Origin of the sequence: Marinobacter sp. G11, from assembly GCF_021282325.1 — a bacterium.
Classification (GTDB): Bacteria; Pseudomonadota; Gammaproteobacteria; order Pseudomonadales; family Oleiphilaceae; genus Marinobacter; species Marinobacter vinifirmus.
Map to the genome: position 1 here is coordinate 1 of NZ_JAJSPB010000017.1, position 81,062 is coordinate 81,062.

General features: G+C 59.6%; 70 protein-coding genes and 4 pseudogenes. 38 read left to right on the top strand and 36 right to left on the bottom strand.

Features of this window, described 5'->3' with window-relative positions:
- Nucleotides 1-221 precede the first annotated feature (221 nt).
- The 5 genes and pseudogenes from LWH94_RS19610 to LWH94_RS11795 all read left to right on the top strand — a co-directional run.
- A pseudogene (locus LWH94_RS19610) lies at nucleotides 222-311 on the top strand (PEP-CTERM sorting domain-containing protein); the annotation flags it as partial.
- Nucleotides 312-682: 371 nt separating this feature from the next.
- Nucleotides 683-1,660, top strand: a pseudogene (locus tag LWH94_RS11780) (aromatic hydrocarbon degradation protein); the annotation flags it as partial.
- A 212-nt stretch (nucleotides 1,661-1,872) separates the two neighbouring features.
- Nucleotides 1,873-4,704 carry an Ig-like domain-containing protein gene (locus LWH94_RS19530; RefSeq protein ID WP_232902339.1) on the top strand — a complete coding sequence of 944 codons (2,832 nt, stop codon included), beginning with the start codon at nucleotides 1,873-1,875 and terminating at the stop codon, nucleotides 4,702-4,704.
- Between the two features lie 163 nt (nucleotides 4,705-4,867).
- Nucleotides 4,868-7,165, top strand: a complete 2,298-nt coding sequence (locus tag LWH94_RS11790; protein WP_232902340.1) for a molybdopterin-dependent oxidoreductase — start codon at nucleotides 4,868-4,870, stop codon at nucleotides 7,163-7,165.
- 43 nt (nucleotides 7,166-7,208) lie between these two features.
- A complete protein-coding gene (locus LWH94_RS11795; RefSeq protein WP_022988801.1) occupies nucleotides 7,209-7,667 on the top strand; it encodes a DUF2489 domain-containing protein in 459 nt (152 codons plus the stop codon).
- A gap of 7 nt (nucleotides 7,668-7,674) precedes the next feature.
- Here LWH94_RS11795 and LWH94_RS11800 read toward each other — a convergent pair.
- The 3 genes and pseudogenes from LWH94_RS11800 to LWH94_RS11810 all read right to left on the bottom strand — a co-directional run.
- Nucleotides 7,675-8,556, bottom strand: a pseudogene (locus tag LWH94_RS11800) (HDOD domain-containing protein); the annotation flags it as partial.
- Between the two features lie 14 nt (nucleotides 8,557-8,570).
- Nucleotides 8,571-10,646: an ATP-dependent DNA helicase RecG gene (gene recG / locus LWH94_RS11805; protein ID WP_232902342.1), complete on the bottom strand. Its 2,076-nt coding sequence runs from the start codon at nucleotides 10,644-10,646 to the stop codon at nucleotides 8,571-8,573.
- 8 nt (nucleotides 10,647-10,654) lie between these two features.
- Nucleotides 10,655-11,614 (bottom strand): hydrogen peroxide-inducible genes activator, encoded by a 960-nt coding sequence (locus tag LWH94_RS11810; protein WP_232902343.1) that lies wholly within the window; start codon nucleotides 11,612-11,614, stop codon nucleotides 10,655-10,657.
- A 76-nt stretch (nucleotides 11,615-11,690) separates the two neighbouring features.
- On the opposite strand from LWH94_RS11810, the gene LWH94_RS11815 reads away from it, so the two are divergent.
- Entirely contained in the window at nucleotides 11,691-12,560 is an 870-nt protein-coding gene (locus tag LWH94_RS11815; protein WP_232902344.1) for an NAD-dependent epimerase/dehydratase family protein, read from the top strand.
- On the opposite strand, the gene LWH94_RS11820 is transcribed toward LWH94_RS11815, so the two are convergent.
- From LWH94_RS11820 to gmk, 4 genes are all read right to left on the bottom strand, one after another.
- Complete coding sequence (locus tag LWH94_RS11820; protein WP_022988806.1) at nucleotides 12,553-12,939, bottom strand: RidA family protein; 387 nt, start codon at nucleotides 12,937-12,939, stop codon at nucleotides 12,553-12,555. The genes LWH94_RS11815 and LWH94_RS11820 overlap by 8 nt on opposite strands.
- Nucleotides 12,940-13,017: 78 nt before the next feature.
- The gene (locus LWH94_RS11825) at nucleotides 13,018-15,159 is read right to left on the bottom strand and encodes a RelA/SpoT family protein (RefSeq protein ID WP_036219375.1); all 2,142 of its coding nucleotides are present in this window, start codon (nucleotides 15,157-15,159) and stop codon (nucleotides 13,018-13,020) included.
- A 175-nt stretch (nucleotides 15,160-15,334) separates the two neighbouring features.
- Nucleotides 15,335-15,547 carry a DNA-directed RNA polymerase subunit omega gene (gene rpoZ / locus LWH94_RS11830; RefSeq protein WP_022988808.1) on the bottom strand — a complete coding sequence of 71 codons (213 nt, stop codon included), beginning with the start codon at nucleotides 15,545-15,547 and terminating at the stop codon, nucleotides 15,335-15,337.
- 106 nt (nucleotides 15,548-15,653) lie between these two features.
- A complete protein-coding gene (gene gmk, locus LWH94_RS11835; RefSeq protein ID WP_232902345.1) occupies nucleotides 15,654-16,286 on the bottom strand; it encodes a guanylate kinase in 633 nt (210 codons plus the stop codon).
- 148 nt (nucleotides 16,287-16,434) lie between these two features.
- Between gmk and LWH94_RS11840 the strand changes: the two genes are divergently transcribed.
- The gene (locus LWH94_RS11840) at nucleotides 16,435-17,313 is read left to right on the top strand and encodes a universal stress protein (protein ID WP_022988810.1); all 879 of its coding nucleotides are present in this window, start codon (nucleotides 16,435-16,437) and stop codon (nucleotides 17,311-17,313) included.
- A gap of 33 nt (nucleotides 17,314-17,346) precedes the next feature.
- On the opposite strand, the gene LWH94_RS11845 is transcribed toward LWH94_RS11840, so the two are convergent.
- A complete protein-coding gene (locus LWH94_RS11845) occupies nucleotides 17,347-18,216 on the bottom strand; it encodes a YicC/YloC family endoribonuclease (protein ID WP_232902346.1) in 870 nt (289 codons plus the stop codon).
- Between the two features lie 146 nt (nucleotides 18,217-18,362).
- On the opposite strand from LWH94_RS11845, the gene rph reads away from it, so the two are divergent.
- On the top strand, nucleotides 18,363-19,079 hold the full coding sequence (gene rph / locus LWH94_RS11850) for a ribonuclease PH (RefSeq protein WP_094625225.1): 717 nt from the start codon (nucleotides 18,363-18,365) through the stop codon (nucleotides 19,077-19,079).
- 157 nt (nucleotides 19,080-19,236) lie between these two features.
- On the opposite strand, the gene LWH94_RS11855 is transcribed toward rph, so the two are convergent.
- The gene (locus LWH94_RS11855; RefSeq protein ID WP_199456816.1) at nucleotides 19,237-20,043 is read right to left on the bottom strand and encodes an exodeoxyribonuclease III; all 807 of its coding nucleotides are present in this window, start codon (nucleotides 20,041-20,043) and stop codon (nucleotides 19,237-19,239) included.
- An 82-nt stretch (nucleotides 20,044-20,125) separates the two neighbouring features.
- Between LWH94_RS11855 and pyrE the strand changes: the two genes are divergently transcribed.
- Complete coding sequence (gene pyrE / locus LWH94_RS11860) at nucleotides 20,126-20,764, top strand: orotate phosphoribosyltransferase (RefSeq protein WP_022987603.1); 639 nt, start codon at nucleotides 20,126-20,128, stop codon at nucleotides 20,762-20,764.
- A 3-nt stretch (nucleotides 20,765-20,767) separates the two neighbouring features.
- Nucleotides 20,768-21,460: a DUF4124 domain-containing protein gene (locus LWH94_RS11865; protein WP_058339919.1), complete on the top strand. Its 693-nt coding sequence runs from the start codon at nucleotides 20,768-20,770 to the stop codon at nucleotides 21,458-21,460.
- Between the two features lie 32 nt (nucleotides 21,461-21,492).
- Here LWH94_RS11865 and LWH94_RS11870 read toward each other — a convergent pair whose 3' ends face one another.
- Nucleotides 21,493-21,909: a hypothetical protein gene (locus LWH94_RS11870; RefSeq protein ID WP_022987601.1), complete on the bottom strand. Its 417-nt coding sequence runs from the start codon at nucleotides 21,907-21,909 to the stop codon at nucleotides 21,493-21,495.
- 143 nt (nucleotides 21,910-22,052) lie between these two features.
- Nucleotides 22,053-22,391 (bottom strand): DUF2782 domain-containing protein, encoded by a 339-nt coding sequence (locus LWH94_RS11875; RefSeq protein WP_036218666.1) that lies wholly within the window; start codon nucleotides 22,389-22,391, stop codon nucleotides 22,053-22,055.
- An 85-nt stretch (nucleotides 22,392-22,476) separates the two neighbouring features.
- Between LWH94_RS11875 and polA the strand changes: the two genes are divergently transcribed.
- Both polA and LWH94_RS11885 read left to right on the top strand, forming a co-directional pair.
- Nucleotides 22,477-25,206, top strand: coding sequence for a DNA polymerase I (gene polA, locus LWH94_RS11880; RefSeq protein ID WP_232902347.1), 2,730 nt, complete (start codon nucleotides 22,477-22,479; stop codon nucleotides 25,204-25,206).
- Between the two features lie 86 nt (nucleotides 25,207-25,292).
- Nucleotides 25,293-25,655: a hypothetical protein gene (locus tag LWH94_RS11885; RefSeq protein ID WP_232902348.1), complete on the top strand. Its 363-nt coding sequence runs from the start codon at nucleotides 25,293-25,295 to the stop codon at nucleotides 25,653-25,655.
- On the opposite strand, the gene LWH94_RS11890 is transcribed toward LWH94_RS11885, so the two are convergent.
- From LWH94_RS11890 to LWH94_RS11900, 3 genes are all read right to left on the bottom strand, one after another.
- Nucleotides 25,656-27,122: an OmpP1/FadL family transporter gene (locus LWH94_RS11890; RefSeq protein WP_232902349.1), complete on the bottom strand. Its 1,467-nt coding sequence runs from the start codon at nucleotides 27,120-27,122 to the stop codon at nucleotides 25,656-25,658.
- Between the two features lie 142 nt (nucleotides 27,123-27,264).
- Nucleotides 27,265-28,386, bottom strand: a complete 1,122-nt coding sequence (locus LWH94_RS11895; protein ID WP_022987596.1) for a PilT/PilU family type 4a pilus ATPase — start codon at nucleotides 28,384-28,386, stop codon at nucleotides 27,265-27,267.
- Nucleotides 28,387-28,403: 17 nt separating this feature from the next.
- Complete coding sequence (locus tag LWH94_RS11900) at nucleotides 28,404-29,438, bottom strand: type IV pilus twitching motility protein PilT (RefSeq protein WP_022987595.1); 1,035 nt, start codon at nucleotides 29,436-29,438, stop codon at nucleotides 28,404-28,406.
- Nucleotides 29,439-29,490: 52 nt separating this feature from the next.
- Here LWH94_RS11900 and LWH94_RS11905 point away from each other — a divergent pair, with 52 nt between their 5' ends.
- The 10 genes from LWH94_RS11905 (at nucleotide 29,491) to LWH94_RS11950 (ending at nucleotide 38,563) form a co-directional block, all read left to right on the top strand.
- Nucleotides 29,491-30,204 (top strand): YggS family pyridoxal phosphate-dependent enzyme, encoded by a 714-nt coding sequence (locus LWH94_RS11905; RefSeq protein ID WP_232902350.1) that lies wholly within the window; start codon nucleotides 29,491-29,493, stop codon nucleotides 30,202-30,204.
- 61 nt (nucleotides 30,205-30,265) lie between these two features.
- Nucleotides 30,266-31,099 (top strand): pyrroline-5-carboxylate reductase, encoded by an 834-nt coding sequence (gene proC, locus LWH94_RS11910; RefSeq protein ID WP_232902351.1) that lies wholly within the window; start codon nucleotides 30,266-30,268, stop codon nucleotides 31,097-31,099.
- Nucleotides 31,100-31,121: 22 nt separating this feature from the next.
- Nucleotides 31,122-31,706, top strand: a complete 585-nt coding sequence (locus tag LWH94_RS11915; protein ID WP_022987592.1) for a YggT family protein — start codon at nucleotides 31,122-31,124, stop codon at nucleotides 31,704-31,706.
- 218 nt (nucleotides 31,707-31,924) lie between these two features.
- Nucleotides 31,925-33,889, top strand: a complete 1,965-nt coding sequence (locus LWH94_RS11920; RefSeq protein WP_023011735.1) for a dynamin family protein — start codon at nucleotides 31,925-31,927, stop codon at nucleotides 33,887-33,889.
- A gap of 172 nt (nucleotides 33,890-34,061) precedes the next feature.
- Nucleotides 34,062-35,210: a homoserine O-succinyltransferase MetX gene (metX, locus tag LWH94_RS11925; protein WP_232902352.1), complete on the top strand. Its 1,149-nt coding sequence runs from the start codon at nucleotides 34,062-34,064 to the stop codon at nucleotides 35,208-35,210.
- Nucleotides 35,207-35,809: a methionine biosynthesis protein MetW gene (gene metW, locus LWH94_RS11930; RefSeq protein ID WP_232902353.1), complete on the top strand. Its 603-nt coding sequence runs from the start codon at nucleotides 35,207-35,209 to the stop codon at nucleotides 35,807-35,809. The genes metX and metW overlap by 4 nt, the downstream gene beginning before the upstream one ends.
- Nucleotides 35,806-36,255 carry a DUF4426 domain-containing protein gene (locus tag LWH94_RS11935; RefSeq protein WP_232902354.1) on the top strand — a complete coding sequence of 150 codons (450 nt, stop codon included), beginning with the start codon at nucleotides 35,806-35,808 and terminating at the stop codon, nucleotides 36,253-36,255. The genes metW and LWH94_RS11935 overlap by 4 nt, the downstream gene beginning before the upstream one ends.
- A 4-nt stretch (nucleotides 36,256-36,259) precedes the next feature.
- Nucleotides 36,260-36,859 (top strand): RdgB/HAM1 family non-canonical purine NTP pyrophosphatase, encoded by a 600-nt coding sequence (gene rdgB / locus LWH94_RS11940; protein WP_022987587.1) that lies wholly within the window; start codon nucleotides 36,260-36,262, stop codon nucleotides 36,857-36,859.
- A gap of 4 nt (nucleotides 36,860-36,863) precedes the next feature.
- Entirely contained in the window at nucleotides 36,864-38,012 is a 1,149-nt protein-coding gene (gene hemW / locus LWH94_RS11945) for a radical SAM family heme chaperone HemW (RefSeq protein WP_232902355.1), read from the top strand.
- Complete coding sequence (locus LWH94_RS11950) at nucleotides 38,012-38,563, top strand: hypothetical protein (RefSeq protein ID WP_232902356.1); 552 nt, start codon at nucleotides 38,012-38,014, stop codon at nucleotides 38,561-38,563. The genes hemW and LWH94_RS11950 overlap by 1 nt, the downstream gene beginning before the upstream one ends.
- A gap of 33 nt (nucleotides 38,564-38,596) precedes the next feature.
- Here the strand turns inward: LWH94_RS11950 and trmB are convergent, their stop codons facing one another.
- The 3 genes from trmB to LWH94_RS11965 all read right to left on the bottom strand — a co-directional run bounded on the left by trmB (nucleotide 38,597) and on the right by LWH94_RS11965 (nucleotide 41,285).
- Entirely contained in the window at nucleotides 38,597-39,322 is a 726-nt protein-coding gene (gene trmB, locus LWH94_RS11955; protein WP_232902357.1) for a tRNA (guanosine(46)-N7)-methyltransferase TrmB, read from the bottom strand.
- Between the two features lie 97 nt (nucleotides 39,323-39,419).
- Complete coding sequence (locus LWH94_RS11960; protein WP_232902358.1) at nucleotides 39,420-40,949, bottom strand: YifB family Mg chelatase-like AAA ATPase; 1,530 nt, start codon at nucleotides 40,947-40,949, stop codon at nucleotides 39,420-39,422.
- An 84-nt stretch (nucleotides 40,950-41,033) separates the two neighbouring features.
- Nucleotides 41,034-41,285 carry an accessory factor UbiK family protein gene (locus LWH94_RS11965; protein ID WP_022987582.1) on the bottom strand — a complete coding sequence of 84 codons (252 nt, stop codon included), beginning with the start codon at nucleotides 41,283-41,285 and terminating at the stop codon, nucleotides 41,034-41,036.
- A gap of 350 nt (nucleotides 41,286-41,635) precedes the next feature.
- On the opposite strand from LWH94_RS11965, the gene glnK reads away from it, so the two are divergent.
- Nucleotides 41,636-41,974, top strand: a complete 339-nt coding sequence (gene glnK, locus LWH94_RS11970) for a P-II family nitrogen regulator (RefSeq protein WP_011784068.1) — start codon at nucleotides 41,636-41,638, stop codon at nucleotides 41,972-41,974.
- Nucleotides 41,975-42,047: 73 nt separating this feature from the next.
- Complete coding sequence (locus LWH94_RS11975) at nucleotides 42,048-43,319, top strand: ammonium transporter (protein WP_232902359.1); 1,272 nt, start codon at nucleotides 42,048-42,050, stop codon at nucleotides 43,317-43,319.
- A 72-nt stretch (nucleotides 43,320-43,391) separates the two neighbouring features.
- On the opposite strand, the gene LWH94_RS11980 is transcribed toward LWH94_RS11975, so the two are convergent.
- Both LWH94_RS11980 and speE read right to left on the bottom strand, forming a co-directional pair.
- Entirely contained in the window at nucleotides 43,392-43,586 is a 195-nt protein-coding gene (locus LWH94_RS11980) for a DUF6316 family protein (protein WP_022987581.1), read from the bottom strand.
- Nucleotides 43,587-43,678: 92 nt separating this feature from the next.
- Nucleotides 43,679-44,560, bottom strand: a complete 882-nt coding sequence (gene speE, locus LWH94_RS11985) for a polyamine aminopropyltransferase (protein WP_058339934.1) — start codon at nucleotides 44,558-44,560, stop codon at nucleotides 43,679-43,681.
- A 139-nt stretch (nucleotides 44,561-44,699) separates the two neighbouring features.
- On the opposite strand from speE, the gene speA reads away from it, so the two are divergent.
- The 3 genes from speA to LWH94_RS12000 all read left to right on the top strand — a co-directional run bounded on the left by speA (nucleotide 44,700) and on the right by LWH94_RS12000 (nucleotide 47,984).
- Complete coding sequence (speA, locus tag LWH94_RS11990) at nucleotides 44,700-46,610, top strand: biosynthetic arginine decarboxylase (RefSeq protein ID WP_232902360.1); 1,911 nt, start codon at nucleotides 44,700-44,702, stop codon at nucleotides 46,608-46,610.
- A gap of 136 nt (nucleotides 46,611-46,746) precedes the next feature.
- Complete coding sequence (locus tag LWH94_RS11995; protein WP_232902361.1) at nucleotides 46,747-47,349, top strand: sigma-70 family RNA polymerase sigma factor; 603 nt, start codon at nucleotides 46,747-46,749, stop codon at nucleotides 47,347-47,349.
- Entirely contained in the window at nucleotides 47,346-47,984 is a 639-nt protein-coding gene (locus tag LWH94_RS12000) for a ChrR family anti-sigma-E factor (protein ID WP_232902362.1), read from the top strand. Before LWH94_RS11995 ends, LWH94_RS12000 begins: the two co-directional genes overlap by 4 nt.
- A gap of 43 nt (nucleotides 47,985-48,027) precedes the next feature.
- Here LWH94_RS12000 and LWH94_RS12005 read toward each other — a convergent pair whose 3' ends face one another.
- The gene (locus LWH94_RS12005) at nucleotides 48,028-48,765 is read right to left on the bottom strand and encodes an SDR family oxidoreductase (RefSeq protein ID WP_232902363.1); all 738 of its coding nucleotides are present in this window, start codon (nucleotides 48,763-48,765) and stop codon (nucleotides 48,028-48,030) included.
- A gap of 209 nt (nucleotides 48,766-48,974) precedes the next feature.
- Between LWH94_RS12005 and LWH94_RS12010 the strand changes: the two genes are divergently transcribed.
- Nucleotides 48,975-50,750, top strand: a complete 1,776-nt coding sequence (locus tag LWH94_RS12010) for an acyl-CoA dehydrogenase C-terminal domain-containing protein (protein WP_232902364.1) — start codon at nucleotides 48,975-48,977, stop codon at nucleotides 50,748-50,750.
- Nucleotides 50,751-50,949: 199 nt separating this feature from the next.
- Here LWH94_RS12010 and LWH94_RS12015 read toward each other — a convergent pair whose 3' ends face one another.
- Nucleotides 50,950-52,107, bottom strand: coding sequence for a helix-turn-helix transcriptional regulator (locus LWH94_RS12015; RefSeq protein WP_232902365.1), 1,158 nt, complete (start codon nucleotides 52,105-52,107; stop codon nucleotides 50,950-50,952).
- Between the two features lie 233 nt (nucleotides 52,108-52,340).
- Between LWH94_RS12015 and LWH94_RS12020 the strand changes: the two genes are divergently transcribed.
- The 3 genes from LWH94_RS12020 (at nucleotide 52,341) to LWH94_RS12030 (ending at nucleotide 56,445) form a co-directional block, all read left to right on the top strand.
- Nucleotides 52,341-53,612 (top strand): hypothetical protein, encoded by a 1,272-nt coding sequence (locus tag LWH94_RS12020; RefSeq protein WP_232902366.1) that lies wholly within the window; start codon nucleotides 52,341-52,343, stop codon nucleotides 53,610-53,612.
- A 139-nt stretch (nucleotides 53,613-53,751) separates the two neighbouring features.
- Nucleotides 53,752-54,558, top strand: coding sequence for a tRNA cyclic N6-threonylcarbamoyladenosine(37) synthase TcdA (tcdA, locus tag LWH94_RS12025; protein WP_232902367.1), 807 nt, complete (start codon nucleotides 53,752-53,754; stop codon nucleotides 54,556-54,558).
- Between the two features lie 21 nt (nucleotides 54,559-54,579).
- Nucleotides 54,580-56,445, top strand: coding sequence for a cation:proton antiporter (locus LWH94_RS12030; RefSeq protein WP_232902368.1), 1,866 nt, complete (start codon nucleotides 54,580-54,582; stop codon nucleotides 56,443-56,445).
- Between the two features lie 27 nt (nucleotides 56,446-56,472).
- Here LWH94_RS12030 and LWH94_RS12035 read toward each other — a convergent pair whose 3' ends face one another.
- The 4 genes from LWH94_RS12035 to LWH94_RS12050 form a co-directional block, all read right to left on the bottom strand.
- Complete coding sequence (locus tag LWH94_RS12035; protein ID WP_022987571.1) at nucleotides 56,473-57,453, bottom strand: NADP-dependent oxidoreductase; 981 nt, start codon at nucleotides 57,451-57,453, stop codon at nucleotides 56,473-56,475.
- An 85-nt stretch (nucleotides 57,454-57,538) separates the two neighbouring features.
- Entirely contained in the window at nucleotides 57,539-58,009 is a 471-nt protein-coding gene (locus LWH94_RS12040) for an acyl-CoA thioesterase (protein ID WP_199456878.1), read from the bottom strand.
- Nucleotides 58,010-58,041: 32 nt separating this feature from the next.
- The gene (locus LWH94_RS12045) at nucleotides 58,042-59,127 is read right to left on the bottom strand and encodes an SMP-30/gluconolactonase/LRE family protein (protein ID WP_232902382.1); all 1,086 of its coding nucleotides are present in this window, start codon (nucleotides 59,125-59,127) and stop codon (nucleotides 58,042-58,044) included.
- A gap of 91 nt (nucleotides 59,128-59,218) precedes the next feature.
- A complete protein-coding gene (locus LWH94_RS12050) occupies nucleotides 59,219-60,010 on the bottom strand; it encodes an alpha/beta fold hydrolase (RefSeq protein WP_232902369.1) in 792 nt (263 codons plus the stop codon).
- A gap of 371 nt (nucleotides 60,011-60,381) precedes the next feature.
- Here LWH94_RS12050 and LWH94_RS12055 point away from each other — a divergent pair, with 371 nt between their 5' ends.
- From LWH94_RS12055 to LWH94_RS12065, 3 genes are all read left to right on the top strand, one after another.
- Complete coding sequence (locus LWH94_RS12055) at nucleotides 60,382-61,422, top strand: AraC family transcriptional regulator (protein WP_232902370.1); 1,041 nt, start codon at nucleotides 60,382-60,384, stop codon at nucleotides 61,420-61,422.
- On the top strand, nucleotides 61,419-62,855 hold the full coding sequence (gene cls / locus LWH94_RS12060) for a cardiolipin synthase (protein WP_232902371.1): 1,437 nt from the start codon (nucleotides 61,419-61,421) through the stop codon (nucleotides 62,853-62,855). Before LWH94_RS12055 ends, cls begins: the two co-directional genes overlap by 4 nt.
- 69 nt (nucleotides 62,856-62,924) lie before the next feature.
- Nucleotides 62,925-63,584, top strand: a complete 660-nt coding sequence (locus tag LWH94_RS12065; RefSeq protein WP_058339947.1) for a GntR family transcriptional regulator — start codon at nucleotides 62,925-62,927, stop codon at nucleotides 63,582-63,584.
- Here LWH94_RS12065 and LWH94_RS12070 read toward each other — a convergent pair.
- Nucleotides 63,578-65,818 (bottom strand): patatin-like phospholipase family protein, encoded by a 2,241-nt coding sequence (locus LWH94_RS12070; protein ID WP_442914987.1) that lies wholly within the window; start codon nucleotides 65,816-65,818, stop codon nucleotides 63,578-63,580. The two genes, LWH94_RS12065 and LWH94_RS12070, sit on opposite strands and share 7 nt — an antisense overlap.
- Nucleotides 65,799-66,410, bottom strand: a complete 612-nt coding sequence (locus LWH94_RS12075; protein WP_232902372.1) for a hypothetical protein — start codon at nucleotides 66,408-66,410, stop codon at nucleotides 65,799-65,801. Before LWH94_RS12075 ends, LWH94_RS12070 begins: the two co-directional genes overlap by 20 nt.
- A 225-nt stretch (nucleotides 66,411-66,635) precedes the next feature.
- Between LWH94_RS12075 and LWH94_RS12080 the strand changes: the two genes are divergently transcribed.
- The gene (locus LWH94_RS12080; RefSeq protein ID WP_232902373.1) at nucleotides 66,636-67,001 is read left to right on the top strand and encodes a hypothetical protein; all 366 of its coding nucleotides are present in this window, start codon (nucleotides 66,636-66,638) and stop codon (nucleotides 66,999-67,001) included.
- A 12-nt stretch (nucleotides 67,002-67,013) separates the two neighbouring features.
- On the opposite strand, the gene LWH94_RS12085 is transcribed toward LWH94_RS12080, so the two are convergent.
- Entirely contained in the window at nucleotides 67,014-69,776 is a 2,763-nt protein-coding gene (locus LWH94_RS12085) for an ATP-binding protein (RefSeq protein WP_232902374.1), read from the bottom strand.
- A 93-nt stretch (nucleotides 69,777-69,869) separates the two neighbouring features.
- Here LWH94_RS12085 and LWH94_RS12090 point away from each other — a divergent pair, with 93 nt between their 5' ends.
- On the top strand, nucleotides 69,870-70,103 hold the full coding sequence (locus LWH94_RS12090; protein WP_022987559.1) for a DUF2789 domain-containing protein: 234 nt from the start codon (nucleotides 69,870-69,872) through the stop codon (nucleotides 70,101-70,103).
- A gap of 9 nt (nucleotides 70,104-70,112) precedes the next feature.
- Here the strand turns inward: LWH94_RS12090 and xerC are convergent, their stop codons facing one another.
- From xerC to lptM, 5 genes are read right to left on the bottom strand one after another with little or no spacing between them, the layout of a single operon-like run.
- A complete protein-coding gene (gene xerC / locus LWH94_RS12095) occupies nucleotides 70,113-71,078 on the bottom strand; it encodes a tyrosine recombinase XerC (RefSeq protein ID WP_232902375.1) in 966 nt (321 codons plus the stop codon).
- Nucleotides 71,079-71,080: 2 nt separating this feature from the next.
- Nucleotides 71,081-71,833 carry a DUF484 family protein gene (locus LWH94_RS12100; protein ID WP_232902376.1) on the bottom strand — a complete coding sequence of 251 codons (753 nt, stop codon included), beginning with the start codon at nucleotides 71,831-71,833 and terminating at the stop codon, nucleotides 71,081-71,083.
- Between the two features lie 17 nt (nucleotides 71,834-71,850).
- Nucleotides 71,851-72,765, bottom strand: coding sequence for a diaminopimelate epimerase (gene dapF, locus LWH94_RS12105; protein WP_058340016.1), 915 nt, complete (start codon nucleotides 72,763-72,765; stop codon nucleotides 71,851-71,853).
- 14 nt (nucleotides 72,766-72,779) lie between these two features.
- Nucleotides 72,780-74,030, bottom strand: a complete 1,251-nt coding sequence (gene lysA / locus LWH94_RS12110) for a diaminopimelate decarboxylase (RefSeq protein WP_058339953.1) — start codon at nucleotides 74,028-74,030, stop codon at nucleotides 72,780-72,782.
- Between the two features lie 38 nt (nucleotides 74,031-74,068).
- The gene (gene lptM, locus LWH94_RS12115; protein WP_232902377.1) at nucleotides 74,069-74,233 is read right to left on the bottom strand and encodes an LPS translocon maturation chaperone LptM; all 165 of its coding nucleotides are present in this window, start codon (nucleotides 74,231-74,233) and stop codon (nucleotides 74,069-74,071) included.
- Between the two features lie 197 nt (nucleotides 74,234-74,430).
- Between lptM and LWH94_RS12120 the strand changes: the two genes are divergently transcribed.
- A complete protein-coding gene (locus tag LWH94_RS12120) occupies nucleotides 74,431-76,875 on the top strand; it encodes an EAL domain-containing protein (protein WP_232902378.1) in 2,445 nt (814 codons plus the stop codon).
- Nucleotides 76,876-76,926: 51 nt separating this feature from the next.
- Here the strand turns inward: LWH94_RS12120 and argH are convergent, their stop codons facing one another.
- The 3 genes from argH to LWH94_RS12135 form a co-directional block, all read right to left on the bottom strand.
- The gene (gene argH, locus LWH94_RS12125) at nucleotides 76,927-78,336 is read right to left on the bottom strand and encodes an argininosuccinate lyase (RefSeq protein ID WP_232902379.1); all 1,410 of its coding nucleotides are present in this window, start codon (nucleotides 78,334-78,336) and stop codon (nucleotides 76,927-76,929) included.
- 342 nt (nucleotides 78,337-78,678) lie between these two features.
- Entirely contained in the window at nucleotides 78,679-79,296 is a 618-nt protein-coding gene (locus LWH94_RS12130; protein WP_232902380.1) for a YecA family protein, read from the bottom strand.
- A 111-nt stretch (nucleotides 79,297-79,407) separates the two neighbouring features.
- Nucleotides 79,408-79,740 carry an SMR family transporter gene (locus LWH94_RS12135; RefSeq protein WP_232902381.1) on the bottom strand — a complete coding sequence of 111 codons (333 nt, stop codon included), beginning with the start codon at nucleotides 79,738-79,740 and terminating at the stop codon, nucleotides 79,408-79,410.
- A 286-nt stretch (nucleotides 79,741-80,026) separates the two neighbouring features.
- On the opposite strand from LWH94_RS12135, the pseudogene LWH94_RS12140 reads away from it, so the two are divergent.
- Nucleotides 80,027-80,934 (top strand): annotated as a pseudogene (locus tag LWH94_RS12140) (IS3 family transposase); the annotation flags it as partial.
- Nucleotides 80,935-81,062 lie beyond the last annotated feature (128 nt).

The following is an 81,062-nucleotide window of genomic DNA, read 5'->3' on the forward strand; positions in this document are numbered from 1 at the left end:
CGGGCACTGAGACTTCGGAGTAAGAAGAGAAACCCCGCGTCGCTACGCTCCGATGGGTGGCAGCCTTGCTCCGGTCCGGGTGGCAGGCTTCACGTGGAATGGGTGGCAACCTTCAGCGGTTTACGCACATGGACTGGGGCGTGTTCAACCTGCTGGATTACTTCGGCGCCAACAAGCTGGAAGAGCTGCAGCTCAGTCACCTGACCGAGTTCAGCGGTGACACCACCACCGTCCCCGAACCCGGTACCCTGGCCCTGTTCGGCCTGGGTCTTGCCGGCCTGATCGCCTCACGCCGCAAACTGCAGAAGTAACCAAAAGCCTGTGTCGGGAAACTTTACATAGCACCCCGGCACAGGTTTTTACCCGCCTATTACGCCACATAACACCCCGTCACATTTATCAAACAACACAATTTATCCTTTTCTTTTTACCCCGCCAAAGAAACATTACGCTACAAAAAATCACACCTGACACCTGTTATTTCAATGGCTTAGCGCTAACTTGAAGTCACGGGCTAGCACTACGTGGTTTTACCGACACTGACCTGTGTCAAAAATGCCAAAGTCCTCATCGGACAAGCCCAATACACTTGCCACTGAACCAATGTAGCCAAACCCGAGGTCCGCGATGGCGCAGGGTGTCAGGTTTGAATACAACAATAACGAGCGAACGGAGTGTATCAATGGTCCCCTCTCCCCGATTTTCCGTACGGGCAGTGTCCCTAGCAGTTGCAGCAGTTTCCGCCAGCCTTACCATGAACGCCTCGGCGAGCATGGGCAACCTGGGCACCACTTACGGCGTAATGCCCATAGATGTGGCAACCGCCCAGTCGCTGTCCATGTTCAACGACCAGGTATCCGCCACCTACTACAACCCCGCGTCTCTCACCAAGGACACCCGGGGTGAGCTGACAACCGGCATCCTGCACGCCGAGCAGGAACTGCGTTCCGCCAACCCCAATGCCAACGGCGATGTACTGGCCAACTCCCCCAGCCAGCACGTGCTGATCGGCATGAAAACCAACCTGGGCTCCCTCACCCGCTTCAAGCACCCCATTTACCTGGGCTTTATTGCCGGTGTGGAGAAGTACGGTAAGGAAATGCTGGCGTTCAACTCCCAAACCTCCGAGAACGGCCAGTTCCTGCAATATGGTAAAGAGCCGCTGTTCCTGAACGTGGGTGGCGCTACGCCGCTGTGGCGCGGCATTTCTGCTGGCCTGTCGGTGCGGGTGACCCTAGATGCTACGGCGCAGCTGGATGCGGTATCCACACTGGGCGGCGAAACCAGCCGCGAACGCCTGGCGGTGAACGCAGAGCCCGCCATGAAGACGATTCTGGGCACCACCGTAGATTTCGGCAGCACCTTCTGCCCTGAAAACGATTGCTTCCTGGACGGCTGGGAAGCGGCCTTTGCTTACCGCACCAAGTCTTCCGCTTCCACCACGGTAGACTCCAACATCATCGTTACCCAGACCATTCCGGACCCGGGCCTTAGCCTGGCGGTTTCCACGATCGACTCCTTCCAGCCGGAAACCTATGTCGCCGGTATGCAGTACGCCGGTGACGGATGGCGCGTAGGTGGTAGCGTGGAGCAGCAGAACTGGTCCGAGCTCGGCGATGCATTTGATAGCGACACCATTCGCATGCAGAACGGCGTGAACGGCCCGAAGATAAGCTGGAACCCGCAACTGCCCTGACAAGCGGCAGCGACTTCAATGTCAGCTTCAGTGAACCCCTCGCAGCTGAAGGTGGCCGGATTATCGGCACACCAAATGCCGTTGGCGAAGATGGCATACAGTTCAATACCCGTGCCGAGTTCAGCGGCGTTGCAAGCCTGGGCACTACTTCCGACCAGTTCGGTGTAGCCTGGCAGGTGCCGGCTAATGGCAGCGCTTTCCAGGCCATGAACTTCTCCACGTTCCGGCTGGCCATGACCCAACCGGTTCATCCGGAGTGGGAACAGCTGGGTGGCAGCATCGAACTGCTGGACCAGAATGGTGAAGCCGTGCCGGCCACCGTGCTGGTAAAAGGTAACCGCATCACCGTCGACCCCTGCGTGGCGGAACGTTGCGGCAGTAAGGAAGACATTCTGGCGGCCGGTGAAACCTACACCCTGAAGCTCAGCAACCTGGCCAGCCTGACCAACAGCGCAGAAGACAACCGCTTCTCCGCTGAATACAACTACACGCCGCGAGACACAGGCCCGACGGTGATGCTGGAACAGCAAGCTGTGGACTCCAACGGTGGCGCTATTAAGTCCGTGCTGAATGACGAAGCGGTAAACGGGGTTGTTCTGAACTCTGTTCTGCAGGGCGTAACCGACTCCTCCCAGCAAACCGGCTCGCTGTTTGCTGAACTGGCTTACTCACCAAGCTTTGAAGCGAATGAAGCGTTGCCACTGCGGATTCCGAAAGGCAGCGTGCTGGAAAGCACCAGCCTGAACGTAAAAGTGGGTGGCAAGGTACAGGTACTGGATGCCGCAACCGGCGGCAAACAGCAGACCGGAACCATCAAGGTAACCATGCTGTCGGATGCCTCCGGCTACATGAGCCCCAACCCCTACACCGACGACCTGAACGCTCCGCGGCACATCACCCTGTTTATGGATGTATCCATGAACACCGAGGAAGCACAGCCGAACGCTGCGCTGTCCCAGGATCTGATGGGCGTGGAACTTCGGGGTATCGCCCTGGTTCAGAACGGCGTACTGACCATCGACGCCATTGGCATGGTTGAACCCAACCTGCTGGGCCAGGAGTTTACCGACTCTACTATCGCCTTCCAGCTGAAAGCCGCCACCGACGTAAACTCGGCACTGGATGCGGAAGACGACTGGCTGCGTGACCTGGACACCACGCCGCCACAACTGGTGAGCTGGATGCCGGGCGCGGAAGATGCCATTCCGGCTACTCGTCAGTCCATGCAGCGGCCGGGTGACCCGGTGATTTTGCTCTTTGATGAGCCGCTGGATCCGGCTTCTATTAAAGATAACGTCTCTTTGACGGCTACTTCTGCAGACACAAGTGCCGCCGTTGATTTTGCTTTCGACCTAGATGGCACAGCTCTCGCACTGAACCCCGCGGGTGGCCTGAAACACGGCACCACATACGATATCAGCGTAAATGGTGTAACCGACCTTGCTGGCAACCCTGTCTCGCTGACCCGCTCGTTTGTGATGGAAGATCTGGGGGAGAATTCTGAGAACTTTAATTCCCGCTCCCCTATTGCGCTGACAACCTATCCTGGTTTCCCTTGCGTAACCACGGGCGTAGACCTTACTGCCAATCCACCAACCCATGGCCAGTGTCTGGATTCGGCTCCCGACGGTCCCTTGGGACAGCAACTACCTCTGACGACATTGCCTGAGGATCGCCCGATTGTAGTTGTATTCTCGCAGTCCATGAACCTCGACTCGATCAACGACCAAACCTTCATCGTTGAAAAGGTTACAGGGTCTGACACCCCCGTTGGTGAGGGCGAAATCGTGGCTGGCCGCCTGGAAAAGAACAACCAGCGCATCCGTTTCTACCCGGACCAGCCTTGGTCAAAGGAAGAAGGAGTTTTCTACCGTTACACCATGAAATCTCAACAGGATGGTTCCTGCAGCGACGGTGTAATCTGTGCGGAAGGTGATAATGGCCTGGCCCTACAAACCGATCTGCTGGTAGATCCTGAGGATGTAGGCGGTCCAGACATGGCCATTTACTTCCGGGGAACAGATGCGGTAAGTACCGTATTCACGCCGCTACGAAACCTTCCGGTTCGCGACACCAACTCCAACTATGAAATTGACTGTGATGACCCAGAAGGTCTTAGCTGTCTGGAGCCATTTAACCATGGCGCCCCGGATGAAAATGGCGAGTATATGCCCTCCGCAAACGCTGCTAAGTTAGCCCTGAGAGACGACGCAAGACTGCTTGGCGGCGACAGCGGCATCATTCCTGCCCGCATTGGTTGTGATGCTAACGGTGATGACTGCCCGATGAATAAGTTCATTTATCAGACTTATGGCTTGAATACCGAAGTAATCGGCCCTGCCATTGACGAAGAAACAGGACAGGAGGGCATCAGGGTACTTCTGTATCCCACCATGCTGGCAACCACATCAGCCAGTGTTTATCTGACTCCGCTTGGAGAGCAGGCCACCGGGCCACAAATTCTCAGGATGACCTATGCAGCGCCTGAGGATAGAGCTGATGACAACCCACTCGGCTTGGTCGAAGGCATGATCATCGAGGGAGAAAATGGACAACCCACCTTCAAGACCGAGGCAGCATTAACTTTGGATGCTCCCAACCTGCACCTGCCGATCGAGGGCCTCCTTCAGCACAACCTTTATAGCTATCCGTTCACTCTGGATCTTGAGGGCGACATTGTGTTCTTCGATGATGGCAGGATGCAGATTGAGCAACGTAACGTCGCCCCTCGAATACCTGCAGACATAACCGTCAGCGTCACGGTCGACGCGCCTGTTATTTCCGATTTCCTCAACTTCCTGAAAGATCCGGAAGAGTCGCTTCGTGAATTCGCCTGCGCCTTGGACTTCCTTAACGTACTGGATTTCTGTGACTCAACAACTGAATCTGTGCCGGCTGGCGACATTGAAATCCCGCTGTTCATTCCCGAAAACGGCGTCTACCTAAACTTCATCTCCAACCCGGTAAAAGACCTGCCGGCCCAATACGAGCAGCAAACCGCTCAGTAAGTTAACCAGGTAATACGGACCCTCCTCAGGCCAGCCTTCGGGCTGGCCTTTTTTGTCGGGCTTATCGGGTCACATTTACAAAAACCCTTTTCCCATCGCGGTTCGTTTCCTGATAATCTGGTTTCAATTTGAAACCTAAAAACAAGAGTTCCGGAGAATCCTTATGCACAACGGCACCCACTACCGCACCTGCCACCTTTGCGAAGCCATGTGTGGCGTGGCTATCGAGGTTCAGAACGGCAAGGTTGCCGCTATCAAAGGCGACGACAACGACCCGCTCAGCCGGGGCCATATCTGCCCGAAGGCGGTGGCGCTGCAGGACCTGCATGAAGACCCGGAACGGCTGCGCCGGCCGGTTCGCAAAACCGCCACCGGCTGGGAAGAAATGAGCTGGGACGAGGCCTTCGACCTGGTCGCCCGGCGGCTGCATGAGGTGCGCAAGGCCCACGGCCGAAACAGTATCGGGGTGTATCTGGGCAACCCCAATGTGCACAACCACGGCGCCGCCATGACCATTACGCCGCTGCTGCGGGCCATAGGCAGCCAGAACCGCTTTTCTGCCACCTCGAACGACCAGCTGCCCCATATGCTGGCCAGCCTGGAGATGTTCGGGCACCAGGTGCTGTTCCCCATTCCGGATATCGACCGCACTGACCTGTTTATCTGTATCGGTGGCAACCCCATGGCCTCCAACGGCAGCCTGATGACGGTGCCGGATTTCCGGGGGCGGGTGAAGGAGCTCAGGAAACGTGGCGGCAAGCTGGTCGTCATCGACCCGCGCCGCACGGAAACCGCCCGCATTGCCGATGATTTCCATTTTATCCGCCCGGGCACCGATGCCCTGCTGCTGATGGCCATGGTGCACACGCTGTTTGCAGAGAACCTGGTCAGTACCGGCGCGGCTACCGGGCTGGTGAAAGACCAGGACCTGCTGCAGCTGGCTGCCCTGAGCTTTACGCCGGAAGCCGTCGCAAGCCATACCGGCATCAGCGCCGACACCATTCGCGGCCTGGCACGGCAGCTTGCCACCACGCCAAGGGCAGCCCTGCACACCCGAATGGGGACCAGCACCCAGGCCTTTGGTGGCACCACCACCTGGCTGGCTTACTGCCTGAATATCCTGACCGGCAAGCTGGATGCCCCGGGCGGGGTGATGTTTACCCAACCTGCGGTGGACCTGGTAGCGCTGGGCGCTCTGGTGGGCCAGGCCGGCCACTTCGGCAACCGTTACAGCCGGGTGCGCAAGTTGCCGGAATTTGGCGGTGAATACCCGTCCAGCACCATGGCCGATGAAATCCTGACCCCGGGCGAGGGGCAAATTCGCGCCTTTGTAACCGTGGCCGGCAATCCGGTGCTGTCGAACCCCAATGGTCAGCGCCTGGATGAAGCCCTGGCCGGGCTGGATTTCATGGTGTCGGTGGATTACTACCTGAATGAAACCACCCGCCATGCCGATGTAATTCTGCCGCCCACAGCGGCGCTGGAGCGCAGCCACTACGACCTGATTTTCAGCATGATGGCAGTACGCAACCAGGCCAAGTACAGCGAAGCCCTGTTCGAACCGGCACCGGACAGCCGCCACGACTGGCAGATCAACCTGGAACTGGCCCACCGCCTTGAGCGGCAGCGCAAGGGCGGGAAGTTGCCATTGCAGGCGGAACTGGGCTGGCAGGCGTTCAAGAAGCTGGGGCCAGACCCGATCCTGGATGTGCTGCTGCGCACCGGCCCCTGCGGCGCCAACCCGGGCCGGGTGGGCGGTGTGATCAAGCCGGTGCTGGACAAGGTGCTCGGCATCCTGCCGGAACGCCACCCCCTCAAAGGTCTGGCACGGCTCAGCCCGCTGAACCCGCAGTGGCAGCACATGCCCAAGGGGCTGTCACTGTCCGCCCTGAAGAAATCCCCCAGCGGGGTGGACCTTGGCCCTCTGCAACCCACCCTGCCCCAACGGCTGTTTACCCGGGATGGCAAGATCAACCTGGCGCCGCGCCGCTACCTGGCGGATGTGGAGCGCCTTCAGGCCCTGCTGGACCAGCCTGAAGCCAGCGCCAGCCTGCAGCTTATCGGCCGTCGCCATGTACGCAGCAACAACTCCTGGATGCACAACAGCCAGCGGCTGGTGAAAGGCAAAAGCCGCTGTACGGTGATCATGCACCCGGAAGATGCCCAAAATCGCAAGCTCGAAGACGGCGCGCAGGTACAGGTGCAGAAAGACGGCAGGGCCGTGGTGCTTCCGCTGGAGGTGTCTGACGATATCATGCCCGGGGTGGTGTCCATTCCCCACGGCTGGGGCCACAGCCGGCCCGGCACAGGGCAGTCCATTGCCAGCGCCCACGCCGGTGCCAGCATCAACGATCTCCTGGACGACACCGAAACCGACCCGGTTTCTGGCACATCGGTACTGAACGGGCAGGCAGTGGAAGTGAAAGTCTGGCAAACTGGCGCCCGAAGCAAACAGGCCTGACCAACCGGGCAGGCCTCGCCATTCATTGATACGAGGTTCAACAATGCCCAGAGGACTGCAACTGTCGTTTATTGTTGTCGGGCTGGTGGTGATCGGGATTCTGCTGTTCTACATCTGGCGGCAATCCAGGGTGCTGAACGAAAACCGGATGCGCCAGAAGAAGGCGGAAGAGTTCCAGGCCAAGCGGCGCGACGAGATGATCGAAAGCATCCGCATTATTGCCCTGGCGGTGGAAGAAGGACAGGTGGAACATTCTGAAGCCTGCCTGCGCCTGAAGGGCCTGCTGGATTACGTGGCCCCGGAACTGCTGGACCAGGCGCCCTACCGGGTGTTTCAGGAAGTGCACGACAAGATCCAGCACATGCCCACCCACCGCGCCCGAAAGGCCACGGATGCCAAGCTGGTTCAGAAGATGGACAAGGAACGCTTCGCGGTAGAACGGCAGCACGCCGAGGATGTGCGCAAGGCGGCTACCGCCATTCGCCATTACCGGTTCGACTGAACCGCAGTTACCGGGCCAGCGGCATCATTCCGGCCATGGCCATGATGCCGTCCCGGTTATGAACCAGCGCATCAAACTGCTGCTCTACCCTTTGCCGGCTCAGGCCCAGTTCTTCAAAAACAGACTGGGGCACCGGCTCTGCCCGGCCCGGCATCAAGCCCCGGGCGGTGAGCAACTGCCGGCCCAGCCAGACAATTCTGGCCAGGTAATGATGAGGGCCGCTGTAGTCGGCATCCGCCTGGTGCCGCACCGCCAGGGTCACTTCATCGGGCATGCCCCAGTTCTCCAACAGGCGGGCGGCGATCTGTTCCCGGCTGAACCCCATCAGCTTCTGCTCCTGGGCCGCTCGGTCACCGGCCGGGTTATCTCCCTGCCAGCGCATCAGTTGCTCGTGGTAGGGCGGGAACACCTGCACCAGCACCAGGTCGCCAAAGTTGTGCAGCAAACCGGCCAGGTAGGCCAGCCCGAACAGGGGCCGCTTTGTTCTCGGCATCATCCCGGCGAGGATTCCGGCAGACTGGGCCTGCCAGGTGGCTTGCTGCCAGTAGTCCCGGTAGCCTTCGGGCTGATCCAGCGGCGCTTTGAGGGTACGGCCAAGGGCAAGGCCCATGGCCAGGTTCATCACGGTATCGAAGCCCAGTACCCGGGAGATGGCATCGTGCACCGAACGCACCTGCCCGGCGGAGGCGTAAAAGGAGGACGAGGCCCAACTCACCACCTGGGCGGCCAGGCCCGGGTCGCTCTCCACTATGTCGACCAGGTCTCCCATGACGGCTTTCGGGTCTGACCGAAGGCGCATGATGCGCTGGGTGGTTTCCGGCAAGGGCGGCAGCTCCAGGGTGTCTTCAAGGCGCTGCAGAATGCGCAGACTGGTGAACTTGCTGGAGGCCGGGAAGTGCATGGTCAGACCTCTCCGTAGCGGGTGTTTTCGCCGAGCCAGCGGCGCACCAGGGCTTCGGCCACGCCGGGCTGCTTCACCAGCGCCGGCGCCATTTCCTTGACCGGCTCTATCCAGCCCTTGTCTCGCTCGAAATCAGCCAGGCGGAACTGCATCAGCCCGGTCTGGCGGGTGCCCAGCACTTCGCCGGGGCCACGGATTTCCAGGTCTTTCTCGGCGATAAAGAAGCCGTCCTGGCTGTCCCGCAGGGCCTGCAGTCGGGCTTTACCATTATTCGACAGCGGCGGGTGGTACATAAGTACGCAAAAGCTGGCCTGGTCGCCCCGGCCGACCCGGCCACGCAACTGGTGTAGCTGGGCCAGGCCCAGCCGTTCGGGGTTCTCGATGATAATCAGCGATGCGTTGGGCACATCCACCCCCACCTCGATTACGGTTGTGGCCACCAGCAAGTCCAGCTCGCCGTTCTTGAAGCACTCCATCACTTCGGCTTTTTCCTGGGCTTTCAGGCGACCATGCACCAGGCCCACTTTAAGATCCGACAAGCGCTCGGAAAGTTCCTGGGCCGTCACTTCAGCTGCCTGGCACTGCAGGGCTTCGGATTCTTCAATCAGTGTACACACCCAGTAGGCCTGGCGCCCCTCCCGGCAGGCGCTCCGTACCCGTTCAATAATATCGTCACGCCGGCTGTCGGGCACTACGATGGTCTCTATGGGTTTACGACCGGGGGGCAGCTCGTCGATCACCGATGTATCCAGGTCAGCATAGGCGCTCATGGCCAGGGTGCGGGGAATGGGTGTGGCGGTCATGATCAGCTGGTGCGGGGCCAGCGAGCCGCCTACGCCTTTTTCCCGCAGGGCGAGGCGCTGGTGAACCCCGAAACGATGCTGCTCATCCACAATCACCAGGGCCAGCCGGTTGAACTTTACTTCATCCTGAAACAGGGCGTGGGTGCCGATGGCTACCCGGGCTTCGCCGCTGGCAACCGCCTCCAGGGCCTCCTGCCGGGCCTTGCCTTTGACCTTGCCAGACAACCACGCCAACCGGATGCCCAGAGGCTCCAGCCAGCCCCGGAAATTATTGTAGTGCTGTTCGGCAAGGATTTCCGTGGGCGCCATCAGGGCCACCTGGGCACCGGCTCCGATGGCCTGCAGTGCGGCCAGGGCCGCCACCACGGTTTTACCGGAACCGACATCCCCCTGCACCAGCCGCAACATCGGCAATGGCTGGCTCAGGTCCTGCCGGATTTCCTTCATCACCTGGCGCTGGGCGCCGGTCAGGCTGAAGGGTAATTCTTCCAGAAAACGTTCGGTCAGATCACCGGCGGGCAGCAGGGGTAAGGCCTGCCGCGCCTGTATCTGTTCCCGCACCTGCAGCAGGCTGAGCTGGTGTGCCAGCAACTCTTCCATCACCAGCCGCTGCTGTGCCGGGTGCCGGCCTTCCACCAACTGGGGTACCGGGGCATCGGCCGGGGGCTTGTGGACCAGTTTTACGGCTTCGGTAATGCCCGGCAGCTGGTAGTCCGCCAGCAGTTCCGGTGGCAACCAGTCTTTGATGGGGTAACGGTCCAGGTACTGCAGCGCCTGCTGGCACAGCCCGCGCACCCGGGGCTGCTGTATGCCTTCGGTGAGCGGATAGACCGGGGTGAGCGTGGCTTCGTCACCCGCCGGCATGGGCGGCGGGTTCACCTGGTATTCGGGGTGGTAAAACTCGTAACCGGCGCGGCCCGGGCGGACTTCACCAAAACAACGTACCCGGGTGCCTTCGGTCAGCTGGTTACGCTGGGCGGCATTGAAGTGGAAAAACCGCATCACCAGAAAACCGCTGTTGTCCCTCAGGGTGACCTGCAGGCTACGGCGCCGCCCCATCACCAGGTCGGTTTTCATGACCTCCCCTTCCACCACCGCAACATCGCCTATGCGCAGGCTGCCCATGGGGATTACCCGGGTGCGGTCTTCATAGCGGTGAGGAAGGTGGAACAGCAGGTCCTGTACGGAATGGATGCCGAGTTTTGCCAATGTTCCGGCCAGGGCGTTTCCTACGCCCTTCAGCTGGGTAACGGAGATGTCTTCCAGTGACGTCATAGTGGCACTCAGGCGCCCTTGGCAACCGCCGGCGTTTCGGTTTTGGCTTTTTCGATCACCCGGCACTGGCTGGCCGCCAGCGACAGCACATCAATGGCCTTGGGCCGCGGGAAGGTTACCCGCCAGGCCAACGCCACGGTCCGGAAAGGCACCGGCGCGGCAAACGGGCGAACCGCCAGGATATCTTCGTGGTATTTCATTCCGGTGGCCGCAGACAGCGGCAACACGGTAATACCCAGGCCGGATGCCACCATGTGGCGGATGGTCTCCAGGGAGCTACCTTCGGTCACCAGGTCCGGTTTGTCACCATCTGCCCGCTTGGTAATGGCATCCACCAGCGGCGGGCAGGATTCCAGTACCTGGTCCCGGAAGCAGTGGCCCGGGCCCAGAAGAAGCAATTGCTCACGGGACAGTTCGTCTGCGGTTATCTCGTCTTTTGAAGTGAGCGGATGATCCGCCGGCAGCAATACCACGAAGGGTTCGTCGTACAGCGGCATGGTGACCACTTCCGGCTCTTCGAACGGCAAGGCGATGATGATAGCGTCCAGCTCTGAATGGCGAAGCTTCTGGCGCAGGTTGGCGGTGTAGTTCTCTTCGATATACAACGGCATTTCCGGCGCCGCCCGGCGCAGTTCCGGCAGCAGGTGCGGGAACAGGTAGGGGCCGATGGTGTAGATGGCCCCCACTTTCAGCGGTGAGTTCAGCTGGTTCTTGCCGTCCTGGGCCATGTCTTTGATCACGCCCACCTGGTCCAGCACCCGCTGGGCCTGCTCGATAATGCGCTGCCCGGTTTCGGTTACCCGGATGCTGCTTTTGCTGCGTTCGAACAGGGGAATACCGAGTTCGTCTTCCAGCTTCTTAACTGCCACACTGAGGGTGGGCTGGCTGACGTGACAACGCTCGGCCGCGCGGCCAAAATGCCTTTCCCGGGCAAGCGTAACAACGTATCGTAACTCGGTGAGTGTCATGGTGAGCTCCGGTCGGATCGATCAGGTCGACGTTTCACATACTTTATCAGCCAAAGCATAAGGATTGAAATTGTCTATGGCAATGACAGATCGCAACCCATCTGCACGAATTCTGGTGGCCGGCTGCGGCAAGCTTGGTGGCGACATTGCCCTGGCCCTGACCGGCGCCGGCCAGGTGTACGGTTTACGCCGCAATCCGGACAAGGTTCCGGCGGGAATTACCGGGATCGGCGCAGACCTCACCCGGCCGGAAACCCTGCAAGGCAAGCTGCCGGACAACCTGGACATTGTGATCTACTGCCTGACACCTTCAAGCTATGATGGCGAGGGCTACCACAACGCCTATGTCGCTGGCCTGCAGAACCTGCTGGATGCCATCGGCAACAACCCGCTGACCCGCCTGTTCTTCATCAGCAGCACCAGCGTGTACGCCCAGGACGATGACAGCTGGGTGGATGAAACCAGCCCTGCCGAACCGGACCGGTTTACCGGCCAGCATATTCTGCAGGGCGAGCAAACGGCCCTGAACAGTATTCACCCGGCTACCGTGGTGCGCTTCAGCGGCATATACGGCCCTACCCGCCAGCGGTTCCTGGAAGAAGTTCTGGAAGGCCGGATGAACCCGCAACCACCGGCACCGTTCAGCAACCGGATTCATGAACAGGATGCCGCCGGGGCCATCGCGTACCTGAGCCAGCAGGCATTGCAGGGCCAGGAGCTGGAAAACCTGTATATCGGCAGCGATTGCGAGCCGGTGCGACTGGATGAGGTGGTGAACTGGGTTCGGCAGCAGGTGCCGTGCAAAGATCCGGTAGAGGGTGCCCGTAAGGGCGGACGTGCGGGGAGTAAGCGGTGTAACAACCAGCGGTTGCTGGCCAGCGGTTTCGAGTTCCGGTACCCCGACTACAAGGCGGGATACCGGGAGATGATCAACAACCTCAGCTGAGCACCATTACCGCTTCCATTTCCACCGGCACGCCTTTCGGCAGCGCTGCCACGCCTACGGCGGCGCGGGCCGGGTACGGCTCCTGGAAGTAGGTGGCCATGATCTCGTTCACCGTGGCGAAGTTGGCCAGGTCGGTCATGTAGATGTTCAGTTTTACGATGTCTTTCAGTTCACCACCAGAGGCTTCGCACACAGCCTTCAGGTTTTCGAACACCTGACGGGTCTTGGCGGCAAAGTCACCGGGCACCACTTCCATGGTTTCAGGGTCCAGGGGAATCTGGCCAGACAGATACACGGTATCTCCGGCTTTGACTGCCTGGGAGTAGGTACCAATCGCCTGCGGGGCGTTTTCGGTCTGGATAACAGATTTATTGGTCATGACCTGCGTTTTCCTCTCGTTCAAAACGCCAATCCTCTCCCTTCAACGTGGCGACTGTCAACCACGCTAAAGTCGCACTCAGTGGCGAACCCGGCTGATGTGAGTAACCGCACGGATATTGCGCACCCGGCGCATCACCCGGGCCAGGTGCCGGCGGCCATTCACGTGCACCACCAGGCTGACAATGCCGAACCTGGCATTCTGGTCTTCCACATTGATGCGTTCGATATTGCCGTCGGCCATGGCCACGGCGTTGGCCACTTCGGCAATCACACCGCGCTGGCGCTCCAGTTCTACCCGCAGCTCTACCGAAAACTCATCGGTGATGTCCTTAGCCCACTTCAGGTGGGTCAGACGGGCGCGCCCTTCGTCGTCTTCCGGCAGGCTGGAGCAGGTGTCGGAGTGGATTACCATCCCGTTGCCGGAATCCATAATACCCACGACCGGGTCACCCGGAATGGGTTTGCAGCAACTGGCAAAGCGCACCAGCATGCCTTCGGTTCCGCGAATAGTCACCGCGCCCTGCTTTTCGGCCGGGGCGTTTTCCAGGTTGGCGGTGGTTTCCAGCCCTTCACCGCCACTGACCAGCTGCCGCGCCACCAGGTAAGCCATGCGATTACCCAGGCCGATGTCACTGACCAGGTCATCAAAACTGTTCACCTGGTTATGGCTGACCACAGCCTGGCGCTGGACTTCGGTAATGTCCGAAAGCTTGGCGCCAAAGCCTTTCAGGGAACGCTTGAGCAGGGTACGGCCCAGCTCCAGGGATTCTGCCCGCTTGCGGGTTTTGAGTACGTGGCGAATGCTGCTGCGAGCCTTGCCGGTTACCACAAAGCTGAGCCAGGCCGGATTGGGCCGGGCGCCCGGTGCAGTAATGACTTCTACCGTCTGGCCGCTTTGCAGGGGCTGGCTCAGAGAGGCCAGGTTGCGGTTAACACGACAGGCCACCGTGGCGTTGCCGATATCAGTATGAATGGCGTAGGCGAAATCCACCGGCGTTGCCCCGCTGGGCAGTTCCATAATCCGGCCTTTGGGAGTGAACACGTAGATTTCGTCCGGGAACAGGTCGACCTTCACGTGTTCGATGAACTCCATGGAGTCGTCGGCCCGCTCGCGCATTTCCATCAACCCTTTCACCCAGCGGTCCACACGGGACTGGTTGATGTTGGTGACGCCGGATTCCTCGTTCTTGTACATCCAGTGGGCAGCAATACCATTGTTGGCGATGTGCTCCATTTCCTCGGTACGGATCTGGATTTCAATGTTCACATGCATGCCGAACAACGTCGTATGCAGCGACTGGTAGCCGTTCGCCTTGGGCATGGCTATGTAGTCTTTGAAACGGCCCGGCAGGGGCTTGTACAGGCTGTGCACGGCGCCCAGGATGCGGTAACAGTCGTCTTCCGTATCGGTGATGATGCGGAAGGCGTACACATCCATGATTTCATGGAAAGATTTCTGTTTGAACTTCATCTTGTTGTAGATGGAGTTCAGGTGTTTTTCCCGGCCCAGTATCCGGCCCGGCAGGCCGCGCTCTTCCAGCTTTTCCTGCAGTTTACCCCGGATATCGTCGATGATTTCCTTGTGGCTGCCCCGCAGCTTGGCCACCGCTTTCGAGATGTACTTGGAGCGCATCGGATACAGCGAGGAAAAGCCCAGGTCTTCCAGCTCGGTAGAAATAGAATGCATACCCAGGCGGTTGGCAATGGGAGCGTAGATATCGAGGGTTTCAGTGGCAATGCGCTGGCGTTTTTCGTAGGGCATGGGGCCCAGGGTGCGCATGTTGTGCAGGCGGTCTGCCAGTTTTACCAGGATCACCCGGATGTCCTTGGCCATGGCCAGAGTCATTTTCTGGAAGTTCTCGGCCTGGGCTTCGGCGCGGGAGCGGAATTCAATCTGGGTCAGTTTCGATACGCCGTCAACCAGTTCGGCCACGTCTTCACCGAACTGTTCGCTCAGGGCATCTTTCGGGATACCGGTGTCTTCGATAACGTCGTGCAGCATGGCTGCCATCAGGCTCTGATGGTCCAGCCTCAGGTTGGCAAGGATGCCGGCTACGGCCAGGGGGTGGGTGATGTAACGGTCGCCGCTTTTGCGCATCTGCCCTTCGTGGGCCTGTTCGGCATAATAATAGGCCCGTCGCACCTGATTGATGCGATTGGTATCCAGATACGAGCTAAGCTCTCTGGCCAGATGTTCAACCGTTGGCTCTACCGACACCGCGCCTCCAATGTTTCTCTGAAAACCGGGGACAAAAAAGCCCGAATGCATGCATCCGGGCTTTTTTGTTGTCCTTCCGGCGGATTTCTATAGATACACTATAAAACCGCGCGGTCAGATTTCAATGCATCTTAACGGTTGGCAGTAATTCTACGCACAACCGCAAGCGGGCATTTTAGTCTTCGTCGTCTTCGGTCAGCAGATCGCGAGTCACTTTGCCTTCGGCAATCTCGCGCAGGGCGATAACCGTGGGCTTGTCGTTCTCTTCCGGCACCATCGGCTCAGCACCCTTGGTGGCAATCTGGCGGGCGCGCTTGGTGGCCAGCATAACCAGCTGGAAGCGGTTATCTACGTTTTCCAGACAATCTTCAACGGTAACTCGTGCCATTATCTTCCCCGAACAAAAAGAATCACTGATTTAGCAGACCGCGTAGTTTACTGGCACCGGCTCAATTTGTATACAGTGGAAGCCACTATGCATGCCGGCACGCCAATCAGCCGCGACCAGACAATCCCGACAGCAGGCTGGCGTGGCGAACTTGCTGCACGCCCATCTTCAGCCGGTGGCTGCGCGCAATCGCCAGGAGATCAGCCAGCGCCACACTGAAATCGTCGTTCACCACCAGGTAATCGAATTCTGCCGCGTGGCAACACTCCTCTTCTGCCTCGGCAAGCCGGCGCTCCACCACGTCTGGCGCGTCCGTACCACGGCCAACCAGGCGCTGGCGCAGAACCTCGGCCGACGGCGGAACAATAAAGATGCTCACACATTCAGGAATCAGCCGGCGCACCTGTTCAGCGCCCTGCCAGTCAATTTCCAGGATGACGTCCTGCCCGGTGGCCAGGGTTTCCCGCACCCATACTTGCGAGGTGCCATAGTAGTTGCCGAAAACGTCTGCATGTTCCAGGAAGTCACCCCGGGCAATCATCGCCTCGAACTCGTCCCGGCTGACGAAGTGATAGTTCACCCCCTCCTGCTCACCTTCCCTCATCGGGCGGGTTGTGTGAGACACCGAAACCCCCAGCCGGGAATCCTGGCGGAGCATTTCCGACACAAGGCTGGTTTTACCCGCGCCCGAAGGGGCGGAAATCACAAACAGGGTACCCTGCTCACCGGCCTGACTCATGGCGTGATGACTCCTGAACAACAGTTTGCGGCCACTACGGATGGCCAGAAAGCGGCAAATTATACGGGGTTTGACTTATCTCCGCACCCCGGGTGACTTTCTGCTGATAGTATTGGAACAAATTCCACGTTAGCTGACGGATACCGACATGGACAAACTGCTGATCATCATGGACCCCCAACACAAAGACCAGACCGCACTGACCCGCGGTGTTGAACTGGCCCGGGCAACCGGTGCCAGTGTGGAAGTGGTGGCGTTCGTGCATGACTACCTGGACGCCCTGCCGGGCGATCCGGAGGTACAGAACCGGGCCAAGAAGGCGCTGATGGACCATCGCCAGAAATGGCTGGAACAGATGCTGGCGCTGGCCGACTGCAACGACCTGAAGATCAGCGCACGAACCGTCTGGGAAAAGCAGATTCACCTGTGGGTCATTGCCCAGTGCCAGAAAGAGAAAATCGGCGCCGTGGTCAAAACCGGAAACCGCTCGGAAACCTTCCTGTACACCCCGACGGACTGGCACCTGCTGCGGGAATGCCCGGCGCCGGTGATGCTGGTGGCCGAGCAGAAATGGAACAAGGCCCGGCCGATCCTGGCTGCGGTGGACCTGAGCTCAGATAAAACGGTCAAAAAAGCCCTCAACAACCGGATTATCGACCAGGCCTGGCACCTAGCCAAAGCCCTGGGCACAGAGCTGCACCTGGTGCACGCCCTGCATACCTCGGTGATTCTGGCAGACCTGGACATCATCGACCCGGTTGCCCACGCCCGCAAACGGGAGGCGGCATTGAAGCCCCACATTGAACACCTGTGTAACACCTGGCACCTGGCGCCAGAGCAGGTTCATATCGCATCCGGGCCGGCCCAGAAGGTGATCCCCAGCGTGGCCAACAAAATCAAGGCCGACATGATAGTGATCGGCACCACCGGCAAGACCGGACTGGCCGCCAGGGTGATCGGCAATACCGCCGAGAAGGTACTAACTCATTTGCGGACGGATTTGCTGGCTATCAAACCGGCGGAGTAAAACAAAGCGGGCCGGCTCAACCCGGCCCGTCAATCACTCCAAGTTCTGCACCTGCTCCCGCATCTGCTCGATCAGCACCTTTAAGTCCACCGCTGCGCGGGTGACGGCGGCATCGATGCTCTTGCTGCTCAGGGTATTGGCTTCCCGGTTCAGCTCCTGCATCAGGAAGTCCAGGCGCCGGCCGATGGCATCGTCGTTTTGCAGGGTGTCGGTGACTTCGCTGATATGGGCATCCAGGCGGTCCAGCTCTTCGGCCACGTCACTTTTCTGGGCCAGCATGACCATCTCCTGGGCCACGCGCTCCGGGTCCAGCTCTACCCTGGCTTTCTCAAAGCGATCCCGAAGGTTCTGCTCCTGGGCGGCCAGCAGCTGGGGCATTTTCTCCCGAACTTCCGCCACCAGCTTGCCCATGGTGGTCAGACGGTCCTCGAACAGGGGCCGCAGGCGCTCACCTTCCCGTTCACGAACCGTCATCAGCTCCTTGACGGTTTCCGCGAACAGCCCCGCCGCCGCTTCCTTGGCCGCGCTGTAATCCTTCTCCGGCAACGACATCACCCCCGGCCAGCGGAGAATATCCAGTGCGTTGATGTGGGCCGGGTTATCCAGCATACGGTTAATGTGGTTGGCTGCCTCGTTCACCGCCTGGGCCATTTCATCGCTGATCTCGAAGCTCTGCACCTCGCTCTCCACCGACTGCAGGCGCATGGAGATATCCACCTTGCCCCGCTTCAGCCCCTGCTTGCGCAACTCCTCCCGAAACCGGTTTTCCAGTTCACGGAAAGCCTCCGGCAGGCGGAAAGACGGCTCCAGATAGCGATGGTTTACGGTACGGATCTCACAGGTGAGAGTACCCCAGTCACCCCGGGTATCCTTGCGGGCAAAAGCAGTCATGCTGCGGATCATAATGGCTCCAGTCGTGTTCAACAGAGTTTCGAGTTTAACAGGCAAACGCCCGGAGCAGCGAACCCGACCAAATGCTATACTCGGAGCCCTTTCAAAACGCCCGACCGGTAACAGCCGGACATTCATCTTAAAAAACAGGACACACTATGCGACCAAGCGGCAGAACGCCCGAGCAACCCAGAGACGTCCGCATCACCCGCAACTACACCCGCCACGCAGAAGGCTCGGTGCTGGTTGAGTTCGGCGACACCAAGGTTATCTGCACCGCCTCGGTAGAGAACAAAGTACCGCCCTTCCTGCGCGGCGAAGGCAAAGGCTGGATCACCGCCGAATACGGCATGCTGCCCCGCTCCACCGGCAGCCGCATGGGCCGCGAAGCCGCCCGCGGAAAACAAGGTGGCCGCACCGTAGAAATCCAGCGCCTGATCGGCCGCAGCCTGCGCGCCGCGGTAGACCTCGAAGCCCTGGGCGAACACACCATCACCATCGACTGCGACGTCATCCAGGCGGACGGCGGCACCCGCACTGCTGCAATCACCGGTGGCTGCGTGGCCCTGGTAGACGCCCTGAACCACCTGGTAGCGAATAAGCGCCTGAAAAAATCTCCGCTTAAGCAAATGGTCGCCGCCATTTCCGTAGGCGTATTCAAGGGCACCCCGGTGGCCGACCTGGACTACCCGGAAGACTCCGAAGCCGAAACCGACATGAACGTAATCATGACCGATCAGGGCGGTTTCATCGAAATTCAGGGAACGGCCGAAGGCGCACCGTTCGAACAAACAGAACTGGACGCCATGCTGGCGCTGGCAAGGAAAGCGATTAATCAGTTGTTTGAACTGCAGAAAGAAGCTTTGAGCGCATAGGCCTGACGGCCTACTGAAAACTAGCGGGTTCGGAGGGGGAAGCCTTTCCGGAACCGTCTCCGGCCAGGGATGGCCGGAGTCGAGCGCACAGGGATGTGCTTGTAGCGTGTTCCGGAAAGGCTTCCCCCTCCAGACACGCGACCGACTATCTCAAAGCTTAGAAGCCGATTTCGATATCGTAATCCATGATCACCGGCGCGTGGTCAGAAAACCGCGTACCGTCATCAATCCAGCCATCGCGAATAGTCTTGCGAATCCCCGGCGTCAGCAAATGGTAATCCACCCGGATACCGGCCTTCTTGCGGGAACCCTCGGTCTGCTCCGGCCACCAGGTAAACTGGCTGCTCTGCTTGTTGATCTCACGGAATGCATCAATACAGCCCATCTCATCGAACAAACGATCCAGCCACGCACGCTCATGGGGCAGGAAGCCGGAAAAATCCGTCTTGTGGTACAGAGGGCTGGCGTCGGTTACATGGTGAGCCGTCTGCAGGTTGGCACAGAAGATAAACTGACGACGCTTGCGCAGAGTTTTCTGCATGTGCACGCCAAAGGCTTCCATGAACTCGTCTTTGTGATCGAGAACAGTCAGATCGTCTTCACCAGTCAGCTCTTCTTCGCGGCCCAGGGCACAGGGCGCCAGAACACAGGCTACGGATACCTTGTCGAAATCGGCCTGGATAAAGCGACCTTCACGGTCGGCCTGCTCATTGGCAAAGCCGTACATGATGGCTTTCGGGAAGTGACGGGTATAAATGCCGACACCGCCGTGCTCGTTCAGCTCGCCGTCGATGAAGTAGGCCTCATACCCTTCCGGAATCAGGTTTTTGTCTTCAACTTCGTAGGCACGCATCCGGTGGTCCTGAACACAGACAACATCAGCGTCCTGCTCTGCCAGCCAGTCAAAAAAGCCCTTCTCAACAGCCTGCTCCAAGCCATTGACGCTGATTGATACTACGCGCATACGTGTTCCCTGATTCGGTTTGTGTAGTATGATACCGGTTTTACGCTTTAATTAAAGATCCTATCCCGCCAGAAGCCTTGCCATGCATGACTATCAGCAAAAATTTATCGAATTTGCCATCCAGCGGAACGTTCTGCGTTTTGGAGAGTTCACCCTCAAATCCGGGCGCACCAGTCCGTACTTTTTCAATGCCGGACTGTTCAATACCGGCGACGACCTGCTACAACTAAGCAAAGCCTATGCCGCCGCGATAGAACGCAGTGGACTGGATTATGACATCATTTTCGGGCCTGCCTATAAGGGCATTCCGTTGGCTACGGTTACCGCCATGGCCCTTGCAACAGACGGTAACAGCAAACCTTTTGCCTTTAACCGTAAAGAGAAGAAAGATCACGGTGAAGGCGGTAATATCGTAGGCGCCCCCTTGCAGGGTAAAGTGCTGATTGTGGATGATGTAATCACCGCAGGCACCGCCATCCGGGAGTCCATTGATATTATCCGGGCCGCCGGGGCCGAGCCGGCCGGCGTACTGATTGCCCTGGACCGCCAGGAAAAAGGTAATGGCGAACTCTCGGCCATCCAGGAAGTCGAAAAAGAATTCGGCATTCCGGTCGTCAGCATCATCCGCCTTGAACAGGTACTGGACTACCTGAAGTCCAACCCGGAATTCGCCGGCCATGCGGAGAGCGTAGCCAGCTACCGGGACCGTTACGGAGTCTGATAAATGCAACACCGTGTGATCGCATCGCCGGTTCTCGCCGGTCTTGTCGCCCTGGGGCTCCTGGCCTCTGCCGGCGCGCAGGCGACCATGTATCGTTACACGGACGAAAACGGACAACTGGTGATCGGCAATACCATTCCCCAGGAAGCCACCAAGCGCGGCTATGAGATCCTGAGCGACAACGGCCGGGTTGTGAAAACCATACCCCGGGCGCTGACAGCCGAGGAAATCGCCGCGCGGGAAGCTGCCAGGCAAGCCGAAGAAGAGCGCCAGAGGCAGCTCGAGGCCCAGCAAGAGCTGGACCGGCAATTGCTGAAGCGCTTCAGCCATCCGGACCAGGCCATCCGGGCCCTGCGCCGGAAAATCCAGGAAATGAACAGCCTGATCCAGCTGAAACGCGGCAATATCAACGTGATTTCCGGGCAGCTGGATAACGAACAGAGCCGCGCCGCCGATATGGAGCGGGCGGGGCGTGAAATCCCCGAAGCCACGCTGGAGAAAATCCGCCGGCTGGAAGCCCAGATTCGTGAGGTGGAGCGGGAAATCTCAGCCCAGCAGCAAGACATCGAATCAGTGCGCAAGGCCTATGAGGAAGACGTTCTCAGGCTGGAAGAAATTACCGGGGAAAAACGAACCATTCCCCTGAACCCGGAAAGCGAAAATGCCGATCCGGAAACAACAGAGGGCGCTCAATGAGCGCCCTCTGCTTTTTACACTACCGGCCTTAATCAGGCTGAGGCAGTTTCTTTCTTGGCCGCAGGCTTACGTGCCGCAGTTTTGCGGGCAGCCGGCTTCTTGGCGGTGACTGACTTCTTGGCGTCCTGGGCCGCCTCGGCCACATCTTCAGCAGCTTCGGATACGGCATCAGCACTTTCAGCCGCTTCTTTCTCCAGCTTGGCAACCAGCTCAGCCGCGAAGTTACCGAAACGGCCGTTCAGGGAGCGCAGTTGCTCGAACAGGGTTTCGGAGTAGCCGTTATAACGCTTGCGCAGGCTCTTCACGCTGTACTCGCGGGCTTCCGCTTCCAGCTTCTCGGCGTAGTCGAACGGCTTGGAGGCCAGCTTCTTCTGCTGCTCTTCCGCGGCGTTGATGCCCTTCTCTACGATGTCCTGCAGTTGTTCCTGGTAAGATTTAAGTTTACCCATGATGACTCTCCTGACGTTTCAGACGTTCGTGATTTTCCAACTTCGGCCAGCACTACAGCGATCAGCACAGCCGGCTTCTGGTAACTTTCACGGTCAGGTTACGGGCAAAAATTAGAATGTTCATACTAGAACTGCTCAGGTAATCACCAACGGAAGATTACCCAGCTGGGAACCAGCAGGTCTGAATCGGTATCCTGCACCCAGCCGCCGCCATCGGCAGGCACCAGGTAGTATTCAGGACCGGTTTCCGGCACCACCTTGATCTCCATAAGCTGGCCGTTGACCCGGTACTCGTAGAAGACTTCGTTCTCACCCGGGCGGATGACAATCTCAGGGCCACCCTCGGGCGGCTGGTAATCGGAGATCACCAGCGGCTCCTGTGGCGTGACCACCGGGACGGCATCCAGGGCCCCCTCATCCTGGGCCACAGCCGGCACACAGAAGCAGCCCAGCAACAGGGCGGAACAGGCGATTCGTTTCATTTTCGTGGTACCCTTTGGTTCATCTTTCTGGCTAGAGTTGCACAAGCCAACCCACGCTTCAATCAGAATCCGGACCCGTTTTGACATGACTGAGAAAAAGACCCCACCCGTGGTTCTGGTAGACGGATCTTCCTACCTGTTCCGTGCCTACCACGCCCTGCCCCCGCTCACCACCAGCAAGAACCATCCCACCGGCGCCATCAAAGGCGTGGTGAGCATGCTGCGGCGGCTGGAGCAGGACTTCCCGGAATCGAAAGTCGTGGTGGTGTTCGATGCCAAGGGCAAAACCTTCCGGCACGACATGTACGAAGAGTACAAAGCCAACCGGCCGCCCATGCCGGAAGACCTGGCCATGCAGATCGAGCCGATCCACAACATTGTGCGGGCTATGGGCCTGCCGCTGCTGATTGTGCCCGGGGTAGAAGCCGACGATGTGATCGGCACCCTGGCCCACGAAGCCACCAGCAAGGGCATCGATGTAGTGGTGTCGACCGGCGACAAGGACATGGCCCAGCTGGTGAGCGACCACGTTACCCTGATCAACACCATGACCGAAACCGCCATGGACCGTGACGGCGTAGTGGAGAAGTTCGGCGTAACGCCAGAGCAGATCATCGACTACCTGGCCCTGGTGGGCGACAAGGTGGACAACATCCCGGGCGTGAACAAATGCGGCCCGAAAACCGCCGTGAAATGGCTGCAGGCCTATAACGACCTGGACAACCTGATCGAACACGCCGGCGAAATCAAAGGCAAGATCGGTGAATACCTGCGCGAGGCTATCGACACCCTGCCCCTGAGCCGGGAACTGGCCACCATCCGCCTGGATGTGGAGCTGGAATTCGGGCTGGAAGACCTCACCGAGCGGGAGCAGGATGACGGCAGCCTGCTGGAGCTGTTCAAAGAATACGAATTCCGCAGCTGGATTGCCGAACTGGAAAACTCAGGTTCTGCCAGCGACAAGAAAGCCGCTGCCTCCGAGCCGGAGCCTGCCAAAGCCGTTGAGAAAAAATACTCGGTGATCACCGAGCAGGCCGAGTTCGACCAATGGCTGGAACGCCTGAAAGCCGCCGACCAGTTCGCCTTCGACACCGAAACCACCAGCCTGCGTTATATGGACGCCGAAATTGTCGGCGTCTCCTTTGCCATCGAGCCGGGCGAAGCGGCCTATGTGCCTCTGGGCCATGACTACATGGGCGCACCGGACCAGCTGGACCGCGACGAGGTACTGGCCCAGTTCAAACCGCTGCTGGAAGACCCGGCGCAGAAGAAGATCGGCCAGAACCTGAAGTACGACAAGAACGTGCTGGCCAACCACGACATCCACCTGGAAGGCATCAGCGACGACACCATGGTGGAGTCTTACGTGCTCAATTCAGTAGCCACCCGCCACGATATGGACAGCCTGGCCCGGGAGTATCTGGGCGAACAAACCATCACTTACGAATCCATCGCCGGCAAGGGCGCCAAGCAGCTCACCTTCAACCAGATTGACCTGAATAAGGCCGGGCCCTACGCCGCCGAAGACGCCGACATCACCCTGCGCCTGCACCAGGCCCTGAGCCCGAAACTGAAAGAAACCGGCAAACTGGAATCCGTCTACCGCGACATCGACCTGCCCCTGGTGCCGGTGCTGTCGCGCATGGAGCAGAGGGGCACCCTGATCAGCGCCAGCACCCTGCGCCAGCACAGCCAGGAGCTGGCCGAACGCATGGCGGAGCTGGAGAAGGAAGCCCACGAGGTAGCCGGCGAAAGCTTCAACCTGGGCTCCACCAAGCAACTGCAGGCGATTCTGTACGACAAGTTCGGCCTGCGGGTGATCAAGAAAACCCCGAAGGGCGCGCCATCCACGGCCGAACCTGTGCTGCAGGAACTGGCCCACGAGCACGAACTGCCCCGGCTGATTGTGGAACACCGCAGCCTGAGCAAGCTCAAATCAACCTACACCGACACCCTGCCGGAGCTGATTCATCATCGTACCGGCCGTGTGCATACCTCGTACCACCAGGCGGTCACCGCCACCGGGCGCCTGTCGTCCTCCGAACCGAACCTGCAGAACATCCCCATCCGCACCGAAGAAGGCCGTCGCATCCGCCAGGCTTTTATTGCTCCGGAAGGTTACAAACTACTCGCAGCGGACTATTCCCAGATTGAACTGCGCATCATGGCGCATCTTTCCGGCGACAAGGGCCTGCTGACCGCCTTCGAGCATGGCGAAGACATCCACAAAGCCACGGCCGCCGAAGTATTCGGCGTGAGCCTGATTGAAGTCAGTTCAGACCAGCGCCGCAGCGCCAAGGCCATCAACTTCGGCCTGATCTACGGCATGTCGGCCTTTGGCCTGGCCCGCCAGCTGGGCGTGGAAAGAAAGGTGGCGCAGGAATACATCGACCGCTACTTCGAGCGTTACCCGGGCGTGCTGCGTTACATGGATAACATCCGCAAACAGGCCCACGACGACGGCTATGTGGAAACCCTGTTTGGCCGTCGGCTGTACCTGCCGGAGATCAACGCCCGTAACAAGCAGATGCAACAGGCCGCCGAACGCACCGCCATCAACGCCCCCATGCAGGGCACTGCCGCCGACATCATCAAACGGGCGATGATTGATGTGGACCAGTGGCTGCACGCCGAGCACCAGAATGACGCATGCATGACCATGCAGGTGCACGATGAACTGATCATCGAAGTGCGGGAAGACGCCGTGGAGAAGGTCCGCGAGGGACTGGTGAAGCGCATGTCTGCCGCCGCAAAGCTGGACGTACCGCTGCTGGTGGAAGCCGGCGTGGGCGACAACTGGGACCAGGCCCACTAACCCGGCGCTCGCATGGCATAAAAGCTGCATCGGTCCCGGTGTCCGGGATAACACCCGATGCAGTGACATCCATGCGAGGCCTTCCCATGAATTCCGCAACCATTGAACGCAACTGGCTGTTCGACCCTTCCCTGTTAAAGCTGGTGCACCAGTGCCGGCGCCTGATCCAGTCCGAGTTCGGGGTAAAACTCCACCTTAACGAAGCAGACCTGGCGCAAAACCTGGCCAACTATGCGGGCAAGAGCCGGTCAAAGAACCTGGTGTATACCTGGCAAGCCCTGAAACAACGGGTGCCGGAACTGAACGAAGAAACGGAAGAGGAACGTGTGGCGCCGCGAATGTACCGGGGACAGCCGATTGCCGAAAGCCAGCAGGTAAAGGGGTCTTCAGAAGGGGAACCCTGCCCCCGGCAGAGGAAAGTGATCTACCGGGGGCAGGTGGTGGGCTGATTAGAACGCTTTGCTGAACTCGATAGCGGCGCTCCAGGCGCTGAGGTCGTATTCGGCTTTGTAGTTAGTCTTAGAAGATGGAACGGCTGGCTGCTGATGTGAGTATTCACGATCATCTACATTCGCATCATCCACGAAAATCAGAGTGCCAATGGCCGCGTCGACAGTCCAGCCGCTTTGCGCGTCTTTCCACTGAGTTCCCAGAGTCAGCCAGTGGCGATCTTCGGAAGGAATACGCGCTGTCACAAAGTTCTCGTTAACCGGTGATTCGTCAAAAGCGTAACCTGCCTTGAACGCCCAAGCTTCATTGGCTTGCCAGATACCACCAAGGTTGAACTGCCAGGTATTGTTCCACTTTTCCGTTACGTGGGTAATAGGATCACCGGCAGCGGGCTGGATAACCTGAGAAACCTGACCAGTTCCTCCTTCTGCACTGTATACGTCCAGCTCCTCAAAACGACTCCAACGAGAATAGGTTGCACCGGCAAGCAGAGTGAACTCAGGGTTCAGCTGGTGGCGCACACCGACTGTGAGGCTCTCGGGGATCGCCAGCGGCACTTCTGCCTTTTCCGTGAACGTCACCGGAGTGGGAGAGCCAGCGAGTACACCTGGAAACTGGCTAACTTCCAAATCACCTTTAAGCTCGAATTCAGTTCCAGTCTGTGCCGTCAAACCAAATTGAGTTGCTTCTGATAATTCATATAAAAAGCCAACCCGAAAATTAATGGCAATATCATCGCCTTCCACATCCGAGTAGGTATCCGGATTGGCCTGAGCCAATCCATTTGCCTGCGCTAAAATCGCTTGCTGCTGTAGAGCCGGCAACGTGCCCAGATCAGCACCTCCTGTCAGCGCCTGAACCACGGCACCCCGAACATCCTGAAACTTCGTCAACCGGCCCTCACCATACATGATGTTAATGGCTGCCCCCATGGACAACCCCTTGCCATTATTCACAGCAATAGACGGGCTAAAGGAGATCACTGTCAGTTCAGTCTTATCCGCCAGATAACGACCGGCAAAATCGTTCTCGTAATCTGCTGCCAGGCCATAAGGAGCGTGGATGCCAAACCCAACATCAATGGAATCGTTGATTTCGTGGGTCAGATAAAAGTTTGGCAGCACAGCAGGGTCAGCAATGTCACCACCATTACCGGTGTATGCTCCCCGCTGACCAAGCGCGTCTGTTGACTGGACAGTCGAGCTCTTAGCCTCAGCATCAATATCCAACACCGCCGCACCAAAAGAAATATTGGTACCAGACAGCTGGCTCATGCCCGCCGGGTTAAACAGCACGGTGGTAGCGTTTTCGGGGTTGGCGGCAGCGCCGGCGTTGGCTACGCCCATCTGGCTGGCGCTTTGTTCGTTCAGAGAGAAACCACCGGCCATTACGCTGGCAGGTGCCGCAACAGCGGCCAGGGTAGCAAAGCGAATTGCTTTTACGAGTGCATTGGTGTTCTTGTGCATGGTGTCTCCTTATTAGTTTCGCGCGGAGTATACGCAGCACATGGCAACGGCCTCAAATGCCAAAGCTACTTATTCAACAGGCTAACCATCTACGACTTTTGTCTTAAATCAAAGCCCCGGGCCGGGGCCTTGTACTGCGGAATTAATCGTGCTGGATCGAGAGTTTGTCGACGGTAGAGGACAGCTTGTCAGCCCCCTGGGCATCCGCGCCCAGTTTGATCATCAAACGCAGGTCGTTGGCGGAGTCAGCATGGGCCAGCGCATCTTCGTAGGTGATCGATCCTTCAGAGTATAGACGGTACAAGGCCTGGTCGAAGGTCTGCATGCCGGATTCGTTCGACTTCGCCATCAGCTCTTTAAGCTTGTGCACCTCTGCCTTACGGATCAGGTCAGCCACCAGCGGGGTGTTGATCAGCACCTCGATAACGGCCTTCCGGCCTTTGCCGTCCGGCGTGGGTACCAGCTGCTGGGCCACAATAGCCTTCAGGTTCAGGGACAGGTCCATCCAGATCTGGTTGTGCTGCTCGGGCGGGAAGAACTGGATAATCCGGTCCAGGGCCTGGTTGGCGTTGTTGGCGTGCAGGGTAGCCAGGCACAGGTGGCCGGTTTCGGCGAACTGCACGGAGTATTCCATGGTCTGGCGGGTACGCACCTCACCGATCAGGATAACGTCCGGCGCCTGGCGCAGGGTGTTCTTCAGGGCCACTTCGAAACTTTCGGTATCAATACCCACTTCCCGCTGGGTCACGATACAACCCTGGTGCTGGTGCACGAATTCGATCGGGTCTTCGATGGAAATAATATGGCCGCGACTGTTGCGGTTACGGTGCCCCAGCATGGCCGCCAGCGAGGTGGACTTACCGGTACCGGTGGCACCCACAAACATGATCAGGCCCCGCTTGGTCATGGCCAGGTCCTTGACGATTTCCGGCAGCGCCAGGTCGTCAATCTGCGGGATCTTCACTTCGATACGCCGCAGCACCATACCGCACAGGTTGCGCTGGAAGAAGGCGGACACACGGAAACGGCCGATACCCCGGGCGCTGATGGCAAAGTTGCATTCGTGGCTTTCGTCGAATTCGGCGCGCTGCTTGTCGTTCATGGCGCCGTACACCAGCTCGCGGGTCTGTTCCGGTGTCAGCGCGTTCTTGGTGACCGGCAGAACCTTGCCGTTCACTTTCATGCTGGGAGGTACGCCTGCTGTAATGAACAGGTCTGAACCACCCTTCTCGACCATCAACCGCAACAGTTTTTCGAATTCCATCTTGCTACCTATTTATCTCAGAAGTTATCCGGCATCTTGGCCTTGGCACGGGCCTGTTCGCGAGAGATGAGGCCCTTCTGCAGCAAACGCTCCAGGCACTGGTCCAGGGTCTGCATGCCAATGGAGCCACCGGTCTGGATAGACGAGTACATCTGGGCGATCTTGTCTTCCCGGATCAGGTTCCGGATAGCCGGGGTACCGATCATGATTTCGTGGGCCGCAATCCGGCCGCCACCCATTTTCTTCATCAGGGTCTGGGAAATAACCGCCTGCAGGGATTCCGACAGCATGGAACGAACCATGGATTTTTCTTCCGCCGGGAATACGTCTACCACCCGGTCAATGGTCTTGGCCGCGGAGGTGGTGTGCAAAGTGCCGAATACCAGGTGGCCGGTTTCGGCGGCGGTCAGGGCCAGGCGGATGGTTTCCAGGTCCCGCAATTCGCCCACCAGGATGATGTCGGGGTCTTCCCGCAGGGCCGAACGCAGGGCTTCGTTGAAGCCCAGGGTGTCCCGGTGCACTTCCCGCTGGTTCACCAGGCACTTCTTGGATTCGTGCACGAATTCGATCGGGTCCTCGATGGTGAGGATGTGCTCGTAACGGGTGTCGTTGATGTAGTCCATCATCGCCGCAAGGGTGGTGGACTTACCGGAACCGGTGGGGCCGGTGACCAGCACCAGGCCGCGGGGCACCGAGGAGATATCCTTGAAAACCTGGCCCATGCCCAGATCTTCCATAGTCAGAACCTTCGAGGGGATGGTCCGGAACACTGCGCCGGCACCGCGGTTCTGGTTGAAGGCGTTAACCCGGAAACGGGCCACGCCGGGCACCTCGAACGAGAAGTCGGTTTCCAGGAACTCTTCGTAATCCTTACGCTGCTTGTCGTTCATGATGTCGTAGATCAGCCCGTGCACTTCTTTGTGCTCCATGGGCGGAAGGTTGATACGACGAACATCGCCATCAACACGAATCATCGGGGGCAAACCGGAAGACAGGTGCAAATCCGACGCACCCTGTTTGGCCGAGAAGGCAAGCAGTTCAGTAATATCCATAGGATTCCTCGGAGGGCTTTTTCTTTTAGTCCAGAAGCGGCAAACTCACACTATGAGCAGCATAGCAGACAACATCGGGAGCGTAACCCGACGCATACAAAAAGCAACACTGAAGGCGGGGCGCGACCCCGACAGTGTGCGCCTGTTGGCAGTCAGCAAGACCCGGCCACCGGAAGACCTGCGCGCCGCATTCGAAGCCGGCCAACAGGCTTTCGGTGAAAACTACCTTCAGGAAGCGCTCGACAAGATCGGTGCGCTGGAAGACCTCGATGGCATCGAATGGCATTTCATCGGGCCTATCCAGTCCAACAAAACCCGGCAGATTGCCGAGGCCTTTGCCTGGGTACACAGCGTGGATCGCCTGAAGATTGCGCGCCGGCTGAGCGAACAGCGGCCGGAGTCTTTGCCGGCCCTGAACATTTGCCTGCAGGTGAACATCAATAACGAAGACAGCAAGTCCGGCTGCACGCTGGACGAACTGCCGGAGCTGGTGTCTGCAATCAGTGACCTGCCGAACATCAGCCTGCGCGGGCTGATGGCCATTCCGGACCCGGACCAGCCGGAATCGGAGCTGCGGCTGAGTTTCCGAAAACTGGCCGGCTCCCTGAAAAACCTGAAACAGGACCACCCGGACGCCGGCCCGCTGGATACCCTTTCCATGGGTATGTCTGACGACCTGGAACTGGCCATTGCCGAAGGCGCCACCTGGGTTCGGGTAGGCACCGCCCTGTTCGGAGCCCGGGCGAAGAAACAGAGCCTGAGCTGATCGGCCCGGTTCCTGCTATCATCCGGATCAACGAATCCATCGACCAAGCCCGGAGTTTACCGTGAGCAACTCATCCACCATTTCCTTTATCGGTGCCGGCAATATGGCCAGTGCCATCATTGGCGGCATGCTTGATAACGGCTACCAGGCCGGGAACATCTGGGTCAGCGCGCCCGACGACAGCCACCTGCAGGCCCTGCGCGATCGCTTCGGTGTAAGCGTGACCACCGACAACCGCCACTGCGCCCAACAGGCCGACATGGTGGTGCTGGCGGTGAAACCCCAGGTGATGGCCGAGGTTTGCCGGGATATCGCCCCGGTGGTTCAGAACACCCGGCCGCTGATGGTGTCTATTGCCGCCGGCCTGACGTCTGACACCCTGGACGGCTGGCTCGGTGGTGGCCTGCCCCTGGTGCGGGTAATGCCCAATACGCCTTCACTGGTTGGCAAAGGCGCCGCCGGCCTGTTCGCCAATGCGGCGGTAACAGCCGAACAGAAAACCATGGTGCAGTCGGTATTTGAAAGCATCGGCTCTGCCCTGTGGGTAGACGATGAAGAACAACTGCATGGCGTAACCGCGCTATCCGGCAGTGGCCCGGCCTACTTCTTCCTGATGCTCGAAGCGCTTGAAGCGGCCGCCACCGAAGCCGGCATCGCCCCGAAAACTGCCCGGGAGCTGGCTATCCAGACCATGGCCGGAGCCGCCGAGATGGCTGCCCGCAGCGAGCACGACCCGGCCCAGCTCAAGCGCAACGTGATGTCGCCCGGCGGCACCACGGAGCGGGCGATCAATACCTTCGAAGACGGCGGCATGCGAGACCTGGTGCAGAAAGCCTATAATGCCGCGTTCGAACGCTCGCAAGAAATGTCCAAAGAACTGGCAGACAAACAGTAACCGATAACGGAGACACAGCTTCATGCTGGCAGACATTGTCATTACCATCCTGCTGATCGCGTCCACCTTCTACATGACCATCGTGTTGCTGCGCTTTCTGCTGCAACTGGCGCGGGCGGATTTCTACAACCCCATTTCCCAGTTTGTGGTGAAGGCCACCAACCCGCCGCTGCGCCCCCTGCGCCGATTCATTCCCGGCTGGGGCGGCATTGACGGCGCCGCGCTGGTACTGGCCGTCATTATCCAGGCCATCACTTTCTTCCTGATCCTGGTCGCCCTGAACGGTGGCATTCCCGCCATCAACCCCATCACCCTGCTGGTGTGGGCGGTGCTGAACGTGCTCAGCCTGATTGTGAAGATCTACTTCTGGTCAGTTATCGCGGTGGTTGTGGTGAGCTGGATTGCGCCCCAGAGCGGTCACCCGGCTATCCAGCTGGTGGCGCAGATTACCGAGCCGGTAATGCGGCCTGTGCGCAACATGATGCCATCCATGGGCGGGCTGGACCTGTCTCCGATCATCGTGTTCCTGATCCTGAACGTGATTACTGTGGTGATCGATCACATGAAGGTGGCTGCCGGCCTCGGCTCGATCGGCCTCGGGATGTAAAACAGGTCTCGAAAATACATTTTGTTACACAAAAGTCGGAACGCAGACTTTTTGAGAGCCGGAAGATCAACCTTTTGATTTTCCGGCTTTTTTATTTTGTCATCCCGGGCCTTCCGCCTTGATCCGCGACAGGTTCGGGCGCCAAAAACCGGCAAAGCGGTTATGATTAACGGCATTTAATCTGAGAGCACCCGGAAGTCGCGCAGAAGGATAAACCGATGAAAATGCAGGGAACTCTGTCGCAGCAGGTTGAGGCCTATCATAACTGGAAGAAGGAACTCATCCGGCAGATCGGCCGTTACCGGCTGTGGCTGCAGGACAACGACCTTTTCTCCGAAGACGTCAGCACCCGAATCCGTAACGGCCTGGAGCTGCTCATTGAAGATGAGCTGACCATCGCCTTTGCCGGGGAATACTCCCGTGGCAAGACCGAGCTGATCAATGCCCTGTTCTTCTCCGGCTATGGCCAGCGCATGCTGCCGTCCCAGGCGGGCCGCACCACCATGTGCCCCACCGAGCTGTTCTACGACCGCAGCGCTAACCAGAATTACCTGCTGTTGCTGCCGATCGAAACCCGCACCGGCGAACTCTCCCTGCAGCAACTGCGCAAGCAACCGGAGCACTGGGTCAGGCACGACCTGGACGAGCACGACCCCGAAGTGATGCGAGAAGTGCTGGCCGAAGTTGCCCGCACCAAGAGCGTAACGCCCCAGCAGGCCCGTAAACTCGGGTTCGATGAAGACATGCTGGAGCACGACCGCAGCAACCCCGGCAACGTACTGGTACCGGCCTGGCGTAACGCCCAGATCAGCATTCGCCACCCGCTGTTCGAGCGCGGCCTGCGTATTCTCGATACCCCGGGCCTGAACGCACTGGGTTCCGAGCCGGAACTGACCATCAGCATGCTGCCCCGGGCCCACGCCATTATCTTTGTGCTCAGTGCCGACACCGGCGTAACCGCCAGCGATATGGCGATCTGGAACGAGCACATCGACACCGAGTACGCCGACCACCGGGCCGGCCGCTTCGCGGTACTGAACAAGATCGACGTACTCTGGGACGACCTGCAGGGCGAGCAACATACCAACGATGCCATCGAACGGGTGCGCGGCTACACCGCAGACCACCTGGGCATCCGCCAGCAGGACGTGATTCCGCTGTCTGCCAAGCAGGGCCTGATCAGCCGTATTCGTAATGACGATGCCCTGTTTAAACGCTCCAACATCGACCAGCTCGAGCAACTGATTGTCCGCCGCATACTGATGCACAAGGAAGAGCTGATCACCCAGAACCTGATCAACGATCTCCTGGGGATGCTGCAGAACAGCCAGGCGGCCATGCAAATCCGGCTGTCGGCCCTGGAAGAGGAACGCACGGCCTGTACCGGCGCCACCGTAGACAAGGCCTCCATTGCCCGGCTCGCCGAACGGGCCCACAAGGATTACGACTTCTACTACAAGAAGCTGATTACCCTGCGCTCATCCCGGCGGCTGATGGACTCCCAGGGCGAGATGTTGCGCAAGCTGGTGAGCGAGGAACGCTTTGAAACCCATGCCGCGCAGGTGCGGCTGAAAATGTCGAAAAGCTGGACGACCGCGGGCATGAATGCGGCGATGGATCACTTCTTCGAGCTGCTGGAAGCCGACCTGACCAACCTGCTCAGCGAGGGCCACCTTGCGGAAAAAATGGTTGGCGCCATCTACCGCCGCTATAACGAAGATAACCGGGCACGGCACCTGGAGCCTATCCCCCTGCGGGCCGGCCGCCATGTGATCGCAGTGCGGGAATTACGCAAGAAAGCCAGGCGGTTCAGGGTCAGCCCCAAGAACCTGCTGACCGAGCAATCCCTGCTGGTTCGCCGGTTCTTCAACGTGATGGTGGGTGAAGCCCGCACCCTGCATGCCCGGGTACGAGCTGACGTGGAGCGCTGGCCCCATGAGGCCTTGCTGCCGATCATGCAGTACTCCATGGAGCAGAAGCAGTTGCTGGAGCACCAGATCCGCCGCCTGCGCGACATGGTGCGAACCGACCGCGACACCCGGAGTGAACGGGAGCGACTGGACCACACCATTGCCGACCTGCGCAAACAACTGGAGCTGGCCGATGCCATGATGCGGCAAATCCGCAAGCCGGCCCCCACCCTGTTGCAGCAGAAGGTGGTCAATATTTCCGGCGCTGTCTGACATACCGGAGCCCGGGCAACGCACCCCCGGGCTCCGGGCCTTGCTCGCCGGCACCGCGCCGGTTGCAGCAACCACCCCCCGCCTTTAAACTGCAGTGCTGGCGCGTTTTTTCCGCGCACCCCATGGCCTATGGCCAGAACCTTGTGGACCGGATCAGGAACTCAACACACCCATGCCCGATTCCCTGCCCTCGGATTCCGTTGGCCTTGTCAGCCCGCAGACCATCCATTTTAACGCCCCGATCGACCTGGCTTGCGGCCAGTCCCTCGAGAACTACGACCTGGTGGTGGAAACCTACGGCACCCTGAATGCCGATGCGAGCAACGCGATCCTGATTTGCCATGCCCTGAGCGGGCACCACCATGCCGCCGGCTATCATTCGGTGGAAGAGCGCAAACCCGGCTGGTGGGACAGCTGCATTGGCCCCGGCAAACCGATAGATACCAACCGCTTCTTTGTGGTCAGCCTGAACAACCTTGGCGGCTGCCACGGTAGCACCGGGCCCGGTTCCGTCAATCCGTCCACCGGCAAACTCTACGGCCCGGACTTTCCGGTTATTACCGTAGCAGACTGGGTAAAAAGCCAGGCCCGACTGGCCGATCATCTCGGCATCCAGCAATGGGCGGCGGTTGTGGGCGGCTCCCTGGGCGGCATGCAGGCTTTGCAGTGGAGCCTGGATTTCCCGGAGCGGGTGCGGCATGCAGTGGTGATTGCCTCGACCCCCCGGCTCAGCGCCCAGAACATCGCCTTCAACGAAGTGGCCCGCCAGGCCATCACCTCGGACCGGGAATTCCACGAAGGCCGCTACTACGAACACAACGTCCTACCTCGCCGCGGGCTGATGCTGGCGCGCATGGTCGGCCACATTACCTACCTGTCCGATGCGTCCATGGGTGAGAAATTTGGCCGGGAACTGCGGGAAGAGGCCTACAAGTTCGGCTTCGATGCCGAATTCCAGGTGGAAAGCTACCTGCGCTACCAGGGCGAGCGTTTCTCCGAAAGCTTCGATGCCAACACCTACCTGCTGATGACCCGGGCCCTGGACTACTTCGACCCGGCCTACGAACACGGCGGCGACCTGTCAAAAGCCCTGGCACCGGCACAGTGCGAATACCTGGTGCTGTCATTCAGCACCGACTGGCGGTTCTCGCCGGAACGGTCGGAAGAGATGGTGAATGCCATGATCTCCGCCCGCAAGAAAGTCAGCTACGCGGAAATTGATGCGCCCTGGGGCCACGATGCGTTCCTGATCCCGACACCCAGATACACCGACATCTTCACGGCCTACATGGACCGTGTTGCCAGGGAGGTTGGCGCATGAGACCAGACCTCGAAATCATCCAGCAATGGGTTGAACCCGGCCACCACGTACTGGACCTCGGCTGCGGCGATGGCACCCTGCTCGACTTCCTTCAGAGGGAACGGGGCGCCAGCGGCTTTGGCCTGGAGATCAACCCGGACCACATCACCACCTGCATGGGCAAGGGCGTGAGCGTGATCGAGCAGAACCTGGATACCCAGGGCCTGGACAACTTCGATGACGGCATGTTCGATGTGGTGTTGATGACCCAGGCCCTGCAAGCCGTTCGCCGGCCAGACAAAGTCATCGAAGAAATGCTGCGGGTAGGCCGGGAAGGTATTGTGACCTTCCCCAACTTTGCCCACTGGCGACTGCGCTGGGGCCTGGCCCTGAGCGGCCGCATGCCCGAATCCAACGCGCTGCCGTATAAGTGGTATAACACGCCCAATATCCGGCTGTGCACCTTCAAGGATTTCGAGGCGCTGTGCCGCCAGAAAGGTATTCGCATCAAGAGCCGGCGGGTGGTCGACGGCCAGCACCAGAACAGCTGGCTGGCCAGGCTGTGGCCGAACCTGCTGGGAGAAATTGCCATCTACCGCATCACACGGGAGAACCCATGATGATCACACGCACTGTTTCAAAACTGGTGTTTCTGGCCTTTGCCCTGTTGGTAGCCGTTCAGGCCCAGGCCGGGGAGAAAGATTTTGGCGACTACCAGGTTAACTGGAGCGTTTTTCCCAGCACCTTCCTGGACCCGGAAGTCGCCAAGGCCAACAAACTGCAGCGCAGCAAGGGCATCGGCATCGTCAACATTTCCATCATGGCCGAGAACGAACACGGCCAGCCTGCGCCTGTGGGTGGCCAGGTTGAAGGCCAGGTGTCCAACGACATCCAGCAGGTAAACTTCCTGGCGTTCCGGCGCATCCAGGAAGGCGATGCTGTGTACTTCATCGCCCAGTACCAGTACCGGTCCGGCGACCTGATGACCTTCAACATTACTGCCCGCCCCACCGGCCACCAGCAGGACCTGCCGGTGCGGTTTTCCCACACGCTGTTTAACGACTGAACCTATGTCACAGAAACTCGTCATCGCCAGTAACAACAAGGGCAAGATTGCCGAACTGACGGACCTGCTCGGCCCACTCGGGCTTGAGCCCGTTGCCCAGGGCGCGCTGGGCGTGGGTGAAGCTGAAGAACCGGCGGTCACCTTTGTGGAGAACGCCATTCTCAAAGCCCGCCATGCCGCCCGGGAAACCGGTTTGCCCGCACTGGCGGATGACAGCGGGCTGGCAGTGGATGCCCTTGGTGGCCAACCCGGTGTGCGCTCTGCCCGCTATGCCGGCGCCAATGCTTCCGATGCCGACAACGTGCAGGCCCTGCTGACGGCCCTGAAAGACGTTCCGGAAGCACAGCGCAGCGCCCAGTTCCACTGTGTGCTGGTGTACCTGCGCCACGCCGACGATCCCACTCCGGTTATCTGCCACGGCCGCTGGCCCGGCAGAATCCTGGCCGAGGCCCGCGGTGAAGGCGGCTTTGGCTACGATCCGGTGTTCTACGCCCCCGAATTCGACTGCAGCGCCGCCGAGCTGACCCGGGAGCAGAAAGGCAGTGTCAGCCACCGTGGCCGCGCCCTGGCCAGCCTGCTGGAACAGTTAAAGGCGGAGGCCTGACGGCATGACCGCCACCTCCCCCGTGGCGGTCTGCCCGCCCCTGAGCCTGTACATCCACGTACCCTGGTGCGTGCGCAAGTGCCCCTACTGCGATTTCAACTCCCACGCCATCCGGGGCGATATCCCGGAAGCGGCGTACCTGCAGGCCATCCTGGAGGACCTGGAGCCCGACCTTGCCTACCTGCGCAGCCGCCCCATCGAAAGCGTGTTTATCGGTGGCGGCACCCCGTCACTGGTGACCGGGGACTTCTACCAGCAGCTGTTTACGGCTTTACGCCAGCGTATGGACTTCAGCGACAACGCCGAGATTACCCTTGAGGCCAACCCCGGCACTCTGGAAGCCGGCCGCTTTGAGAGCTTTCGGGAAGCCGGCATTAACCGGCTGTCGATCGGTGTGCAGAGCTTCAACCCGGAGCACCTGAAAACGCTGGGCCGTATCCATAATGCCCAGGCCGCCCACGAGGCCATCGCAGCAGCCCGGGCCGCCGGCTTCGACAATTTCAATATCGACCTGATGCACGGCCTGCCGGGCCAGACCCCGGAACAGGCGATAGGCGACTTGCGAGAGGCCCTGAGCCACAACCCTGCGCACTTGTCCTGGTACCAGCTGACCATCGAGCCCAATACCGAGTTCTTCTCCCGGCCGCCACCGCTGCCGGATGACGACCGGCTTTGGGCCATCTACCAGCAGGGCTCGGAGTTTCTGCATGCTGCCGGCTTCACCGACTATGAAGTGTCCGCCTGGTCCCGGCCCGGCCGGGAAAGCCGCCATAACCTGAATTACTGGTTGTTCGGCGATTACCTGGCCCTGGGTGCAGGTGCCCACGGCAAGGTCAGCCTCGAAGACGGGCGCATCATTCGTTACTGGAAAACCCGGCAGCCGGACGCCTATCTGAACCGGATCGGCAGCCGCACTTCAGGCACCGAAGCCATCGAGCCGGAAGACCGGGCACTGGAGTTCATGATGAATGCCCTGCGCCTGAAACAGGGGGCTGATGAGCAACTGTTCAATGAACGAACCGGTTTACCCCTGAGCACGGTTGCGGTACAACTTGAATCATTAAGAAAACAGGGTTTGTTGACCCCGCACCGGATTCAGGCAACGGAGCAGGGGCAGAGGTATCTGAACAGCCTGCTGGAGCAATTTCTCTGATGGTTACCGTACAGCGTCCACCGTTCCTGCCGGTAAAACCCATGCGTTCGCCCATGAAGGCGTCCCTGGTGCTGGCCGTCGGCCTGTTTCTGGTCATCGCGGTGCTTAACCAGTCCCTGAAAACCGAAGCCGCGCCCCAGGGCATTTTCAGCTTCCAGTTGGCGGCAACGGCTGAACAAAGCGGTGCCATACTGCAGAGCTGGGGGCAGGAGAACCTGGCTTTCGCAGAACTCTCGCTGTGGCTCGGGCTGCTGTTCACCGTGGCCTGGCTCGCGGCCCTGCTTCAGCTGACCCGGCACTTTACCCGGGACCGGCCGGGTATCCGGGAACGCAAGGTAGCGCGCTGGGTGCGGGTACTGTTTGTAATTGCAGGGTTGTGTGACGTAGCGGAAAACTCGGTGCTGCTGAATAACCTCGCAACGCCGACCGATGCCATGAGCAGCTCCGCTGCGATCCTGGCGCTGGTAAAGATTACCGGAGTGATGCTGGGTATTGCGGGATTGGTGGTGATCCGGGCGGCGCGCCGGCACCCCCTCAGCCAGCCTGGCTAAGCCGCGTGGCTGAGTAAGCGCCGGGGCAGCAGATCAGTTGGTGCGATAGAACAGCAAGTCCCAAACGCCGTGGCCGAGCTTCTCGCCACGCTTCTCGAACTTGGTGATCGGGCGGTCATCCGGGCGCGGAGAATAGCCACCCTGCTCCTGGGTGTTGGCGAAGCCTTCGGAATCGTTCATCACTTCCAGCATGTGTTCCGCGTAGTTTTCCCAGTCTGTGGCCAGGTGCAGCACACCACCCACCCGCAATTTGTGACGGATGCGCTGAATAAACTCGGGCTGGATCAGCCGGCGCTTATGGTGCTTTTTCTTGTGCCACGGATCCGGGAAGAAGATCATCACCCGGTCGAGGGAGGCATCCGGCAGGCACAGGTCGATCACATCATTGGCGTCGATGTTGTAGACCCGCACGTTCTCCAGGCCACGGTCTTCCACATCCTTAAGCAGTGCGCCCACGCCCGGCAGGTGCACTTCCACGCCGATAAAATCCTGCTCTGGCGCGGCTTCGGCCATATCCGCCAGCGACTTGCCCATACCGAAGCCGATCTCCAGGTTCAGCATGTTGTCGCGGCCGAACACCTCGCGGGGGTCAATCATACCGTTGTCGCGGCTCAGGCCGTACTTGGGCCAGCTGCGGTCAAAGGCTTTTTTCTGGCCTTCGGTCATCCGGCCCTGACGCAGTACAAAACTGCGCACACCACGGCGGGTGGTAATCGGGTTTTCGCCGGAAGTGTCCTTCGGGTCGTTCTGGTCGCTCATCTGTTATCCTCACGCGCCTTCGCGGATGTGTTATCAGGAAATTGCCGACAGTTTAACAGACTCCGCGGGGCCAGACCTGCTCCCGGACAGGTGAAGCTCAGACTGAAACCACCGGGCCCTGATTCTGCTGGCGATCAAGCTGACGGTAGCCCAGGGCTTCCATCAGATGGTTGCGGGCGATGTCCCGCTCACCGTCCAGGTCTGCCAGGGTGCGGGCCACCCGAAGAATCCGGTGCAGGGCCCGGGCCGAAAGCCCCAGCCGCTCCATGGCGGCCGACAACAATTTTTCGCTGCCGGCATCCAGCTGGCAGGACTGGTGCAGCAGATTACCTGCCAGGGCGGCATTCAGGCTCCCCCGCTCCGTTTGCGCAGCCCGGGCTTTCAGCACCCGTTCCCGGACGCTGGCACTGCTTTCTCCTGCCTCACCGGAGCCCAGCAGCACCTCGCCGGTCTGCACCGGCACCTCCACATGCAAGTCAAAGCGGTCCAGCAACGGGCCGGAGATCTTCGAGCGGTAGCGCATCACCTGCGCCGGCCCGCACTGGCATTCAATGGTGGGATGGCCGCTGTAGCCGCAGGGGCACGGATTCATGGCGGCAACCACCTGGAACCGGGCAGGAAAGGTTACCTGCCGGGCAGCCCGGCTGATGGCAATCTCGCCGCTTTCCATCGGTTCCCTCAGTACTTCCAGTACCCGCCGCTGAAATTCCGGAAGCTCGTCCAGGAACAATACGCCCCGGTGCGCCAGGGAGATTTCTCCGGGGCGCGGGCTGCTGCCTCCGCCCACCAGGGCCACCGCCGAGGCAGTATGGTGCGGCGCCCGGAACGGTGGCTGGCGCCAGCCACCGGGCTTCACCGGCAAACCCGCAACGGAATGCACGCTGGCAACTTCCATGGCCGCGGCATCATCAAGCGCGGGCAGAATGCCGGGAAGCCGGCTAGCCAGCATGCTTTTGCCGGTGCCCGGCGGGCCGAAGAACAGCAGGTTATGACCACCGGCTGCGGCCACTTCCAGCGCTCTCCTGGGTACCTGCTGGCCCCGGACATCCGCCAGGTCGGCGCCGGTATACGGCCCCTGCGGCTCAGGATCTTCTGCCCGGGGCACCGGTACCAGCCGCGCCCGGCCCGACAAATGCTCGCACACCGTCAACAGGTGACTGGCCGCCAGCACATCGCCGTTACTGGCCAACGCGGCTTCATCGGCATTGTCCTGGGGCAGCAGCAGTGAACGCCCCGCCTCCCGGGCCGCCAGCACCGCCGGCAATATCCCTTTGAGCGGCCGCAACGCACCATCAAGGGACAACTCGCCAATACACTCCAGGTCTTTCAGGCTTTCGGCAGGAACCTGGCCGGAGGCCGCCAGGATACCCAGGGCAATGGGCAGGTCGAAGCGGCCGCCTTCTTTGGGCAGGTCTGCAGGGGCCAGGTTTATGGTGATACGGCGGGCGGGGAATTCAAACCCGGCATTGAGCAGCGCGCTGCGCACCCGGTCCTTGCTTTCCCGCACACCGGTTTCAGGAAGGCCAACAATCGACAACGCCGGCAAACCACCGGACAGGTGAACTTCAACGGTAACGGCAGGGGCAGACACGCCAATGCTGGCGCGGGAATGGACAATAGCTAGCATGACAACCTTCCTTGGTAACAGACAAATGGCCCCCGGTTACGAATCGGGGCCGCCGGGCAGGCATCCTGCGCCCGGCTGTTTCATTTACGACTGCAGCTTCTGCTCCAGTTCGGCTACCCGTTTTTCCAGCGCTTCGACTTTTTCGCGGGTTTTCATCAACACCGCCTGCTGGGCATCGAATTCTTCCCGGGTCACCAGCTCAAGGCGGGACAGCACGGTCATAACGGTAGCCCGCGCCTGGGTCTCAAAATCTTCCCGGGCGGCACGGGCCATGTCGGGAACAAACTGGCCAAACTGGCCCTGCAACTGTGCAAAGAAATCCTGTGGCCCTTTCATCGAAAACCTCGCATATAACACTTCGTTCAAATCGGATTGCCGGCCAATTCAGACTATTGGCCATGGGGTAACCGGGTTTGCGGGAGTGTATCACACCGCAGGCCCTGCCATACTGTACCCGGTCGGCATTATAATGGCCGCCGGATGGCCACCGGGCCTGCGCATTTTTGGACCGCAGCCCCGCAGCACGCACCACAACGGTGCAGGCGCTTGCGCCATTCTGGAACCAGGTATTTTTAACATATTGATAACAAATACCTTTTTTGCGTTGGCACACCCGATGCTATAGACCTCGTACGCAATCCGCACAATTGATGTGCGAGGTGGCAGCATTTACCAAGGAGAAAGCAATGAAACTTGTGACAGCGATCATCAAGCCTTTCAAATTGGATGATGTCCGTGAGGCACTATCCGAGATTGGCGTTCAAGGCGTAACCGTTACTGAAGTTAAAGGCTTCGGACGGCAGAAAGGCCACACCGAACTCTATCGTGGCGCGGAATATGTAGTGGATTTCCTGCCCAAGGTGAAGGTTGAAATCGCCATCGGCGACAACCTGCTGGACCAGGTTATCGAAGCCATCACCAAGGCTGCCAATACCGGCAAGATTGGCGACGGCAAGATCTTCGTGACCGAACTGGAACAGGCGATCCGTATCCGGACCGGCGAAACCGGCGAAGAAGCGGTGTAAACCCGGCCTGATCCCCGAATCAGCCAACGCAAAAAACCTATAAACCTGAAGAGCCTTGTGCGGAGGGCTTCCTATGGAAACCAATCTCTTTCACCTGCAGTACGCTATAGATACCTTCTATTTTGTCATGTGCGGCGCATTAGTTATGTGGATGGCGGCTGGCTTTGCCATGCTCGAATCCGGCCTGGTGCGTGCCAAGAACACAACCGAAATCCTGACCAAGAACGTGGCCCTGTTTGCCATTGCCTGCACCATGTACATGGTATGCGGATACGCCATCATGTATGGCGGCAACGTGTTCCTCACCGGCATTGCCGATGTGGATGTAGACGGCGTTCTGGGTGACTTCGCTACCCGTGAAGACGGCTTTACCGGCGGCTCTATCTACTCCGGTGCAGCAGACTTCTTCTTCCAGGTGGTGTTTGTGGCTACCGCCATGTCCATCGTCTCCGGTGCGGTTGCCGAGCGTATGAAGCTCTGGGCCTTCCTGATCTTCGCGGTGGTCATGACCGGTGTGATCTACCCGCTTGAGGGGGCATGGACCTGGGGTGGTAAAGACGTGTTCGGCCTGTACAACTTGGGCGACCTGGGCTTCAGCGACTTCGCCGGCTCCGGCATCGTACACATGGCTGGTGCTGCAGCTGCCCTGGCCGGTGTTCTCCTGCTGGGTGCCCGTAAAGGCAAGTACGGCCCCAACGGCGAAATCCGCGCCTTCCCGGGTGCGAACATGCCGCTGGCTGCCCTGGGTACCTTCATCCTGTGGCTGGGCTGGTTCGGCTTCAACGGTGGCTCGGTGCTGAAACTGGGCGATATCGCCAGCGCCAACTCCGTAGCCATGGTATTCCTGAACACCAACGCTGCCGCCGCCGGTGGTGCCATTGCCGCCCTGCTGACAGCACGCCTGATGTTCGGCAAGGCTGACCTGACCATGCTGCTGAACGGCGCCATCGCCGGCCTGGTGGTGATAACTGCCGAGCCGTCCACTCCCAGCGCACTGACCTCCACTATCTGGGGTGCACTGGGCGGTATCCTGGTGGTACTGAGTATCGTGACCCTGGACAAGCTGCGCATCGACGACCCGGTCGGCGCCATCTCTGCCCACGGTGTGTGCGGTCTGCTTGGCCTGCTGCTGGTACCGGTGACCAACGGCGACGTAACCTTCAGCGGCCAGCTGATCGGCGCCCTGACCATCTTTGTCTGGGTATTCGTAGCCAGCCTGGCTGTCTGGGGCATCCTGAAGGCGGTCATGGGCATCCGGGTAACCGAGGAAGAAGAGTACGAAGGAGTAGACCTCGCAGAATGTGGCATGGAAGCCTATCCGGAGTTTGTCAGCGGCAAGCAGTAATCCCGCTGCAAACCCAAACGCAAGAGGGGCGCCGGTTGGCGCCCCTCTTGTTTTACTGGATGATTGACGGAACTAACCCACCCCCTGAAACAGGGCATCTTCGGCATGGCGAAGATACAGCAGCAATTCCATTTCCGCTTCGCGGACATCGTCGAAAGGCCCTTCTACGGTGCCTTCACGGGTCTGGAAATACCATTGCCCGTTAACCAACGAAAACCGCTCGCTCCGGAACCAGTGACGTTCCTGTTCACCGCTACGGACATCCATAACAACTCCTTCTGACTGCTAAACGGAAGACTGGCCATTAGATGACCATTGCAACCAGTTTAGACCAACCCCGGAGCCTGTCCAATTTTTAATCAACCCTCTTCCGGGTGCACCTCGTCTTCCAGGGCATCCACCATAAACTGCGGCATGGCCAGGGCACCGTGGTGAATACCAGCGTTGTAGTAACGGGTTACGAACGGGCGGTTGTTGGCGTCTTCCTCGCGGAAATACTTCAGCGGGTTATCCTTGCTGCCCATGGTGCAGCTCCACCAGCCGGTGGGATAAACCGGCTGCGGGAACGGCAAAGTCTGCACGTGGCCGAAGCCGGCCTTGCGCATATCGGTGTGGATATCCTTGATGATGCTGTCGGTGTGTAACAACGGCGATTCGCTTTGCTGAACGATGATGCCGCCATCGCGCAACGCGGCCATGGCATCGCGATAGAAATCCAGGGCAAACAGGCCTTCGGCCGGGCCGACCGGGTCGGTACTGTCGATAATCAACACATCGATGCTGTTGGGCTCGATGTCCCGCATCCACTGGATACCGTCACCAAAGAAGAAATTGGCGCGGGGGTCACCATTAGCTTCACACAGCTCCGGGAAGTATTTTTCCGACATGCGCGTTACCCGCTCGTCGATTTCCACCTGCCAGGCTTCTTCCACACCCGGGTGCTTGAGCACTTCTTTCAGGGTGCCACAGTCGCCACCTCCCACAATCACCACTTTTTTCGGGTCTTTGTGAGTGAACAGGGCCGGGTGGGTCATCATCTCGTGGTACAGAAAGTTGTCCCGGGTGGTGAGCATCACGCAGCCGTCGAGCACCATCAGGTTGCCGAAGGTTTCGGTTTCGTAGATTTCCAGCTTCTGGAACGGGGTCTGTTCCTCGTGAAGCTTACCTTTAACCTGCAGGGAAAAGGCGGTGCCCTGGTCCTGGAATACCTCGGTAAACCAGCCTTCGTTCAATGCTGTCATGTCTGTCTCCCACTGTGTGCCACTGCATTGCGCCCGGGCATCTGAAAAGAGGCGTATTGTAGGGGCAGCGGTCAGCTCCTACAATGCAGCCTGACGCCGCTTTGCCGGCCACCCCGGGTTTCCTGACAGGATAGCAACAATGGCTGAAACCACCGCATCGCCGGCCCACAAGGTTTACAACATCGCCCACTGGAGCGACGGCTATATCTCCGTCAATCCGCAAGGCCAGGTGGAAATCCGGCCAGACCGCGGCCGGAGCGAGGCCAGCATTAACCTGCCAGACCTCACCGCCTCGCTGGCCGACGCCGGCATTGCCCTGCCGGTGCTGATCCGCTTTACCGATATCCTGCACGACCGGGTCAACAAACTGTGTGGCGCCTTCAACAAAGTGACCGAAGAGCACGGTTATCAGGGCCGTTACACCGCGGTGTATCCCATCAAGGTGAACCAGCAGCGCCGGGTGGTGGAAGAACTGCTGGCGGCCGAACCGGCCGCCTCGGCCAACCAGGTGGGGCTGGAAGCCGGCAGCAAGCCGGAGCTGATGGCAGTGCTGGCGTTATCGCGCCAGAGTGGTTCGGTGATTATCTGCAACGGCTACAAAGACCGGGAATACATCCGCCTGGCGCTGATCGGCCAGAAGCTGGGGCACCGGGTATTCATTGTGGTGGAGAAGCAGTCCGAACTGCCGTTGATCCTGGACGAAGCAAAAAAACTCGATGTGGCCCCGCTGATTGGTGTGCGGGCCCGGCTGGCGACTATTGGCAAAGGTAACTGGCAGAACACCGGCGGCGAAAAATCCAAGTTTGGCCTGTCCGCCAGCCAGGTGCTGGATGTAGTCCACACCCTGAAACAGGCCGGCGCCCTGGACACCCTGCAGCTGCTGCACTTCCACCTGGGTTCCCAGATTGCCAACATCCGCGACATCCAGACCGGCCTGAAGGAATGCGCCCGGTTTTACAGTGAATTGCGCCACCTGGGCGCGCCCATCGGCACCGTGGATATCGGCGGCGGCCTGGGGGTGGACTACGAAGGCACCCGTTCCCGCAGCAGCTGCTCCATGAACTACACCGTGTTCGAATACGCCTACAACGTGGTGCACGTACTGCAGGCAGAATGCGACCGCCAGGGTTTGCCGCATCCGGATCTGATCAGCGAGTCCGGCCGGGCCCTGACCGCCCACCATTCGGTGCTGGTGACCAACGTGATCGACCGGGAAGAACCGGACCACCGTGAACCCGCAGCACCCGCCGAGGAAGCACCGGCGCCCCTGCAGGATCTGTGGCGGGACCTGGAAAGCCTGAACGACGACAATTCGCCGCGCTCCCTGGCCGAGATCTACCACGACGTGTTACACGCCATGACCGACGTCCATGCCCAGTTCGCCCATGGCCTGTTGTCACTGCAGGAACGGGCCGAGGCAGAAACCCTGTACACCAGTTGCTGCCGCCTACTGCGCGGCCAGCTGGACAGTGCCAACCGTGCGCACCGGGAAATCATCGACGAACTGAACGAAAAACTGGCCGAGAAGCTGTTCGTAAACTTCTCCCTGTTCCAGTCCCTGCCAGACGTGTGGGGCATCGACCAGATCTTCCCGGTGATGCCGATCAACGGCCTGAACCGGCCCCTGAACCGGCGGGCGGTTATCCAGGACATTACCTGTGACTCCGATGGCCGCATCGACCAGTACGTGGATGGACAGGGCATCGAAACCACCCTGCCCCTGCCGGAACATAATCCGGATGAGCCACTGCTGATGGGCTTTTTCATGACCGGTGCCTACCAGGAAATTCTGGGCGACATGCACAACCTGTTCGGCGACACCCATTCGGTGGATGTGCGGCTGGACGAACAAGGGAACTACCGGATCGGCAAACCCATCACCGGTGATACCGTGGCCAAGGTGCTGCGCTATGTAAACTTCGAGCCGGACACACTGTTGCAGGCCTACCGGGAAAAATTCCGGGCCAGCACTCTCGAACCCGGCCTTCAGCAACAGCTGCTGGATGAGCTGACCGCAGGTCTGGAAGGCTACACCTACCTGGAAGAATAACTTTCAGCATTAATTTCGCCCGGAGCAATCCGAACCTTTCGGGCTGGCGTAAAAACACTCACTGACAACACTGTGGTGAGTGCATAGAATGATTAGATTAGCCAGCTCAAATCATGCGACCGTCAAGGAGCGTCCGGTGACGACACTGGATAAGCAACCCGCCAAAGGCGAGGGCCGCAGCAAGGACCCGTGGGGAGCCCTGCTGGAAAAAGTCGGCAAGAGCCAGGATCGGGCCGCGTATCACGCCCTGTTCGAGCACTTTGCACCACAGATCAAGTACTACGCCATCTCCAACGGCCTGGCCAGCCACGCCGAGGAGCTGGTTCAGGAAGTCTTTATTTCGATCTGGCGCCGCTCGTGCCTGTACGACTGGAAGAAGGCAGCCGCGTCTACCTGGATTTTCACCATCGCCCGTAACCAGCGCATCGACATGCTGCGCAAAATGCAGCGGACCAGCGCCGAAATGGCCGTGGAAACCGAAGATTTGTGGCAGATTCCCGGCGAAAACGAAAATGAACCGGTAACCTCCCTTCATCGTCTGATGTCTGAGCGGCGCATTCGCGAATCCCTCAGCCAGTTACCGGAAGAGCAGATTACCGTGATTGCCAAGGTATACATGGAGCACAAATCGCACCAGATGGTGGCAGACGAGCTCGATATCCCGCTGGGTACCGTTAAAAGCCGGGTACGCCTGGCATTGAACAAGCTTAAAGTGATTTTGCAGGACCAGAACGTATGACACGGCACCACCCCGACAGCCTGAGCCTGATGGAGTACAGTGCGGGCAACCTCACGGAGCCCCATGCCCTGTGCATCCGTTTGCACCTGGACCAGTGTGCTCACTGCAGAAGCCGGGTAGACACCCTGAACAGCCTGGGCGCCGTGATGATGGCTGAACAGCCCAAAGTCAGTGTGTCTGATACCAGTTTCGAGCAGCTGATGTCCCGTATCGACAGCGCGCCGGAGCCGGTTTCCCCAATCGCAGAAGCACCGCGCATGAGCCCGTTGCAGAAACTGCTGGGCGACGACATCAACCAATTGCCGTGGAAGCGGCAGCTGGGTGATGTCAGCGTGCTGGACATCACCGAGAAGTTCCCCGGCCAGGGCGAACGTGTGGTGCTGCAAAAACTGGTAGCAGGTGGCAAGGCCCCGGCCCACACCCACCGTGGTACCGAAACCACCATCGTGCTGCAGGGTGCTTTCTCGGACCAGAAGGGCGTGTTCAATCAGTGGGACTTCATCGTGCTGAACGAGGAAGACGAACACAAACCGGTAGCCGTCGGCTGCGAAGACTGCATTACCCTGTCGGTTCTGAGCGCACCGCTGAAGCTTACCGGCACCTTTACCCGCCTTTTGAACCCGTTTATTCGATGACCTTTACCGCCGCAGCCCGTCTGCGGCGGCTTTTTCCCCGCTTTTACCAAGGCAAGTCGCTGCCATCCCAGCTGATAAAGCGGCCGTTATCCTGCTCCTGCAAGGCTTCAATAACCCGGAACAGGTTGTCTGCCGTGCCCTCAGGCTCGTGCACCGTCAGGCTCGCCAGAGACTGGCTGAACGGCTCACTCAGCCCCGACCGGGTGGTTCCCGGATGCAGCGCCACGCAGGCTACAGGCCGATAACGCCGGGGCAGCTCCACCGACAGGTTTTTCACCAGCATATTCAGCGCCGCTTTCGAGCAGCGATAGGCATACCAGCCGCCCAGGTGATTATCGCTGATGGATCCCACCTTGGCTGAAATGGCGGCCACACGGGTTAGCTGCGGCCCCCGGAACCAGGGCGACAACGCCTGCACCAGAAGCCCGAACCCGACACAGTTCACCTGGAAGGCCCTGGCCAGATTGTCTGCGTCCAGGTCCTCAAGGCGCTTTTCCGGAAACATCCGGTCATCGTGCAACAACCCGGCGGCGTAGATCAGCCGGCGAATGCCGCCGGAATCCACCAGCGTTTGTGCCAGTTCATCATCCACCTCCAGCGGCACTGCAGACTCCGCATCCCAGGGCCGAAGGTGCAGTCCTGGCGGCTTCCCCATCGCTTCCGCTGCCTTGGTCTGGTTCCGGCACAGACCGATCACCGGTTGCTCCGGAAACTCATCCAGATACTTCAAGGCCAGTGCCTGGCCAATTGCACCTGATATACCGGCAATGATGGTTGCCATTCCACTCTCCCCTGTTGTCATCAGAATTGTGATGAAGGTTGTGATCAATCCGATTCATTCCAACCATACGAAAAAACCATCCAATCGGGCTCGCCTGCAGCAAACCAAAACATTCAAACAGCCGTATGAATGACCACATCGACTTTGTACCCACCGTGCAAGGCGAATACCGGTAGCCCGAGCTACCCACCGATAACAGGAGAGAGTCCATGCAATATCAGGCACCTGCCAATGATCTTCGCTTTTTGCTGTTTGATGTGCTTGGTGCAGACAAGCTGCACGAGCTGGAAAAATACGCCGATGCCACGCCCGACCTGATCTCGGCGGTGATCGACGAAGCCGGCAAACTGGCCGCGGAAGTGATCCAGCCCACCAACCAGGTTGGCGATCGCCAGGGTTGCAGCTACGACCCGGAGACCAAGCTGGTCAAAACCCCGGACGGCTTCAAGGCCGCTTACGATAAATTCGTGGAAGGTGGCTGGACCGCACTGGACGCACCCATCGAGTTCGGTGGTCAGGGCCTGCCCCATACCCTGAAATTCGTGGTAGACGAAATGGTGTGCTCCACCAACCTGTCGCTGGGTATGTATCCGGGCCTGACCCACGGCGCCATCAGCGCCCTTTATGCGCACGGCTCCGACGAGCTGAAGCAGACCTACCTGGAGAAACTGATCTCCGGCGAGTGGACCGGCACCATGTGCCTGACCGAGCCCCAGTGCGGCACCGATCTGGGCCTGATCCGCACCAGGGCAACCCCGAACGACGACGGCAGCTACGCCATCGAAGGTACCAAGATCTGGATTACCGGCGGCGAACACGACCTGGTCGACAACATTGTGCACCTGGTACTGGCCAAGCTGCCGGGCGCACCGGATACCACCAAGGGCATTTCCCTGTTTGTGGTGCCCAAGTTCCTGCCGGATTCCGGCGAGCGCAACCCGGCCTTCTGTGGTGGCCTTGAGCACAAGATGGGCATCAAGGGTTCCGCCACCTGCGTGATGAACTTCGAAGGCGCCAAGGGCTGGCTGGTGGGCGAGCCCAACAAGGGCATGCGCGCCATGTTCACCATGATGAATGAGGCCCGCCTGATGGTAGGCATGCAGGGGCTGGGGCTGGCTGAAATGGCCTACCAGGAAAGCCTGGCCTTCGCCAAAGAGCGCCTGCAAAGCCGCTCCCTGAGTGGCCCGAAGAATCCCGACGGCCCGGCAGACCCGATCATCGTACATCCGGATGTACGCCGCATGCTGATGCGCCAGAAGGTACTGAACGAAGGCATGCGTGCGCTGGCCCTGTTTACCGGCCACCAGCTGGACCTGTCAGTGGCGCACCCGGACGAACACGTGCGGGAAAACGCCGACGACCTGGTTCAGTTACTGACACCGGTGGTCAAAGCCTTCCTGACCGACGAAGGCTACAACAACGCCAACTGGGGCCAGCAGGTGCTGGGCGGCTCCGGCTTTACCCAGGACTGGCCGCTGGAACAACTGGTGCGTGATGGCCGGATCGCCCGCATTTATGAAGGCACCAACGGCATCCAGGCCATGGACCTGGTGGGCCGCAAGCTGGCCCTGAAAGGCGGCCAGCTGGTACGCGCCCTGTTTGCCGAGCTGACCGGCTACCTGAAGGACAACCCGGAAGCGCCCTACCGGGAAGAACTGAAAGGCGCCATCAAGGGCCTGGAACAAGCCACCCTGTGGCTGGCCCAGAACGCTCCGAAAGACCCGGAGCAGGCCGGAGCCGCAGCCACCCCGTACCTGCGGTTGATGGCCCTGACCGTGATCGGTTACCTCTGGTCACGGATGGCGGGCGTTGCCGGCCAGCAACTCGAAGCCGGCGAAGGCAACAAGCCATTGCTGGAAAGCAAGCAGGCCTCGGCCCGCTTCTACTTCGAAAAGCTGATGCCGGAAACCGACTGGCTGCTGAAAGACATCCAGAGCGGAAAGGACAGCCTGATGTCGCTTTCCGATGAGCACTGGGTGGCCTGACGGGCCATAAATGCCGGCCAGACCAAAAATCTGGCCGGAAATGACCGGTAAATGTCCATTCATGACCTTTATCAAGACATGTTTCCGGTCAATAATGAATACGTTGATTAGTGTCTCTGAACTAGTCCAACCCGCCTCCTTGTGAGGTTGGTACCTTCTTGAAGCCGCGCACTGCGCGGCTTTTTTTGTGGGCAGATAATCAAACAGAGGTGCAGGCCCGGGACAACAGTGACACCAACTCGCCCTGACGACGGGTGCCGGTTTTCCGGAATATATTGTTTAGGTGATACTTCACGGTTTCCCGTGACCGCCCCGAGGTTTGCGCAATATCCGACAAGCTCTGGCCACCAACCAGCTCAGCCGCAACCACCGCTTCCGCATCCGTCAGATCAAACAGACTCTTCAGCAGGTCGTCGCTGATTTCGTTGCTCCAGCTCCAATCGTGCAATGTAACGAGCGCCCCCTGCGCCAGGCTCCCTGCCTCAGCCGTTCCCTGCAGGGGAGTCACCACCAGCGTGATGCGCTGTTGCCCGTGTTCAAGGCTGAAAACCTGGTCATCAAGCTCCCGCCTGGCAATTGACGCTTCAACAGCAGCTGATAAGAGAACGGCAAACTGCCGCGCACTCTCGTTCCCATGGGCCACCAGCATGCCATCACTGTTTACCCTTAAACCGGCGTTGCGTTTCAGGATGTCATCCGCTTTGCCATTCCTGAAGGCCACCCGGAAGGATGCATCACAAACGATGATGCCTCGATTGACACGCTCGAGTACCAACCGCTCAACCGCCGGACCACACCGCCGCTGCATCAGCCGGGTATACAGGCCCACAGCTCGATGCAGGTGGGGTAAGAATCCATCAAAGACATTGAGTTCTTCATAACTGAATTCAGGTTGATCAGGAGAACGCTGCATTCCGAAAAAGTTGAGGTAATGCCCGTCCATATAGGCAATCGCTCCGGCAGCTTCACAAGCCCCGTAGCTTTCCAGCCACTCTCCTGCCCGGGTATCGCGCCGCAAGCGCTTAACATCCGGGCCAAGATCGAGGTTACTGGCGACAAACCTGCAGTTACCTTCGCGATTGACCGATATCGCTTTTTCAACCAGTACGTCCCTATGGGAGACATGCTCGGAATAGAAACGCAGAGCCTCTTCGGGAATATTCACGGTCCAGGTACCGAGAAGAGAGTTTGCCGCAGTGTCGTAGATCGCAAATGATGCACTGTGGCCGTTAAACACCTGAACAAACCTGCTCAGAAACGGAAAGAACCCCTGCTCCGAGGTGACCGAATCGTAGATCAGGCCAATCAGTTCATGGAAGTCGTGGTTAAAAAAGGTTTCCCGGTCGGAGAAATGCACAGCAGACCACTCTTATATCGTTGTTTACTACGCAACTTAGTTTAGGTTTCAGAAATATTCCAACTGCTCATAGTTACACATTTCATACAAATCACTGCCCCGGACTCCCCAAACGGGTGGGGCGCCCCTCAACTCCCCTTGCTATATCTCAAAGAACCCTTCCTCAGGGAGCCTTCGGGCAGAGCCTGGTTCACAGGGCGAGCCAGGGTACTTTGTTGAATCAAGGAGTTGTTATGAACGGTTTTAAAAAACTGGCGTTGGCCGCAGCAGTCTCTTCAGTCGTTGGTCTTGCGGGATGTGGAGGAAGTAGTGGTGGTGGGAGTACACCCACTACAGCAGACTCTACTGCGGAAACCGGAGTGTTCGTCGATAGCCCGGTGGGCAATATTGGATATCGCACGGCAACAAAGGAAGGTGTCACCAATGCTAGCGGCGAGTATGAATACGAAGCGGGAGAAGAGGTTACCTTCTTCATCGGTGACCTGGAATTCCCGCCGGTTCCTGCTGCGGGTGTTGTTACACCGCTCGATATAGCAGGCACTACGGATACTTCAAACGATACCGTGGTAAACATCGCCAGGTTGCTTCAAACCCTTGATACGGATGGCGACCCAAGCAATGGCATTGCAATCAGTGACACCGCCAAAAACAATGCGACACAAGTTGATTTCGGCATTCCGGCAGCCGATTTCGAGAACTCTTCTGCTGTCGTCACGCTAATTCAGAATGGCGGCCAGGATACGACCGCTACTGCACTGATCAGTGCGGAAGAGGCCAAGGCCCACCTTGAGGGCACCCTTGAAGACGAGAGTGTCTCTTTTACGAATGAAACCTCGATAACCGGGGGGTGGACTTTAGACACCAGCAACGGAGGAGGAAACGTCATATTCCTTGCTTTCGATGCCAGCAATAACACCTACGTACAGGTTGAAGAAAAGGAACTGCAAGACGAAACCGAGGAAGGTATGGAATTTGGCACTTTCAACCTGGATGAAAGTGGGGTTCTTACTGCAACTGACAATTTCTTTAATGAAAACGGCAGCATCGGACTGTTCCCCACAGACGCCAATGAACGCGTTGAGCTATCCGTTGATGGCGATGCCGTTTTGAGTGTCTACGAGAACGGAGCGACAGTACCCGAAACAATCCCGGTCGAAAGGATCCAATCGGACGGGCTTGTAGGAACCTGGATCCATGAGGAGACAAATCCCGCGGAGCAAGAAGTCCTCTTGCTGGCCTTCCTGGATAACGGCACCTACATTCAAGCGGAATACTTGAAAGATGGTCCCGCAGAAGGCAACGGCGCTGAGGTAGGAAGTTACAGCTACGATACAAATACCAAGGTGATCAGCCCCAGCAACATTATTGTCGACACCAATACCGATGCGGGCCTGTCAGACTTTGTGGGCTCTGCAGATCTCAAAGGTTCGGTCAGTGGAAATACCTTGACGCTTACTGTCACCGAGGGAGGTACAACCGAAAATCTTACCTTCAAGCGACTTTAACCCCGAGTTAGAGCTCTGCTGAATACGGACGAACTCCAACCGGAGTTCGTCCTCCTTTCCTGTAGTTCCCACCGAAAGCTGCGTTACAATTCATCCTTTACTCCCCCAGCGCAAGCCATCAGATCAGCACGAGCAACCAATGAGCGCAATGAATCAGCCGACCGACGACTACGCTTTCCGCTTCGGCGGCATAGAGCGCCTCTATGGCCGCAAGGCCCTGAACGCTTTCCGCAATGCCCACATCGCCATTGTCGGCCTCGGCGGCGTTGGTTCCTGGGCGGCAGAATCCCTGGTTCGCAGTGGCATTGGTACCATCACGCTGATTGATATGGACGACATCTGTGTCTCCAACACCAACCGCCAGCTGCACGCATTGCAGGGCCAGTATGGCCGCACCAAGACCGATGCCATGGCTGAGCGGCTGCGGGCCATCAATCCCCAGGCGGATATCCGGGTGCACTTCGGGTTCCTGACCACTAAAAACGTGGCCGAACTGATTACCGAAGACATGACCGGGGTGGTGGATGCTATCGACAGCGTGAAAGCCAAGGCGGCGCTGATTGCCCACTGCCAGAGGCGCAAGATTCCGATTGTCTGTGCCGGCGGTGCCGGGGGCCAGATGGACCCGACCCAGATCCAGGTGGCGGACCTGAGCAAGACCACCCAGGATCCATTGCTGGCCAAGGTTCGTAATATGCTGCGTCGGGAATACGGCTTTTCGCGAAATCCCAAGCGGCGTTTTGGCATTGAGGCCGTATACTCTCTGGAGCAGCTCACTTATCCGGCGGCCGATGGCGAAGTGTGCCTGCAGAAGCCGGCGACAGACGGCCCGGTAAGGCTGGATTGTGCCTCGGGTTTTGGCGCCGCCAGCCCGGTAACCGCCAGCTTCGGATTCTTTGCCGCGTCCCGGCTGCTGAACAGAATTGCACGCAAAGCCAATCTTTAATTAACCAACCGGAACCCGCTTATGGCCATTAGCACCACCCTGATCCTCGCAGGTATCGGCGTTACCTCCCTGATTTGCCAATGGGCTGCCTGGCGGGTTCGTATGCCGGCCATCCTGTTTCTGCTCGCTGGCGGCATCATCGCCGGCCCGGTGACGGGCTTTCTGCATCCGGAAGATATCTTTGGCGATATCCTGTTTCCGATGATTTCGCTGGCGGTGGCCATCATTCTGTTCGAAGGCAGCCTGACGCTCCGGTACGAGGAAATCAAAGGCCACGGCAAGATGGTGCGCAACCTGATCCCGGTCGGCACCATTGTTACCTGCATTATCGGCACCCTGGCCGCCCGCTGGATCCTGGAGGTGTCCTGGGAAGTGTCCCTGCTGTTTGGTGCCATTTCCGTGGTGACCGGGCCAACGGTGATTGCACCGCTGCTACGGGCGGTGCGGCCCACCTCCAAGCTGGCCAATATCCTGACCTGGGAAGGCATTATCATTGACCCGGTCGGCGCCCTGCTGGCCGTACTGGTATTCGAAGGAATTGTGTCCTGGGGCCAGGGCAATGTCTTCAGCCACTCCCTGTATATTTTTGGCAAAACCCTGCTGGTGGGTTTCCTGATCGGTGCGGCTGCCGGTTACCTGAATGGCCTGGTGCTTCGCAAGCACTGGATTCCCCAGTACCTGCACAATGCCGGCACCCTGACCTTCATGCTCGGCGTGTTTGCCATTTCCAACGAGATGGCCCATGAGTCCGGCCTGTTGACCGTGACTGTGATGGGCATCTGGATGGCCAACATGAAACAGGTGCCGATCGAAAGCATCCTGGAGTTCAAGGAATCCCTCAGCGTACTGCTGATCTCGGCCCTGTTTATCATCCTGGCCGCCCGGGTAGAATTTACCGCCATTGCCGACCTGGGCTGGGGCCTGGTAGCAGTGCTGGCCTGCCTGATGCTGGTGGCCCGGCCTGCCAGTATCTTTCTGTCGGCCATCGGTACGTCCCTCACCTGGCGAGACAAACTTTACCTGAGCTGGATTGCACCCCGGGGTATCGTGGCAGCTGCTGTCTCCGCCCTGTTCGCTTTCCAGCTGGAACGGATCGGCTATGAGAGCGCCGGCGTGCTGGTGCCCTTGGTGTTCATGCTGATCATTACCACGGTGGTGATCCAGAGCCTGACGGCACGCCCGGTCGCCAAGCTGCTGGGCGTACAGGAGCCACCCGCCCATGGCTTCCTGATTCTGGGTGCCAACCCGGTAGCCCGCCTGATTGCCCAAGCCCTGAAAAAACACGAAATTCCGGCCATGCTGACCGATACCAACTGGGAAAACGTGCGCCAGGCCCGCATGGAGAACCTGCCGGTGTATTTCGGCAACCCGGCCTCGGAACATGCTGCGAAACATATGGACCTGACCGGCATCGGCAACCTGCTGATCCTGTCGCCGTACAAACAGATGAACAGCCTGGCCACTTATCACTTCCTGGACTGGTTCGGGGAGCACTCGGTATTCGGGTTGACGGAAGGCGACCAGGACCAGCGCGCCCGCCTGCAAACCGCCGGCAAGGTGCAGCAGACCCGGGGCCTGTTTGACGGTGTGAGCTATGCCAAGCTGGCCAGCCTGGTGAGCCAGGGCTATACGGTGAAGACCACCCAGCTGAGCGAGGAGTTCAGTTACGAGCAGTTCCTGAACCAGTACCAGAACGAAGCCCTGGTGCTGTTTGTGATGGACGGGCGGGAACACATCCATCCGGTGAAAGCGATGGATGACCTGGAACCGGAAGACGACTGGGTTCTGATCAGCCTGGTGCCACCACAGCCCCAGAAGGAACGGAAAGAGCGGGCATCCGATACCGACGACCAGAAGCCCGCCAGCAACGGAGAGCAGCAGGCCTGAGGGCCTGCTGCATCCAGCGGGGACAGATCAGCGGCAGTCGAGCACCAGCTTGCCCCGCACGTGGCCTGCTTCCAGCAGGTCGTGGGCGTCGCGGGCCTGCTCGAGCGGGAATACCCGGTCAACATGCACCCGCACATCGCCATCTTCGATCAGCTCGGCAATTTCTTCCAGGTGGAAAACGTCCGGCCGGGTTTTCATGCCGTGGGCCCTCACGCCCATGGCTTCCGCGGCACTGACCACCTCATCGGCAGTCACCGTGGGAATGGTCACCAGCACACCGGATTCCGACAGGGTCTGCAATGACCGCTTGCCGGTTTCACCACCGATCAAATCCAGCACCACGTCCAGTCCATAGCACTCGTCCGCAATGTCGGTGGTGTGGTAATCAATCACTTCATGCACGCCCAACTCGGCCAGGAAATCCCGGTTACTCGCAGACGCCGTGGCAATCACATGGGCACCGCGTTCCAGGGCGAACTGCACGGCAAAGTGGCCAACGCCTCCAGCCCCGGCGTGGATCAAAATCTTCTGCCCGGACTCCAGCCCGGCCACTTCAAACAACGCCTGCCAGGCCGTCAGCGCCGCCAGCGGCACGCCCCCTGCGGTAACCAGGTCCAGCTCTTCCGGCACGATGGCCAGTTCGTCAGCCCGGGCCACGGCATACTGGGCATAGGCCCCGCCAGATTCGGCAAAGCCGATCATGCCCATCACCCGGTCCCCGGGTGCCAGGGTGGTCACGTCATCAGCCACGGCCACGACTTCACCGGCGGCATCGTAGCCCGGGGTCCACGGCATACGGCCTTCGATCTGCGTGGCGACAAAACCCAGGCCTTTGCGGGTTTTCCAGTCGATGGGGTTCAGGCCGGCGCCGTGGACTCGAATCAACACTTCGCCTCCGGCGGGCACAGGTACCGGAGACTCCGTTACCTGCAGAACATCACTGCCCCCAAACCGGTCATAGACCACGTGGCGCATCGGCACAGCGTCAGTTGCTTCAGAGGATTCCATGGGTGTCTCCAGACAACAATGAGTCAAGCGCCTGAACAGGCGCGCAGTTTCAGCTTCAGACTAGCAGAATTTCACCCGGCGGGCTTTATAGGGGCAAACCACGACCACCCGGCACCAGGGCACCGGAGAGGATTTCGGCAAAGGCTTTCGGTGCCCGGGACGGCCGCTGGCTCTTCATATCCACGCAGGCATGGGTTGAAAGCCCCCGCAGCAGGGTCTTGCCATCGGCCACGCGAATCAGCTGGAACTGACGGGCCGAGCGGAACCGGCCGTCCCAGTCCGTCAGCCAGGTACCCAGCACCAGCTCGTCGCCGGCATTGGCAGACAACAGGTAATCCACCTCGGTGTGGGTGATGGCCATGGCCTTGCCGGTTTCTTCGTGCAGGGCCCAGGTCATCCCCAGGCTTTCGATGTGGGCCCAGCTGACGTCTTCCATCCAGCGCACGTATACCACGTTATTGGCGTGGCCGAGGCGGTCGGTGTCTTCTTCCCGCACGGTGATGGGCAGGATGAACGGATCCGGCAGATCCCAGTTGTGTGCTTGTGACTCACTCATGGCTGTTTCATCGCTCAAGGCTGTTTCATCGCTCAAGGCTGCTCCCCCAGACCGGAAATAGCCTGCAAAGGTAGCCGGCCGATGCGGTCATTGTGAAGTGAACCAAAGTATAGAAAGCCGTTGTGCGGGTTCACCGAGGTGATTTCCTGCAAATGGCTGCCGGTCGTGTCGTGCAGGCTGGTGAGCATACGGCCGCGGTCATCAAAGGCCACTACCAGGCCGTATTCCTCCGGCTCGGGCTGGAAGCCGGCAGGCAGGCGAGCAACCAGGTTCTTCATCCAGGGCCGGCGGTGCATGGCGTCTACCTGGGGGTTACGCAGGGTCGGGAAGGCAACCCAGTAACGGCCCCGTTCATCCACGGCCAGGTTGTCCGGGAAACCGGGCAGGTTGTCTGCAAACACTTCGGTACGGCCGGCTTTCGGGCCGTTGATCCAGTATTTCAGGATGCGGTATTTCCAGGTTTCGTTTACCAGCAGGTAGTCACCATCCGGAGATACCGCCACGCCATTGGCAAAATACAGGTTACGCAGCAGTACTTCGGTTCTGCGGGTTTTCGGGTTGTAGCGCAGCAAGCGACCGTGGGGCCGCATTTCCAGCAGGTCCAGGATGTAATCCGGCTGGCGGAAGCGGGAGCTGGCATCGGTAAAGTAGATACGACCATCCGTGGCGACAACCACATCGTCGGTGAACCGGAACGGTGTGCCTTCCGCCTCCCGGGTGAGCACGGTAATCTCACCGTCCGGCGCTATCGACAGCAAGCCCTTCCAGGCATCCGCCACAATCAGGTTACCCTGGCGGTCAAACACCATGCCCAGTGGCCGGCCTTCGGTCTGCAGCCAGGTTTCCACCCGGCCGTCAGGAAATACCCGAACGATTTTGCCGTCCTGGGTGCCGGTATAGAGCACGCCGTTGGCATCCACCGTGGTGTCTTCCGGGCCGTACACCTGGCCCCGGGCCAGCAGATCGGCCTGTCGCAGCTGGTTATTAGGCGCCAGGATTCCGGTCAGGGCCGGAGGCTCGGGCGGCTCCCAGGCCTTGCTGTCGACAGGGGATGGTGTCAGCAGAAAGCTGCCCACCAACACAAAGAGCACCAATAGTCCGGCCAGTAACCATTTCATCATGCACGCCCGATCCGTTTTATGATTCTTCGTTTGGGACCACTCACCTTAGCAGACATCCACCGGTTGCCGGCAATGGCCGCGTCACACCTTACTGCTCCAGAAACCGCCGGCACAGGGTGGCGAAGGTATCGGCTTTTTCGGCGTGCAGCCAATGGCCGGTGCCTTCGATAATTTTCAGTTCGGCGTTCGGAAACAAGCGGCGGATGGTGTCCTGGTGTTTTTCCTGGATGTAGGCGGAGTCTGCGCCCTTGATAAAGAGCACCGGCCCTTCAAACGGGCCATCACCCTCCGGTGCGTCCGCCAGGTTTTGGTAATGGGCATCAATTACCGGCAGGTTCAGGCGCCAGCGGAAGATGATATCGCTGTCGGTCTGTTCTTCGGCCGGAATACGCTCCAGGTTCTTGAGCAGGAACTGGCGCACACCGGGGATTTCCACGAATTCTGCCAGCCGCTCGTCTGCCTGTTTGCGGGATTTGACCCCGTTCAGGTCGAGGCTTTTCATACCTTCGAGGATGTCGTCATGGCGGGGGTGGTAGGTCACCGGGGCAATGTCCGCCACGATGATGGCTTTCACCCGCTGCGGATAACTCAGGGCCACCTGCATGGCCACCTTTCCACCCATTGAGTGGCCCAGAATAGTGGCCTGGTCCAGCCCCTGGGCATCCATGTAGGCGATGATATCGGCGGCCATGGCCGGATAGTTCATTTCATCGCTGTGGGGAGAACTACCGTGGTTGCGCTCGTCCAGCGCGTGAATCTGCCAGTTATCTTCCAGCCGGCGGGCAATGCCGCCCAGGTTCTCGAGGGATCCGAACAATCCGTGCAACAGGATCAGCGGCTCTCCCTGGCCGGAAATACGGTGATTCAGTTCAACGCCCATACGCAGGCAACCTCCGGTTATCTGAATGAACCGGATACACTACCACCGCCAGTGCACGGGGCAAGGGAAAATTCAGGCAGAAAAAAGCCGGGCAAAGGCCCGGCTAAATGGTCACAGACATTACGACTGAGAAATCAGCAATAGAAGATGCTGTCCAGATATTCAGCCAGCGCCACGATGTTTTCGCGCTCGCTCTGGGTACGGGGAACAAAGATTTCCTGTGTCATACAACACCTCCAATTGGCGTTATGGCTACTTCAACCTGATGCCACACATGCTATCGTTTAAGGTGTTGATACCCGTTGACCAGCTGTGCCAATCGTTTGACATTTTGTATCAGCCTGAACCGAACCGCGGAGCCAGCGAACACCATGCATCCCCAAGCGGATCCAGCAACAACGCCCCATGTGGCGGCCTCCAGCACCCTTGCGCTGGTGCATTACCTCGAAAAGCGGGGCCTGCTGGACCGTGCCCGGGCGGAAGACATCGCAGGGGTGCGTCTGGAAGAACTGGATGACCCGGACCTGCGCATTCCCGCCAGCATTCACTACCAGCTATGGGAACTGGCCGAGCAGCTGACCGCAGACCCGGGCGTGGGCCTGCACGCGGGACAAGTGATCGATCCGGAACGCATGGGGCTGGTAGGCCATGTATTCTTCAATTGCGACACTCTGGGGGAAGCCGTTGTCCAGTACGTAAGGCTGCACCGGCTGATCAACGAATCGGTGACGCTCAGCTTCGAGCAGACGCCGGAGCAGGCCATTCTGACCTGGCAACCGGATAACCCGGCCCACTACTGCCGGCAGGACATGGACCGCACCCTGGCCGCCGCCCTGTGCCGCACCCGGCACTTTATTCATCGGGGCATCGAGGCAGACTGGGTGGAAATTGCCCATCCGGAACCGGATTACGCCGCGGAATACCAGAAACTGTTCGGCGGCCAGGTGCTGTTCGGCTGTGGCATTACCCGCATGGCCTTTGCCAGCAAGCACCTGAGGCACCGCATTCCGCACCGCAACCCCTATGTGTATTCGGCGGTACTGAAACAGGTAAACGCCGTGCTGGCCCGGCTGCAAACCCGCCGTTCGTTCAGCCGCAAAGTACGCCGGCTGATCTCCCGGCAAATGTCGACCGATCGCATTGACGCCGACACCCTGGCCAGGCAATGCCACATGAGCCGGCAAACCCTGTACCGCAGGCTGAAAAAAGAAGGCCTGAGCTTCCACGACCTGGTGGAACAGGTCCGCAAAGACAAGGCGCTGCGCTATGTTGCCGACGATCAATATGCCCTGGGCGAAATTGCTTTCCTGCTCGGGTTCTCCGAACTCAGCGCCTTCAGCCGCGCCTTCAAGCGCTGGACCGGCATGGCCCCCGCGCAATACCGGGCCAGGCACCAGGAGGCAAGCGCATGACCGGTGATACCCTGTCCTGGCTCGCCATCCCCTTGGCATTGCTGTACCTGGCAGCCATCGCCTGCATCTATCGCATTCTGCTGACCTACCGTACCTCCCAGGGCGCCATTGCCTGGATCATTGCCCTGCTGGGCCTGCCCTACCTGGCCGTGCCTGCGTTCCTGCTGTTCGGGCGTATCCGCTTTGGCGGCTACGTAAAGGCCCGACGCATGGGCAACAAGGATTTGTCTGACCTGCTGGATACCTTTGAGAACCAGAGTACGTCGATTGCCAAGCCCGGCGACCGGCACTTCAGCGATGAACTGCAGGTGCTGTGCAAACTCAGCCGGCAGCCGTTTACCAGCGGTAACCGCTGCACACTGCTGCGGGATGGCGAGGCCACCTTCGAGGCCCTGTTCGAAGCCATGGAGCAGGCCACCCACTACATCCTGCTGGAGTTTTACATGGTGCGCTCCGATAAGGTGGGCCACCGGATCAAGGAAATCCTGGAGCGCAAGCTGGCGGAAGGTGTGTCGGTGTGGTTTCTGTACGATGACATCGGCAGCGTTTCCCTGTCCCGCCGCTGGCTCAACGAACTGAGCGCCGCCGGCGCACGGGTTGCCTCCTTTGGCGACGGCAACATCCGCCGCCGGCGCTTCCAGATCAACTTCCGCAACCATCGCAAGCTGCTGGTGTGTGACGGCCACACCGGCTTTGTCGGTGGCATCAACCTGGGCGACGAATACCTGGGAACTGCCATGGATCAGGAACCCTGGCGGGATACCCACTGCCGTATCGAAGGGCCGGCGGTCATCGGCCTGCAACTGGCCTGGCTGGAAGACTGGAACTGGGCCAGCAACGACCGCCCCGAGCTGGAATGGTCGCCGGCAGAGCCACCTCCGGGGCAGCAGGAAGTGCTGGTACTGCCCTCCGGCCCGGCCGACACCTGGGAAACCTGCACCCTGTTTTTCCTGAACTGCATCAACAACGCCCGAACCCGCCTGTGGATCGCCTCGCCCTACTTCGTGCCGGATTTCCAGATCATGAACGCGCTGCAGCTGGCGGCACTGCGTGGCGTGGATGTACGCATCCTGATTCCGGAGAAATCCGACAGCCCGCTGATCCGGGTAGCGGCCTATTCCTACCTGGTGCAGGCCAGCCAGGCCGGCATCGGCATCTATCGTTACCAGCCGGGCTTCATGCACCAGAAGGTGGTACTGGTGGACGACCGCTATGCAGCCCTGGGCACCGCCAACATGGATAACCGCTCCATGCGCCTGAACTTCGAGATCATGGCCATTAACACCCACCCGGAGTTCATCGGGCAGGTAGAGCAGATGCTGGAAGACGACCTGAAACAGTGCCGGCTGATGACCGAAAGCGACTACCAGGACCGCTCACTTCCGTTCCGCCTGGGCTGTCGTGCCGTACGGTTGCTGGCACCGCTTCTTTGAACTGGTTCTCAGTGCAGGCTTGTGCCAATATGACCGCCCGAAAACCGGCAAGACAACAACCGATACTCCATGACCGCATTCAAACCCCGTGAGACCCTGACCGAGCAGGTCGCCCGCCACATTGAAAACCTGATTGCCTTTGGCCAGCTCCGTTCCGGCGAGCGCATCTACGAAAGCGCCATGGCCAAGGAAATGGACGTAAGCCACGGCTCCATCCGCGAAGGCCTGCTGCTTCTGGAAAAACGCCACCTGGTCAGGAACGTACCCCGCAAAGGCGCCTTCGTAACCCCGCTGGACGAGCACTTCGTCAGAAGCCTGTACGAAACCCTGGAGCTGTACCTGACCCACACCGGCCGCAAACTGGTACGGCAGTGGCAGCCCGAAGACATGGCCCGGCTGGAATCACTGCACAGTCAGATGCAGGCTTGCTACCAGAACAACGACCTGATGGCGTTCCTGGAGCTGGGCATCGAGTACACCAAGGCCTCGCTGGCCTACGCAGACAACTACTTTATTGTCTCTGCCATTGAAGACCTGTGGCCATCGGCCAAGCGCTGCGCGTTTGTAGCCTTCCGCCAGGGCGGGAAGCAGGTTCTGGAAGACAACCTGAAGCATATGGAAGAATCGATCCAGGCCATTCGTGACCGGGACGAAGAGGCCCTGGCTTCGCTGCTGCACAGCTACGCACAACAGCAAAGCGACCAGGTACTGGCGGCGCTGGATCAGTAGAACAGCTGGGTAAACGAGAAACCGATGTTCAGGTAGGCGGTCCAGTCGTCTTCATTGTTGTAGGCACCAGCCAGCTGCACCGGCCCCAGGAAGGTATTCACCCCGGCAAACAGGCTCCAGGATCGTACCAGGCCAGACCAGCGGGCGTCGTCCATGGTGTCCCAGGCGTTACCGGTTTCAAAGCCCACGCCGGCAAACCAGGGCATTACCGGCCCGCCGAATTCCCGCCGGGCATAGGCCGACAACAGTGCCGCGTCGTTACCGGTGATTTCACCCGGTGCATAGGCCGACAGCTGCCGGAAGCCTCCCAGGCGGGCCGCGTTCTCGATACCCGGCTCACCACTGACCACCTGCCGGGTGTACGCCAGGCCGGTGAGGTTGAACCGGCCCCAGGTGCCGGTGCCCAGGAGCATGCCGGTCACCGAATCGAACTCCCGGTCAGAGCCCAGCCCGTCTCGCTCAAAACGGCCCCGGATGCCGGCAAAGGCACCGGATTTCGGGTAAAAGGTATCGCTCAGGGAATCATGCACCAACTGCACACTGGCGTAGCCCTGATGCACATGGTCAGAAGGTGCCACCGACGCACCCAACTCATCGTCCACTGACGCCAGCCCGCGCACATAGCCCAGGCGCACTTCACCGTTGCGGCCCAGCTCCATACCTATCGCCAGGTCTATCTGACGGAAGCCTGCGTCAATCTCGGCAATCCGCTCGCCATCCTGGTACACGCTGTAATCATCCTGGCGGTATTCCACGCCCAACACCGCGAACCGGTCATAGCCGTAATCCAGCGGCTGGTACCACTGGGTGCGTACCCAGGGCTGGGTCCCCAGCTGCAGGGCGGTTTGCCACTCGGCCCCCAGCTGGTTCAGTTCGGTCATACGCAGGCCCGCGGCCAGGTTAAAACGGGTGTCGCCGTCAAAGTTGTCTTCGTAGTTGAGGCCAAACGACAGGTAGTTCGGCCCCCAGCTTTTCTCCCGGGCCCGCACCATCAGCACCGGTCCCTCTTCAGACGGGCGCATCGACCAGGACACTGTCTCGTAATAGCCGAGGCCGTAGATGCGTTTCAGGTCATCTTCCAGCTGTTCGACATCCAGTGGCTCACCGGCTTGCTGGCGAATCCGCTCGCGCAGGAATTCACTGGCCAGGCGGTCACCCTGTGTGAACTCGATCCGGGCGATCGGCCCCGGCTGCCACATGCCGCCTTCGACCGAATCCCGCCAGGCCTGCCAGGCCGGGCCGGAAACCGCCAGCCGGTTCAGCGCCACCGCATGTTCGCGGGCAGCGGTCGCTCCCAGCTCGAACAGTACCGGGCCGTCAAAAAAGTCAGCAGAGGAGTGCCCTTCCAGGTCCGGCCGGATGAGTATGTCGCTGTCGGTCAGCCGGGCCAGCTGATCGTCGGTATTACGGCGGGTCATCATGGTGGTCAGCTGGCCAATCACCGAAGACGCTTCCTGCATTTCCTCATTGGTCAGCAGCGGGTCGGTGATATCCACGGCAATGATGATATCGGCGCCCATGTCCCGGGCCACGCTGACCGGCAGGTTGTTGGCTACACCACCGTCTACCAACAGCCGGCCGCTCCGTTCTACCGGCGCGTAGACTCCGGGTATGCTCATACTGGCCCGGATGGCTTCCGCCAGGTCGCCACTGCCGATCACCACTTCCACCCCGGTTTCCAGGTCGGTGGCCACCGCCCGGAACGGGATCGGAAGCTCATCGAAATCCTCAACCAAGGCGGCATTGCGGGTCAGTTCGTTCAGGATAAAACCCAGGTTCTGGCCGGTCACCAGGCCGCCACCCAGCCGGATACCGTCCAGGCTCACCCCCAGGCCGGGGGCCAGAGGCAAACGCCAGTCATCCTGCTTGCGCCGGACCGGCTTGTAGGCCCGGCCGGGGTCGTCCCGGAAACTGGACAGCCAGTCCAGCTCGATAAACCGGCGTTCTATTTCCTCCACCGGCATGCCGGACGCATACAGGGCCGCCACTGCAGAGCCGGCGCTGGTGCCTACCACCAGGTCTACCGGCACCTTCATTTCTTCCAGCGCACGCAACACACCCACATGGGCCATGCCCTTGGCGCCGCCGCCACTGAGCACAAGGCCCACCTTGGGGCGAACCTCGGGCGGTGACTGGCCCCAGGCTGGCGCTGCCAGCATGGCCAGCAACGTCAGCGCAATGGCGAACAGCTTCGGGGGGCTCAAGATCGGGCGATCACTGCTTTTTCTTGTCATCGTCGGCAAGGGAAAGGTGGGAGATATCCGGTACTACCGGCGGTGGAACCACCCGGTCTACGCCAAGGTCGGTGCCGGGCGGCGCCAGGGTCCAGTCGTCCAGGTGCTCAAACATGGGGGCTTCGGCTTCCTGGTGTTCCACCAGCGTGACTCCGGGCGGGTCCAGGCTCAGGCCGGAACCGGCCAGGATGTCATCCACTTTTTCACCCGCAACGGGCAGTCGGTCACCGGGCTCCGGTTCGGGCGTTTTACCGGTTCGGGCGGGAGCATCCTGCGCAGCACCGGTAGCTGCCGGCGCCGGGCTGGCGGGGCGTTCCGGTGCCGACGGTGCCGGTTCCTGCCGGGGCTGCGGCCTGGATGGCGCTGCACCGGCCATCGGTTGCACATAGGCCACCATGCCATGCTTTTTCAGAACCGCCTGGTATTTTTCGGCCTGGACCTGCTCAAGCTTGTTGCGGATAACCACCGGCTGACCGCTGAACATGCGGTCGAGCTGCTCGACACTGGCCTTGAACAGGGCCTTTGCGTTATTGCGAACCGCAGCAGGGTCGGTGCCCGGCACGCACTCCCCTTTGAACACAAGCTGGAACATAGTTTTGCCTCGTTATTTTTCGCAGACCAATGCGCCAATGATAGCTGAAAACCATCGCCGGAACAGGCCAGCCCGGTGAGCCCCGGCAAATGCCTGCCGATTGCAAACAATTGAAAAATCCGGTGGGTACCGGAGGAAAATTGCCAAATCCTCTGCAACAATCTAACTTAATAATCTGTTACATTGTGTTACACAGATTTAAGGCGCGACCCAAGGAGAATAACCATGCGTGCCCTGTTGCCATCCCTTGCTTCCGCCGCAGTTATTGCACTGGCGGCACCTGCAGCTCAGGCAGAAAACCTGGATGTTCTGATGAGCGGCGTATTCGCGGACAACGAAGCCACCTACATCGGCTTTGAAAGCATCGAGCGGGAAGACATCCCGGAACTTGCGGCGGTGGATCGCAAATACCTGGTGGTGGACTTCCGCTTTACCGGCCAGGAACCGGCCAGCGAACAGCTTCAGGCCAGCGTACACAAAGTCTGCATGGCCCTGCTTAAAGACCGCGACCTGGTCCGCTCACTGTCCGATTCCGGTTATGACATGGTATCGGTTGCCTTCGACCGCCAGTCCCAGTTCGACTGCCTGTAAGCCAGAGCCGCCTCAGCTCTGGCCCAGCAGGCGCGGGAAGGCTTCCAGCGCGGTGTTAACGGCATCCAGGTTGAAGGCTTCCACATCCGACAGCAACTTCTCACCGTACTGGGTCACCGACGGCGACCGATAGCGCTGGCCCCACTCGACCACTCTCAGGGCAAAGTCTTTCATCTGTTCCGGGTCGCCACTCTCGCGAACGTCTTGCCATTCGTTGCCGAAGTCTTCCGCCAGTTTTTCCCGCAACCAGCCCCGCTCCTGCATGCTCATGGTCTGGGCCAGCAAGCGCTCGGATTCTTTCGGTGTTCCATCATCTTCGACCTGCTCGACGGTGGCCTCCACCCGGGGCAAGACCACCGAGAAGGTAGACCCCACGTCCGACTCACTCTCCACCGTCAGCTCGCCGCCCATCATTTCCACCAGTTTACGGCTGATTGCCAGGCCCAGCCCGGTGCCGCCGTAACGCCGGGAGCTCTGGCCTTCCTGCTGTTCAAAGGCATCAAAAATGCGCTCCTGCTGGTCTGGTGCAATGCCAATGCCGGTATCGGCTACCGTCACCACCAGCCGGTAATACCGGGTTTCGGAGTCTTCCCCGCCCGGTTCGTCCAGCTCGCTCGCCACGGCCCGAACGGTAACCCCACCCTCATGGGTGAACTTGATGGCGTTACCCACCAGGTTGAACAGCACCTGCCGCAGCCGGGTTTCGTCCAGCATCATGGCCGCCGGCATTTTCTTGCCAACGCTCACTTCCAGGGTAATGCCCTGCTCGGTGGCGCGCAGATCGAAGATGTGGCGGACATCGCTCAACAGCCGGCGCACCGACACGGGGCCAAAGTCCAGCCGCATCTTGCCGGCTTCAATCCGGGACAGGTCCAGGATGTCGTTAATCAGCATCAGCAGGCTGCGGCTGCCGGCACGGATGGCGTTGAGGTAGTTACGCTGCTGGGGGTCGGTAACCGAGTTATACAGCAGGTCACTGTAGCCGATTACCGCGTTCATCGGTGTCCGGATTTCATGGGACATATTGGCCAGGAATTCGCTTTTGGAGCGGCTTGCGGCCTCTGCCTGCCGCGCCAGCCGCTCCGCCTCCAGCTTGGCTGCCCGCAGCTCGTCTTCACTTCGCCTCAGGGCATTCTCGGACCGGATCCGCTCGTCGACTTCCAGCGACAGCTTTCGGTTCCAGTACAGGAAGATCAGCACCACCACGATGGCGATCAGGATAATCCGGCGCACCACGGTGTAGTCGGCTTCCTGCTCGATATCCAGGTGAATCCAGCGGTTGTACACCGCCTCGGTTTCCGATGCCGGCAAACCACTCAGGGCCTTGTTCAGTATCCGGTGCAGCTGCTGGGCCGACTGTCCCACGGCTAACCGCAGGTCATACTGGTACGGGGTGATGCTGGTAATACGCAGATTGGTCAACCCCAACCGGGCGACGGTGTAACTGACCGCCGGGATGTGGGTCACCATCACGTCCAGGTCGCCGTTAGACAGCGCCAGCAAGCCTTCTTCCACGGTTTGCTGAGGATAAATATCCAGGTTCGGATGATTGATCAGCAGGTAATCATGGCTGGCCTGGCGATTGACCACCCCCACCCGCTCGTCACGCAACTCCCGCAAATCCCCGATAAACCGCCCGGTGTCCCGAATCGCCAGGGCAATGGGCACGTTGACATACGCCCGGGTAAACAGGAAATCCTGCTCGGTACGGGGTGTTCGGGACATGCCCGGCAGGATATCCACTTCACCGGATTTCAGCTGTTCTTCCGAGGCACTGCGGCTATCCACCGGGACATATTCGAAGCGGATGTCCAGGTCCTGCTCCAGGCGCTTGAGCAGGTCGACCACCAGCCCGGCGGGCCGGCCGTCCTGCTGGAATTCGAAGGGCGGCCAGTCTGACCGGACGCCCACCTTCAGCCCGGGATTAGCTTTCAGCCAGGCCCGCTCTGAACTGCTCAGGGACTGGTTACCGGCGTCCATCTCCGGTGCGCTGGCCTGCAACCAGGACTGCCGGATGCTGCGATGTTCCTGGTGGCCGAGGGCGGTAATGGCGCGGTCGAACACCCGGAACAGGTTGGCTTCTTCGATGGGCACCTGCAGCACGACATCCACCTCCCGGTGGTCGAGCAGCAAGGACAGGCCAACGCCGTTGATCATTGCTGATTCCAGGTAGTCAGACACCACCGGCACCGGCCCCAGAAACGCATCCGCCTTGCCCGACAGCAGCAGGCTGACAGCTTCGCCAAGATTGGCCGCCGGCACCGGGGTAAAGTTGTTCACCGGGTCCAGCAGCGGGTACTGGTTGGGGTCGTCACCGACAATGGCCACCCGGCTGCCTTCAAGGTCTGACGGGCCGCGGATTGCCGCCGCTCCGACGTTCACAAAGACCCCATAGGTGAGCGACATCAGCGGCGCCGTATGGCGCACGCCCGGAATCACCGGGGCATCGGGAATGCGGGTCGTCAGGATGATATCCGGCTCTGGCTGGTTACCGGAGCCATCCAGGAGTTCCGGCTCTACCAGCACCCCCAGCTTGTTTTCAATCCGCTGCAGGTAATCGATCCAGATACCCGCCAGGGGGCCATCGCCGGTATCGAACACCAGGGGTACCTGGCTGTGGCGGATGCCCACTCGGAAGCTGTCCTGCTGTTCCAGCCACTCCAGGTCTTCCACGCCCAGCACCGGGTCCGGCGCAGCCAGTGGCGGATCTGCCAGCGCGGCCCCTTGAAATACCAGAAACAGCAGGCAGAACAATAACTGTGAAACAGACTTCACTGGATATCCTCGGCGGGTCCACTACATTTCAGGAAACCATACCCGTAAACGGGGTACATTGCATTTTGCCAACCCATCACAGAGGGCACTTCCATGGACACCAGCAAACATAGCCTGAGCACCCTGTTCGAACAACTTGGCATGCCGGCAGACAAAGCCAGCATCGAAGACTTCATTGGCCGTCACTCGCCACTGCCCTCGGAAATCGCACTGCAGGATGCCCCGTTCTGGTCCGAGGCCCAGTCCCACTTCCTGGAGGAAGGCCTGGAAGAAGACAGTGACTGGGCAGAAATCATTGACGAGCTCGATGCCATGTTGAGGCACTGACGCCCGGTTTCAACTCTCGCCGGAACCCGAACCCCCGCGCCGGCGCCTGGCCCGGGGATGGCTCTGGTCATAGACCCTGGCCAGGTGCTGAAAATCCAGGTGGGTATACACCTGGGTGGTTGCGATATCGGCATGGCCGAGCAATTCCTGCACGGCCCGCAGGTCACCACTGGATTCCAGCATGTGGCTGGCAAAGGAATGCCGGAGCAGGTGCGGGTGCAGGCGCTGGTCGGCCCCCTGCAACACACCCCAGCGGGCCAGCCGGGCCTGGATGCTGCGCCGGCTCAGGCGGTCACCCCGCTGGCTGACAAACACTGCGGGCTCGCCTTCCGGCGCCAGGGACGACCGCAGTGTCAGCCAGTTGTTCAGGGCCGTTACCGCCTTGCCGCCCACAGGCAGAATCCGTTCCTTGTTCCCCTTACCCAGCACCCTCACCTCCCGGCCTTTAAGGTCCAGTGAGAGCAGGTCAAGGCCGGCCAGTTCTGCCAGCCGCAGGCCAGAGGAATACATCAGTTCGAACATGGCCAGGTCCCGGACTTCCAGCGGATCGTCCGGGTTTACTTCCAGCAACTGATTGATCTGGTCGACATCGGCCACTTTCGGCAACCGGCGACCGGTTTTCGGAGCCCGGATATCCAGCGCCGGGTTATCCCGGGCCAGGCCTTCCCTGAGCAGATACTGGTAGAAGCGACGAACAGAAGATAGGTGGCGGGCAATGCTGCGGCCGCCAAGGCCGCCTTTACTGAGGTGGGCGACATACCGGCGGACTTCGTGGCTGGACAGGTCCGCCCAGCAATCGCAACCGCCCCCTGTCAGCCAGAGCGCCAGGCGCTGCAGGTCTCGCTGGTAATTATCACAGGTGCGCGCGGAGTGCCGCTTTTCTGATTGCAGGTGGCGGATAAAGCCTGACAGCGGCGCGGCCAGGGCCTCGGGCGGCGTGCCGGGGGTGTCGAGGGCGCCGGGGTCAGCCTCCAAGGTCACCCCTGACCGCTTTCCACCGCCAGGTCAGACACCGATGCGCCGGAGCCATGGCGTTTGAGCATGGGCGGCAGCAGGCGGCTCAGGGTATCGCTGATATAACTCAGGAACAGCGATCCCATGCTCTGGTCAAAATAACCCGGCTCGCAGCTACCCACCGCAAACACCCCGACCAGACCTTCATGGCGCAGTGGCATCAGGGCCACCGAGGCGATCGGTTCGTCCCGGTCCGGGAACAGGAATTCCCGCTCATTTTCCCGGAACTGTCCGCACACCGCCCGCTCACCATCCAGCAAGCTACCCAGTCGTTCCTGGGCCAGGTCGGCATTGACAACATGCAGGGCACCCTGGCCGGAACCAGGCAGTTCATCATCGCTGAACAGCAAGACAGACGCGGCATCCAGCCCGAAATCACTGCGGATACTGTCATCGATAGCCGCTGCCATGTCGTTCAGGTTTCGGGCTTCGATCACCTGCATCAGCAGGCGTTTGCTCTTCTCGAACAGCCGGTCGTTGTGGCGGGCAATCGAGACCAGCTCGACCAGCTCCCGGCGCAGGGTATCGCGCTGCTCACGGAACAGATGAACCTGGCGTTCCACCAGGGAAATCGCACGTCCACTGTCGTGAGGCAGGGTCAGGGTGCGCAGCAGTTCATCCTGGTCGACAAAGAAATCAGGGTTGTCGCGCAGATAATCCGCTACCTGCTCACGGGTGAGTTCTGCGACCTTCTGGCGGGCCGTTTGTTCTGTCATCGTGTTCTCCTGAGCTGTCAGGACCTTGTTTTAGGGCTGCGAGGGCCTTTACGCCGGCGCGGCGGAGCCTCGCCCGGCAGTCGTAACTGGCCTTCAAATACTGTTGTCGCAGGGCCTTCCATCATAACAGGGGTACCCTCACCCTGCCATTCGATCACCAGGCGCCCGCCACGCAGTTCCACATCTACCCGGGCATCCAGCAAGCCGCGCAACTGGCCGGCAACTACTGCAGCACAGGCACCGCTGCCGCAGGCCAGGGTTTCACCGGAGCCCCGTTCGAACACCCGAAGCCGGGCGTGGCTACGATCCACAATCTGCAGGAAACCGATATTGGCCCGGGCCGGGAACCGCGGATGCTTCTCCAGCGCCGGCCCCAGGCTGGCGACCGGCGCGGTATCCACGTCGTCCACCACCAGCACACCATGGGGATTGCCCATAGACACCGCCGACAATTCAATCTGCTGGCCGTCCACTTCCACCGTATACACGGTTTTCTGGCGGTCGGCGGCAAAGGGAATGGCAGGCGGGTTCAGCTCCGGCACGCCCATGTTCACCATCACCATGCCGTCTTTGCCGATTTTCAGCTCAATCACGCCCTTGGCGGTCTGTACCCGCACCACCCGCTTGTTGGTCAGACGCTGATCCCGCACAAAGCGGGCAAAACAGCGGGCACCGTTGCCGCACTGCTCCACTTCCGAACCGTCGGCATTGAAAATCCGGTAGCGGAAGTCGACATCCGGCAATCCGGGCGGCTCCACCACCAGCAGCTGGTCAAAGCCAATGCCAAAGTTACGGTCGGCCAGCTCCCGGATCATTTCCGGGCGCAGGCGAAACGGCTGGCTGATGGCATCCACCACCATGAAATCGTTGCCCAGGCCGTGCATCTTGGTGAACCTCAGCAGCGGCCCCTGATTCCGTCTTTGCTGGTTCATCTCCGGTTCCCCGCTCATTCCGGCAGACAACTTTCAGGAGCCAGCTGGTCTTCCAGGGTTTCCCGGCGCCGGACCACGTGCACCTTGTCACCATCCACCATCAGTTCCGGCGGGCGGTTTCGGGTGTTGTAGTTGGAGGCCATCACAAAGCCGTAAGCACCGGCAGAGCGCACGGCCAGAAGGTCACCGGCCTGCAGGCGCAGCTTGCGATCCTTGCCCAGGAAGTCGCCGGTTTCACACACCGGGCCCACCAGGTCCCAGGCTTGTTCTTCGCCCTCCCGGTGCGGCTGGACCGGAATGATCGCCTGCCAGGCGCTGTACAGGGCCGGGCGGATCAGGTCGTTCATGGCCGCATCGATGATGGCAAAGTTCCGGTGTTCGGTGCACTTCAGGAATTCCACCCGGGTCACCAGGATGCCGGCATTGGCGGCAATCGAGCGGCCCGGCTCCAGGATCAGCTCCAGCTGACGGTCGCCCATACGCTCGGCCAGCGCTTTCACATAGTCCGCCGGCTGGGGCGGCTGTTCCTGGTCATAGGTAACGCCCAGGCCACCGCCCATATCCAGGTGGCGAATGCGGATGCCCTGCTCCGCCAGCGAATCAATCAACGCCAGCACCCGGTCCAGCGCATCCAGGAACGGCGACACAGAGGTCAGCTGGGAGCCGATGTGGCAGTCCACGCCGTGAATATCCAGGTTCGGCAGGCTGGCCGCCCGGGCATAGACCTGCGGAGCTTCGGCAATATCAATGCCGAACTTGTTCTCTTTCAGGCCGGTGGAAATATAGGGATGGGTGCCGGCATCAACATCCGGGTTCACCCGCAGGGAGACCGGTGCCTTCACACCCAGCTCGCCGGCCACCTTGTTCAGGCGGTCCAGTTCGGTGTCGGATTCCACGTTGAAACAACGAACGCCGGCTTCCAGCGCCCGCTTCATTTCCCATTCCTGCTTGCCGACACCGGAAAACACCACTTTTCCGGCCTCGCCACCGGCCTTGAGCACCCGCTCCAGCTCACCGGCCGAGACAATGTCGAAACCGGCACCAAGCCGAGCCAGCACATTGAGTACAGCCAGGTTACTGTTGGCTTTCACGGCGTAGCACACCAGGTGCGGCCGGCCAGCCAAGGCGTTGTCGTAGGCCTTGTAATGGCGCTCCAGGGTAGCCCTGGAATAGACATAGGCGGGCGTACCGAAGCGCTCGGCAATCTGTGCTACGGGGACGTCTTCGGCGTAGAGTTCGCCGTCACGGTAATTGAAATGATCCATGCTGTTCCTGACTGTTCGGGCAGAATCGGGTTGAGTGGTCAGCTTTCCGGCTTGTCGTCGCTTTGCTGTGCTTCAGCACTGTTTTCAACCGCCGGCACCGGCGCTTCCCGGTACAGGGGGCCTTTCTGGCCACAACCGGAAACCATCAGCGAAACCAGCACCAGGGCCGCCAGCCCCGGCCAGCGCACCTGCTTGACCTGCATACCCAATCCCCTGAGTGAATAATGGGCGAAGTATACCCGACACCCGGCCTTTACGGCGAGGGAACCGGCTCCGCCCGGGGCAATCCGATAACCGGGACGCCATCCCCTTCTTTTCGGGTGAAGAGCCAGTATCATGGGAGCCATTCTGTCATTTACAGCCATAACGACAATCCGGAGACCCGCAAGGGACAACCGCTGTGAAAGAATTCCTGATCCAACGCTATCGCCAGGACCCGCTGGGCCCCGCCATTCCGCCTACGCTGGTACAGATCGATGACACCGGCCGGGTTATCCGGGCCGATCGCCATACCGATACCATGTTCGGCTACGAACCGGCGGAACTGATCGGCAAGCCGGTGCAACAGATTCTCGCCTCGCGCCAGGACGACCCCTTTGCACCGGCTAACCGGCACCGGCTCAATGACGGCCAGAAGGTCCTGGTGACCTTCCGCCACAAGGAAGGGTTCTTCTTCACCGCCCGGCTGGGCCTGCACACTGAAATGCGGGATTCCGACCAGGCCGCCAGCGCCGCGATTACGCTGCGGGACAGCATTGCCATGGACAGCAGCCTGTTGACACTGGCGGAGCAGAGCGCCGGCTTCGGCCTGTGGGAACTGGATATCGCCAGCAACGAGATCGGCTGGACCGAAGGCGTTTACCGGTTACTGGAACTACAGCCCGGCACCGAGCTGACGCCCGAGCAGGCCCTGTTCTACTGCCAGGCCGGCCAGAACCGGGTCCGGGCCCTGTTCCGCCGCAGCATCCGCACCGGCAAGCCGTTCCGGATTGACCTGTCCATCCTCACCGGCAAACAGAACCCGCAAACCGTCACCCTCGCCGGCGGCCCTCTTGGCGACAGCCGGGAACCGCAGCGGCTGGGGGGCGTCATCGTCAATCACAGCGAAGCCATGCGCCACGATGACGAAAAACAACGGGTACAGAGCATTCTGGAAGCCACCGGAAACGCCACCGAAGACCTGGTGCTGGCAGTGAATACCCGGCTGGACCTGCTGCACTTCAATAAGCCCTGGGCCCGCCAGTTTTATAAAGCCTTCGGACTGGCCCCTTCTGTCGGCGACAACCTCAGCAAATTGCTGGGCGACTTCCCCAATGAGCGCCGGCTGATCGAACGCCTGTGGCAAAGGGCACTGGAGCGGGACAGCTTTGTTGCGGAGATGCCACTGAACCGCCAGGGCGAAGACTTTCCGGTGTACGAATTCCACTTCCAGAGCCTGCGCGGCCCGCACAACGAAGTGGTTGGCGCAACCCATGTGGCGAGGGATATCAGTGACCGCCTGAAACGCAACCTGGACGATGACCGGCGCACCCGGTTTGACCCGGTCACCGGCCTGCTTAACCGTCGCGCGTTCCTCGAACACCTGGAACGGGCCCTTACCCACCAGCACCGGCGCCAGTTCACCGACAGCCTTCTGTTGCTGGACCTGGACAACTTCGAGCAATGCCAGGAAAACACCGGCAGCGGCGCCTGCGACCGTTATCTGAGGGAGCTGGCGGCCACGCTGGGGTTGCGGGTCCGGCAACGGGATGCCCTCGCCCGGCTGGCCGGCGATACCTTTGCGCTGTACATCGAGAACTGCCCGGAACCCAGGGTGCGCAAACTGGCGGATGAAATCCGCGAGCAGATAGCCCGCTTCCAGTTCGACTGGCAGGGCCAGCAACTGCAAACCACCGCCAGCGGCGGGCTGTTGATTCTGGGCGGCGAGCAGCCGGAACAACCGGAACAGCTGCTGAGCCAGGCCGCAAACCTGTGCCACACCGCCAAGATCTCCGGACGCAACCGGATTCACGCGGCCCACGCCAGGCATGGTGAACAACCGGCGGGAAGTTCCGACCAGCAACTGGAGCAGCTTCGCAACGCCCTCGACAACAACCACCTGCTGCTGGAATTCCAGTCCATGAAACCGGTGGCCAGCGTAACCTGGGGCGACCACATTGAAATCCTGTGCCGGATTCCGGGTGCCAACCCGGACGACACGCCACTGACACCGAACCAGTTCCTGCCCATCGCCGAACGCTTTGACCTGGTAAAACGCCTGGACCGGCAGGTCATCCGCCAGGCCCTGGACTGGCTGGACCGGCATCCATTGCTGGAGCCGCGGCTGAAGTACTGCGGTTTCAACCTGTCTCTGGCCAGCATCCTGGATGACAGTTTTGCGGAATTCATGGAACAGGCGGTGGTACCGCTGGCCTACAAGCCGGAGTGTTTCTGCCTGGAAATCCGGGAGGCCCATGCCACCCAGTATCCGGATGAAGTGGCGGTGCTGTGCGATGCCCTGCACCGGGCCGGCTTCCGGGTCGCCCTGGAAGGGGCCGGTGCTTCGGTGGAAAGTTACAGCCTGGCCGCCAACCTGCCGGTCGACATCATCAAGCTGGATCAGCGGGTGATGAAGCACCTGGAAAAAGATCCGGTACAACAAATTATGGTGGACGCCCTGCACCGCATTGCCGAGGCTGCCGGCAAGGAAACCGTAGCCACCTTCATCGAAAACGATGAAACCTTGCGCAAGGTACGAACACTGGGAATTCACTTCGGCCAGGGCTTCCGGCTGGCAGAACCCCAACCACTGGAACAACTGAAACCGGCGGTGGTGGAGCTGAGTACCGGGCGTATCGGAGGCTGAGTTCCGCCGGCACAGGGGTCACCACAGTGCCGGCGGATGATCAGGGCAGGGTTACTTCAGGGCGGCGCGGGCCCGGGCTACGGCGGCACGCACCTGGTTCGGCGCGGTGCCACCCAGGTGATCACGGGCCTGCACGGAACCTTCCAGGGTCAGCACGTCAAACACGTCCTCGCCAATCACGTCAGAGAACTGCTGCAGTTCTTCCAGGGTCATCTCGGACAGGTCACGGCTTTCGGCCACACCAAAGGCGACCGACTTACCGACAATTTCATGGGCATCCCGGAACGGCACGCCTTTTTTGACCAGGTAATCGGCGAGATCCGTGGCGGTGGAGAAACCGCGCTTGGCCGCCACCCGCATGTTGTCCGCCTTGGCCTCGATGGCCGGAATCATATCGGCGTAGGCCTTCAGGCAACCCTTGATGGTGTCGACGGTGTCGAACAGCGGCTCTTTGTCTTCCTGATTGTCCTTGTTGTAGGCCAGCGGCTGGCTCTTCATCAGGGTCAGCAGGCTGATCAGATGGCCGTTCACCCGGCCGGTCTTGCCACGCACCAGCTCCGGTACGTCCGGGTTTTTCTTCTGGGGCATGATGGAAGAACCGGTGCAGAAACGATCCGGAAGATCGATGAAATCGAACTGGGCGGAAGTCCACAGCACTAGCTCTTCACTGAACCGGGACAGGTGGGTCATCAGCAGGGCTGAAAAACTGCAGAATTCGATGGCGAAGTCCCGGTCAGAGACGGAATCCAGGCTGTTTTCAGTCGGCCGGTCAAAGCCCAGTAGCTCGGCGGTCAGGTTACGGTCGATCGGGTAGGTGGTACCAGCCAGGGCGGCGGCGCCCAGGGGCATCACATTCACCCGCTTGCGACAATCCTGCAGGCGATCGGCATCGCGTACCAGCATTTCGTACCAGGCCAGCAGGTGGTGGCCGAAGGTGACCGGCTGGGCAGTTTGCAGGTGGGTAAAGCCGGGCATGATGGTGTCGGCTTCGCGCTCCGCCAGGTCCAGCAGGCCGGCCTGCAGGCGAGCCAACTCTTCGGCGATCACGTCGATTTCATCGCGCAGGTACAGGCGAATGTCGGTAGCTACCTGGTCGTTACGGCTGCGACCGGTGTGCAGCTTCTTGCCGGTGATGCCGATGCGGTCGGTCAGCCGGGCTTCGATGTTCATGTGCACGTCTTCCAGGCTTACGGACCACTCGAAGCGACCGGCTTCGATGTCTTCCTTAACGCCTTTCAGGCCTTCGATGATCTGGTCCCGCTCGGCGTCGGTGAGCACACCCACCTTGGCCAGCATGGTGGCGTGGGCGATAGAGCCGGTAATATCATGGTGGTACAGGCGCTGGTCAAAACCGACTGACGCGGTAAAGCGCTCGACAAAGGCATCGGTAGGCTCGCTGAAACGGCCACCCCAGGGTTTTTCGGAGGATGTGGCCTGGTCAGATTTCTTCTGATCCGTCATCACTTTAGTCCTATAGTAACATGTAACTTTTGCTTAAGCGTCTGTTTTTACGTGGAATTGTAAAAGTGACACTTTTTGCTATTTTTCGGGTAATTTTGTCCTCATTGTAACGCTTCAAGATTCTGGAATCGCGCTAAATATCGTAGGACGACTGGGGGTTGCCAAACATATCTTGGGTGGTGGCTGTTCGAACTCGGCATGGGGAAAATTTTCCTAAAGCCTAAAATCGTTCGTAAAGGTCGCAAAGCGAACGTTCAGATTTCGGAATAACGCCGCCAGCACGCGCGGCTTTGTAGTGGAGGCGGAGCCGCAACGGAAAAGCCGTCGTTGTGCCTGGCCTTGTTAAAAGCTTTGTGCGAGCTCATTTATTTGCTTCCCGTGACATGCCTTGTGTTTCTTACCGCTTCCACATAAGCATGGGCTTTTCCGATTCATACCTTGAAGCGCCATGATCTCAAGCAATTCTCTCGCTTTAGAGAGCATATGGTGCGCCTGTGCCTCGTCGCCTGACAGTGACAGTTCGTACTGAAAAGCTCTATCACCCTTATTTTCGATTCTGAATATAGCGTTGCAGACTGCTATAAAATCATCTACTAACTGGTTGCCGGTTGTGTTGACCCTGATATTATTCACCTGCTTACCCTCATAAACAGCAGTCTCATCAGGCAAGAACAATATCTTTGCAAGCGGTAAAGACTTTGGCGTGATATCAATAAGTTCTCCTTCTGGAGACTCCCAAACTGCGTGAAACTCTGCCTCAACCAGCAGTGGCGTTTTCCAGATTTGCCAACCAAGCACCTTCTTTCCACCAGCAGACTCAACCTTCTTGTCTACGATTGGAAAGCACTCATTGAGCGATGCACCAGTTTCAGGCCTAGACGGCAAAAACATTGGCTCTGATTTTGCCCCAACCTTTGAAACTAGGAATCTTATATCACTACATATTTCATTCGGAGTCACAGCCTCACCTCGTGACTTTTAACGCCCGGCTTTGAGGCGGACTTGTAGCCGCGCAGCGGCGGAAAGGCCGTCCCAGCCCCGTAGGGGCGACAACAGCCGTTTGTTAAATGCTTAATGCACACTCACTTTAGAAAAAACGTTGATCACTACTACCCCAGTGACAATAAGCGCCATACCCAAAATGCTTGCTAAGTCTAACCTCTGACCAAAGATCAACCAGCCAGCTAAAGAAATTAATACTATTCCTAGACCAGCCCATACCGCATACGCAATGCCAACTGGAATAGCCTTTAAGGTTAGAGAAAGAAAATAGAATGCAATGGCATATCCTAAAAGCACAATCAAGCTTGGCCATAATTTTGTAAAGCCTTCGCTTGCTTTCAAACTCGAAGTTGCTACTACTTCAGCAATAATTGCAATACCAAGAAACAACCAGTTTTTCATTTGCACACCTCAACAGAAATACTAAACAGCATGTTACTCAAGGAATCATATAATGTGCAGTCTTGTTATATTTTCTGCTCTGTGCGCAAAGCTCATGTGGCATTTAACGCCGCTAAGCACGCGCGGCTACGGAATGGAGGCAAAGCCGCAATGCAGTAGACGTCGCCGTGACTTGCATGGTTAGGCTAACTCTCGACATGCTGCTTTCTATAAGCCTCTTGTAGTGGTTCAATGATTCCGGACACCAACGTAGGTGGTAAGATCGCCACCATAAACGAGGTGTCTGATGACCAGAAAGCGACGTTCTTTTTCTCCTGAGTTCAAACAGGAAGCAGCCAGCCTGGTGCTGGATCAAGGCTACACGATTCCGCAGGCCAGTGTGTCCCTGGGGGTCGGTGAAAGCGCTATTCGGCGCTGGGTTAACCAACTGACCGAGGAGCGTGACGGCGTTACCCCGAAGGGCAAGGCCTTAACCCCGGAACAGCGCCGGATACAGGAGCTGGAAGCCCGCTGCAATCGCCTGGAGCGAGAGAAGGCGATATTAAAAAAGGCTACTGCTCTCTTGATGTCGGACGAGATGAATCGTACGCGCTGATAGACCGGTTGGGGGAGCAGGAGTCAATTGAACTGGTCTGTGAAGCGTTTGATATCAGTCGTTCGAGCTATTACGAGTACCGCCAACGGCGAAACTGTGTAGATGTGGAGCGCCTGGCCCTGAAGGCTCAGGTGAATCATCTGTTTACCAAGAGCCGCAGTTCTGCCGGCAGCCGTACAATCAAAGGCTTGCTACGCGAGGAAGGCGTTGTCGTTGGTCGCTTTAAAGTTCGACGACTGATGAGCGAGCTGGGACTGATCTGTAAGCAGCCAGGCCCTCATGCCTACAAACAGGCCACCGTTGAGCGGCCGGATATCCCGAACCACCTGGATCGTGGGTTTGCGGTAGAAAAGCCTGACCAGGTCTGGTGTGGTGACATCACCTATATCTGGAGTGGCCAACGGTGGAGTTATTTAGCGGTAGTGATGGATCTGTATGCTCGTCGGGTTGTTGGCTGGGCAATGTCCTCCAGTCCGGATGCAGACCTGGTAGTAAAAGCGCTGGATCACGCTTGGGAGCAGCGTGGCCAACCAGGGAAAGTCATGTTCCACTCGGATCAGGGAAGCCAGTATGCCAGCCGTAAGTTCCGTCAGAGGCTCTGTAAGCGTTCATTCCGAGACGTCCTGCCACCCCACTGAATTTCGCTCTACAGTAACCTCTGATTTCCTAATAAGAGGTTGCTCCCATGAGAAAACACCGCACTCCGGAACAGTGGCAGGTCCTGGTC

Bases quoted from the DNA above. Each gene is read 5' to 3' on its own strand.
- LWH94_RS11790 (WP_232902340.1), top strand. From the start codon at position 4,868: ATGCACAACGGCACCCACTACCGCACCTGCCACCTTTGCGAAGCCATG.
- LWH94_RS11795 (WP_022988801.1), top strand. From the start codon at position 7,209: ATGCCCAGAGGACTGCAACTGTCGTTTATTGTTGTCGGGCTGGTGGTG.
- recG (WP_232902342.1), bottom strand. From the start codon at position 10,646: ATGACGTCACTGGAAGACATCTCCGTTACCCAGCTGAAGGGCGTAGGA.
- LWH94_RS11810 (WP_232902343.1), bottom strand. From the start codon at position 11,614: ATGACACTCACCGAGTTACGATACGTTGTTACGCTTGCCCGGGAAAGG.
- LWH94_RS11815 (WP_232902344.1), top strand. From the start codon at position 11,691: ATGGCAATGACAGATCGCAACCCATCTGCACGAATTCTGGTGGCCGGC.
- LWH94_RS11820 (WP_022988806.1), bottom strand. From the start codon at position 12,939: ATGACCAATAAATCTGTTATCCAGACCGAAAACGCCCCGCAGGCGATT.
- rpoZ (WP_022988808.1), bottom strand. From the start codon at position 15,547: ATGGCACGAGTTACCGTTGAAGATTGTCTGGAAAACGTAGATAACCGC.
- gmk (WP_232902345.1), bottom strand. From the start codon at position 16,286: ATGAGTCAGGCCGGTGAGCAGGGTACCCTGTTTGTGATTTCCGCCCCT.
- LWH94_RS11840 (WP_022988810.1), top strand. From the start codon at position 16,435: ATGGACAAACTGCTGATCATCATGGACCCCCAACACAAAGACCAGACC.
- LWH94_RS11845 (WP_232902346.1), bottom strand. From the start codon at position 18,216: ATGATCCGCAGCATGACTGCTTTTGCCCGCAAGGATACCCGGGGTGAC.
- rph (WP_094625225.1), top strand. From the start codon at position 18,363: ATGCGACCAAGCGGCAGAACGCCCGAGCAACCCAGAGACGTCCGCATC.
- LWH94_RS11855 (WP_199456816.1), bottom strand. From the start codon at position 20,043: ATGCGCGTAGTATCAATCAGCGTCAATGGCTTGGAGCAGGCTGTTGAG.
- pyrE (WP_022987603.1), top strand. From the start codon at position 20,126: ATGCATGACTATCAGCAAAAATTTATCGAATTTGCCATCCAGCGGAAC.
- LWH94_RS11865 (WP_058339919.1), top strand. From the start codon at position 20,768: ATGCAACACCGTGTGATCGCATCGCCGGTTCTCGCCGGTCTTGTCGCC.
- LWH94_RS11870 (WP_022987601.1), bottom strand. From the start codon at position 21,909: ATGGGTAAACTTAAATCTTACCAGGAACAACTGCAGGACATCGTAGAG.
- LWH94_RS11875 (WP_036218666.1), bottom strand. From the start codon at position 22,391: ATGAAACGAATCGCCTGTTCCGCCCTGTTGCTGGGCTGCTTCTGTGTG.
- polA (WP_232902347.1), top strand. From the start codon at position 22,477: ATGACTGAGAAAAAGACCCCACCCGTGGTTCTGGTAGACGGATCTTCC.
- LWH94_RS11885 (WP_232902348.1), top strand. From the start codon at position 25,293: ATGAATTCCGCAACCATTGAACGCAACTGGCTGTTCGACCCTTCCCTG.
- LWH94_RS11890 (WP_232902349.1), bottom strand. From the start codon at position 27,122: ATGCACAAGAACACCAATGCACTCGTAAAAGCAATTCGCTTTGCTACC.
- LWH94_RS11895 (WP_022987596.1), bottom strand. From the start codon at position 28,386: ATGGAATTCGAAAAACTGTTGCGGTTGATGGTCGAGAAGGGTGGTTCA.
- LWH94_RS11900 (WP_022987595.1), bottom strand. From the start codon at position 29,438: ATGGATATTACTGAACTGCTTGCCTTCTCGGCCAAACAGGGTGCGTCG.
- LWH94_RS11905 (WP_232902350.1), top strand. From the start codon at position 29,491: ATGAGCAGCATAGCAGACAACATCGGGAGCGTAACCCGACGCATACAA.
- LWH94_RS11915 (WP_022987592.1), top strand. From the start codon at position 31,122: ATGCTGGCAGACATTGTCATTACCATCCTGCTGATCGCGTCCACCTTC.
- LWH94_RS11920 (WP_023011735.1), top strand. From the start codon at position 31,925: ATGAAAATGCAGGGAACTCTGTCGCAGCAGGTTGAGGCCTATCATAAC.
- metX (WP_232902352.1), top strand. From the start codon at position 34,062: ATGCCCGATTCCCTGCCCTCGGATTCCGTTGGCCTTGTCAGCCCGCAG.
- metW (WP_232902353.1), top strand. From the start codon at position 35,207: ATGAGACCAGACCTCGAAATCATCCAGCAATGGGTTGAACCCGGCCAC.
- LWH94_RS11935 (WP_232902354.1), top strand. From the start codon at position 35,806: ATGATGATCACACGCACTGTTTCAAAACTGGTGTTTCTGGCCTTTGCC.
- rdgB (WP_022987587.1), top strand. From the start codon at position 36,260: ATGTCACAGAAACTCGTCATCGCCAGTAACAACAAGGGCAAGATTGCC.
- hemW (WP_232902355.1), top strand. From the start codon at position 36,864: ATGACCGCCACCTCCCCCGTGGCGGTCTGCCCGCCCCTGAGCCTGTAC.
- LWH94_RS11950 (WP_232902356.1), top strand. From the start codon at position 38,012: ATGGTTACCGTACAGCGTCCACCGTTCCTGCCGGTAAAACCCATGCGT.
- trmB (WP_232902357.1), bottom strand. From the start codon at position 39,322: ATGAGCGACCAGAACGACCCGAAGGACACTTCCGGCGAAAACCCGATT.
- LWH94_RS11960 (WP_232902358.1), bottom strand. From the start codon at position 40,949: ATGCTAGCTATTGTCCATTCCCGCGCCAGCATTGGCGTGTCTGCCCCT.
- LWH94_RS11965 (WP_022987582.1), bottom strand. From the start codon at position 41,285: ATGAAAGGGCCACAGGATTTCTTTGCACAGTTGCAGGGCCAGTTTGGC.
- glnK (WP_011784068.1), top strand. From the start codon at position 41,636: ATGAAACTTGTGACAGCGATCATCAAGCCTTTCAAATTGGATGATGTC.
- LWH94_RS11975 (WP_232902359.1), top strand. From the start codon at position 42,048: ATGGAAACCAATCTCTTTCACCTGCAGTACGCTATAGATACCTTCTAT.
- LWH94_RS11980 (WP_022987581.1), bottom strand. From the start codon at position 43,586: ATGGATGTCCGTAGCGGTGAACAGGAACGTCACTGGTTCCGGAGCGAG.
- speE (WP_058339934.1), bottom strand. From the start codon at position 44,560: ATGACAGCATTGAACGAAGGCTGGTTTACCGAGGTATTCCAGGACCAG.
- speA (WP_232902360.1), top strand. From the start codon at position 44,700: ATGGCTGAAACCACCGCATCGCCGGCCCACAAGGTTTACAACATCGCC.
- LWH94_RS12000 (WP_232902362.1), top strand. From the start codon at position 47,346: ATGACACGGCACCACCCCGACAGCCTGAGCCTGATGGAGTACAGTGCG.
- LWH94_RS12005 (WP_232902363.1), bottom strand. From the start codon at position 48,765: ATGGCAACCATCATTGCCGGTATATCAGGTGCAATTGGCCAGGCACTG.
- LWH94_RS12010 (WP_232902364.1), top strand. From the start codon at position 48,975: ATGCAATATCAGGCACCTGCCAATGATCTTCGCTTTTTGCTGTTTGAT.
- LWH94_RS12020 (WP_232902366.1), top strand. From the start codon at position 52,341: ATGAACGGTTTTAAAAAACTGGCGTTGGCCGCAGCAGTCTCTTCAGTC.
- tcdA (WP_232902367.1), top strand. From the start codon at position 53,752: ATGAGCGCAATGAATCAGCCGACCGACGACTACGCTTTCCGCTTCGGC.
- LWH94_RS12030 (WP_232902368.1), top strand. From the start codon at position 54,580: ATGGCCATTAGCACCACCCTGATCCTCGCAGGTATCGGCGTTACCTCC.
- LWH94_RS12035 (WP_022987571.1), bottom strand. From the start codon at position 57,453: ATGGAATCCTCTGAAGCAACTGACGCTGTGCCGATGCGCCACGTGGTC.
- LWH94_RS12040 (WP_199456878.1), bottom strand. From the start codon at position 58,009: ATGAGTGAGTCACAAGCACACAACTGGGATCTGCCGGATCCGTTCATC.
- LWH94_RS12045 (WP_232902382.1), bottom strand. From the start codon at position 59,127: ATGAAATGGTTACTGGCCGGACTATTGGTGCTCTTTGTGTTGGTGGGC.
- LWH94_RS12050 (WP_232902369.1), bottom strand. From the start codon at position 60,010: ATGGGCGTTGAACTGAATCACCGTATTTCCGGCCAGGGAGAGCCGCTG.
- LWH94_RS12055 (WP_232902370.1), top strand. From the start codon at position 60,382: ATGCATCCCCAAGCGGATCCAGCAACAACGCCCCATGTGGCGGCCTCC.
- cls (WP_232902371.1), top strand. From the start codon at position 61,419: ATGACCGGTGATACCCTGTCCTGGCTCGCCATCCCCTTGGCATTGCTG.
- LWH94_RS12065 (WP_058339947.1), top strand. From the start codon at position 62,925: ATGACCGCATTCAAACCCCGTGAGACCCTGACCGAGCAGGTCGCCCGC.
- LWH94_RS12070 (WP_442914987.1), bottom strand. From the start codon at position 65,818: ATGACAAGAAAAAGCAGTGATCGCCCGATCTTGAGCCCCCCGAAGCTG.
- LWH94_RS12075 (WP_232902372.1), bottom strand. From the start codon at position 66,410: ATGTTCCAGCTTGTGTTCAAAGGGGAGTGCGTGCCGGGCACCGACCCT.
- LWH94_RS12080 (WP_232902373.1), top strand. From the start codon at position 66,636: ATGCGTGCCCTGTTGCCATCCCTTGCTTCCGCCGCAGTTATTGCACTG.
- LWH94_RS12090 (WP_022987559.1), top strand. From the start codon at position 69,870: ATGGACACCAGCAAACATAGCCTGAGCACCCTGTTCGAACAACTTGGC.
- LWH94_RS12100 (WP_232902376.1), bottom strand. From the start codon at position 71,833: ATGACAGAACAAACGGCCCGCCAGAAGGTCGCAGAACTCACCCGTGAG.
- dapF (WP_058340016.1), bottom strand. From the start codon at position 72,765: ATGAACCAGCAAAGACGGAATCAGGGGCCGCTGCTGAGGTTCACCAAG.
- lysA (WP_058339953.1), bottom strand. From the start codon at position 74,030: ATGGATCATTTCAATTACCGTGACGGCGAACTCTACGCCGAAGACGTC.
- lptM (WP_232902377.1), bottom strand. From the start codon at position 74,233: ATGCAGGTCAAGCAGGTGCGCTGGCCGGGGCTGGCGGCCCTGGTGCTG.
- argH (WP_232902379.1), bottom strand. From the start codon at position 78,336: ATGACGGATCAGAAGAAATCTGACCAGGCCACATCCTCCGAAAAACCC.
- LWH94_RS12135 (WP_232902381.1), bottom strand. From the start codon at position 79,740: ATGAAAAACTGGTTGTTTCTTGGTATTGCAATTATTGCTGAAGTAGTA.